Origin of the sequence: Halomonas sp. SpR1 (genome assembly GCF_031010175.1) — a bacterium.
Taxonomy (GTDB): Bacteria; Pseudomonadota; Gammaproteobacteria; order Pseudomonadales; family Halomonadaceae; genus Vreelandella.
Window position 1 is genome coordinate 1 of record NZ_JAUAMB010000009.1, and the last position, 115,343, is coordinate 115,343.

At 55.1% G+C, this 115,343-nt stretch carries 98 protein-coding genes and 4 tRNA genes (1 of these 102 running past the window's edge); 57 read left to right on the top strand and 45 right to left on the bottom strand.

Features of this window, described 5'->3' with window-relative positions:
• Together QT231_RS08535 and QT231_RS08540 are read left to right on the top strand one after the other, a co-directional pair.
• The coding region (locus tag QT231_RS08535; RefSeq protein ID WP_308336490.1) for an Ig-like domain-containing protein at positions 1–3,836 on the top strand (3,836 nt) is incomplete at its 5' end.
• Between the two features lie 88 nt (positions 3,837–3,924).
• Positions 3,925–4,245, top strand: coding sequence for a tryptophan synthase subunit beta like protein (locus QT231_RS08540; RefSeq protein ID WP_308336491.1), 321 nt, complete (start codon positions 3,925–3,927; stop codon positions 4,243–4,245).
• A gap of 37 nt (positions 4,246–4,282) precedes the next feature.
• Here the strand turns inward: QT231_RS08540 and QT231_RS08545 are convergent, their stop codons facing one another.
• The 3 genes from QT231_RS08545 to QT231_RS08555 all read right to left on the bottom strand — a co-directional run bounded on the left by QT231_RS08545 (position 4,283) and on the right by QT231_RS08555 (position 7,700).
• On the bottom strand, positions 4,283–6,184 hold the full coding sequence (locus tag QT231_RS08545; protein WP_308336492.1) for an EAL domain-containing protein: 1,902 nt from the start codon (positions 6,182–6,184) through the stop codon (positions 4,283–4,285).
• Between the two features lie 14 nt (positions 6,185–6,198).
• Positions 6,199–6,903, bottom strand: a complete 705-nt coding sequence (locus QT231_RS08550; protein ID WP_308336493.1) for a transglutaminase-like cysteine peptidase — start codon at positions 6,901–6,903, stop codon at positions 6,199–6,201.
• Between the two features lie 86 nt (positions 6,904–6,989).
• Positions 6,990–7,700 (bottom strand): arylesterase, encoded by a 711-nt coding sequence (locus QT231_RS08555; protein WP_308336494.1) that lies wholly within the window; start codon positions 7,698–7,700, stop codon positions 6,990–6,992.
• Between QT231_RS08555 and QT231_RS08560 the strand changes: the two genes are divergently transcribed.
• From QT231_RS08560 to QT231_RS08575, 4 genes are all read left to right on the top strand, one after another.
• Positions 7,699–8,562 (top strand): ABC transporter ATP-binding protein, encoded by an 864-nt coding sequence (locus tag QT231_RS08560; RefSeq protein WP_308336495.1) that lies wholly within the window; start codon positions 7,699–7,701, stop codon positions 8,560–8,562. The genes QT231_RS08555 and QT231_RS08560 overlap by 2 nt on opposite strands.
• The gene (locus QT231_RS08565) at positions 8,559–11,129 is read left to right on the top strand and encodes an FtsX-like permease family protein (RefSeq protein WP_308336496.1); all 2,571 of its coding nucleotides are present in this window, start codon (positions 8,559–8,561) and stop codon (positions 11,127–11,129) included. Before QT231_RS08560 ends, QT231_RS08565 begins: the two co-directional genes overlap by 4 nt.
• A gap of 495 nt (positions 11,130–11,624) precedes the next feature.
• Positions 11,625–12,530 carry an alpha/beta hydrolase gene (locus QT231_RS08570; protein WP_308336497.1) on the top strand — a complete coding sequence of 302 codons (906 nt, stop codon included), beginning with the start codon at positions 11,625–11,627 and terminating at the stop codon, positions 12,528–12,530.
• Between the two features lie 14 nt (positions 12,531–12,544).
• The gene (locus tag QT231_RS08575; RefSeq protein ID WP_308336498.1) at positions 12,545–13,591 is read left to right on the top strand and encodes a patatin-like phospholipase family protein; all 1,047 of its coding nucleotides are present in this window, start codon (positions 12,545–12,547) and stop codon (positions 13,589–13,591) included.
• Between the two features lie 4 nt (positions 13,592–13,595).
• Here the strand turns inward: QT231_RS08575 and QT231_RS08580 are convergent, their stop codons facing one another.
• Entirely contained in the window at positions 13,596–14,165 is a 570-nt protein-coding gene (locus QT231_RS08580; RefSeq protein WP_308336499.1) for a Smr/MutS family protein, read from the bottom strand.
• 157 nt (positions 14,166–14,322) lie between these two features.
• Between QT231_RS08580 and prmB the strand changes: the two genes are divergently transcribed.
• From prmB to phaC, 5 genes are all read left to right on the top strand, one after another.
• Positions 14,323–15,282: a 50S ribosomal protein L3 N(5)-glutamine methyltransferase gene (gene prmB, locus QT231_RS08585; RefSeq protein WP_308336500.1), complete on the top strand. Its 960-nt coding sequence runs from the start codon at positions 14,323–14,325 to the stop codon at positions 15,280–15,282.
• Positions 15,283–15,295: 13 nt separating this feature from the next.
• Positions 15,296–16,387: a chorismate synthase gene (gene aroC / locus QT231_RS08590; protein ID WP_308336501.1), complete on the top strand. Its 1,092-nt coding sequence runs from the start codon at positions 15,296–15,298 to the stop codon at positions 16,385–16,387.
• 90 nt (positions 16,388–16,477) lie between these two features.
• Entirely contained in the window at positions 16,478–17,011 is a 534-nt protein-coding gene (locus tag QT231_RS08595; protein ID WP_308336502.1) for a hypothetical protein, read from the top strand.
• Between the two features lie 278 nt (positions 17,012–17,289).
• A complete protein-coding gene (locus QT231_RS08600; RefSeq protein WP_007113285.1) occupies positions 17,290–17,700 on the top strand; it encodes a phasin family protein in 411 nt (136 codons plus the stop codon).
• A 128-nt stretch (positions 17,701–17,828) separates the two neighbouring features.
• Positions 17,829–19,733 carry a class I poly(R)-hydroxyalkanoic acid synthase gene (gene phaC / locus QT231_RS08605; protein WP_308336503.1) on the top strand — a complete coding sequence of 635 codons (1,905 nt, stop codon included), beginning with the start codon at positions 17,829–17,831 and terminating at the stop codon, positions 19,731–19,733.
• Positions 19,734–19,832: 99 nt separating this feature from the next.
• On the opposite strand, the gene ahpF is transcribed toward phaC, so the two are convergent.
• Entirely contained in the window at positions 19,833–21,389 is a 1,557-nt protein-coding gene (ahpF, locus tag QT231_RS08610; RefSeq protein ID WP_308336504.1) for an alkyl hydroperoxide reductase subunit F, read from the bottom strand.
• A gap of 185 nt (positions 21,390–21,574) precedes the next feature.
• Complete coding sequence (ahpC, locus tag QT231_RS08615; RefSeq protein ID WP_226250748.1) at positions 21,575–22,138, bottom strand: alkyl hydroperoxide reductase subunit C; 564 nt, start codon at positions 22,136–22,138, stop codon at positions 21,575–21,577.
• 353 nt (positions 22,139–22,491) lie between these two features.
• On the opposite strand from ahpC, the gene QT231_RS08620 reads away from it, so the two are divergent.
• From QT231_RS08620 to QT231_RS08635, 4 genes are all read left to right on the top strand, one after another.
• Positions 22,492–23,595, top strand: coding sequence for a polyamine ABC transporter substrate-binding protein (locus QT231_RS08620; RefSeq protein WP_308336505.1), 1,104 nt, complete (start codon positions 22,492–22,494; stop codon positions 23,593–23,595).
• A gap of 98 nt (positions 23,596–23,693) precedes the next feature.
• Entirely contained in the window at positions 23,694–24,875 is a 1,182-nt protein-coding gene (potA, locus tag QT231_RS08625; protein WP_308336506.1) for a polyamine ABC transporter ATP-binding protein, read from the top strand.
• 35 nt (positions 24,876–24,910) lie between these two features.
• Positions 24,911–25,819, top strand: coding sequence for an ABC transporter permease subunit (locus QT231_RS08630; RefSeq protein WP_308336507.1), 909 nt, complete (start codon positions 24,911–24,913; stop codon positions 25,817–25,819).
• Positions 25,819–26,646: an ABC transporter permease subunit gene (locus QT231_RS08635; RefSeq protein WP_308336508.1), complete on the top strand. Its 828-nt coding sequence runs from the start codon at positions 25,819–25,821 to the stop codon at positions 26,644–26,646. The genes QT231_RS08630 and QT231_RS08635 overlap by 1 nt, the downstream gene beginning before the upstream one ends.
• A 21-nt stretch (positions 26,647–26,667) precedes the next feature.
• Here QT231_RS08635 and QT231_RS08640 read toward each other — a convergent pair whose 3' ends face one another.
• Positions 26,668–26,877 carry a CPXCG motif-containing cysteine-rich protein gene (locus QT231_RS08640; RefSeq protein WP_308336509.1) on the bottom strand — a complete coding sequence of 70 codons (210 nt, stop codon included), beginning with the start codon at positions 26,875–26,877 and terminating at the stop codon, positions 26,668–26,670.
• Positions 26,878–27,024: 147 nt separating this feature from the next.
• Between QT231_RS08640 and QT231_RS08645 the strand changes: the two genes are divergently transcribed.
• The gene (locus QT231_RS08645) at positions 27,025–27,453 is read left to right on the top strand and encodes a DUF3617 family protein (RefSeq protein ID WP_308336510.1); all 429 of its coding nucleotides are present in this window, start codon (positions 27,025–27,027) and stop codon (positions 27,451–27,453) included.
• 95 nt (positions 27,454–27,548) lie between these two features.
• On the opposite strand, the gene QT231_RS08650 is transcribed toward QT231_RS08645, so the two are convergent.
• A complete protein-coding gene (locus tag QT231_RS08650) occupies positions 27,549–30,695 on the bottom strand; it encodes an efflux RND transporter permease subunit (RefSeq protein ID WP_308336511.1) in 3,147 nt (1,048 codons plus the stop codon).
• Positions 30,695–31,777 carry an efflux RND transporter periplasmic adaptor subunit gene (locus tag QT231_RS08655; protein WP_308336512.1) on the bottom strand — a complete coding sequence of 361 codons (1,083 nt, stop codon included), beginning with the start codon at positions 31,775–31,777 and terminating at the stop codon, positions 30,695–30,697. The genes QT231_RS08650 and QT231_RS08655 overlap by 1 nt, the downstream gene beginning before the upstream one ends.
• A 135-nt stretch (positions 31,778–31,912) precedes the next feature.
• Here QT231_RS08655 and QT231_RS08660 point away from each other — a divergent pair, with 135 nt between their 5' ends.
• Complete coding sequence (locus tag QT231_RS08660; protein WP_308336513.1) at positions 31,913–33,097, top strand: NAD(P)/FAD-dependent oxidoreductase; 1,185 nt, start codon at positions 31,913–31,915, stop codon at positions 33,095–33,097.
• Between the two features lie 33 nt (positions 33,098–33,130).
• Here QT231_RS08660 and QT231_RS08665 read toward each other — a convergent pair whose 3' ends face one another.
• The 4 genes from QT231_RS08665 to QT231_RS08680 all read right to left on the bottom strand — a co-directional run bounded on the left by QT231_RS08665 (position 33,131) and on the right by QT231_RS08680 (position 35,262).
• The gene (locus QT231_RS08665) at positions 33,131–33,442 is read right to left on the bottom strand and encodes a YqjK family protein (RefSeq protein WP_308336514.1); all 312 of its coding nucleotides are present in this window, start codon (positions 33,440–33,442) and stop codon (positions 33,131–33,133) included.
• The gene (locus QT231_RS08670; RefSeq protein ID WP_088700401.1) at positions 33,417–33,821 is read right to left on the bottom strand and encodes a phage holin family protein; all 405 of its coding nucleotides are present in this window, start codon (positions 33,819–33,821) and stop codon (positions 33,417–33,419) included. Before QT231_RS08670 ends, QT231_RS08665 begins: the two co-directional genes overlap by 26 nt.
• Positions 33,821–34,153 (bottom strand): DUF883 family protein, encoded by a 333-nt coding sequence (locus QT231_RS08675; protein WP_308336515.1) that lies wholly within the window; start codon positions 34,151–34,153, stop codon positions 33,821–33,823. The genes QT231_RS08670 and QT231_RS08675 overlap by 1 nt, the downstream gene beginning before the upstream one ends.
• A gap of 77 nt (positions 34,154–34,230) precedes the next feature.
• Positions 34,231–35,262: a phospholipase A gene (locus tag QT231_RS08680; RefSeq protein ID WP_308336516.1), complete on the bottom strand. Its 1,032-nt coding sequence runs from the start codon at positions 35,260–35,262 to the stop codon at positions 34,231–34,233.
• A 199-nt stretch (positions 35,263–35,461) separates the two neighbouring features.
• Between QT231_RS08680 and mscK the strand changes: the two genes are divergently transcribed.
• Positions 35,462–38,782 carry a mechanosensitive channel MscK gene (gene mscK / locus QT231_RS08685; RefSeq protein WP_374694386.1) on the top strand — a complete coding sequence of 1,107 codons (3,321 nt, stop codon included), beginning with the start codon at positions 35,462–35,464 and terminating at the stop codon, positions 38,780–38,782.
• 9 nt (positions 38,783–38,791) lie between these two features.
• Here the strand turns inward: mscK and QT231_RS08690 are convergent, their stop codons facing one another.
• Genes QT231_RS08690 through QT231_RS08700 form a run of 3 tightly spaced genes read right to left on the bottom strand, consistent with a single transcriptional unit; the run spans position 38,792 to position 42,922 of the window.
• Positions 38,792–39,550 (bottom strand): TlyA family RNA methyltransferase, encoded by a 759-nt coding sequence (locus QT231_RS08690; protein WP_308336518.1) that lies wholly within the window; start codon positions 39,548–39,550, stop codon positions 38,792–38,794.
• A 45-nt stretch (positions 39,551–39,595) separates the two neighbouring features.
• On the bottom strand, positions 39,596–41,668 hold the full coding sequence (locus QT231_RS08695) for a hypothetical protein (protein WP_308336519.1): 2,073 nt from the start codon (positions 41,666–41,668) through the stop codon (positions 39,596–39,598).
• A gap of 30 nt (positions 41,669–41,698) precedes the next feature.
• Positions 41,699–42,922: a carboxylate--amine ligase gene (locus QT231_RS08700; RefSeq protein WP_308336520.1), complete on the bottom strand. Its 1,224-nt coding sequence runs from the start codon at positions 42,920–42,922 to the stop codon at positions 41,699–41,701.
• A 206-nt stretch (positions 42,923–43,128) separates the two neighbouring features.
• Here QT231_RS08700 and QT231_RS08705 point away from each other — a divergent pair, with 206 nt between their 5' ends.
• From QT231_RS08705 to QT231_RS08715, 3 genes are all read left to right on the top strand, one after another.
• Positions 43,129–43,458 carry a DUF1820 family protein gene (locus QT231_RS08705; protein ID WP_007113264.1) on the top strand — a complete coding sequence of 110 codons (330 nt, stop codon included), beginning with the start codon at positions 43,129–43,131 and terminating at the stop codon, positions 43,456–43,458.
• Between the two features lie 88 nt (positions 43,459–43,546).
• The gene (locus QT231_RS08710) at positions 43,547–44,182 is read left to right on the top strand and encodes a TIGR04211 family SH3 domain-containing protein (RefSeq protein WP_308336521.1); all 636 of its coding nucleotides are present in this window, start codon (positions 43,547–43,549) and stop codon (positions 44,180–44,182) included.
• Positions 44,183–44,203: 21 nt separating this feature from the next.
• Entirely contained in the window at positions 44,204–44,839 is a 636-nt protein-coding gene (locus QT231_RS08715) for a thiopurine S-methyltransferase (RefSeq protein WP_308336522.1), read from the top strand.
• Positions 44,840–44,889: 50 nt separating this feature from the next.
• Here QT231_RS08715 and QT231_RS08720 read toward each other — a convergent pair whose 3' ends face one another.
• Positions 44,890–45,483 carry a YajG family lipoprotein gene (locus QT231_RS08720; protein WP_308336523.1) on the bottom strand — a complete coding sequence of 198 codons (594 nt, stop codon included), beginning with the start codon at positions 45,481–45,483 and terminating at the stop codon, positions 44,890–44,892.
• A gap of 119 nt (positions 45,484–45,602) precedes the next feature.
• Positions 45,603–46,496, bottom strand: coding sequence for a DMT family transporter (locus QT231_RS08725; RefSeq protein WP_308336524.1), 894 nt, complete (start codon positions 46,494–46,496; stop codon positions 45,603–45,605).
• Between the two features lie 149 nt (positions 46,497–46,645).
• On the opposite strand from QT231_RS08725, the gene QT231_RS08730 reads away from it, so the two are divergent.
• Positions 46,646–47,263, top strand: a complete 618-nt coding sequence (locus tag QT231_RS08730) for an alpha-ketoglutarate-dependent dioxygenase AlkB (protein WP_308336525.1) — start codon at positions 46,646–46,648, stop codon at positions 47,261–47,263.
• 62 nt (positions 47,264–47,325) lie between these two features.
• On the opposite strand, the gene QT231_RS08735 is transcribed toward QT231_RS08730, so the two are convergent.
• Genes QT231_RS08735 through cysP form a run of 4 tightly spaced genes read right to left on the bottom strand, consistent with a single transcriptional unit; the run spans position 47,326 to position 51,135 of the window.
• Positions 47,326–48,420 (bottom strand): TOBE-like domain-containing protein, encoded by a 1,095-nt coding sequence (locus tag QT231_RS08735; RefSeq protein ID WP_308336526.1) that lies wholly within the window; start codon positions 48,418–48,420, stop codon positions 47,326–47,328.
• The gene (gene cysW, locus QT231_RS08740; RefSeq protein ID WP_308336527.1) at positions 48,417–49,244 is read right to left on the bottom strand and encodes a sulfate ABC transporter permease subunit CysW; all 828 of its coding nucleotides are present in this window, start codon (positions 49,242–49,244) and stop codon (positions 48,417–48,419) included. The genes QT231_RS08735 and cysW overlap by 4 nt, the downstream gene beginning before the upstream one ends.
• Positions 49,244–50,098 carry a sulfate ABC transporter permease subunit CysT gene (gene cysT, locus QT231_RS08745; protein ID WP_308336528.1) on the bottom strand — a complete coding sequence of 285 codons (855 nt, stop codon included), beginning with the start codon at positions 50,096–50,098 and terminating at the stop codon, positions 49,244–49,246. Before cysT ends, cysW begins: the two co-directional genes overlap by 1 nt.
• Before the next feature lie 26 nt (positions 50,099–50,124).
• A complete protein-coding gene (gene cysP, locus QT231_RS08750) occupies positions 50,125–51,135 on the bottom strand; it encodes a thiosulfate ABC transporter substrate-binding protein CysP (RefSeq protein WP_308336529.1) in 1,011 nt (336 codons plus the stop codon).
• 279 nt (positions 51,136–51,414) lie between these two features.
• Between cysP and rpe the strand changes: the two genes are divergently transcribed.
• A complete protein-coding gene (rpe, locus tag QT231_RS08755) occupies positions 51,415–52,107 on the top strand; it encodes a ribulose-phosphate 3-epimerase (protein WP_308336530.1) in 693 nt (230 codons plus the stop codon).
• Positions 52,108–52,120: 13 nt separating this feature from the next.
• Here the strand turns inward: rpe and QT231_RS08760 are convergent, their stop codons facing one another.
• Positions 52,121–53,419, bottom strand: a complete 1,299-nt coding sequence (locus QT231_RS08760; protein ID WP_308336531.1) for an NAD(P)/FAD-dependent oxidoreductase — start codon at positions 53,417–53,419, stop codon at positions 52,121–52,123.
• Positions 53,420–53,522: 103 nt separating this feature from the next.
• Here QT231_RS08760 and QT231_RS08765 point away from each other — a divergent pair, with 103 nt between their 5' ends.
• Complete coding sequence (locus QT231_RS08765) at positions 53,523–54,236, top strand: phosphoglycolate phosphatase (protein ID WP_308336611.1); 714 nt, start codon at positions 53,523–53,525, stop codon at positions 54,234–54,236.
• Positions 54,237–54,285: 49 nt separating this feature from the next.
• Here QT231_RS08765 and QT231_RS08770 read toward each other — a convergent pair whose 3' ends face one another.
• On the bottom strand, positions 54,286–55,206 hold the full coding sequence (locus QT231_RS08770) for a metal ABC transporter solute-binding protein, Zn/Mn family (RefSeq protein WP_308336532.1): 921 nt from the start codon (positions 55,204–55,206) through the stop codon (positions 54,286–54,288).
• Between the two features lie 363 nt (positions 55,207–55,569).
• Between QT231_RS08770 and QT231_RS08775 the strand changes: the two genes are divergently transcribed.
• The 3 genes from QT231_RS08775 to trpC are packed head-to-tail and all read left to right on the top strand — an operon-like array spanning position 55,570 to position 58,090.
• A complete protein-coding gene (locus QT231_RS08775) occupies positions 55,570–56,190 on the top strand; it encodes an aminodeoxychorismate/anthranilate synthase component II (RefSeq protein WP_308336533.1) in 621 nt (206 codons plus the stop codon).
• A gap of 37 nt (positions 56,191–56,227) precedes the next feature.
• Positions 56,228–57,247, top strand: coding sequence for an anthranilate phosphoribosyltransferase (gene trpD / locus QT231_RS08780; protein ID WP_308336534.1), 1,020 nt, complete (start codon positions 56,228–56,230; stop codon positions 57,245–57,247).
• A 39-nt stretch (positions 57,248–57,286) separates the two neighbouring features.
• Entirely contained in the window at positions 57,287–58,090 is an 804-nt protein-coding gene (gene trpC / locus QT231_RS08785) for an indole-3-glycerol phosphate synthase TrpC (protein ID WP_308336535.1), read from the top strand.
• Here trpC and QT231_RS08790 read toward each other — a convergent pair.
• The 3 genes from QT231_RS08790 to QT231_RS08800 all read right to left on the bottom strand — a co-directional run bounded on the left by QT231_RS08790 (position 58,087) and on the right by QT231_RS08800 (position 63,278).
• The gene (locus tag QT231_RS08790) at positions 58,087–61,191 is read right to left on the bottom strand and encodes an FAD-binding and (Fe-S)-binding domain-containing protein (protein WP_308336536.1); all 3,105 of its coding nucleotides are present in this window, start codon (positions 61,189–61,191) and stop codon (positions 58,087–58,089) included. The two genes, trpC and QT231_RS08790, sit on opposite strands and share 4 nt — an antisense overlap.
• Positions 61,192–61,293: 102 nt before the next feature.
• Entirely contained in the window at positions 61,294–61,884 is a 591-nt protein-coding gene (locus QT231_RS08795; RefSeq protein WP_308336537.1) for a DUF4202 domain-containing protein, read from the bottom strand.
• 146 nt (positions 61,885–62,030) lie between these two features.
• Complete coding sequence (locus QT231_RS08800) at positions 62,031–63,278, bottom strand: dicarboxylate/amino acid:cation symporter (RefSeq protein WP_308336538.1); 1,248 nt, start codon at positions 63,276–63,278, stop codon at positions 62,031–62,033.
• Between the two features lie 344 nt (positions 63,279–63,622).
• Here QT231_RS08800 and serS point away from each other — a divergent pair, with 344 nt between their 5' ends.
• Positions 63,623–64,900, top strand: coding sequence for a serine--tRNA ligase (gene serS, locus QT231_RS08805; RefSeq protein WP_308336539.1), 1,278 nt, complete (start codon positions 63,623–63,625; stop codon positions 64,898–64,900).
• On the opposite strand, the gene QT231_RS08810 is transcribed toward serS, so the two are convergent.
• Positions 64,845–65,744 (bottom strand): SIMPL domain-containing protein, encoded by a 900-nt coding sequence (locus QT231_RS08810; protein ID WP_374694387.1) that lies wholly within the window; start codon positions 65,742–65,744, stop codon positions 64,845–64,847. The two genes, serS and QT231_RS08810, sit on opposite strands and share 56 nt — an antisense overlap.
• A 224-nt stretch (positions 65,745–65,968) precedes the next feature.
• Between QT231_RS08810 and QT231_RS08815 the strand changes: the two genes are divergently transcribed.
• On the top strand, positions 65,969–67,072 hold the full coding sequence (locus QT231_RS08815) for an AI-2E family transporter (RefSeq protein ID WP_308336541.1): 1,104 nt from the start codon (positions 65,969–65,971) through the stop codon (positions 67,070–67,072).
• Positions 67,073–67,127: 55 nt separating this feature from the next.
• Here the strand turns inward: QT231_RS08815 and trxA are convergent, their stop codons facing one another.
• Positions 67,128–67,451, bottom strand: coding sequence for a thioredoxin (gene trxA / locus QT231_RS08820; protein WP_007113240.1), 324 nt, complete (start codon positions 67,449–67,451; stop codon positions 67,128–67,130).
• A gap of 414 nt (positions 67,452–67,865) precedes the next feature.
• On the opposite strand from trxA, the gene cysB reads away from it, so the two are divergent.
• Positions 67,866–68,840 (top strand): HTH-type transcriptional regulator CysB, encoded by a 975-nt coding sequence (gene cysB, locus QT231_RS08825; protein ID WP_226250783.1) that lies wholly within the window; start codon positions 67,866–67,868, stop codon positions 68,838–68,840.
• A 13-nt stretch (positions 68,841–68,853) separates the two neighbouring features.
• Here cysB and QT231_RS08830 read toward each other — a convergent pair whose 3' ends face one another.
• Positions 68,854–69,474, bottom strand: a complete 621-nt coding sequence (locus QT231_RS08830) for a phosphoadenosine phosphosulfate reductase family protein (RefSeq protein ID WP_308336542.1) — start codon at positions 69,472–69,474, stop codon at positions 68,854–68,856.
• A 117-nt stretch (positions 69,475–69,591) separates the two neighbouring features.
• Entirely contained in the window at positions 69,592–70,947 is a 1,356-nt protein-coding gene (pabB, locus tag QT231_RS08835) for an aminodeoxychorismate synthase component I (protein ID WP_308336543.1), read from the bottom strand.
• A gap of 260 nt (positions 70,948–71,207) precedes the next feature.
• Here pabB and QT231_RS08840 point away from each other — a divergent pair, with 260 nt between their 5' ends.
• The 6 genes from QT231_RS08840 (at position 71,208) to prpD (ending at position 79,647) form a co-directional block, all read left to right on the top strand.
• Positions 71,208–71,951 carry a GntR family transcriptional regulator gene (locus QT231_RS08840; RefSeq protein ID WP_308336544.1) on the top strand — a complete coding sequence of 248 codons (744 nt, stop codon included), beginning with the start codon at positions 71,208–71,210 and terminating at the stop codon, positions 71,949–71,951.
• 35 nt (positions 71,952–71,986) lie between these two features.
• Complete coding sequence (gene prpB / locus QT231_RS08845; protein WP_308336545.1) at positions 71,987–72,877, top strand: methylisocitrate lyase; 891 nt, start codon at positions 71,987–71,989, stop codon at positions 72,875–72,877.
• A 191-nt stretch (positions 72,878–73,068) separates the two neighbouring features.
• Positions 73,069–74,196 (top strand): 2-methylcitrate synthase, encoded by a 1,128-nt coding sequence (prpC, locus tag QT231_RS08850; protein WP_308336546.1) that lies wholly within the window; start codon positions 73,069–73,071, stop codon positions 74,194–74,196.
• 66 nt (positions 74,197–74,262) lie between these two features.
• The gene (gene acnD, locus QT231_RS08855; RefSeq protein WP_308336547.1) at positions 74,263–76,875 is read left to right on the top strand and encodes a Fe/S-dependent 2-methylisocitrate dehydratase AcnD; all 2,613 of its coding nucleotides are present in this window, start codon (positions 74,263–74,265) and stop codon (positions 76,873–76,875) included.
• Between the two features lie 15 nt (positions 76,876–76,890).
• Entirely contained in the window at positions 76,891–78,069 is a 1,179-nt protein-coding gene (gene prpF, locus QT231_RS08860) for a 2-methylaconitate cis-trans isomerase PrpF (RefSeq protein ID WP_308336548.1), read from the top strand.
• Between the two features lie 69 nt (positions 78,070–78,138).
• Entirely contained in the window at positions 78,139–79,647 is a 1,509-nt protein-coding gene (gene prpD / locus QT231_RS08865; protein ID WP_308336549.1) for a 2-methylcitrate dehydratase, read from the top strand.
• 67 nt (positions 79,648–79,714) lie between these two features.
• Here prpD and QT231_RS08870 read toward each other — a convergent pair whose 3' ends face one another.
• Positions 79,715–79,996 (bottom strand): ComEA family DNA-binding protein, encoded by a 282-nt coding sequence (locus QT231_RS08870; protein WP_308336550.1) that lies wholly within the window; start codon positions 79,994–79,996, stop codon positions 79,715–79,717.
• Between the two features lie 305 nt (positions 79,997–80,301).
• On the opposite strand from QT231_RS08870, the gene pyrF reads away from it, so the two are divergent.
• Positions 80,302–81,003: an orotidine-5'-phosphate decarboxylase gene (pyrF, locus tag QT231_RS08875; protein WP_308336551.1), complete on the top strand. Its 702-nt coding sequence runs from the start codon at positions 80,302–80,304 to the stop codon at positions 81,001–81,003.
• A gap of 22 nt (positions 81,004–81,025) precedes the next feature.
• On the opposite strand, the gene lapB is transcribed toward pyrF, so the two are convergent.
• From lapB to QT231_RS08890, 3 genes are all read right to left on the bottom strand, one after another.
• Positions 81,026–82,231, bottom strand: a complete 1,206-nt coding sequence (gene lapB, locus QT231_RS08880; protein WP_308336552.1) for a lipopolysaccharide assembly protein LapB — start codon at positions 82,229–82,231, stop codon at positions 81,026–81,028.
• Positions 82,232–82,537: a lipopolysaccharide assembly LapA domain-containing protein gene (locus QT231_RS08885; protein WP_027958442.1), complete on the bottom strand. Its 306-nt coding sequence runs from the start codon at positions 82,535–82,537 to the stop codon at positions 82,232–82,234. It abuts the gene before it with no gap.
• Between the two features lie 79 nt (positions 82,538–82,616).
• Positions 82,617–82,913 carry an integration host factor subunit beta gene (locus tag QT231_RS08890; RefSeq protein WP_211596081.1) on the bottom strand — a complete coding sequence of 99 codons (297 nt, stop codon included), beginning with the start codon at positions 82,911–82,913 and terminating at the stop codon, positions 82,617–82,619.
• A 204-nt stretch (positions 82,914–83,117) separates the two neighbouring features.
• Between QT231_RS08890 and QT231_RS08895 the strand changes: the two genes are divergently transcribed.
• Both QT231_RS08895 and QT231_RS08900 read left to right on the top strand, forming a co-directional pair.
• Positions 83,118–83,411 carry a succinate dehydrogenase assembly factor 2 gene (locus QT231_RS08895; protein WP_308336553.1) on the top strand — a complete coding sequence of 98 codons (294 nt, stop codon included), beginning with the start codon at positions 83,118–83,120 and terminating at the stop codon, positions 83,409–83,411.
• Positions 83,412–83,457: 46 nt separating this feature from the next.
• A complete protein-coding gene (locus QT231_RS08900) occupies positions 83,458–83,802 on the top strand; it encodes a hypothetical protein (RefSeq protein ID WP_308336554.1) in 345 nt (114 codons plus the stop codon).
• 10 nt (positions 83,803–83,812) lie between these two features.
• On the opposite strand, the gene nadB is transcribed toward QT231_RS08900, so the two are convergent.
• From nadB to uvrY, 7 genes are all read right to left on the bottom strand, one after another.
• Positions 83,813–85,408, bottom strand: coding sequence for an L-aspartate oxidase (gene nadB, locus QT231_RS08905; protein ID WP_308336555.1), 1,596 nt, complete (start codon positions 85,406–85,408; stop codon positions 83,813–83,815).
• Between the two features lie 274 nt (positions 85,409–85,682).
• Positions 85,683–85,769 (bottom strand) — tRNA-Leu (locus QT231_RS08910).
• Positions 85,770–85,837: 68 nt separating this feature from the next.
• Positions 85,838–85,911 (bottom strand) — tRNA-Cys (locus QT231_RS08915).
• A gap of 11 nt (positions 85,912–85,922) precedes the next feature.
• Positions 85,923–85,997, bottom strand: a tRNA-Gly gene (locus QT231_RS08920).
• An 84-nt stretch (positions 85,998–86,081) separates the two neighbouring features.
• Complete coding sequence (pgsA, locus tag QT231_RS08925) at positions 86,082–86,630, bottom strand: CDP-diacylglycerol--glycerol-3-phosphate 3-phosphatidyltransferase (protein ID WP_308336556.1); 549 nt, start codon at positions 86,628–86,630, stop codon at positions 86,082–86,084.
• Between the two features lie 96 nt (positions 86,631–86,726).
• A complete protein-coding gene (gene uvrC, locus QT231_RS08930) occupies positions 86,727–88,541 on the bottom strand; it encodes an excinuclease ABC subunit UvrC (RefSeq protein WP_308336557.1) in 1,815 nt (604 codons plus the stop codon).
• A 41-nt stretch (positions 88,542–88,582) separates the two neighbouring features.
• On the bottom strand, positions 88,583–89,233 hold the full coding sequence (uvrY, locus tag QT231_RS08935) for a UvrY/SirA/GacA family response regulator transcription factor (RefSeq protein WP_308336558.1): 651 nt from the start codon (positions 89,231–89,233) through the stop codon (positions 88,583–88,585).
• A gap of 173 nt (positions 89,234–89,406) precedes the next feature.
• On the opposite strand from uvrY, the gene QT231_RS08940 reads away from it, so the two are divergent.
• Positions 89,407–89,482, top strand: a tRNA-Ala gene (locus QT231_RS08940).
• Positions 89,483–89,559: 77 nt separating this feature from the next.
• Here QT231_RS08940 and argF read toward each other — a convergent pair.
• The gene (gene argF, locus QT231_RS08945) at positions 89,560–90,480 is read right to left on the bottom strand and encodes an ornithine carbamoyltransferase (RefSeq protein ID WP_308336559.1); all 921 of its coding nucleotides are present in this window, start codon (positions 90,478–90,480) and stop codon (positions 89,560–89,562) included.
• A 276-nt stretch (positions 90,481–90,756) separates the two neighbouring features.
• On the opposite strand from argF, the gene grxD reads away from it, so the two are divergent.
• The 8 genes from grxD to QT231_RS08985 all read left to right on the top strand — a co-directional run bounded on the left by grxD (position 90,757) and on the right by QT231_RS08985 (position 96,829).
• On the top strand, positions 90,757–91,107 hold the full coding sequence (grxD, locus tag QT231_RS08950) for a Grx4 family monothiol glutaredoxin (protein WP_133732744.1): 351 nt from the start codon (positions 90,757–90,759) through the stop codon (positions 91,105–91,107).
• A gap of 161 nt (positions 91,108–91,268) precedes the next feature.
• Positions 91,269–93,272, top strand: a complete 2,004-nt coding sequence (dnaX, locus tag QT231_RS08955; RefSeq protein WP_308336560.1) for a DNA polymerase III subunit gamma/tau — start codon at positions 91,269–91,271, stop codon at positions 93,270–93,272.
• A gap of 67 nt (positions 93,273–93,339) precedes the next feature.
• Positions 93,340–93,666, top strand: a complete 327-nt coding sequence (locus tag QT231_RS08960) for a YbaB/EbfC family nucleoid-associated protein (protein ID WP_064233653.1) — start codon at positions 93,340–93,342, stop codon at positions 93,664–93,666.
• A gap of 3 nt (positions 93,667–93,669) precedes the next feature.
• On the top strand, positions 93,670–94,275 hold the full coding sequence (gene recR / locus QT231_RS08965; protein WP_308336561.1) for a recombination mediator RecR: 606 nt from the start codon (positions 93,670–93,672) through the stop codon (positions 94,273–94,275).
• Between the two features lie 47 nt (positions 94,276–94,322).
• On the top strand, positions 94,323–95,459 hold the full coding sequence (gene rnd / locus QT231_RS08970) for a ribonuclease D (protein ID WP_308336562.1): 1,137 nt from the start codon (positions 94,323–94,325) through the stop codon (positions 95,457–95,459).
• The gene (locus tag QT231_RS08975; RefSeq protein WP_308336563.1) at positions 95,456–95,758 is read left to right on the top strand and encodes a YcgL domain-containing protein; all 303 of its coding nucleotides are present in this window, start codon (positions 95,456–95,458) and stop codon (positions 95,756–95,758) included. The genes rnd and QT231_RS08975 overlap by 4 nt, the downstream gene beginning before the upstream one ends.
• A gap of 12 nt (positions 95,759–95,770) precedes the next feature.
• The gene (locus QT231_RS08980) at positions 95,771–96,346 is read left to right on the top strand and encodes an ACP phosphodiesterase (protein WP_308336564.1); all 576 of its coding nucleotides are present in this window, start codon (positions 95,771–95,773) and stop codon (positions 96,344–96,346) included.
• 39 nt (positions 96,347–96,385) lie between these two features.
• A complete protein-coding gene (locus QT231_RS08985) occupies positions 96,386–96,829 on the top strand; it encodes a YcgN family cysteine cluster protein (protein ID WP_211596093.1) in 444 nt (147 codons plus the stop codon).
• Here QT231_RS08985 and QT231_RS08990 read toward each other — a convergent pair.
• Together QT231_RS08990 and QT231_RS08995 are read right to left on the bottom strand one after the other, a co-directional pair.
• A complete protein-coding gene (locus tag QT231_RS08990; RefSeq protein WP_308336565.1) occupies positions 96,807–100,298 on the bottom strand; it encodes an EAL domain-containing protein in 3,492 nt (1,163 codons plus the stop codon). The genes QT231_RS08985 and QT231_RS08990 overlap by 23 nt on opposite strands.
• Before the next feature lie 234 nt (positions 100,299–100,532).
• Positions 100,533–102,614: a prolyl oligopeptidase family serine peptidase gene (locus QT231_RS08995; protein WP_308336566.1), complete on the bottom strand. Its 2,082-nt coding sequence runs from the start codon at positions 102,612–102,614 to the stop codon at positions 100,533–100,535.
• Between the two features lie 62 nt (positions 102,615–102,676).
• On the opposite strand from QT231_RS08995, the gene QT231_RS09000 reads away from it, so the two are divergent.
• The 9 genes from QT231_RS09000 to QT231_RS09040 all read left to right on the top strand — a co-directional run.
• The gene (locus tag QT231_RS09000) at positions 102,677–103,102 is read left to right on the top strand and encodes a hypothetical protein (protein WP_308336567.1); all 426 of its coding nucleotides are present in this window, start codon (positions 102,677–102,679) and stop codon (positions 103,100–103,102) included.
• Between the two features lie 63 nt (positions 103,103–103,165).
• A complete protein-coding gene (locus QT231_RS09005; protein ID WP_308336568.1) occupies positions 103,166–103,945 on the top strand; it encodes a class II glutamine amidotransferase in 780 nt (259 codons plus the stop codon).
• Positions 103,946–104,154: 209 nt separating this feature from the next.
• The gene (locus QT231_RS09010; RefSeq protein ID WP_308336569.1) at positions 104,155–105,840 is read left to right on the top strand and encodes an AMP-binding protein; all 1,686 of its coding nucleotides are present in this window, start codon (positions 104,155–104,157) and stop codon (positions 105,838–105,840) included.
• A 278-nt stretch (positions 105,841–106,118) separates the two neighbouring features.
• The gene (hrpA, locus tag QT231_RS09015) at positions 106,119–110,165 is read left to right on the top strand and encodes an ATP-dependent RNA helicase HrpA (protein WP_308336570.1); all 4,047 of its coding nucleotides are present in this window, start codon (positions 106,119–106,121) and stop codon (positions 110,163–110,165) included.
• Between the two features lie 126 nt (positions 110,166–110,291).
• Positions 110,292–111,413 (top strand): beta-ketoacyl-ACP synthase III, encoded by a 1,122-nt coding sequence (locus QT231_RS09020; protein ID WP_308336572.1) that lies wholly within the window; start codon positions 110,292–110,294, stop codon positions 111,411–111,413.
• Positions 111,414–111,454: 41 nt separating this feature from the next.
• Positions 111,455–112,249 (top strand): VacJ family lipoprotein, encoded by a 795-nt coding sequence (locus QT231_RS09025; RefSeq protein ID WP_308336573.1) that lies wholly within the window; start codon positions 111,455–111,457, stop codon positions 112,247–112,249.
• A gap of 128 nt (positions 112,250–112,377) precedes the next feature.
• Positions 112,378–113,571 carry a SpoIIE family protein phosphatase gene (locus QT231_RS09030; RefSeq protein ID WP_308336574.1) on the top strand — a complete coding sequence of 398 codons (1,194 nt, stop codon included), beginning with the start codon at positions 112,378–112,380 and terminating at the stop codon, positions 113,569–113,571.
• Positions 113,561–114,079, top strand: coding sequence for an STAS domain-containing protein (locus QT231_RS09035; protein WP_308336575.1), 519 nt, complete (start codon positions 113,561–113,563; stop codon positions 114,077–114,079). The genes QT231_RS09030 and QT231_RS09035 overlap by 11 nt, the downstream gene beginning before the upstream one ends.
• Before the next feature lie 137 nt (positions 114,080–114,216).
• Positions 114,217–115,343: the 5' portion of a Bcr/CflA family multidrug efflux MFS transporter gene (locus QT231_RS09040; protein WP_308336576.1), read on the top strand. The gene runs 70 nt beyond the window's last position; the window shows 1,127 of its 1,197 coding nt (coding positions 1–1,127); the start codon lies at positions 114,217–114,219; its stop codon lies off the right edge, out of view.

A 115,343-nucleotide genomic window follows, 5' to 3' on the forward strand; every position in this document is an offset into this window, starting at 1 on the left:
TACTGGCCGAGAACGACCAAGTGAGCGCCGAAGTGTCCGGCGAAGACGCCGCAGGCAACGCCTACAGCGCCGACGCCGCCCGTGACTACGGCGTCGACACCGATGCCAGCGCCACGATCAGCATCGACACCATTGCTGGCGACGATGTAATCAACGGCGAAGAAGCCACCCAAACCATCAGCGTCACCGGCAGTGTGGGCGGCGACGCCAAAGCGGGCGACACCGTCACCCTAACCGTGGGTGACAACAGCTACGAAGGCACCGTGGGCGAAGACCTCACGTATGCCATCGACGTACCCGGATCGGTACTGGCCGAGAACGACAGCGTCACCGCTGAAGTGACCGGCAGCGATGCCGCGGGCAACGCCTACAGCGCCGATGCTGCGCGTGACTACGGCGTGGACACCGACGCCAGCGCCACGATCAGCATCGACACCATTGCTGGCGACGACGTAATCAACGGCGAAGAAGCCACCCAGACCATCAGCGTGACCGGCAGTGTGGGCGGCGACGCCAAAGCGGGTGACACCGTCACTCTGACCGTGGGTGACAACAGCTACGAAGGCACCGTGGGCGAAGACCTCACTTATGCCATCGACATCCCGGGCAGCGTACTGGCCGAGAACGACCAAGTGAGCGCCGAAGTGTCCGGCGAAGACGCCGCAGGCAACGCCTACAGCGCCGACGCCGCCCGTGACTACGGCGTCGACACCGATGCCAGCGCCACGATCAGCATCGATACCATTGCTGGCGACGACGTAATCAACGGCGAAGAAGCCACCCAAACCATCAGCGTCACCGGTAGTGTGGGCGGCGATGCCAAAGCGGGCGACACCGTCACTCTGACCGTGGGTGACAACAGCTACGAAGGCACCGTGGGCGAAGACCTCACGTATGCCATCGATATACCCGGATCGGTACTGGCCGAGAACGACAGCGTGAGCGCCGAAGTCACCGGTGAAGACGCCGCCGGCAACGCCTACAGCGCCGACGCCGCCCGTGACTACGGTGTTGATGCAGCCCCAGAAGCTGCGGGTGGACAAGTAACCGGTGAGGAAGACACCGCTTTAATATTGAAATGGAGTGACTTTAATATCACTGACGATTCACCTGCTGCTGAACAGGGAATTGTGATTAGTCAGTTGCCATCCTCGGGAACATTGGAGTTCAAAGATGCCAGTGGTCAGTGGCAGAGCGTGGCTGAGGATGCAAGTTTCTCCAGAGCTGAGATAGATGCTGGGCAACTGCGCTTTATGCCAACCACTAACGAGTCAGGCTTCGACAGCTATGGTGGTGAGGGGGTAGGGAATCAGGCCGCCGACTATGCTCAATTGCAGTTCCTGCCCACTGATGCTCAAAATGAAGGAACTGAAGCTACACTCACAATCGATATCAGACCTGTTGCCGATGCGCCCACTGTCTCTGTGTCGCTGGGTAACACACTTGAGTCTGTACGTGCGTCAGTTATTACTGTTGAGCATGGCAACGCTACTATCACCATTGAGGGCACTGAAATCAGTGCAGCAGGAATCAGTGGTCAGGTTATCAAGCCACCGTTTAGTGACGGTAATCTAAACCCAGGTAGCGCCAATAATACTAACGGTGCTGATGTTATTGCGCTTACCGGCGACTTCAATAAGCTGGTGAATGGCAACCAAGCGGTAAACTCGATCAATGGTGATGATAAAGACTATATCTACTTAAATAAGGCTTTAACGAGCTATGCCGTTAACCTAGGTGAGCAGCACCAAAACTCTGGGTATGACGGAACCATCACCGATTTAGCAACGGGTGTGACCATTAGTGTCAATAACATTCGTGGGATCATATTTGGCGATGGTTCCTCTATGTTGCCCAGTGATGCGACTACCACGATTACCCAGACAGGCTATGACATTATCGAGGTCGAACTCTCTGCTCTGTTAACTGATACTGACGGCAGTGAGGTACTTTCGGATGTTATTTTGACGGATATTCCTGCGGGAGTGGTGCTGACTGGAGAGGGCGTAGTTAGCCAGTCGGATGGTAGTTGGCTTGTGACTAATCCTACTGGGGATAGCATCGACCAGTTGATGTTGACAATGAAAGTGCCTGTGAGTGTCGGAGCGTTTGATATCACGGCTACGGTAACTTCCAGCGAGATATACGAAGATGCCGCTGGAGACCAGCAAGTCATAGACAGTGAAACAGGCACTGATACCACCGCAGTTGAGCAATATAATATCGGGGTAGGTTCGCCAGGCGGGGATACCATCACGGGTACCAGTGCAAATGACATCATTATTGGTGATGTCGCTGGTCTCCAGTTGGTGCCAGGTGAAAACTATAATCTGGCGTTCATGGTAGATACATCGGGCAGTATGTCGAATGCCGATATTGCTAATGCTAAGGCATCACTGACCGAAGTGTTCAATACACTTAAAGAGAGTGTAGGCGAGGATAATGCCGGCACAGTAAACATCTTCTTGGTAGAGTTCGATACCCAGGCAGGAAGAAATGTCAGTGTTGATCTGTCGGATCCACAAGCGCTGTCAAAGCTGCAGGCAGTGTTAGATGGATTCCAGAAAGGTGGTGGTACCAACTATGAAGATGTCTTTAAGACGACAGCCAACTGGTTCTATACAGATACTGTCCAAGAAAATGCTGGTACTAACCTGACCTACTTTATTACTGATGGTTTGCCGACTTATTATCAGCGGTATGAGCAAACAACAGTTCGAGTTGCTTCAGGGTTTTGGGTGTCAGATCAACACCTTAACATCAGCTCTATCGATTACCAGCCGGGACAGTCTGTTTCAAGAAATATTGGTGGTCAGGAACGGGAAGTTGTTGATCAGAACGGTAACGTTTATGAGTGGAGCCAGAATTTCTTCGGAGGGTGGTCGAAATCGAGTAATCCCATTGGTCAGGTTAATGCCGATGGGGAGGGTGCCTATGAGATTTCTGTACTTGGCGGTAATGGCAGTAGCACCACACAAACGGTAGTCCATAACTCATCGGAGGCGTTTGCGTTGCTAGAGGGTATGTCGTCGGTCAATGCAATCGGTTTGGGCAACGAACTGAATGAAAATAGCCTTCAGTCATATGACTCTGATGGCATAGTTCAGTCGAATATCGATCCGGAGCAGCTTGCAGATGCCATACTAGGGCAGGATGTCCAGCTGCAGGCTGGTGATGACACAATTTCCGGAGTTGAGGGCGATGATATCCTGTTTGGAGATCAGGTCACCTTCGCGGGGATTGAAGGTAACGGCTTGCCTGCTATTAAGGCTTATATAGCAGGCCAATTGGGTATCGCAGATCCTAACCAAGTTTCTGCTGAGCAAATCCATCAATACATCAGCGACAATCATGGAGAGTTTAATAACTCTACAGGTACGGGCGGTAACGATACTCTGATTGGAGGAGATAGCGATGATATCCTGTTTGCTCAAGGTGGGAATGACACGCTAAATGGTGGGGCTGGTGATGACATCATGTATGGGGGAGCAGGTGCTGATACCTTCGCCTGGGAATTTGGTGATCAGGGTACGACAGACCAGCCAGCTATGGATCAGGTAATGGACTTCACGCAGGGGCAGTATGGCACGGACGAAAACGCTGATAGACTCGATCTTTCTGATCTTCTGAAGGGGGAGGACAGCAGCGAGTACATATTTGCCGAGGAAGATGGCGCTGGCAATATCGTCTTGAATATTAGTTCTCAAGGCAGTCCGAACGGAGCTGATCAGAAGATAGCGCTTGAAGGCACATCCTTTAGTGACTTTGGCGTTAATAATGGAGAGGATTTGATCGCTAAACTGATCGCGGATGGTCAACTGAAAATCGACCAATAATCTATAATTGTTCTATTGATTAGCTTGATAGAGCCGCTCTGAAAGGAGCGGCTTTCTTAATTGCGAACAGCTTTCTTTGAGGGGAAATATGCTCTACATCAATCGAAATACATCCGGCGAGATCGTGATGCTCAGCAAAGAGCCAACGTCCGAGTGCAATGAAACGATCGCCCCTGATTCACCAGAGGTGCTAGCTTTTCTTGCCGAACAGCCCGAATCTTCAGCTAACTTTATTGCCTCTGACTTAGCGTTTGTCAGGGTGGTCGAGGATATTCTTGAGGTGTTACTGGACAAGGGCATTATCACCTTCACTGACCTGCCGGAAGCTGCGCAGGCCAAAGTGATGGAGCGTAAGTCGTTGCGGTCAAAAAGCGATGTGGGCTTGCTAAGCGACGACGACACTATTTAGGTTATATATCTAAGTCGCCGTCGTCTGGGCCTATGTGTTAGACGCGTATGCCAGGCCCGGTAGCACCATCAACCCCCACACGGAACAGGCAGGCGATCTCCTCGTCGTCTGCAACACCTTCTCCTATTACCTGAATGCCCAGTGAATGGCAGAGCGTGGCCATGCCGCGCACAATGGTCTGCTGCTCGTTTGAAGCATGTAGTTGGTGGATAAGGCTGCTATCCATTTTTAAGTAAGCAAGCCCCACATCGTGTAAATCCGCCAGTTTGGTGAATTCTGCGCCCACGTGTTCGATGCCAAAGGTGCATCCCAGTGGTCGTAAGGCTGTACACAGCCCTCGTAAGCTACCAATCGCGTGGGTGCTAAGTGTAGCGGGCACTTCAAAGCAGAGCTGTTTGGCCAGCAGTGGGTGTGCTACCAGCAGTGTCCGCAGATCGTTAACAAACTGGGTATTAGTGATCGACGCTGCGGAGAGATTGATCCCGACTGGCTTAAGATCATCTTCCAGGTTAGTGAGCGCTTTTTTCACCACGGCTAAGTCGAGCGCGGGCTCCATCTCAAAGCGGGTTATCCAGGGAATAAAGACACCGGCGGTTTGCCATTCGCCGCCGAGCAGTAAGCGGGCAGGGCACTCGTAATGGATGATGTCTCCGTGGGCATCGACTACCGGGAAATAGGCTAACTCTGGGCCAACTAGGATTGCTGCTTCCAGTGCGTTCCGCCACTCGGCATGGCTGCTATAGAGTGAGATACGCTTGCGTTGACGCACGACTACTTGTTCAAAGGACGTCAGGCTTTCGGCTTGTGCCAAGGCATCATCCAGGGTGGCTAGCAGGGTGCCGCGCTCATCATGCGGCGCATAAGGCACAATTGCCGTCGGTAGATAAACGTCGACATCGGGCTGCGTGGCGGCTACCTCGGACAATGCCGCCATCACCTGGATTCTGAGCTCCTCAACATCATCCATAAGCGGCAGCATAAAGATAAAATCACTGCCGTTAAGGCGGCCTATCATCGGTTCTGCCGACGCATTGTCCAATTGTCCCAACTGGGCAACCAGTGTACTTAATAGTTGGTCGGTGGCGGCGTAGCCGAGCTGTTCGTTGAGCGTCTCTAAGGCCTGAACGCGAACCATGACCAGCATACCGGTTGATCGAGCGTCCTCTCTGCTCAGTTGAGATGCGAGCTTGCCCATAAATACGTCGCGATTTAGCGCACCGGTGACTCGGTCATGCTGTAAATGGCGGCGTAACTCGTCCAACTTATGACTTTCGTGACTGAGCATTTGATGCACGTTGGCAGACAGCACGTTCATTGCCTGCGTCACTTGGCGCAATTCCAGGGTGCGGGGCTCTTTTATGGTGGTAAAGCGTCGCGCGCTGATATCTTGCGCCTGGGTAACGACGCGGGAAAGCGGGTGCTTAATACCCCGGACAATCACGGTGGCAATCGCTAAGCTGATCACCCCAGCAAGTAAAAACCAAGCGGCGAGTTCCAGCATGCTGCGCCATAGAGAGGTATAGGCAAAACTGTGCTGACTCTCAAGCTCCAACGTGCCGAACTGGCGCCAGCCGTCTTGAACCGTTGCTATACCGCTGGGCACATCAAACTCAATAAGCTGACGAAACCAGGCGGGCACATCGCCGCTGTACTGCTCGGATGAGCGTTCGATAAGCACGCTTCCGTCCGTATCACGCAGCGTAATTTGGCGATAGTAACCTGTGTCAAATTGGGCTGCGATTAACAGCTCGAGGGTGACAAGGTCTTTATCGAGCTGGCTCATGGAAAGCGCCAACGCTGTGGCATTATCTTCATTCTTAATGCGCACTTCCTGTTCGATATAGTCGCGGCTAGTGGTAATACTAATGGCGAGGCTACCAATGAACGACAGCAGCAGCAGGGCGATAATGGCAATCCAAAGTTGTTTGATAAGTGACATCGTGCCAATTCCTCTTAAATGAAACCCTGGGTTTGCATACGTTCGATGACGCTGCGCCAGCGTGATAGACGAGCCAATGGATCAGCGCGGGATTCCGATGCACCACCCGCCCAAAGGCCATCACTATTAAAACTAAACAGGGGGTCGAGATCAGTACGCTGAGAGGCAGGGGTGATAGTCGGTACAATGTTGTCTAGTACCAGCGGTTCTGCATCGGGAGTCGAGTAATAGCCCAACACCATGTGGGCTTGGGTAATTTGACTACGCCCAATGCGTGCACGAACATAAATCATGCGTAGGTACTCACTAGTAACCCCCAGTTGCTTAAGGGTAATGTATTTAGCGATTGAGTAGTCCTCGCAATCTCCCTGGCCCTTACCCATCGCTTCCAAAGGCGTGGCCCAGAAGTCCTCCTCCCCCCACACTTGAATATCATCCACCCAGCGGATGCGACGATTAAAAAAGTCATTAACCCCGCGCAGTTTGGCTTGAATATCTTGATTTTGCAGCTGTTGCAGTAGGGCAAACCACTCTTCTAATACGGCTAAACCGGCCTGTCCATACTGTTGTTGCATGCTTTGGCGTAAGCGTTGTGGGTCAAACGCTGCTGCAGGCGTTGGATGAATGCCAAGGCCTGCGCCTAACCAAAGCGCGCCGACAGTTGCTAAAAACTGTCGACGCGAGAATGCAGGAGGGCTGTGATCAGAAGGTGCAGGCATGAGTCGCCATTAATAACCGCCAAATTGAGGTTAAGATTACAAGCTGGCGGGTTGAAGTGCTACACCTCTCAGTCAAAAGGGTGGGCTTATTGAACGGCTGTCTGATGCGTTGTTTCTAACTGCCGCTTAACCAGGGGCTCAATCAGCGGCTCCAGCGCGGGCCACACATTATCCAAAATAATCGGCTGCGCATCGGCGGTAGGGTGAATACCGTCGCTCTGCATCAACGCATCGTTGAGGGCGACATCCTCAAGTAGAAACGGCACTAGGGGCACATCGTACTCCTCCGCCAGAGAGTAAAAGACGCCGGTAAAAGCATCCCGATACGCTTGGCCATAATTGGGCGGGATATCGATTCCCAGCAGTAGTACCTGGGAGCCGGCATCCTGGCTCTGCTCAATCATGCTGGCTAAGTTTGCCTGCATTTGATTGGGTGATAAGCCGCGTAGACCATCGTTGCCGCCCAGTTCGATGAGAACAATATCCGGCTGCCGCTGTCCGATGATCTCAGAGAACCTTTGTAGACCCCCGGATGTGGTTTCACCGCTAATGCTGGCGTTAATAACGTGCGCATCGCCTGCTAAACGTTCTGCTAGCAGGTTCACCCAGCCCTCTTCACGCTCTATGCCGTAAGCGGCGCTTAAACTATCGCCCATCACCAATAGGGTGGGGCCAGCGTCTGCATTAACAGGCTCTGCGTTGATAGACGGTGAGGCAAAGGTGACTATCAGCATCACCAGCCATCCGGTTACCATGCGGTTCAGTCCATGCCATGCCATAGGGATGCCACGCTTCATGTCTTACTCCTCAAGTTCAAGCTCCTCAGATCAAACTGCGAAATCATCTATCGATAAAACAGTATCAAGCGAGTCACCCCAGGGCGAGCGCCAGCCAACTACCGACAACCAAGCGGTTAACGATGTTCCCCACGGCGCTGTTAGGCCGCCCGTACTGCACGCGGATAAGCTGTCTAAAAAAGTCACCAGCGGTGAACGCTCGCTCACCATCTTACACGACCTATCGCTGAGCGTAGCGGCGGGGGAGAGCGTAGCCATTCTGGGTAAAAGCGGCGCAGGCAAATCAACGCTGCTGGGCCTGTTGGCCGGTCTTGATACGCCAAGTGACGGTGAGCTAACGCTATTTGGCCATGCGCTAAGTCGTTTGGATGAGGATGGGCGTGCAGCACTGCGTGCAGGACGAGTAGGCTTTGTGTTCCAGAACTTTCAACTACTGCCCACCTTGAGCGCGCTTGAAAACGTCATGCTGCCCCTTGAGCTGTCGCCCCGTGCTGGGGAGACGCATACCGCTGCTCAGTGGTTGGAACGTGTGGGGCTTGGCGAGCGGGTGAATCACTTACCCAAACAGCTTTCCGGCGGCGAGCAGCAGCGTGTTGCCGTAGCCCGTGCTTTCGTTACCGACCCTGAATTGGTATTCGCCGATGAGCCCACCGGCAACCTGGATCCTGACACCGGCGCGCAGGTCATTGATCTGCTCTTCCAACTTAATAGAGAGGCGGGTACCACGCTTATCCTTGTTACCCACGACCACGCCCTGGCGCGGCGCTGTGATCGCTGCCTGCGTTTAGATCATGGCAAGTTAGAAGCCGTACTTGAAAACATCGAGCCAACCGCGGTGTCGATTGACGAGGGTGAGCGATGAGTGATGTGAATTGGCGCTTGGCGATGCGCAGCCTCAAGCGAGACCTGCGCGCCGCCGATGTGCGTGCGCTATTTATTGCCCTGGTATTGGCTGTCGCGGCCTCTACCATGATTGCATTTTTTCTTGATCGCTTGGAACGCGGCCTGGAGCGTCAGGCAGGGCAGATGCTGGGCGGCGATTTAGTGCTTGAACAGCGCGACCCTTTTTCAGAGGAGTTGAGAGAGCGCTTGGAGAGCGCTGGCTTTGTGCTTAGCGACCAAGTGGACTTGGTATCGATGATTAGCCGTGATGGTCGCTTCCAGCCGGCCAGTTTAAAAGCCGTGGATGAGGTCTACCCACACTATGGTGTCTCCTACGTAGATTTTGGCGACGGCACTGAGCAAATCGCCTCTGGTCCGCCGCCTGGGGAAGCATGGGCCGACCCACGCTTGATGGAGCTTGTCGAAATCGGGCTGGGTGACCCCGTTCAGGTAGGACAAACCGAACTGACTGTCACGGGGATCATCGAGCGCGAAGCTGACCAGTCGGGCGGTTTCGGGAATTTCAACCCGCGCTTAATGATGAATACCGCGGATATTGAGGCAACCGGCCTGGTTCAAGAAGGCTCGCGAATAGAGTTTGAAATTCTGGCCGCAGGCCCGCCGGAGGCGCTCGATCAAGTGCAAGGCCTGCTTGCCGAGCTACGCCGAGACGGGGTAGAGGTGCGGGATGTGCGCGTTGACCGCCCCCAGCTAGGCAATGCATTACAGCGAGCAGAGAGCTACCTGGGGTTAGCCGGGTTAGCGGCAGTATTGCTCGCGGGTGTGGCCGTAGCAATGTCTACCCGCCGCTATGTGGAGCGCCATTTGGATACCGCTGCGCTGCTACGCTGCTTTGGTGCCAGTCAGCGTCAGTTAGTGACGATTTTTACCCTTCAGTTACTCGGTTTAGCACTGGTCGCGGCAGTGATAGGGGCGCTGCTTGGGCTTCTTGGCCAAGCGGCACTAATCTGGCTGCTGGTGAGTTTCCTACCCATGACACTCCCACCCCCGGGGCTGATGCCCCTGGGATTGGGAGTCTTCACCGCGCTTGCCGTGCTGGTTGGGTTTGCTGGACCAACGCTACTGCGTATTAAGCAAGTCAGCGCGCTTAAAGTATTGCGGCGTGAGCTTGACCCACTGCCACCTTCGGCTTGGCTGGTCGTCGGCGTAGCGAGTGTTGTATTTGGCGGGTTGCTGTGGCTCTACTCGGGTAGCCTGCCGCTGGCGATTGGTCTATTGGTTGGCGGTGCGCTGCTGCTGGGCGTGCTGTGGATGATTAGCGCCTTGTTGCTTAGCGGCTTGCTGCGGGTTGTGCAGCGGTTCTCCGGGCGCAGCGAGTGGTCACAGGCGCTCCGCTTAGGTGGCCGTCAATTGGCTCGGCGGCGACAAGCGGGCCTGGGCCAGTTGCTGGCTTTCTCAGTGACCTTCTTTGCCATGGCGATGATTGTCTTGGTGCGTGGCGACCTGCTAAGCACTTGGCAGGATCAACTGCCTGAAAATACCCCCAACTACTTTGCCATCAATATCCAGCCTTCCGAACGTGTCTCCTTTGAAGCGGCGGTTTCGCCGCGCGTGGAAACTCAGAGCACCCTCTACCCGATGGTGCGTGGCCGGGTGATTGCGATCAATGGCCAGCCGCCTAGAGACGCCGTGCCGCCGGATGCGCGGGGTGACAACTCGTTGCGTAGGGAACTCAACCTTACTTGGCAATCAGACGTGCCAGAAGGCAATGAAGTGGTGGCTGGCGAGTGGTTCTCATCCGCGCAAACTGAGGGGGATGCGAGTCAAGGCTGGATGAGTGCCGTCGATGCAACTCCCCAGTCGGCCCCAGTGCCTATCTCGATGGAGGAGGGACTGGCTGAAAGGCTTGGGTTAGGTATTGGCGACGAGATGACCTTCTCGGTGGGTAGCGATGAGATTACTACCCAAATCACCAGCCTACGCAGTCTGAATTGGGATAGCTTCCAACCTAATTTCTTCGTCATCTTCCCTCCAGGCGTGCTGGAACAGTTTGGCCATAGCTACATTACCGCTTTTCACTTGCCAGAGGCGGAGCAGGGGCTTATTCGTGAGCTGATCACTGATTTCCCCGGCGTCTCGTTACTTAACGTGGACGCGATTTTAGGGCAGGTGCGGGATGTGCTCGCCCAGGTCACCCGAGCAGTGGAACTGGTGCTTGCCCTGGTGCTACTGGCAGGCATTAGCGTGTTGTATGCTGCGCTGACCGCAAGCCGCCCGGTACGCGCCCATGAAAGTGGCCTGCTGCGCGTATTTGGCGCAGGCAGCCGGATGATTTCACGGGTACAGGGGGCTGAATACGCGCTGCTGGGTTTTGCCAGTGGTTTGATGGGCGCGGTGCTTGCAGAGCTAACCTCGGCCGTGTTGTATATTTACCTGCTGGATCTCACCCCGCGTTTGCATCTGGGGCTATGGGTTTTCCTCCCCGTTGGCGGGGCGCTGCTGATCGGCATCATTGGCCATGCGCTTTCGCGAGGGTTGCGTCGTCAGGCACCGGCAGCCAGCCTAGGTTTGCTAGGCGAGGCATAGGAGCCTGTCCGGCTTAACACTGATCTACTGCTAATCCCGGTATTTTGGCCAACTTTATTCGATCGATTTTGTTAAATAGCGTGCTATTCGCCTCAATCGATCGATAAATTTGGCTCAAAATCCGCGCTTCTCGCGACGATCGGCCAAGCCGAACAGGCTCCTAGGAGCTGTTGGCGTTTCACTTAATGAGCAATCGCTTATTTGGCGAGCCAAAAGCCGACCACAGTGGCGCTGATGACAGCAACAAAAAAGACCATATTACGGGCGCGGGTATCGCGACGGGGTTTCATAACGGCACCAATACTGTGTTGAGGGCTGTGTTGAGCACTATGTTAAGTACCATGTTAAGCACTATGTTAAGTACCATGTTAAGTACTATGTTGAGGTGAAATATGCCTAGCATGGTAACGTTTGTCGCCTACCCCGTCATCTTGCTTGCCTGATGATGCTACCGTTTGTTTTGGCTCGCTAGCTGTTTATTCAGGACTGTGGATTATGCCTCAATTAAGCTCTACGGCTGCGCGCGCTTATGCGCCGCAGCCGCTTTCACTTGCTCAGGGTCGCTTAGCGGCGTTGAGCTGGGGCCGTGCTGATGCCCCCGTTTGGCTGGCCTTGCACGGCTGGCTGGATAATGCGGCCAGCTTTACCCGGCTAGCCCCGTTGCTGGTAGAGGCGTTGGATATTCGTATTGTGGCGCTGGATTTCCGCGGTCATGGACATTCGGCACATGCGCCACCTGGCGGTGACTATGCCTTATGGGATTACTGCCACGACGTACTGGACGCCATGGAGTCCTTGGGGCTGGAGCAAACCAGCTTGCTGGCCCACTCCATGGGCGCTGCAGTGGCCTGCTTGCTCGCCGCCTCGTTGCCCGAGCGTGTCGAGCGGCTAACGCTGATTGATGGACTTGGAGCGCTCAATACGCCTATTGAAGATACGGCGAGTCAGCTGCGCAAGGGATTAACCGCCTACCGCCGGCCGCTTTCACGCGCACCGCGCTACCCTGATATCGAGAGTGCCGTTGCTGCGCGTGTTGCTGGCGGGGTCACGCCGGTGGATAGCATAACAGCAACCCCGCTAGTGGAGCGGAATACCCAACCTACCGCCGATGGACATGTGCAAATGCGCACAGACAGCCGACTGCTGAAGCCGTCTCTGGTGCGTTTTACACCCGAACAGGTCATTTCACTACTGGCGGATATTAACGTTCCGCTGCTATTGATAGAAGGTGAGCAGGGGATTTTGGGCGAGCGCAAATGGGCCCAAGAGGCGCGACAAGCGGTAAAAGGGTTAACGCGCCAGGTGCTCAAGGGGGGCCACCACTTACACTTGGAGCCCCGGGCAGTGGCGCAAGTCGCCTCGGTTATCGGCGGTCACTGGGGTAACACCGGTGCTGTCTAGTGAAGGAGCGTAGCATGCATGAATTGGCTCATTTGAACAGTGGCGGCAATAGTAGCGGCAATAAGGTCGCTCTGGTGCTGGGCAGCGGTGGTGCCCGGGGCTATGCGCATATCGGTGTGATTGAAGCACTAGAAGCGCGAGGATTTGAAATTGTGGCCGTATCCGGGTGTTCAATGGGCGCAGTGATTGGCGGGATTTATGCCGCGGGTAAGCTACCTGAATACCGCGACTGGGTGTGTCAACTCGACTACCTGGATGTGCTCAAACTGGTGGATGTAACCTGGAGCCCTATGGGGGCGATGCGGGCCAGCAAAGTCATGAGCAAACTGGAAGCGCTGGTCGGCGATATTCTCATCGAAGACCTGCCGATCCCCGTTACCACTGTAGCGACAGACTTGGTGCGTCAACGGGAAGTGTGGTTTCAAAGTGGCCCGTTGCTGCAGGCGATTCGTGCCTCCATGGCCGTGCCTGGCGTTATAACACCTGTTCATCTAGGTGAGCAGGTGCTGGTGGACGGCGGGCTGCTCAATCCACTGCCGATTATGCCCATGGTCGCCGCCCACCAAGCGGACTTTGTGGTAGCGGTTAATGTCACTGCCCATAGCCCGTTGCCGGTGACCTTAGAAGAGTTACTGCCTCAAGAGGAGGGAGGCGTCGATAGCCGTACTCCGAACGAGATCGACCGGGATCAGCGCATGGGCAGTTGGATAGGTGATGTTCGCGCCGTTACCCAAAAGCTGTGGGCAGGGTTGGGGGCCAATGGCGAAGGCGCCAACGGGGAGGTGGATGGTGAAGAGCTAGAAGAAATAACTGAAGCGCGCGGCAAGCGCGAGTGGAACAAGCTCGATATGATTTTAGAGTCGTTTGATATTACCCAGGCGGCATTGGCCAAGTACAAGGTGGCAGGGTACCCGCCCGATGTGCTGATCGAAATACCCAAAACGGTGTGTAGCACTTACGAATTTTATCGGGGTCGCGATTTGATTCGGCTTGGCCGTCATTTGGCAGATGAAGCGCTGGAGCGACGCATGCCCAGCATTGCCTCCGACGCAACCGAGTAGAGGGCTATTGGCCCCGCTTGCGCAGTAATATATAGACCGCCCCGGTGCCGCCATCAATATCGATGGCCGAGCAGAATGCCAGCACTCCTGGCCACTCCCGCAGCCAAGTGTTGGTATGGCTTTTGAGCACAGGAAAATCCGAAGTGGCGCCCCACGCTTTACCGTGCACTACCAGTACGCAGCGCAGGCCTTGCCCCGCCGAATCGCGTAAAAAGCTCTCTAACTCCGCACGAGCCTCCTCCAGCGTATAGCCATGCAGATCGAGTCCCGCTTGCCACGCCGTTTGGCCGCGTTTTAACTGGCTAAAAGTGCGCCACGGTAAGTCAGGCACGCTGAACTCAAGGTACTCGGAGGGGCGTACAGCTTCCACTCGGCCATCCGAGGTGCGTCCACTGGATTGGGGCGCACTACTCTCTATTGCCGCGTTACGTCGTGCCTCATGGATTTTATCGTCGCGCTTTGGCTTGCCAGGGTCTGCCCGATTAGTGGCGATAGGGCGTACCCCCGCCGCCTTCAAGGCGTCGCGAAAGGCACTGATATCGTCATCATTAGGCAGGTGGCGGCGTCGCGTCATGGGCAGGCTCAAGTGGTAGAAAAAGTGAATCAGTTAAAGGAGCACAGTATAGCGGGCTGAGCGTTGCTGTGAACCGGACGAAGTGAAAGGTACAATCTTTTAATTCGCTATACGCTTAACGCATTATTGCCATAAGTACCGTTAACCAGGAGCCGCTGTGACCACGCATCTAAACGTTGAGCATTCACACTCAACCCTTTCCCTGTCGGAATCGCTGCTGGTGAGCCAGCTCTTTACCCTACGCGACTACCTGCGTTGGGTCTCAAGCGAGTTTTATCTGGCGGGGCTGCACTATGGCCATGGCACTGACTCTGCCTGGGATGAAGCGGTGGCGCTCTGCTTAGGCGCGCTGCACTTACCATGGAATATTGACCCCAGTGTGCTAGAAGCGCGGCTGCTACCCGTAGAGCGCCAGCGGATTATTGCCCTGGCGCGGGAGCGTATCACCACCCGTCGCCCGCTGCCTTATTTGCTCGGCGAGAGCTTCTTTGTCGGCCACCCGTTTAGCGTTGATGAGCGCGTGCTGATTCCTCGCTCGCCGATTGCCGAGCTGATTGAGGATGGCTTTGCCGCCTGGTTCCCTGAAGAGCCGCCCGCCACCGTGCTGGATCTATGCACCGGCTCCGGCTGCATCGGCATTGCTACGGCGCTCTATTTACCCACCTGCGAAGTAGCGCTTGCTGATATCAGTCAGGATGCTCTGGCTGTGGCACGGCAAAATATTACCCGTCACGACGTGGGCGACCGGGTGCGAGCAGTGGAGTCGGATGTATTCAGCGGTTTGGAGGGGCGGCGTTTTGATCTCATCGTCTCCAATCCGCCCTATGTGGATGCCCGCGACCTTGCCTCCATGCCAGCTGAGTTTCGCCATGAGCCCTCGCTAGCGCTGGGCGCAGGTAGCGATGGCCTGGATATTGTGCGGCGCATACTGCGCGAAGCGCGGGAGCACTTAACCGATGAGGGCTGGCTGATTGTAGAAGTCGGCAACTCTGATCGCCATGTGGAAGCGGCGTTTCCCAACGTGCCTTTTCTATGGCTTGAATTCGAGCGTGGCGGCCAGGGTGTATTTGCCTTGAGCGCCGCTGAACTCGACGCCCATGCGGCGTCTTTCCAGTGAGGAACTAACCGCCATGTCTGGCAATACCTTTGGCAAACTATTTACCGTCACTACCTTTGGTGAGAGCCACGGCCCTGCGCTCGGCGCCATCGTTGATGGCTGCCCGCCGGGACTACCGTTAAGCGAAGCTGATTTACAGCGCGACCTGGATCGCCGCAGGCCGGGTAGTTCACGGCATACTACCCAACGCAAAGAGCCTGATCAGGTGCGCATTCTGTCCGGGGTGTTTGAAGGCAAGACCACCGGCACCTCTATTGGCCTGTTAATCGAAAATACCGACCAGCGCTCCAACGACTACTCAAAAATCAAAGAGCAGTTTCGGCCCGCCCATGCGGATTACACCTACCACCATAAATATGGCCACCGGGACTATCGCGGCGGCGGGCGCTCCAGCGCCCGCGAAACCGCTATGCGAGTGGCCGCCGGCGCGATCGCCAAGAAATATCTGGCCGCCCAAGGGGTGCAGATTCGCGGCTATATGAGCCAGCTAGGCCCGATCAAGATTGAATTCAAACAGTGGGAGGCGGTGGGCCAAAATGCCTTTTTCTGCCCTGACCCGGAGCGGGTGGCCGAACTGGAGGCCTATATGGATCAACTGCGCCGTGACCAGGACTCGGTAGGTGCTGAGATTACCGTGATTGCTGAAGGCGTACCGGTTGGGCTGGGTGAGCCGGTATTTGACCGCTTGGATGCTGATCTGGCGCATGGTTTGATGAGTATTAATGCGGTAAAAGGTATTGAGATAGGCGCAGGGTTTGGCAGTGTTGCCCAGCGCGGCAGCGAGCACCGCGACGAGATGACGCCCGAAGGCTTTCTCTCCAATCATGCGGGAGGCGTGTTAGGCGGTATCTCCAGCGGCCAGCCCATTGTCGCTCGCTTGGCGCTAAAACCGACGTCCAGTATCACTACGCCGGGGCGCTCCATTGATATCCACGGTCAGGCCGTCGAAGTGATTACCAAAGGGCGTCACGATCCCTGTGTGGGTATTCGCGCAACGCCCATTGCTGAGGCGATGATGGCGATTACGCTGTTGGATCACTGGCTGCGCCAACGCGGACAAAATGGTGAAGTGAGCGTTGATACACCGCGTTTAACTCAGCGCTAACGCAATACGGTGAGGTTTGCAGTTCGCTGCTACACTCAAATAAAACAAATGCATGAGAATCAGTCATGAAAAACCGTGCAGGAGCCGCCTATGAAGATTAACGTTGAGTTTGATCTTACCCCAGATGAGTTTCGCCAATCGCTGGGGCTGCCGGATGTCGAAGCTTTCCAGAGAAACCTGCTGGAAAATATTCAACGACAGATGGAGTCTGGAGTAGAAGGCTACGACCCCATGAGTCTCATGCGGCCTTTTCTTCAGCAGCCGATGATGCAACAAGGTCTCTCTCAGGGGCTCTCTGAAGGATTGTCTCAAGGCCTAGCCAACTTTGGCACTTATCAGCAAATGATGCTGGATATGTTGCGCCAAGCGGGCAGTGCAAGCACTAACTCCAGTGCGTCTTCGGCAAAGGGCAGTGAGGCAGAGCAGTACGGTAACACCAGCGCAAAAAGCAGTGCGGCGAGTGCCAAGGCGAAGAGTACTAACAATAGTACTAACAACAATACTGACAATAGTGCCAATAAAAGTGCTAGCGGCAGTAGTGGTGGTAAGGCCAAGTCAACAGCGTCGTCGCGCTCCCGTTCTGGCTCAAGCACACGCGGTACATCCAAGCGGAGTGATTCATAAATCAGTAACGATAGTTGAGCGAAAATAGATTATTAACGGCGACAAGAAGAGAGGCAATGCTGAGCCGTTTTACATCGCTGGTTAGCGCAGTGCCACTAAAGCCGTGTCACTGATAACAACATGGCTAAAACCAGTGGTGTTGTTGCAATGCAGCATATCAGAGGCTACTCTTTTTGCAGTGCAGCAAGGCAAGGTAAAGCAGGCAAGAGCAAGATATAGCTACATCACGATGAGTCACTCCAAGGCTCATGCCAAGGAACTAAACAGGAGCAGACACTATGCAAGACAATATGATGGACGCCTTCAACGCCCAAACTAAGCAAATGTTTGAGCCCATGCGTAAGATTAATTCGCTGATGCTCAACAACATGGAAAAAATGACCCAGTATCAGCTGGAAGCCATGAAGCGCTACAGCCAGATGGGTACCGAGCGCATTCGTAGCGCCACCGAGATTCAAGATGCAGAGAGCCTGCGTGATTTCGGCACCAAGCAAGCTGAAATGATGAACGAGCTGTCCCAGCAAATGCAGGAAGACGCGCGCGTAATGAGCGAGATGAGCCTGCAGTTTAAGTCTGAAATGGAAAAAATGTTCAGCGAGGCTGGCCAGCAAATGTCCGAGCAAGCCAAGGCTGCTACTAAAAGTGAGCAACCTGCCAAAGCCTCTAGTCAGTCCTCACGTAAGAGCTGACTAGTGACATCATCGCGGCGCCCAAGGGCGCCGCGATGCATTTGTCGTAGCGATTATAACAATCTGGGTCATTGCACCCTGGGTTAGAGCGTTCAGTGCGCCTGCCTATAGGCGTAGGGAGAGTAAGTATGCAGTCAGCGTGGCAAAATCCTTTTCAGACAATGTCAGGGCTATCTGAAAGTCTTTCGCAAGGGCTGGGTCAAGGCGTTCCTGAAGGTCTATCCCCCTCTGAGATCGAAGATTGGAATAATCAGCTTAAAGAGATTAGTGAACAGTACCAAGGATTGATGCAGGATCTGCTTTCCCGTATTGCGCCCAGTGAAGCCGCCGATTCAATTTACAGCGATATGCGTGAAAGCTTTGAGGCGGGCGCGCAGTCGCTAATGCAAAATCCTACGCTGCTATGGGAGACCCAAACCCGATTACTGCAAGATCAGTGGCTATTGTGGCAACAGGCCATGCGTAGTATGGCCGGTGAACAAGTCGAGCCGCTGATTATGCCCGACAAAAGTGATCGTCGCTTTAAAGACGACGCCTGGACGCAAGATCCACACTATATGTCCATTATGCAGCAGTATTTGCTGTTCTCGCAGATGGTGGAAGAGCTGATTGAAAGCTTGGGTGGCTTGGACGACACCCATAAGCGTAATTTGGGGTTTTATGCCCGCCAGTTGGTCAACGCGATGGCGCCAACCAACTTTATGTCGACTAATCCCGAAGTCATGCGCCGCACCATTGAAACCCGAGGTCAAAATTTGGTCGATGGCTTGGAGCGGCTGCGAGAGGATTTAGGCAATTCAGCTGAAGGCATCAATGTCCGCATGACCGATCGCGCTGCCTTTGGCGTGGGCGAAAACATCGCCGTAACGCCCGGTTCGGTGGTGTATGAAAACGAATTGATCCAGTTGATCCAGTACACCCCAACGACAGAAAAGACCTTTAAAACGCCGCTGCTGATGGTGCCTCCATGGATCAATAAGTACTACATTCTTGATCTGCGTGAAGATAACTCCATGGTGAAGTGGCTGGTGGATCAGGGCCATACGGTGTTTTTGATCTCCTGGCGTAACCCTGGCCCGGAGCAGCGCGATATCACCTGGGCCGACTATATGCAGATGGGGCCGATTAGTGCGATAGAAGCCATCGAGCAGGCCTGCGGTGAGAAGTCGGTGAACCTACTCAGCTATTGTGTCGGCGGGACGTTAACCGCCTCCACGGTGGCGTACCTCACCAGTACCCGGCGCGGGCGCAAAGTAAAGTCGGTGACCTATATGGCCACGCTGCAGGATTTTCGTGATCCAGGCGACATCGGTGTCTTCCTTAATGAACGAGTTGTTGAGGGAATTGAGCAAACGCTAGAAGCGAAGGGTTACCTTGATGGGCGCTCAATGGCCTATACCTTTAACTTATTGCGTGAGAATGATCTGTTTTGGTCGTTCTACATTAATAACTACTTGAAGGGAGAGACACCCGCCGCCTTTGATCTGCTCTACTGGAACACTGATGGCACTAACTTACCTGCCGGGACGCACGCATGGTACCTGCGCCATATGTACCTGGAGAACCGTCTGGTTGAGCCCGATGGCATTGAACTGGATGGCGTGAAGATTGATCTGTGCAAGGTATCAACGCCCAGCTATTTCGTATCCACCAAAGAAGACCATATTGCCAAGTGGAACAGCACTTACTACGGGGCCTTGCTACCCAAGGGGCCGGTTACCTTTGTGTTAGGCGGCTCGGGGCATATCGCAGGCATCGTCAATCCGCCCCATAAAAACAAATATGGCTACTGGACGAACGACGCACTACCGGAGACCCACGAAGAGTGGCTGGAAAGCGCTACGGCTCAGGAAGGCTCCTGGTGGCCCCACTGGCAGGCGTGGATGACCGACAATGGCTATGCCGATAGCGAAAAGATGGTGCCTGTGCGTCAACCCGGAGACGGAGAGCTTAAGGTAATTGAGCCTGCGCCAGGGCGCTATGTGAAGATGACGATCCCTGAGGTGTTGGGTGAAATGCCGACTCGGTCTTGATTGAGATCTAAAAGGCTGTACGCGGATGGCCTACTGTAAGGCTGATTCCCAACAAAAAAGCCCGCTGACATTTTGTCAGCGGGCTTTTCTTCGTCACGGTCAGTTTCGAATTAGATAGTCGAAAGCACCGAGCGATGCCTTGGCGCCTTCGCCCATGGCAATGATAATCTGCTTGTAGGGCACGGTAGTCACATCGCCTGCGGCGAATACCCCGGGCACGGAGGTCATACCATGGGCATCGACGATGATCTCTCCGCGTGGCGTCATCTCAATCGGTGAACCTTTCAACCACTCTGTATTAGGCACCAGGCCAATCTGAACAAAAATACCTTCCAGCGCGATAGATTTGCTCTCATCAGACGTGCGGTCTTTATAGTTCAAACCGTTAACACGGCTGCCATCGCCCGTCACTTCAGTGGTTTGTGCGTTGAGAATAATATCGACGTTAGGCAGGCTCTTAAGCTTTTTCTGCAACACTGCGTCGGCGCGCATCTCGCCCATAAACTCTATCAGCGTCACATGCCCAACAATACCGGCCAGATCAATCGCCGCTTCAACGCCGGAGTTACCGCCGCCAATTACCGCGACCCGCTTACCTTTGAATAGCGGGCCGTCACAGTGGGGGCAGTAGGCAACGCCCTTGTTGCGGTACTGCTGTTCGCCGGGCACATTCATTTCGCGCCAGCGGGCGCCAGTCGCCAGTACCAGGGTTTTGCTCTTAAGCGTCGCGCCGGACTCAAAAGTAATTTCGTGCAAACCACCTTCCGCCTCGGCTGCTTTAAACGCCGTGGCAAGCTGAAGGTTCATGACATCGACTTCATACTCTTTAACGTGCTCTTCAAGGGCGCTAACCAGCTTGGGGCCTTCGGTATGGGAAACGGAGATAAAGTTTTCGATCCCCATGGTATCCGCTACCTGACCACCGAAGCGCTCAGCGGCAACGCCGGTATTAATACCTTTACGCGCTGAGTAAATGGCGGCCGCAGCGCCTGCCGGGCCACCACCAATGACGAGCGTATCGAAAGCGGCTTTTTCGCTCAGCTTTTTGGCGTCGCGTTCGGCGGCACCGGTATCCACCTTGGCCAGAATCTGTTCAAGCGTCATGCGGCCTTGATCGAACGGTTTACCGTTTAGGTAGATGCTCGGTACCGACATGATTTCCCGCGACTCAACTTCGTCCTGAAACAGTGCACCGTCAATAGCGACATGGCGCACGTTCGGGTTGAAGATCGCCATCAGGTTAAGCGCTTGAACCACATCGGGGCAGTTCTGGCAAGAGAGCGAGTAGTACGTCTCGAAAAGCATCTCGCCGTCGAGGGCTCTAATTTGGTCAAGTAACTCGTCAGAGGTTTTGGGCGGATGGCCGCCGACTTGCAGCAGCGCCAACACCAGCGATGTAAACTCGTGGCCCATGGGGATGCCAGCAAACACCACGCCCGTCTCTTCACCGGGGCGGTTGATCGCAAACGAGGGCTTGCGTGCGTCCTGGCCGTCACTGTGTAGGGTAATCTTGTCGCTCAGGCTGCTGATATCCTCAAGCAGGCCAAGCAGTTCTTGAGACTTGGCACCGTCATCGAGGGAGGCAACAATCTCGAACGGCTGAGTCACTTTTTCCAGATACGCTTTTAACTGGGATTTTAAATTGGCGTCCAGCATGACAGTAGCTTCCTCGCAGGTAACAGACGTATTGAACACACGCGTGTGACGGTGCTAATCATTAATATTTAAAAACGGTTTTGAAAACTGGTTTAAAACAGAACGCCCGGGTGAAACCCGGGCGTTGAATCTGCACGCACTTGCGCTGCGTAACTAACAGCAAGCGCATGGAGTCTGTAGGCGGTTTAGATTTTGCCTACCAGATCCAGTGAAGGCGCTAGGGTTTCTTCGCCTTCTTTCCATTTAGCTGGGCACACTTCGTTCGGGTTGGCACGAACGTATTGAGCAGCTTTTACTTTACGCAGTAGCTCTTCGGCGTTACGGCCAATGTTGCCAGCGTTGATTTCAACAATCTGGATTTTGCCGTCGGGGTCGACAACAAAGGTGCCACGCTCTGCAAGACCCGCTTCTTCAATCAATACTTCGAAATTACGAGAAATCTGTAGCGTCGGATCAGCAATCATTGGGTATTGCAGTTTGCCGATGGTCTCAGAGCTGTCGTGCCAAGCTTTGTGAGTAAAGTGGGTGTCGGTTGAAACGCTGTAGATTTCAACGCCCAACTTTTTGAACTCAGCGTAGTTATCGGCCAAGTCGCCCAGCTCAGTGGGGCAAACAAAGGTAAAATCGGCCGGGTAGAAGAAGAAGATAGACCACTGGCCTTGCAGATCCGCTTCAGTTACATCGACGAATTCGCCATTCAGGTAAGCAGTAGCTTTAAACGGTTTTACTTCAGTGTTGATCAAGGACATTCAGATAATCTCCAGTTGTCATGGGTGTAAGGCTTATAAAGTAGTGCTAATGCTAACGGCTAGCGACTAATGTCTAAAATTAAAAAAAGCCATCCAACCAATAGCATTGCCCTATTAGCGAATCAGAGGTCGCTGCTTTACTAGACACTTAATGGGGCCGTTAGAGAAAAATACAAGAATTTTTCACATTGGCTTGCGGTAGGCGTCACTGCACCGCAAAATTCGCACGGTCAGCATTATGGCCTACGCTATTTTTAGCCGCTGACGGCTGTTTCGGGCAGCGGCGGGGCGCACGGGGCAAAAAATTTGGCTGCATTATTTAGTGAATAGCTTAGACATAAGGAGCAGTGATAATGGGGAACATCCACAAACTTTCCGCGGCCGTTGCGGCTATCTCATTCGCCGCAGCGGCTAGCGCTGCCCACGCCGAAGAGGTGCGGGTGTTTAACTGGTCAGACTACATTGCTCCGGAAACGCTGGAAAAATTCACCGAGCGTACCGGCATTGAAGTGACCTATGACGTTTATGATAGCAACGAAATCTTAGATGCCGCGCTGCTTGCCGGGCGCTCCGGCTACGATGTGGTGGTGCCTTCTACCTACTACTTTACCCGCCAAGTGAAAGCCGGTGTTTTCCAACCGCTTGACCATGAACTACTGCCCAATTTAGACAATCTTAACCCCGAGCTGATGGCCAACCTGGAAACCATCGACGCCGGTAGTGAATACTCGGTTCCCTATATGTGGGGCACCAATGGGATTGGCTATAACGTTGATCGTGTTAAGGAAATTTTAGGGGACGACGCGCCGGTAGATAGCTGGGCGCTGCTGTTTGATCCGGAAATAACCGCGGCGCTGAGCGAGGCGGGCTGCGGCTTATCGATGTTGGATTCCGCCGATGAGATGCTCTCGCCAGCCATGGCGTACCTGGGCCTAGACCCATTGAGTGAGAGTATCGATGACATAGAAGCCGCTGGTGAGCTGATCGCCGACGTTCGCGACGATATGACTTACTTCCACTCTTCACGCTATGTGTCCGATCTCGCTAACGGCAATATCTGTGTGGCCGCTGGCTACTCCGGCGATGTTTTCCAAGCCGCCGAGCGCGCTGAAGAAGCCGGACGTGACTTCAGCATTGGTTACAGCATTCCCAAAGAAGGTGCCGCGCTCTGGTTCGATATGATGGCGGTACCCGCCGATGCGCCAAACGCGGAAAACGCCCACGCCTTTATCAACTTTATCCTCGACCCGGAAATCGCCGCTGAAATTACCGAATACGTGCGTTATGCCAACCCTAACGCGGCGGCCGATGAATATCTTTCCGATGAGATCCTCAATGACCCGGCTATCTACCCGGAAACCGAGGTCATGCAAAACCTCTACGTCCAGGCCGAAAAGCCCCAAGATGTACTGCGTGCCCGTACGCGCATCTGGAACCGCGTAAAGTCTGGTCGTTAAACCGACATTTATCTGACGGCGAGCCTGCGGTTAATTCTCGGGCTCGCTGTTCGTCTTTTTAATGCCCCGGTTGCCGGGGCTTGTGATGGGAGTGGCGAATGGTCACTACGTCCCTATCGAACGAGCCTTCATCGGCTTCACCCATTTCTCCTTCTTCGGCGCGACCCCAGGGCAAAACCCCGCGGTTTGCTGAAGATGTGGTGCTGGAAGTGAAGCGCTTGAGTAAGCGGTTTGATGATGCGCTGGCGGTGGATGATGTCAATTTGCAGGTGAAGCGCGGGGAAATTTTTGCCCTGCTGGGTGGCTCCGGGTCGGGTAAATCTACTCTGCTGAGGATGCTGGCCGGCTTTGAAACCCCAACAGAAGGCCGCATTTTATTAGACGGTGAAAATATCACCGCGATGCCCCCGCACAAGCGGCCAATCAATATGATGTTCCAATCCTATGCGCTATTTCCGCACATGACGGTAGCGCAGAATATTGCCTTTGGCTTAAAGCAGGACAAGCTTCCCAAAGCGGATATCGACGCGCGAGTCGCGCAGATGCTGAAGCTGGTACATATGGAGCGCTTTGCCAAGCGCAAACCCCATCAGCTCTCTGGCGGCCAGCGCCAGCGTGTGGCGCTGGCGCGCTCGCTGGCTAAGCGGCCGAAGCTGCTACTGCTGGATGAGCCTATGGGGGCGCTGGATAAAAAGCTGCGCACAGAAATGCAGCTAGAGGTGGTGGAGATCATCGAGCAGGTAGGCGTTACCTGCATTATGGTCACCCACGATCAGGAAGAGGCCATGACCATGGCCGACCGAGTGGCGATCATGGCCGATGGCTGGATTGAGCAGATCGGTTCGCCCATCGATATTTATGAAAGCCCGGTGAGCCGCATGGTCGCGGAATTCGTTGGCACGGTGAATCTGTTTGAAGGCGAGATTATTGAAGACGCTGCCGACCACTGTCGCATCACCGCTCCCGCGCTTGAACGACCTATTTATATTGACCACGGTATTACCACCCAGGCGGTAGATCGGCGGGTCTGGGTCGCGTTGCGCCCAGAAAAGATCTGGCTCACCCGCGAACAGCCCACTACAGAGTATAACTGGGCGGCTGGCAAGGTGGATGATATTGCCTACCTGGGCGGTTTCTCACTCTACTACGTGCGTACCCAGTCCGGGCAGATCATTAAGGTCAGTATGGCTAATACCGAACGCCGCGGTGATCGGCCCACCTGGGAAGACAGCGTCTATGTCTACTGGGAAGATCACAGCACGATTGTGTTGAACCGGTGATGCATGGGGTTTTTACCGCGAGGGGAACACATTAAATGATGCTATCTCGTGTGTCAGCGATGCTTAAGCGCTGGCAGTTAGGGCGGCGTGCCGTGATTGCGTTTCCACTTGTGTGGTTGACGCTGTTTTTTTTACTGCCCTTTGCGCTGGTGCTCAAAATCAGCCTCTCCGAGGCGGCCATTGCCATTCCTCCCTATGGCCCGCTGCTGGAGTACGCCGACCAAACACTGCATGTATTTCTCAATCTGGGCAATTATCTCTTTTTGCTGTCGGATTCGCTGTATATCGACGCGTATTGGGGTTCGGTAAAGACGGCGTTTATCGCCACGCTGACCTGTTTACTGCTGGGTTACCCGATGGCCTATGCCATGGCCCGAGCCCCGGCCCGCTGGCAACTGCTGTTACTGCTGCTGGTCATGCTGCCTTCATGGACGTCGTTTTTGATTCGTGTCTACGCCTGGATGGGAATTCTAAGCAACAATGGGTTAATCAATAACCTATTGATAGGGCTTGGGCTGATTGATTCGCCGCTACGCATGATGAATACCCAGTTCGCGGTCACCATTGGCATTGTCTACGCCTACCTGCCATTTATGGTGTTGCCGCTGTACGCCCACCTGACCCGTATGGATAACTCGCTGCTTGAGGCTGCTGCAGACCTTGGCTCGCGAAAACTCAATACTTTCATCAAAGTCACCTTGCCGCTCTCAATGGGGGGCATCGTCGCGGGTTCGATGCTGGTGTTTATCCCGGCGGTGGGGGAGTTTGTGATTCCTGAGCTGCTGGGTGGCCCGGATACGTTAATGATTGGCAAAGTGCTGTGGGAGGAGTTTTTCCTCAACCGCGACTGGCCGGTGGCCTCGGCGCTGGCCATGGTGATGCTGCTGTTGTTGCTGGTGCCGATTGTCTGGTTTCACCGTTACCAGTCCAGGGAGCTTGAATAATGCGCATGCGACGGCCGAATTTCTCGACGGTCATGCTGGTACTTGGCCTGCTGTTTCTCTATCTGCCGATGTTTGTACTGGTGGTGTATTCGTTTAATGCATCGAAACTGGTCACGGTGTGGGCGGGGTTTTCCACCCAGTGGTACGGCGAGCTGTTTCGCGACCAGCAGATATTGTCGGCGGTGTGGACGAGCCTGCGCATCGCCTTTTTTGCGGCCAGCATGGCGGTTTGTTTGGGCACCGTGGCCGCCTTTGTGATGACCCGCTATGGGCACTTCCGAGGCAAAACAGCGCTATCGAGTATGGTAACGGCGCCGCTGGTCATGCCCGAAGTCATCACGGGACTTTCGCTGCTGCTGCTATTCGTGCAGATGGCGCATATTACCGGCTGGCCAGCTGACCGGGGCATGGCGACCATTTGGATTGCCCACACTACCTTTTGCAGCGCCTATGTGGCAGTAGTGGTGGCCGCGCGCCTGCGTGAAGTGGATCACTCCATCGAAGAGGCCGCCATGGATTTAGGTTCACCACCGGTGAAAACCTTCTTCTCTATTACGCTACCGATCATTACCCCAGCGCTGGCAGCTGGCTGGCTGCTGGCGTTTACGCTCTCCCTCGACGATTTAGTGATTGCCAGCTTTGTCTCGGGCCCTGGGGCGAATACGCTGCCCATGGTAGTGTTCTCGTCGGTGCGGATGGGGGTGTCGCCGAAGATCAATGCGCTGGCCACGCTAATCATTTTGATCGTATCCCTGGCGACGTTGTTGGCGTGGTTTTTTATGCGTCGCAGCGAAACCAAGCGCAAGGCTGCCTTGCGAGACGCTTAATTCAAGACGTTAAATTCAAGGCTAGAGAACGTCATCGTCGCGCCCGGCAACGACGCTGTCGAGCTCACCGGTGACCGGCGAAACGATAATCTGTAGCTGGATGGGCGCGCAGCACTGATGACAATCTTCCCAGGTTTCGTGGCTGCCCTGGGAAGTATCTATCAGGAAGGTCAGCGGTGAGTCGCAGTAGGGGCAGTGGAAGTCATAATTGACCAGGGCGTCGTCTTGCATTGTTGGCTACCTTGTATAGCGGATGCGCTAAATCATTTTCTTACCCAATGAGTGTAGCAGTGTGGTCGTCGGGTAGGGCATCGTGGGATTGAATCAGGTAGGATATCCCAGGATTTAAGTTCTTAAAGCAACGCAGTGAGAGTAGCGATGATGTTACGTAACATGGCAGTAGCGGCCCTAGTGGTCTTTCCGATGGTCGCGTTGGCTGAAACCCCCAATGTGACCGCTGGTGAGTGGGAGTTTGTGAGTAAAACCAGCATCAGTGGCGAAATGGAAATTCCGGATCAAACGGAAACCGAACGTCAGTGTATTAGCCAGGAAGAGCTTGAGGGGGCCGAGTTTGGCTTCATCGAGGAAGAAGAGGGCTGCGAGCTGCTCGACCAGGATCTGAACGCGGACGGTCTAAGCTATAGCATGGTGTGTCGCGCTGAGGGTGGCGAAGCCACCATCGATGGCGAAATGCGCTTTATGGGCGAGCGTATCGAAGGCAGCGTTGATATCCTTACCCAGTCACCCATGGGTGAGCTGAGCATGAATACCGTGATTGAAGGCGAGTATCTTGGCGAGTGTGAGTGATTGCTTTCTGCCGTTAATAACGCGTTAGTTAATAACTAGCAGTAGCTTACTAAAAGGGCGCCCCTTCTCTAGGGCGCCCTTTTAGTTTGCCGTCTTTATATGTCGGATGTTCCTCCTGGGGCGTTAGCTATCTCCTCCTCTAACTGTCGCTTGACTGCCCCGGGTGAACCGGTGTGGCGCGCCAGCAAGTCATAAGCTACAGGCACCACAAACAGCGTAAACAGCGTTGCCGAGCCTACCCCCGCCATAATCACGGTGCCGATGACCAGGCGTGATTCAGCCCCCGGCCCTGTCGAGATGATCAGCGGAATGGCGCCGGCCATGGTGGTCACGGCGGTCATTAGGATGGGCCTCAGGCGGGTCACAGAGGCTTCAATCAACGCCGTGCGAAACGCTTTACCTTCGTCGCGCAATTGGTTGGCAAACTCGACAATCAGAATACCGTTTTTCGCCGCTAGGCCAATCAGCAGTACCAAGCCTACCTGGCTGTAGATATTCAGCGATTGACCGCTTAGCAGCAGGGCGAGTAGCGCACCGCTCATTGCCAGCGGTACCGTAAGCATAATCACAAAGGGGTGAATCAGGCTCTCGAACTGTGCCGCTAGCACCAAAAAGACCACTAATGCGCCGAGTATCAGCAGGAACGCGGTGGCGCCGCTGGCCTGTTGGAAATCCCGCGAGGCGCCTGCCACATTGGTTTGCACTTCTTCGGGCAGTAACTCCGCAGCGCTCTGCTCTAAATAGGCCAAGGCTTCGCCAAGGGGGTAGCCATCGGCGAGATTGGCTTCAATGGTAATTGCCCGTATACGGTCAAAGCGGTTCAGGGTGCTGGCACCAGCAAAGTCAGAAAGAGTGACGAGACTAGCCAGGGGGATCAGCTCGCCCGTGCGCGCAGAGCGCACCTGTATGTTATCCAGCGCTCTCGGGCTGTTCTGACTGCCCCGGTCGCCTTCCAAAATCACGTCGTACTCTTCACCATTATCCACATAGCGAGTGACGTTACGGCCACCTAACAGCACTTCAAGCGTTCTACCTATCTCGGTGACGGTAACGCCTAGCGAAGCGGCACGTTCATAATCAATATCCACCCGCAGCTGTGGCTGTGTTTCGTTATAATTGCTCTCCAGCGCCATTAAACGTGGGTTATTTTCGCGCACATGATCGATCAGCGTATCGCGCCAGCGGGCCAGTTCTTCGTATGTCCCACCGCCCAGCACAAACTGCACCGGCTTTTGGGTACGTTGCCCAAACCCTTGGCGCATCACCGGGAAAGCCTGTACCCCCGGCAGGGAGCGTAACTTTTCACGCACTTCGGCCATTATCGCCCAGGCGCTGCGTCGACTGCCCCAATCGGCCATATTGACGATAATAAAGCCGCTATTAAAGTTCTCGATGTTACCGAAACCGCGTGGGGCGCGAACCACCACACGCTCTAGCTCACCGCTCTCTATTAGTGGGTTCATGCGTGCTTCGATTTCATCCATGTAATCCATCATGTAGTCGAAGGTGGCGCCTTCAGGGCCATTGACGAGTACGATGAAATTGCCGCGATCCTCCTGAGGCGTGTATTCATTCGGCAGTACCGTGGCCAGCCAAACGGTGGCTCCAATCAGCAATACAAAAGCCGTGACCACCAACCAGCGCATTTTGAGCATCCACTCTAACGTGGCCTGATAGCGGCGCTGAGTGCCGCTGAGCAGCCACTGTACGGCTTTGCCAATCCGACTGTCGTGCATGCCCGGCTTAAGAATTTTAGACGCCATCATCGGCGTAAGCGTCAGTGCCAGCAGAGTAGAGACCACTACCGCGGCGGCCATGGTCAGCGCGAACTCGGAAAATAGCCGGCCAATATCGCCTTGTAGCATACTAAGTGGCACGAAGACCGCCACCAACACCAGGGTGGTGGCTATAACCGCAAAGGCGATTTGCCGTGTGCCGCGAAAGGCGGCGACCAGTGGTGTTTCACCGTAGTCGTGCATGCGCCGATTAATGTTTTCGAGCACCACGATGGCGTCATCGACAATCAGACCGATCGCCAGCACCAGCGCCAGCAGCGTTAGCAAATTGATTGAGAAATTCATTGCTGCCAGGGCGGTAAAAGCCCCAATAACGGCAATCGGAACGGTCACCGCAGGAACCAGGGTGGTGCGCAAATTGCCCAAAAACATAAAGATCACCACCACCACCAAGCCCATGGCGATAAATAGCGTCATAACGACCTGCTCAATCGCCCCGGAGACAAACAGTGAGGCGTCGTAGTTCAGGCTTAACGACATGCCTTCGGGCAGCGTTCCTTGCAGGCGCTCAAGTTCGATCTGTACGGCTTCGGATAGCTCGATTACATTAGCTGTTGACTGCATGATCATCCCCAAGCCGACCATGGGTATGCCATTGGAGCGGAATACCGAGCGATCCTCCACCGCGCCGACTTCTACTCTTGCGACATCGGAAAGACGCACCAGATAGCCGTTGTCAGCCTGATTGAGTGAGGTGCTGCGGGGTGAGTTGATAGCAAGACGCTGAAAGTCTTCGGCGCTGGCAAAACTACGCGGGAGGCGGACAATAAATTGGCGATCTTCAGATTCAAGCGAACCTGCAGGCAGTTCAACGTTCTCTGCCCGCAGGGCATCTTCGATATCGCTAACGGTGAGCCCGCGTGCGGCCAAGGCATTGCGATCCAGCCATACGCGCATGGCATAGTCGCTGCCGCCACCGACACGTACCCGCGCGACCCCTGGTTGAACGGAAAGGCTGTCGACCAGAAAGCGGTTAGCGTAGTCGGTCAGCTCGGTGATCGAGTAGTCCTCGCCGGACAGGCTTAACCACACGACAATTTCTTCGCTGCTATCGGCTTTGGTTACCTCGGGGTTGTCTGCGTCATCGGGCAGGTTGCGCAGCGCGCCGGAAATGCGGTCGCGAATATCATTAGCGGCGGCATTGATATCCATATCGATGCCGAATTCGATTTCGATTCGCGATCGGCCATCTTCGCTTTGCGAGGTAATCAGCTCAATGCCTTCCACGCCCGCAATACGGTCTTCTAGAACTTGGGTAATGCGTGTTTCAACGACGCTGGCCGAGGCGCCGGGGTAGCGGGTATCGATAGTGACCACAGGTGGGTCGATGGTGGGGTACTCTTGCAGCGGCAAGCGATTAAGCGCTAGTAGGCCGAAGGCAATAATCAATGCCGCGATCACCATTGCCAGTACCGGCCGCTGAACAGAGATATCCGATAAGCGCATTAGCGGTCGGCCTCCAGCAGCGCGCGTATACCTGTCTCGTCATCGGCAATCCCGATTAACCTCGCCTCTTGCCCATCGCGGGCAAGCTGTAGGCCATGAAAGACAATTAAATCGTCAGGGGATAATCCCTCAAGTATTTCCACCTCGCCATTGCGTCGCTCGCCAATCGCTACTTCGCGCCGGGCCAAACGGGTAGTCTCGTCAGCCTGTTCGATAAGCATCACAAAGTGGCGGTCACCGCTAGGCTCAATGGCCGCTTCAGGGATAACAAGGGTGTCGCGTACGCGCTGTTGAACGATCACTTCCATCAGCATGCCAGGGCGCAGACGGCCATCGGCATTCTCAAGTTCAGCGCGGACATTTATGCTGCGGGTTACCGGATCCACCCGTGTGCCGATGGTGGCAATTTCACCACTAAAAACCTCGTCAGGGTAGGCGGCAGTAGTGGCATTAAGCATCAAGCCTGGCGAGAGGCGGCCCAGAAATACCTCGGGTATGCCAAAGTCGATCTGCATAATATCCAGTTTGTCGAGTGTCACCAGATCCATTCCTGGAGTGACCAGGGCGCCGATGCTGATGTTGCGAAAGCCAACACGGCCGCTGAAGGGCGCTTTTATCTGGTAATTAGCCAGTTGGGCTTCAATCGCTTGAATATCAGCGTCGGCCTGGCGCAGCCGTGATCGGCTATCTTCTACATCGGCCCGGGCCGCAAGGTTACGCTCTTGCAACTGCGAAGCGCGATTTGATGCGTTAAGCCGCTCTTCGCGCAGTGCCTGAGACGCCCTCAGTTGGGCCTGTTCTTCCGCATCTTCCAGACGAATAAGCAGCTGACCCTCTTCGACCTGCTCGCCGTCACGGAAGTTGATCTCTGCAATGATGTCTGTGACGGTAGCTGAAAGCGTGACACTCTCATCAGCATTAAGGGTTCCCAAGGCTTCGAGTGGATCCGACCACGTGGCCATGACCACCCGTGTGCCAATGACTGATGGCATCGATTGAGCCATCGTCGCATTGGAAAGCAGCAGGATGAGGGTCACCAGTGCGAATCGCAGCAGACATCGTCGATGTATAGACAGAAGCATAGTGTTCTCAGCGTTAGATAATATTTATACAATTATTGTATAGGGTAATTTTGCCATATAATAATTTTTAAGTGTGACCCTGTTAGAATGCCTGCTTTTTACGGCGGGAATCGCCCTTAATATGAGCTGTCCATTATGATCTATGACGTTGTCGTCATCGGTGCTGGCGCCGCAGGCTTGATGTGCGCAGCGCAAGCGGGCTATGCCGGAAAACGAGTCTTAGTACTTGATCATGCTAACAAAGCGGGCAAGAAAATTCTGATGTCCGGGGGCGGCCGCTGCAACTTTACCAATCTTGGCACCACGCCACAGCACTTTTACTCGTCAAACCCCTACTTTTGTATTTCAGCGCTCAAACGTTACCGGCCCGAGCACTTTGTTGAGCTGGTAGAGCGCCATGGCGTTGAGCATGTGGAGAAAACGCCGGGCCAGCTATTCTGTGCCTCTTCGGCTAAAGAGATCGTTCGCACGTTGCTTACTGAGTGTGAGTGGTCGGGGGCGGAAATCAGGCTCAGTACACAGATTACCCGCGTGGAGCAGCAGGGCGCTGCCATGCGGCTATCGACCTCGATAGGTAGAATAGATGCGGGCGTGGTGGTGGTGGCGAGTGGTGGACTGTCAATTCCGAGTATGGGCGCGACGGGGTTTGGCTACGACATAGCCCGTCAATTTGGTTTGGAGGTGTTTGCTACGCGCCCTGGGCTGGTGCCGTTCACGCTTAGCGATACGTGGAAGGCGCGCGCTGCAGAGCTTTCCGGCGTAAGCGTGCCCGTGGCCGTAAGCGCGGGCAACCGCCGCTTTTTGGAACCTATGCTGTTTACCCACCGCGGCTTGTCTGGCCCTGCGATGCTGCAGATATCCAGCGTTTGGCAGCCTGGTGAGCGCATTACGGTTGATCTGCTGCCTAAGGAGAATGTAGCGGAATCGCTGCGTGAGGCACGCCAGGAGACGCCCAAGCGCCAGCTATCGACTTGGCTTGGCGAACGCTTCCCGAAACGCTTGGCGCAAGCGCTGCTGGAGTGGTATCCCGGTCATGACCCGGCACTGCCACTGGCTCAGTATGCCAATGCAGCGTTAGATGAATGGGCATCAAGGCTCAATACCTGGCAATTGAAACCTGCGGGCACCGAGGGTTGGCGTACCGCAGAGGTGACAATGGGCGGGGTCAATACCGACGCACTTTCGTCCAAAACCTTTGAGGTCAAAGGCTTGCCACAGTTGCGCTTTATCGGTGAAGTCTTGGATGTAACGGGGGAGCTTGGTGGGTATAACTTTCAGTGGGCGTGGGCGAGCGGCGTAGCCTGCGGGCAGTCCTGCTAAGCAACGCCCCTAGCCCAGGCAGCAGCATCAGAATTAAGTAGCCACTTTGGCTAATAATTTAAGCTTTTTGAATAACATATAGCCAGCAAGCGCTTTTCTACCTGCCGCCATTGCGCCACCTGGGTGGCGCATCAGCTTGAATGCGGCAAATCCACCGATGGCGTAGAGCGGCAGCTTGAAGCTTTCCCAGTTTCTATCCAGTGGGGAAGCGGCTTGCTGTAAAAATTCGCTATCGACCAAAATGTCCACGCGCTGCTGCTCAAGCTCGGCTAACAGTAGCGCTTTGCGCTCAGCGCGGCTGAGCGGTTTTGTAGGTGGGTTAGCGGTGTCTGCGAATGGTTTCATCACTGGGCTCCTCAAGCAGTGCTCGGTCAGCAGCGAGCTGTTTGAGTGTTTCTTTTAACAGAGAGTGTTGCTTGGACTGGCGAATCGCAATAACCGCAAGTAGCAAACTGGCGCCTATCAACACGGCTGCGCTGATCGCAATAGCAGTGAGGCGGTAGGTATCCCAGAATAGAACCACTACCAGAGCCGTTAGCGTGGCAATACCCAGCAGCAACAGCAGTAAACTTGCCCCTGCGAGGAGCAGTAGAACCAGTAAGCGAGCACGCTCCTCTTCTAACTCAAACACCGCCAAACGCAGACGGGTTTCGCTATTAGCAATCAGCGATTTCAGTAAGCGTTTGGCGGCAGAGAAGACGCGTTGGGTTGGCCCCAAAGCCATTAGCGACGACCGAGCAGCATACCGATAACCACACCCGCTGCCGTGCCAATGCCAATGCTCGTCCAAGGATTTTCATGCACATAGCGGTCACATGCATCGGCTTGCTGGGTCAGCGAATCACGGGTTTCGTCATAGATGCGTTCGCCACGTGCTTCAAGACGTGCACGAGTATCCTTCAGGCGGCGTTCGGCGCGGCTACGTAGGTCGTTCATCTCTCCGCTGGCATCTTTAGCTGTCGCATTGACCAGCTCTTCAACGGTTTCACTCAGGTGACGCAGATCATCTTTGAGTTGATCGGCTTGAGTAGAGTACGTGGGTTGACGTTTAGCCATGGAGTCTTCCTTAGACGAGTTAATGTTAGGACTGCTACTAGCATAGCAGTCATATAGTTAGAGACAAGTAAATGCCCTTATCGGTTCAGCCCAGTGGCACTAAATAAGGGATTTAAACTAAACCCAAGGCTTAAGCGGTGCACGCGATGATCATAATCGATCATGCTTTCACCATACCCGTAGTAGTACTGCAGGTGCGCTCGCAAGCTGTTGAAAGCAGGCCAACTGTAATCAATTTGGGTGCCGATATTGCCAGCGCTGGGGTTGCCGCGTAACTGGCCGCTTACTTCATGGTTATTATTGAGGCGCTTGGCGAGACGAATATCGCCGTATCCCATGTAGCGTTCGATATCTGGATTGTCATCATTCGTTGTGGATTCTGGTACTCGCCAATGGGGTGCCAGGGTGAATGCCCAGTCACCACGTTGAAAGATGCTCTCAAGGTAAACACGGTTCCAGCTGCGCGAGAAAGGATCCGAGCGACCGTTTGATTGGTGATTCAGGGATACGCGATTACGGGTGTTTACCCAGCCAAGCGCCTCCCAGGCATTATCAAAGTCGATAAATATTTCAGGCTCGTAATTGGTTTCGCGAAAGGGTGAGGAGGCGTCGGTATTATAAGCCTGCCACCAGCTGCGCTGGGTGTAGCCAAAATAGACGTCACCGTAGTTACCAAACACCTGCTCAGCGAGATTAACTTTGGCACTGAACTGGAATTTTAACTCCACGCTATCTGCAGGGGTGCCGTTAGCCACGGTGCGGAAGCTTTCACGATTTTGGTTAGTATTATAACTAACAGGGAACAGATAGTTGGTGCGGTGGGTAGTGATTGAAAACGGGTTCCGGCTTGACTCCTGTTCAAGCTCACGACGCTCGTTTAAATCTTCCCGCGCAACTTCCTCCGGCAACTGTTCCAGCGGTAAGTCTAGCGCGGCCTCTCCGGGGGTTTTTACTTGCTGTAGCTGTTGATGCAGATCGTACAGCTCGGCGTTGAGGGCACGTATACGTGCTTCGATCTCCTGTTGAGACTCGGCGATGGCACTCGCACTAAACGTAGCAAGGCTCAGCAGGACAAGAAGTTTTATCAATGGCAGTTTTCGGGTGACCATCAAGGTGACTCGCAAAATGAATGAATAGGCAAATGCCAAGCTCGTTTCTATCACGCCCCCTACGGAAGTCAACAGCTCTGATTGCGCTGGCTATCAGAACGTCTGACAATAACCTTACTATCCGTGTCTGCGGAGCTTTCGATCTCAATGAGGCATAAGTAACGTGGTGAGATGCGCCAGTAAGTGGAGTATAACCTGTTTGTTCCTGCTGCTCGTTATTTGCAGCTGTATGGTATTCAATACAGCCCATGCTGCGCTTCAGGTCGGTAAGCTTGAACGGGTGCCTGAGCAGGCTGAGCTAGCCTCACGGCTTGCTCAGTTAGAAGCCCTTGAGGAAAACTTGACCGCCCAGCAGGCTAGCGATAAAGAGGCGCTGGAAGCGGCCCTCGAAGCTTATGAGCGGCTGGCTTCTGTGGATGAGCGTCTTGCTGCGCTAGACACCCGCGTAGAACAAGCCCCTGAAATGCTGGCACGCCTTCAGCGAGAGTTGAGCGAAGTGGAAGAAGCCTCGCAGCAGCTAAGCGTTGCCGACTTGAGCGATCGTCCCCTCGACGAACTGGAAACGTTGCAAACCAATGCGGTGGTCGAGCTACAGCAATTGCAAAGTCAGTTGGCGGAAGTGAACTCGCAGCTGCTGGCCGCCCAGACACTACCTGAACGTGCCCAGCAATCCATCGCGGAAACCCTTCAGCGTGCAGAGAGTTTACGCCGACAGCACGATGAACGCGAGGCATTGCTAGCGGATCGCCAACTCTCTGCACTGAGCGATGCACGGCTTATCCAATTACGCCTGGAGCGCGCGCTGGCTGAACGTGAAGTGCGCTTTTATCAGCGCGAGCTAAGTGCCAATAGCCGCCTGCGTGAATTAGCCCAGGAGCGGCGCGATGTACTGATGCTTCAGATCGATTATCAAGAGCAGCAGCTAACCATGCTGCAAGGGGTGATTGATCGGCAGCGTCGGTTGGCCTCTGAGCAAGCCATTGCCGATGCCGCCAGGGATAACCCGCTAATCGCTGCGGGACATCCGGTCGTAGTGCAGGCGCAGCAAAACAACCAGAAACTTAGCCTGGAACTGCTCCGGGCAACCGATCGCGCTAACACTGTTGTGCGTGAAAATATTGAAGCTCAGCGGCAGTTGGAGAACGTGCGACAGCTACAGCGCAGCCTTAATGAGCAAATTGAGGCTATCCGGGGTAGCCAACTGCTGTCGCGTATTTTGCGCGAGCAGCGCAAGTCATTGCCCCCTTTGGCTGCTCCACGGAATTTGCAGGATGAGATTGCCGATCTGCGCTTAAAGCAGTTTGATTTAGTCCGTCAGCGCGACCAGCTACGGCAAAGTGAACAGTATGCGGCTACGCGCCTGGCGGAGGCGGGAATAGAAGCGACGCCGGGATTGGTCGACTCCCTTTCACAGCTTTATCAATCGCGCCGTGAGCTGGTGGAGCAACTAGAGCAGTCTTACGGCAGCTTATTAAGTGCGGCGATTGAGCTGCAACTGAACCAGCAACAGCTAGTAACGACGACCAGTGAGCTGCGTAAGACCATCGATGAGCAGCTGTTTTGGGTCGCCAATAGTCGTCCTTTGGATATTAATTGGCTGCGCCAACTGCCGCACAATCTTCGGTTAGAGTGGCAAGAGGGGGAGTGGCGCGCCATTTTACCCACCCGCTGGCAAGGGCTCTCCTGGGAAGTGCTCAGAGGGGCGCCGTTAGTGGTGTTGAGTCTGGTATTAATTGGCTTGCGGCGTCGCATTAAAGCCCGCTTGGCCAAGCTGCACTCGCAGATTGGCCGGTTAAAGAGCGATACCCAACTGCATACACCCAAGGCGGTACTGCTGAATGCATTGCTGGCGCTCTCTGGCCCGTTAGCATTAGCTGGTATTGGCGTTGGGCTGCAGGGCGCGGCTGGGCCATTAGCTAATAGCGTTGCCCCGGCGCTGCTTCAATTAGCCTTGAGTTGGGCCGTGATCGCTTGGGGGCGCAGGCTACTGGTCGCCGATGGGGTGGCCGAGCGCCACTTTACCTGGTCGCCACAGTATAACGCCCGGTTACGCCAGCTATTAGGTGGTTTAGGTATCGCCTTGATACCGGTCATTGCCATTGCGGCAATGTCTGGAGAGTTGGAAACGGCGCTGGCGCTGCGCCCTGTTGCCTTGGGGTTATTCTCGTTGGGCTTGATAGCAATGAGCTGGTGGCTGGCACAGTTGATCCTGGCGCATATTCCCATATTTGGTGTCCACCTGTTTCGCTTGCTGTTGGGGCTGGCAATGGCCTCGGTGCCGCTGATTTTGCTGGGATTGGTGGTTTGGGGTTACGAATACACCGCGTTACGCCTGGTGGGCCGGTTTGCGATTACGCTTTATTTACTGGGGCTATGGGTCGTGGTGGAGGCCTCTCTGGTGAGAAGCCTAGCGGTGGCCGCGCGACGGCTCGCTTATCGCCGTGCGCTGGCGCGCCGTCGCGCTCAGGTGCAAGAGGGGGCGGAAGGTGGTCTCGAAGTAGTGGAAGAGCCTCCGCTTGATATGGCGCAGATCAATAGTCAGTCGCTGCGGCTTTCCAAACTGATTGTGTTGATTGGCTTCAGTGCACTGCTTTATTTGGTCTGGTCAGACTTGCTTTCGGTGCTTGGCTATTTGGATAACGTGTCACTGTGGGAAGCGCAAGAGGGAGATTTAGTCGATAACGCGCTATCGATATCCGACGTCTTTGCGGCCCTGCTGATTGTGGCTATTACGTTCATCATGGCGGGCAATTTGCCGGGTCTGTTGGAAGTGATGGTGCTCTCCCGGCTGTCATTGAAACAGGGCAGCGCCTATGCCATTAGCTCGTTGCTCTCCTACACCATTGTGGGCACCGGGATAGTAATGGGGCTGTCGACCCTTGGCGTTTCCTGGGACAAGCTTCAGTGGCTGGTGGCCGCCCTAAGTGTGGGGTTGGGGTTTGGCTTACAGGAGATTTTTGCCAACTTTATATCCGGTTTGATCATCCTGTTCGAGCGGCCGATTCGTATTGGTGACACTATTACGATTGGCAATTTGCACGGCACCGTTAGCCGTATCCGTATCCGCGCGACTACCGTCACCGATTTTGACCGTAAAGAGATCATTATCCCCAACAAAACCTTTGTGACCGACCAACTGATCAACTGGTCGCTATCGGATAATATCACCCGCGTTGTGCTTACCTACGGTGTGGCCCACGGCTCCGATATAGACAAAGTGCATCAACTATTACGTCAGGTGGCGGATGAAAACCCTCGTGTACTAGCCGACCCTGAACCCCAGGTTTTCTGTTTGAGCTATGGGCAGCACAGTCTCAATTTTGAGCTGCGTATTTTCGTCAACGATCTGCTTGATCGGCTGTTTGCTGCCGATGAAATCAACTGCCGGATTGATTCACTGTTTCGCGAAGCGGGCGTACGCGTGGCGTTTGAGCAGATGGATGTGTGGCTACACCCTGATCAAGGCGAGGCGGTGAGAGTACAGTCCGCTAATCAACTGGTGCCCCCCGCCTCGACCTAGTGCTCTTTTTCAAGCCTCTTTTACTGCGTGCAGGAGAAATTCGCGGTTGCCGTCGCCGCCGGTGATCGGGCTCTCCTGCCAGTGGTGAATGGTCAGACCGCAGGTGTCGCAGGCGCTGCGAATATTGGTTTCCACTTCCGCAAAACGCTTCGCGTCGCGTACTACGCCGCGTTTATCCAGGGCACCAGGCGTTAGCTCAAACTGCGGTTTCACCAGCGAAATCAACTGACCGCCCGGTGGGAGCAGGGCGGCAATCTCGGGCAGAATCAGCGTTTGAGAGATAAATGAAACGTCCATAATGGCGCTATCAATGGGCTGAATGGAAAGCACGCTTTTGAGGGCTTCGCTGCGACTCATGGAGCGTGCATTTAACCCCTCCAGGCAGGTGATTCGAGGATCTTCGCGCAGTTCAGCTGTCAACTGCCCGTGGCCAACCTCGACGCCAATAACATGGCGAGCGCCAAAACGCAGCGCGCAGTCGCTGAAGCCGCCGGTTGATTGACCAATATCGAGTACACCCGCACCATCAAAACGCAGTTCAAGTGAAGTGAGCACCGCCTCTAGCTTCAACCCCGCCCGGGACACATAGCGCTCTTCGGGATCATCTTCTACTTCAAAATGGGTATCTTCAGGCCATTTTTCGGATGCTTTGATTAAGGGGGGGCCTCCATCGGCAAGACGTATCCGTTTGTGGCGAATAAGTCTTTGCGCGCGGGTACGCGAAGTGGCCAGCCCCTGGCTGACCAACAGTTGATCGAGTCGCATCATAGTCGTTGAAAATGTCGTGGTTAAAAGTGTCGTTAAGAGGGCCTGTTACCCTTCGTCTGGGGGCGCATTGGGTAGTGGTGAATTGGTTAGGGAAGAATTGGATCCTTGATCCGCCTGAAGCTCGGTAGGCGGTAAGCGTGAAGCTCCCCAGCTACGGTGTAGGTAATGTTTAACATTCTCCACCTCTTGGCTGGTGACATCGGCGATGTCAACGCGCTCCAGAGGATCGTAATGATAAATATACAGCCGGGATGCAAAGCGATCGAAAGGCAGCGATGCCTCGCCAAAGCGTTCTCCATTGCCTGAGGTGCTCACGATAACCCCGTTGCCCCAATCCTGACCGCTATCATTGTTGGGATTATAGAAGTAAATCCGCATCACATCAGATGGGTCGAGAGATGCCCGCAAAATGGTGATCGCGTGCCAACCGATAAATCGCGCTGCGCTATCGGTGACCGCAATTCCCGCCGGTTGAGGGTGAATCAGCGGCTGGTTGCCATTGTAATAGGGGTGATAATAAGCGAAAAAATGGCGTATGAAATCATCCACATTACTTAGTTGACCGGTGGCGACATCGACATTGATGCGAAAACCACGACCCGACCACCAACCGTGAAATTCAGGGTTTACCCAGCGGTGGGGGTCGCCTTCACGGCCAATGCAGCGCCGGCCCATTTCAGCATAAATGCGATCCAGGTGCGGTACGACAATCAGCGAAACTGGGTCGAGGTCGATGGGCAACTGGGTCGCTACACCAGAGAGACTTGCCATGGATGAGATGGCTTGCCCCTCGAAATGCATAACGATTTCGTCATCGCGAGCTGCCCATGCCACCATCTGCAGCAGGTAGTCTGGGTCGTTGTACGCCCACATGGAGAGCGCCCGTGCTGACTGGCAAGTGGGATTGTTGCCCTGGCCAACGCCCAGCGGCAGTCCCAGCATGCAGAGCACGCCTTCAATTAAACGTGCGCGGGGAGAAACGGTATCGCCATAGGCCAGGGTGAGCCGCGACTGCGCCCACTCGGAAAGCGGCAGGTTTAGTTGACGCCACATGGCGGGGGCCACCGGCGGCTGATAAAGAATGCCGCGCTCAAGCATTAGGGCGAGGCCGTAGACGGCTTGCGCGGTGGCAGGATAAACGCCACCACGTATAAGTGCCTGCACTAACTCGCGGTAGCAGAGTAAACAGTCGCGACCGGTAGATGAAAGCCCTAGCGACTCGGAGAGTAGGTGATCACCCTCTTCGAGTAGATGGCGTAACAGCACGGCGTGATATGGAGATACCAGGCCGGTGTCATGCATCGCCCGGGCAAAGCCGGTAGATTCAGCCTGCAGGGCAGCCTGATCCATATGCTCCAAGCGATCACGGTAAACATCTACGCCAGGATCTTCGCGACAGGCCTGGGTAGGCCCGTACAGTGAGCTAACCAGCCGGTCGGCGCCTTGGCCGCTAGCACCCAGATCAATCTCCGGATTAGCCTGACATAGCGCAATTTGGGTGATCATCTGTTTGATCGAATCAACCTGAATAGGGCGCTGTTTTAAAATGCGCCAAATCTCATCAATCAGGCGATCAACGATATGCTCGTAGCCGATTCGTTCAGCTAAATGCTGGAAAAGCTGGCGGGGAATGGTCGCCAGGCGTCCTTGGGTTTCCCGCTCTGCCTCGCTGGGTGGCAGGAACAGTAGCCACAAATTAATCGCCATTACCTGCGTCAGGTAGTGGTGGGCATGCTCTGCGGAAACCAGCGGGTGCTCAAAATTGCCTTTAGCGACAGCGAGTAGCCGCAGCTCGCTTAATGCCTCAATGACGACCACATTGGCATCCGCGCTTTTCAGCGAGAAGGTGGTCAGGGTCGGCACCAGATATTGGGGCGTTTCCCAGTCGGAGCCTAAAAACACACCAGCGTCCTCAAACGCTTGCGCGCGGGACTCGAGTGCTTCACAGCCGCCATCCTGAAGCAGTACCCGACGCGCAGTATCCATCACACGCGGCAGCTTGGCGGGTTTTGAAAAGTCGGGCGCCTGGGTGAGCAGGCGCACGGCTTCGTCAAAGTTGCTCAATAATCCATCGAGCTTGCTATCTTCTTGAGAAGACGTCACTTGATCTGTCTCCACGGTGACTCCTTATCCCAGCGTTAGCGGGGATTATACATAGAAGTCGAGATCTTCTTGGCGTTTTAGCAGATCGCGAATAGTATGCGCATCCTCGCCTTTAAAGTAGATCAGACCCCAGTGAGTACCAAACGCGGTGCGTTTAGTAACGGTTTCTTCTACGGGTGAGGTTAGCTCATGAGACTCAAAATAGGGGTGATCTTCGGTCTCTTCGGGAATTTCCAAGCGGCTGACCACACGACGGCGTGGGTAAACGCCAAAGCAACCGGCAAAGCCATTGGCATCGACCACTTCTTTCGGGAAGAAGTTGGCGACTTCTTCTTTCGTGGTTTTTGGATCGAATACCAGCATTGATGCCTGGTAAGCATTAAAGCCATAAACACGCTCGAGCAGTTCAAATACCTTAAAGCCAGGCGGACGGTAAGCCACTTCCCCAAAGTACATCTCACCATCGCTGGTGACAAAGTATTCTGGATGGATCAAACCAAACTCAATGTCGAACGCTTTAATGAGCTTCTCAATCTGTTGAGTGATCTGCTCGCGGTAAATCTCAAGCTCGGGGGAGGCGGGCACAAATACTGAGTAACCCAGCGTCACGTATTCAGAAATGTTCAAGAAGGCGATTTTGCCATCGTGAATCCAGGCTTCAACGGCAAATTCCCAGCCATCCAGGTGCGATTCCATCAGCACCGGGAACTCTTCATCGGGGATGGTATCGACTTCATCAGGTGTGCGAATAACGCGGTGGCCAAGGCAGCCCGCTTTATCAAACGCTTTAAGGTGAATCGGGTCGTTGGGATCGCCGTCCAGCTTGAGCAGTGTCTGGTTAACGCGCTTCAGGAAGCGCACCACATCGTCTTTATCGTGGGCTTCTTCAAAAATACCCACGCGGATGCCGCCTAGTTGGGCACGACGCTTCATCAACGCCTTGTCGCGTAGCAGTAACGACTGGCCATAAAGGCGCGGGTTATCCAGCAGTACTGAGTTGATAGCACCAGCCCACTCAACGGTCTCTTCATAAAGTGGAATGGCGACATCAACGCCTTTCTCTTTGAGTGTCTCGGCAATTTCCATAGAGCGGTCATTGAGTCGCTCGAAATTCCAAGGCACGTAGGGAATGTCATGTTTTTGGCAATACTCTTCCGCCCAATCAGGTGCAACGACAATGTAGCGACGGTCAAAATTTTCGGCCGCTTCAATCGCATTGAGACTCCAGCCTAGCAGGGCAATGTAGCCCTTATTGGGATCTTTCTGCATGTTGATGACTCCTACTTGGTAAATAAGCATTATTGCCAAACCACGCTTACTACCTTACACGAGGGGGGCAGGCGCGGCTAATGAGCACGTTATCCGTCGTCTTAACGCTAAGCTTACTAAGGGTTTAGCCTTAAGGCGCAGCGTCAGGAATATGGTAAGCTTGGCGGTTCAACTTAATGTACGAATGGCAAGAGGATTAGGCCAAGATGGCGGCCAAGCCGATCTACCGTGTGGTGGTTCACCAGCAGGGTGAAATTTGGGATTTATACGTCCGAGAGATCTTTCAAAGCGAACTCTGGGGCTTTATTGAAGTCGAGGAGTTTGTCTTTGACGATGCTTCACGGGTAGTGGTCGACCCTGCAACTGAAAAATTGCAACGAACCTTCGATGGTGTCAAGCGTAGCTATCTACCGTTAAATGCGATTGTGCGCATTGATGAAGTGGAGCGCGAAGGGCCATTGAAGGCGGTCAAAACCGATGCCCGGGTAGCAGAGTTCCCCCGTCCCTTCCCGTTGCCTCCGCGCGGAGAAGGGTAAGCGTATGAGACAAGCGCACCGCTAAGTTAGGCGATAAGCGCTGTTGGCTTCGTCCGCCTCGCAGCGTTTTTAATCAGGACATGATGTCATGCTAGTAAACAGAACTCGTTATCGAAATTACGCCGCTGCGGCTGGTCTGTTACTCACTGTTACCAGCTTCAATGCCACTGCCCAGTCCGCTAATCAAGCGTGGGTGACCGATGAGTTGAGCACCTATGTGCGTAGCGGCCCCACCGATGGGTACCGCATCATTGGTACGCTTAACGCAGGTGAGCAGGTGGAGGTGCTGGAAACCAGCGGTGACTACACCCGTGTGCGCAACAGCGAGGGTAATGCGGTCTGGGTGTTGAGCAACGAACTGCAAGAAACGCCTAGTGCGGTTGAACAGCTACCCGCGTTAGAAGCTCAGGTCGAGGAGCTCACCGCTGAGCTTGAAGGTATCAATGAAACCTGGGAGCAGCGTACGGCCTCAATGACGGAGACTCTAGAGTTGCGCGAGCGTCGCATTGCCGAGCTTGAGGCCAGCAATCAAGAGCTGGATGCGCAAGCAGAGCAGTCCCGCCGGCAAGTGAGGACGCTCCAAGCGCGCCTGGAAACGCAGGAAGAAGACCTGCTGATGCGCTACTTTATGTACGGCGGCGGCGTGGCTGGCGCGGGTTTATTGGTGGGGCTGATTGTGCCGCACCTACCCCGTCGGCGTAAAAAGCGTGACCGTTGGTTCTAACCACCTCAAGGCAGCCGAACAATGAGCGATCAATGGCGCAAGCGTTGGCAAGAAGGGCGCATTGGCTTTCACTTGCAGCAGGCGCACCCGGCACTGCTGCGCCATTGGGCATCCCTTGGCGTTGCTAATCGCCGCACCAAGGTGCTTGTGCCGCTGTGCGGTAAAAGCCTTGATATGCGCTGGCTGGCGGATGAAGGGTATCCAGTGCTGGGCATTGAGTTTGCCCCAGAGGCCATTGAGCAGTTTTTGGCCCAGCGCAGCGCGCCAGTTTCCCGTTACCGTCAGGCAGGGTTTACGATTTCCCGCCAGGGCAGTGTGGAATTATGGTGCGGAGATTTTTTTCACCTGCATATCCAGCAGGCCGCCGAGATAGGCGCTTTCTATGATCGCGCCTCGCTAATAGCGCTGCCGCCAGCCACACGGCAGCGCTATGCGTTTCACCTTGCGCAGTTAGTGCCGCCGGGCGCTAAAGGCCTGCTGATTAGCCTGTCGCATCCCGATGGTGCTGCGGGGCCACCTTATAGCGTTCCCGCAAGCGAAATAGAGAGCCTGTTCACTGCCAATTTCTCGCTAACGTTTCTGGAAGAAGGCACGCCCGATGAGCGTGGCCGGACGGAGAGCGTATGGGCACTGGAACGACGAGGGCCACGTCTATAGAAGATTAAAGACGCGGCCCTTGTGTGTATGCTGCTATGAAAAAGAGTGATCTAGCGTGCGAGTAAACGGCCCAGTTCCGGGTCGCTAAAGACGCGGTTCAAACCATCGCTAACCAGGTCACTTAGCATACGTGTGTTGCTATCAGCATCGGGTTTAAGGGCGTAGCCTTGGGTGCGGCGTGATGTATAGGTGCCGGTATAAGTGGTGCCCTTATTTTGAGCAATAGCGCGGAAAACACCTTCAAGGCGCGCTTCATCGACCAGCGGCTGGCCACTGTCGCCACGAGCGTAGTTCAGGCTGGCAAGTTCCAGCGTCAAGCTCGGGCGGCCCTGGGCCTGCTCGGTGGTAGGGCTAAAGCCCATATCCCGCACAGCGCGCTCGGCCTCTTCCTGTAAACGCGGAATCAACTCGTGGCTGCTCACGGTAATATGCGCTGTCGACATACCGCCGCCTGCTCGGTTGCCAATAATGTCGCTCTCGCGGCCATCCTGGGCGATCACCGTGACCTGCTGGCCTGAGCCTACCTGCGGCACCTGCGCGCTGCGCTGTGGGCTGAGCTGTAAGTATTGGGGGCTGGCGCAACCGGCAAGCCACGCGCTGGCAAGCAGTACACCTGAAATCCGTAAAAAGTGACGCCGAAGCATGGTCTTCCTCCGCTATGGCTAAAACGCCAGTATAACGCGGGTGACGCGTTGACGGTATGTTCAGTGCTTGTTTTGCGCTACGCCACTGTGATGGTTAAAGAGTGACGCTAACGGGTGCCTTAGGCTGCTTTTTTTGAATCGGGCCCCACTATTAGCCAGACTGACAGTAAAACGATCAATGAGCCAAGTAAAAATTCGCTGGAAATTGTTTCATCGAGAACTAAAAAAACCCACAACACAGCGAAGGGCGGCACTAAGAAGGTCACGGTGAGCGACCGTAATGGCCCAATGTCGGCGACCAGTCGAAAATAAAGAATATAAGCGAGGGAGGTACATAAAAAGCCGACGGCTAGCAGACTGATCCACACGTCACCTTGAAACCAGTCTATGCTGGGGCCAGTTGATATGTTCCAAAGCAATAAGGGGCTAAGGAAAGCGGTAGCGCCTATTTGACTGCCAAACGCAACAAGCGTTGAATCCAGGCCGCCCTGTTGGGTTATCCACTTTCGGGTAAGAAAACCAGCAAAGCCGTAACCGATAGTGGCGATGAGGCAAGCAGTCACGCCAATATAGATGTTGCCATCAATATTTGAATCACCCACAGTGGTAATAACCGAAATGCCGATAATGCCCAGCGTTACGCCCAGCCATTTTTTTATAGTCAAACTTTCGCTAAAGATAAAAAAGCCGATCATGGCACCGGTTAAAGGTGTTGTCGCATTTAAAATCGCTGAATAGCCAGCCGGTAGTAATGTGGCTGCGATACTGTACATCAGAAAGGGAATTCCTGAGTTAATGGCTCCCAAAATCAAAATTTTGCCGAGTTTGCCTCTGAACTCCAGGGTCTTACGTATGACCAAGATGATGATGGTCAAACCAATTAGGCCAAAAAAGACCCTAAAAAATGCTGTGTTGATGGGGCCAATTGCCGGTGAGGCGATTCTCATAAAAAGAAAGCTTGCTCCCCAGATAGCGGCTAGTGACAGTAGCCGTAGATAGTCTATTGCTCTCATTTTATGTCCCTTTTCAACGTTTCCTCTTAGCCGACAGGCACCAGCCAAGCCCTGGGGATTTCCCCATAGCGCTCAGTATTGCTCCCCTGTTAGTGTGAGAAAAACCCGTTTCTTGCTGTCTTTGTCGTGAGTATAAAATAGGCGTTGCTATGACACATACCGATCTGTTTGAAAATGACGATATGAAGCTGATTAATTTGCTTCCACGGGATGGCGAGGTCTACTACCACGGCAAAATTGTGGACACAGTCACTGCCGATATGTATTTAGCTAAGTGTCTAAGCGAACTAAGCTGGGAGCATGATCGCGCCTTTATTTATGGCAAAGAGATCGTTACTAAACGCAAGATAGCCTGGTATGCGGATAAGCCGCTTTCCTATACTTACTCTGGGTATACCAAGATAGCGTTGGTATGGCCGGACTTTTTGCGTGAGCTTAAACAAGTGTTAGAGAGCCACTGTGGCGAGGTGTTTAATTCTTGCCTGTGTAATTTTTATAGCTCGGGTGAGGAGGGCATGAGCTGGCACAGCGATGCCGAAAAAGACCTTGTCGAAAATGGGATCATCGGGGCGTTGAGTTTAGGTGGGGAGAGGAAATTTTCGTTTAAACATAGACAAACAGGGGAGAGTGTTTCGCTTATTTTAGAGCACGGTAGCCTGTTGATTATGAAAGGCATCACACAGAAGAATTGGTTACATAGCCTGCCTAAAACCAAGAAAGATGTTGAGCCGCGGGTGAGCCTCACCTTTAGGCAGATGCGCTTTTGAGCTTACCCGGTGAAACGTTAATGCTAACTGCCCCGCTTGGGGCAGCCAGCGCTTCTATAGCGTTATGCTACGCGGCTTTGTTCCGCCGCTTTCGTTTCTACTTTAGGGAAACGCCGCCAGTGGCGGGGGTGGGCGAATAAGCGTTGCCCCCGGCGTAGTGACAAGTGTTCAAAGTCAGTATGGCGCACGGTAGCAAGCCAAGGCTGGGCCAGCCAATCTGCTTCCAGCTCCACGCGTACCTCGGCGCCCACCGGTGAGATCGCGGTGATAGTAACCGGTAGGTGACTCTCAGCGGTGGGCTGCTCGGTTAGCCGCACTTCATGGGGGCGTAACAGCAGCTCTTCATGGCCATCGGGTAGATCCACGTGCCAATAGGCGTCCCCGCAGGTGAGGACGCCGTTGGCTACTTTGCCTTCCAGGTGATTCACATCGCCTAAAAACTCGAACACAAAGCGGTTTTTGGGCTCCCTGTAGAGCTCATCGGGAGTATCAATTTGCTCAATACGGCCGTTGCTCATTACCACGACGCGATCGGAAAGCTCCAGCGCTTCTTCCTGATCGTGAGTGACAAAGACGCTGGTGAAATTGAACTCGTCATGCAGGTGGCGTAGCCAGCGGCGTAGCTCTTGGCGCACTTTGGCATCAAGAGCGCCAAAGGGTTCGTCAAGGAGCAGTACTTCCGGCTCTACGGCCAGGGCGCGAGCCAGCGACACTCGCTGCTGCTGGCCGCCGGAAAGCTGAGCCGGGTAGCGATTGGCCAGGTGCTCAAGCTTAACCATCTCTAGTAGCCTAAACACCTTGGCGCGAATTTCACCGCTGCTGGGGCGGCTTTTGCGCGGCAGCACGGTCAGCCCAAAGGCTACGTTGTCGTAAACACTCATATGGCGGAACAGCGCGTAGTGCTGGAAAACAAAGCCAATGCGACGATCGCGAACATGCACATTGGTCACGTCGCGGTCACCAAACAGAATTTTTCCTGGCTGGTTCGAGTGGTCGGCATTTTCCAGGCCCGCGATAATTCGCAGCAGGGTGGTTTTGCCCGAGCCAGAAGGGCCGAGTAGACCTACCAACTCACCTTCGTGAATATCCAGATTGATCGGCTCTAACGCCTGAGTTTTGCCAAAGTGTTTGGCGATATTGTGTAAGTGAATGCTCATGCAAATGCCTCCCGGCGCGCTGCGCGCCATTCCAGCCCGGCCTTGGCGGCGAGCGTCAGTAGGGCAATCAATGCGAGTAGGGCCGCGCAGGCAAACGCCCCTACGGCGTTATAATCCTGGTAAAGCTGCTCAAGGTGCAGTGGTAGCGTATTGGTCTTGCCGCGTATAGCGCCGGAAACCACAGAGACAGCACCAAACTCCCCCACCGCACGGGCGTTGGTAAGGATAACGCCGTACAGCAGCGCCCAGCGGATATTGGGCAGCGTCACGCGGCGGAAGGTCGTCCAGCCGGAGGCACCCAGCGTTACGGCCGCTTCCTCTTCACGGGAGCCTTGCGCCTGCATCAACGGAATCAATTCGCGGGCAACAAAGGGGCAGGTAACAAAGATGGTCACCATTAGAATGCCCGGCCAGGAGAACATTAGCTGGATATCGTAGCTATCCAGCCATCCGCCAATCCAGCCGTTGCGGCCGTATAGCAGGAGGTAGATAAGACCAGCCACAACGGGCGATACCGCAAAAGGAATATCGATCAGCGTTTGCAGAATGCGTCGGCCAGGAAAGCTGAACCGCGTGACCAACCACGCCAGGGCAACGCCAAACACCAAACACACTGGGATAGTTAATAGTGCAATCACCAGCGTTAAACCAATCGCGTGCAGGGTAAAGGTGTTACTCACGTTGGCCCAGAAGACCATAACGCCCTGGGAGAATGCCTGAGCAAAAATGGCCACCAGCGGCAACAGCAAAAACAGTGCTGATAGCACCAACGCGGTACCTATCAGCAAGCGCCGGATAAGCGGCGCATCACCAATTCGACGCATTACCCCTTACCTCCATGCAGGCGACGTACAAAACGCCCTTGCCAAATATTAATCGCCAGCAGCAGGGCCAAGGAGACAAACAGCACTACCGAGGCAATCGCCGATGCCCCGGCATAGTCATACTCTTGCAGTTTGACGAAAATCATCAGCGCGGTGATCTCCGTTTCATAAGGCATATTGCCAGCGATAAAGATAATCGCGCCAAATTCACCCAGTGAACGCACAAATGCCAGCCCGGTTCCGGTCACCAGGGCAGGCCAAATGTGTGGCAGGATCACCCGGCGAAAGGCGACGCCGTCGGTCGCGCCCAGCGCCATGGCCGCTTCATCGACTTCGGCTGGCATATCTTCCAGCACTGGCTGCACCGTACGCACCACAAAAGGAATACTGGTAAAAGCCATTGCCAGCGCAATGCCTACCCAGGTGTAGGCGACCTGAAAACCTAGTGGTTCCAGCAAGCCGCCCATCCAGCCGCTGCCGGCATAGAGGGTTGCCAGCGTGATGCCCGCCACGGCGGTAGGTAATGCGAAGGGGAGATCCATCAGTGCATCTAGCAGGCGCTTACCAGGGAACTCATAGCGCACTAGCACCCATGCCAGCAGTAAACCAAATATGGCGTTGATGATCGCCGCTACGGCCGCCGCGCCAATGGTGACCATGTAGCTGGCGACTACGCGCCCTTCGGTAATGATCGCCCAGTATTCGGCGAAGCTAAGCTCGGCTAATTGGCCAAACAGGCCGGTAATCGGCAAGAGCAGCACCAGCGAGATGAACAGCACGCTGATACCCATAGAAAGGCCAAAACCCGGCAGCACACGGGTACTGCCGGTTCGCCAAGAGGCAAGTTGACTCATAGTTCAGACTGACTCATGAGTGAATATCAGCGGCGCTGTAACTGGTCGAGAAGGGCGCCACCCTCGAAGTGAGTCTTCATAGCTTCATCCCAGCTACCAAACACCTCATCCACTTCAAGCAGTTCGGTTTCGGGGAACTGGTCAGCGAACTCTTCAACCACGGCCTCGTTATGCACGCGGTAGTTAAAGCCCGCAAGCAGACGCTGTGTTTCTTCGGTGTAAAGGTACTCAAGGTAGCTCTGAGCCAGGTCGCTGTTGCCGTTGCGCTCAGCATTTTCGCCCACAACGGCAACGGGGAACTCTGCCAGAATGCTCACCGGCGGCACGATTACTTCGTAGTCGTCGCTGCCATACTCGCTGCGAATATTGTTCACTTCAGACTCAAAGCTAATCAGGACATCGCCAATTTCACGTTCGATAAAACTAGTGGTCGCCCCACGGCCGCCGGTATCGAAGACGGCTACGTTGGCCAAGAAAGTGCGCATGAAGTCCTCGATTTGCTCTTCATCGCCATCGAACTCCTTCTCGGCAAAGCCCCAAGCGGCTAAGTAGGTGTAGCGGCCGTTGCCGGAGGTCTTCGGGTTAGGGAAGACCATTTTTACATCTTTTTTTACCAGGTCGTCCCAGTTTTCGATGCCTTTTGGGTTGCCTTTTCGCACTAAGAAGGCGGTGGTGGAGTAGTAGGGCGAGGCGTTGTTATCAAAGGCATCCTGCCAATCCTCGGCCACCAATCCAGCATCAGCCAGCACCTGGACGTCGGTCACCTGGTTAAAGGTCACCACATCGGCGCGAAGGCCTTGAAGAATGGCACGGGCCTGGGCGGAAGAGCCGCCATGGGACTGGCTAATTTCGATCTTCTCGCCGTGCTCTTCCTGCCACCAGGCCTGAAACTCGGGATTGATCGCCGCAAATAGCTCCCGTGCGATATCGTAGGATGAGTTGAGCAGTTCCCGCTCCTGGGCAGCGGCGGTACCACTAACCGTAACGCCTAGTGCAATGGCAACCAGGCTGCGGCGGAAAATTGTGGGCAGTGCCATAGAGAAACTCCTTAAAACAGTAAGCGCAAAATATCGCTAAATAGTAGTGTCACAATATTGGCAAGGTTAAATCTATCAATGTGGAATTACAATCATGTTTTATATTCTATTTAAGAATATGCGTGTGACGACATGTCCAGCCAAGGGTATGTGGCCGATAAGTGGTTCTGCTAAGCAGCTCTGATAAGATAGGCGCCTGGCTTTGCTCACTTGCCTGCGTACTTGTAGGTATATCGAGTGACTACCCTACGTCTACTGATGAATAACCAGGAATGGAATATGACCGCTGCGCATGATTTCTTAATTGCTCCCTCGATTTTATCGGCTGACTTTGCCCGGCTAGGTGAGGAAGTGGATAACGTGCTGGCTGCAGGCGCGGATGTGGTGCATTTCGACGTAATGGATAACCACTATGTGCCCAACCTCACGATTGGCCCCATGGTGTGCAAAGCACTGCGTAAGCACGGCGTTACGGCGCCTATTGATGTGCATTTAATGGTTAAGCCGGTAGATCGCATGATCAGCGACTTTATCGAAGCGGGCGCCAGCTACATTACCTTTCACCCGGAGGCGTCTGAGCACATCGATCGCTCACTCCAGCTCATTCGTGATGGCGGCTGTAAAGCCGGCCTGGTGTTTAATCCGGCCACGCCGCTCTCCTATCTCGACTATGTGATGGATAAAGTCGATATGGTGCTGCTAATGAGCGTTAACCCAGGTTTTGGCGGGCAATCCTTCATCCCCGGCACACTGGATAAGCTTCGCGAAGCGCGGGCGCGCATTGACGCCTCAGCATTTGAGATACGCCTGGAGATCGACGGTGGGGTGAAAGTGGATAATATTGCCGAGATCGCTGCTGCGGGCGCCGATACCTTTGTGGCGGGATCCGCCATTTTTAGCGCCCACCAAGCCAGCGATCCACACGGCTATGACACGGTAATCAAGCATATGCGGGATGCGCTGGCCAAGTAAACGTCAGTGTTGTTTAGTGAAGTTTCATGCGCGGCTTTAAGTAACGATTAAGCTTATCGACGAGCCATGCCAGCCCCGTCTTCGGCGCCCCATGAATAGAGAGCTGGTGCATGCGGTAGAGCGATGCATAGGCTTGGCGAGCCAGCCAGCCCTCTAAAAACAGCCCTTTGGAGGCGGAGCTGCGCATTAAATTACCCACCGCATCGTAGCGAGCCAGCGATACCAACGAACCGTGATCGCGGTATCGGAAATCGGCGAGTGGTTTGCCTTCCAGTTGTTTGGCCAGGTTTTTGGCGAGTAGCTTAGCCTGCTGGTGAGCGGCCTGGGCGCGAGGTGGCACGGTGCTATCCTCGCCCATAGGGCAGCTGGCGCAGTCGCCCAGGGCAAAAATCTTCTCATCATCGACGCTTTGCAGGGTTCTGTTGACTTCAATTTGGTTTTTCTTATTCGTCGTTAGACCTAGCTCAGCCAAAAACGGAGGTGCTTTGATCCCCGCTGCCCAGACGTTGATATCGGTTTTGATCACTTCATCGTCACCAGTGACCAACTGGTACTCTTGAGCCTCTTTCACGGCGGTATCGGTGTGTACCGTCACGCCCATTTCCTCAAGCTCTGTTTTAACCGTTTGACTGACCCGTTCCGAGAGCCCCGGCAGCAAGCGGGGGGCTGCTTCTAGCAAGTGCACACTGATTTGCTGGTTATCCAGCGCCGTCACTCCATAGGCATTGAGCATGCGCGAAGCGTCAAACAATTCGGCCGCAAGCTCTACGCCCGTGGCGCCACCGCCCACAATACCAATGGTCAACTGAGTATGCTGGCGCAGGTTTGGATCGGTATAGCGCAAAAAGGTATTGATCATATCGCGCTGGAACGCCTTGGCCTGCTCGGGGGAATCAATGAAGTGGCAGTACTCCGCTACGCCGGGCGTGCCGAAATCGTTGGAGACGCTGCCTATCGCCATGACCAGATAGTCATAGGCAAGCTCCCGGGCGGGTAGCACTTCGTATCCATCTTCGTCGTGGATAGGGGATAATTGGAGCATCTTCTGCTCGCGATTGATGCCGGTGAGCGAGCCGCGCTGAAAGCGATAGAAGTGCGCCGATGAGTGCCCGCGAAGATCCACCTCGTCCATGCTGGAGTTCAGCACGCCAGTCGCCAGTTCGTGGAGCAGCGGTTTCCATACATGGGTGGTATTGCGATCCAGCAGCACAATTTCTGCGCGTTTTCGCTTACCTAAGGTGCGACCTAAACGTGTAGCGAGGGCTAAACCACCTGCGCCGGCGCCGACAATCACGATTCTGGGAGTGGGCATATCACTACCTCTTTAACTAAATTAGCCCCAGCATAGAAGGTTCTGGCGCTTCTTACTAATGCGCACCGTTGCTGGGAACAGGTAAGATGGTTTTCTAATGAGAATGAGGCAGAAAGCATTGCAAGAACATTCAATTCACTACTCAGAACTACATCCGGTGCTACAAGGAAAACGGCTGATTGCCTTCGACTTGGACGGCACGCTGATCGATTCCGTGCCCGACCTTGCCGCCGCAGTGGCGCGCACCTTAAATGAGCTGGGTTTGCCAGCGTCGAGTGAGACGGAGGTGCGGGACTGGGTCGGCAATGGCGCTCCCGTATTAGTCGAAAGAGCCCTGGCCTGGGCGCTAAACGCGGCGCCTGAGCCAGCGCTTCTGGAGCGTGGTTATGATGTGTTTATGGTGCACTACGGCGCTGCCCCCAATACCCTGACAACGCTCTATCCTGGGGTCAAGCAAACACTGCAGGCACTGCATCAGCAAGGCCTGACGCTGGTGTTGATTACCAATAAGCCCGAACGCTTTATTGAACCGTTGCTAAGTCACTTCGAGCTGTTGGACTATTTTACCCTATTGATCGGCGGTGATTCGCTGGCCGAAAAAAAACCTCACCCTCTGCCGCTACTGCACGCCGCCCGCAACTGCCAAATACCGCCATCGGCGTGTGTGATGGTCGGCGACTCACGCCACGATATGGCGGCTGGTAAGGCGGCAGGCTTTACCACCCTGGCGCTACCCTACGGCTATAATCATGGTGAGCCGATTGAAACCAGTAACCCCGACCTGGTGCTCAATTCGTTAACCGAATTGTTAGCCTAGTAGCTGCTCCCCAAGAGACACCGGCGATTGATTAATGGCAGTTGGACGCCTACTCGGCTGTCGCGCCCCCTAGGGCGCTATGCATTACTTCGGCATTATGCTGCAGCATCGCCGCGTAGTTGGCCGCCGGGCCATCTGCACCGCTCAGCGAGTCGACATACAGAGGCCCAGCTAGGGGCAGCGATGCTTCCCGCGACAGGGCATCCATATGAATACAGGGGGTGGTGCTTTCAAAAAACAGCGCTGGCGGGCGAGGGCGGTTATTAGCAAGATATTCGCTCATTTTGGCCATGGCCTGGGCGCTGCCCTGGGTTTCGTGATTAACGCCCCACACTCCTAGGGCTTCAAAGGCGTAGGCGCGGGCGAAATAGCCAAAGCCTGCCTCACTGGTCACTAAGGTGCGGTTCGTTTGTGGAATTCCTTCCAGGCGCTCTTTCACCGCTAGGCTAAGATTATTCAGCGCCTTGCGTGCCTCTTCAGCACGGGTATAAAACGTATCCGCATGGTCGGGCAGATGCTCTGCCAGGGTCTCGGCAATCACATCAATGTAGGCTGCTGCCCCCTCTGGATCCATCCACATATGCGGGTCTAGCTCGCCTTTATACTCTCCGGTCGATACCCTCAGTGGTGTATAGTCGGCCTGTTTAGCCACTTCCACTAGCGTAAGCTCATCATCAGACATCGCTTCAATGTGGCGTATCCAGGGCTCAAGTCCAAGCCCGTTATAAAACACGATATGGGTCTCTTCTAACGCCAGCACATTGGGCGGTGTTAACTCCCAGCGGTGAACATCTTCCCCCCGTGGCACAATGACGTTAACGCTGACCGTGTCGCCCGCTACCCGTTTGACCAACTCCTCCATGACTGAAAAGGAGGCAATAACGCGCAGCGTTGTACTGGCACAAGCCGGCGCAGCGCTTAGCAGCGCGACGAATAAGAGCGTACATACCCAGGTAACCCGCTTTGACATCCTACGCTCCTAACTGGCTAAAAAAGCTATTGAAAAAGACGGCAGATAATAAAGACTGCGGTGGCCTGTTGCCAGTTCCAATGCAGCGGCAGGCCGAAACAAGCATTGCTCAAGGGGAATTCCCCCAGGTGGAAAGTGCCACATATGCTAAAAAGTGACACTGTGCTGAATAGTATTACACTCCCAAGCGTAGCGTGCCTTATGACTAACCGAAGGTTTTCTTCGTTGTGTGGTCGGCGCGTCCTTGTTAGCTTCCTATAACGCGACACTTAACCCCCTGCAATAGAGTGCTTGGTTGCGGTATCATCATGCCATTAGCGGTTTCATCTGTTGTCGAAAAGACGCAATGGAGTAAGTGGGGCAATGGCGCAAGCTCAGTCAGTGCGGAAACAGGCAGCGCAGAAAGTGGTGATGCTGGATAACTACGATAGCTTCACGTTTAACATCGTGCAGTATCTGGGTGAGCTGGGCGCAGAAGTGATCACTCACCTTAATGATGACATCACCATTGAGCAGATCGAAGCGCTGGCGCCGACCCACCTGGTGGTATCGCCAGGGCCCTGCACGCCCAACGAGGCGGGGATTTCCATGGCCGCCATCAAGCACTTTGCTGGCAGGTTGCCTATTTTAGGCGTTTGCCTGGGGCATCAGGCGATTGGCCAGGTGTATGGTGGCAAGGTCGTGCACGCTCCGCAGGTTATGCACGGCAAAACCTCTGCGGTGCTGCACGCTAATCAGGGTGTGTTTGAGGGACTGGATAATCCTGTTGAGGTTACCCGCTATCACTCCCTGATAGTCGATAAAACGAGCCTGCCTGACTGTTTGGAAGTCACTGCCTGGACAAGCGATGACGATGTAACCCCCGGTTTAGTTATGGGGTTTCGTCACCGCGAGCTGGATATTGAAGGGGTGCAGTTTCACCCCGAGTCGATTCTTACCCGCCAAGGCCATGAGCTGTTGGCCAACTTTTTAAAACGCGGCTGATGGCCGGTTTCACACGCTTTTAGGGGCCCCTCTGCTCATGCAAATGCGAGACGCGATTAATGCGGTAATGCGCCGCGAAAACCTCTCTTTCGATGCCATGCACGCTTTAATGCGCCAAATCATGACCGGCGATGCATCTGACGCGCAAATTGGTGGCCTGCTGGTCGGTTTAGCCATGAAGGGTGAAAGCGCCGTTGAAATTAGCGCTGCAGCTCAGGTAATGCGCGAACTGATGAAGCGCGTTGAGCTAAGTGCTGACAACGTTGTGGATATCGTCGGCACCGGTGGCGATGGCGCCAACCTGTTTAATGTCTCCACCGCCGCCAGTTTTGTCGCCGCTGCCGCTGGCGCCCATGTGGCCAAACACGGTAACCGCAGCGTTTCGTCGTCGTCGGGTAGTGCGGATCTATTCGATGTGGCGGGTATTTACCTGGATCTCAAGCCTGACCAGGTAGCTCGCTGTATTGAACAGGTGGGCGTCGGTTTTATGTTTGCCCCCAATCACCACCCGGCGATGCGCTATGCCATTGGCCCCCGCCGCGAAATGGGCGTGCGCACGCTGTTTAATATTTTGGGCCCATTGACCAACCCCGCAGGTGCTCCCAACCAGGTGCTGGGTGTTTACGCACCAGATCTGGTGCCGCTGATGGCGGAAGTGCTGAAAACCCTGGGTAGTCGCCATGTAATGGTGGTGCACTCTGAGGACGGTCTGGATGAGATCTCCCTGGCCAGCCCCACTTTGGTGGCAGAACTCAAAGAGGGCGAGATTACCCAGTACACCATTACCCCTGAAGAGCTGGGCATTGAGCGCCAGAGCCTGGCAACCCTGAAAGCCGCCAGCGCCGAAGACAGCCTGCGCTTGGTCAAGGCTGCGCTTTCCGGTGAAGGCGCTGCCGCCGATATGGTCGCGCTAAATGCCGGGGCCGCGCTCTACTGTGCGGGCGTGGCAGATACCTTGAAAGAGGGGGTGATGGTGGCCCAGGACGCGCAAGCCTCCAAACTGCCGCTTGAAAAACTCAAAGAGCTTTCGCACTTCACCAGCGTTTTTAAGCAGTAGGTGCTTAAACAAGATCAGTTTTAAAAAAAAGAGATCAACATGACTCAACAGGCAACGCCGACTATTTTAACGCGCATTCTGGCTCGTAAAGAGCAGGAAGTGGCTGAGCGCCGTCAGGCCGTTTCAGAGGCTGATTTGCTCGCCCTCGGTGAGCAACAGAGCGCGCCGCGTGGCTTTATCGATGCGCTCAACACGCGCATTGCGGAGGGGGATCCGGCCATCATCGCCGAGGTGAAAAAAGCCTCACCCTCAAAGGGAGTGATCCGCGAAGAGTTTCACCCTTCGGATATCGCCAAAAGCTATGCCCAGGGCGGCGCTGCCTGTCTCTCCGTGCTTACCGACGCCGACTTTTTCCAGGGGCACGAAGACTATCTCATTGCTGCCCGTGATGTATGTACGCTGCCGGTGATTCGCAAAGACTTTATCACCCACGGCTACCAGGTCTGTGAAGCCCGGGCGATTGGCGCTGACTGTATTCTGCTGATTGTTGCCGCTCTGGATGACGCCCAACTGCACGACCTGAATCAGCAGGCTATTCAGTTGGGGATGGATGTATTGGTCGAAGTCCACGATGCTGAGGAACTTGAGCGCGCACTGGCGCTGGATCTAAAGCTTGTGGGCATCAACAACCGCAACCTGCACACCTTTGAAACCAGCCTGAACACCACTCTGGATCTGCTGCCGCGCATTCCAGAAGGCGTTACGGTGATTACCGAGTCCGGCATTCATACCCGCGATGACGTTGAGCTGATGCGTGACCACAACGTTAACGGTTTCCTGGTCGGCGAAGCCTTTATGCGTGAGAGTGATCCAGGGTTGGCACTTAAACGACTGTTCTTTTAACTTGCCCGCTTTAGACAAACAAGCAGCGCCTGAAGCGGGTGAGGCAGCACCTGTTCCGAGTAACGCTTCACCTGACTACGGCAGGAGTAGCCGGTGGCCAGTAGCTTACCCGTGTTGTCATCGGCCTCTACCTGGGGCTGCCAGGACTGGGCGTAGATCGTTTTTGACGTAGCGGCGTTGCGGGTTTCGTGGCCGTAGGTGCCGGACATGCCGCAGCAGCCGGTGGCCATCAATTCAAGCTCTAACCCAAACGCCGCAAACACCTGCTGCCACGCTTTGGGGCTACCCGGCGCGTTGGTCTTCTCGGTGCAGTGGGAGAGCAGCTTAAATCCTGGGTCGGTGAGCTTAAGCTGGCTGGGCGCCAGGGTAGTGATGCGGGTCGCCAGCCACTCCTGCAGCATCAGCACCTCAGGCACCGCCTCATTGCCCAGCGCTTTGACGTACTCTTGCCGGTAGGTGAGCGTCATCGCCGGGTCGATACCCACCATGGGGACATCAAAGCGCGCCAGGGTGCGCAGCCGCTCGGCCTGCTTGGCGGCGGTGCGCTCGAAGGCGCCCAAAAAGCCCTGCACCTGGAGTGGTTTGCCGTTCGCCGAAAAGGGCATCACAAACACACGTAGGTTTAAACGCGACAGCAGCTCGACGACATCCATCACCAGCTTGGCTTCAAAGTGGGTGGTGAAGGCATCCTGGACAATAATCACGCTGTTAGCGCGCTGCTGTTCGGTGAGCAGGGCCAGCGAGAGCGGCGTTGCTTCGGCGACGCCCCAGGCCTTCAGCTGTTTCTTAACGCTGGCACGAGAGAGGGCGGGGGAATCGCTCATGCCTAAGGTGCTGCGCATCAGTTTTTCCACCCAACGCTGACCAATCACCGCGTTATACAGCGGCGCGGCCTTGGCCAGGGTGGGCAGCATAAACTCGGTGCCACCAATGACGTAGTCCCGGATTGGGCGCAGGTAGCGGCCGTGGTAGACCTCTAAAAACTGCGAACGGAACTGCGGCACGTTGACTTTAATCGGGCACTGACCCGCGCAGGATTTGCACGCCAGGCAGCCCGCCATGGCGTCATAAACTTCATGGGAGTAGTCGTGGTGCTGTTTGCGGCTTAGCGTGTTCACCACCCGCAGCGGAAAACTCTTAATAAAGCCCCAGCCGCCTTCGGCTTTCTTCTTGCGCGACTCTTCCACCACATCGATACCCGCCTGAGACTGCAGGCGCAGCCATTCGCGGATCAGGCTGGCGCGGCCTTTGGGCGAGTGGCGGCGATCGCGAGTGGCCTTCCAGGACGGGCACATGGGGTCATCGACATCGTAGTTGTAGCAGGCGCCGTTGCCGTTGCAGTAGACCGCGGCGTCGTAGGCCTGCCAGGCCCGTTCATCGATGGTGCGGTCGAGCTGGCCGCGCATCGGCACGCCATCGATGCTAAGCAGATCAGGGTCGCTATCCTTGGCGATGAGCTCGCCGCTCTCGGCAGGCGTTGCGATCTTGCCGGGGTTAAGCTGGTTAAAGGGGTCAAAGGCGGCTTTGACCCGCTGTAGGCTGGGGTAGAGTTCGCCAAAGAACCTGGGGGCGTACTCCGAGCGCACGCCCTTGCCGTGTTCGCCCCACAGCAGGCCGCCGTATTTTTGGGTGAGCGCTGCCACCTCGTCAGAGACCGCGCGAATCAGTTTTTCCTGCTCGGGATCCTTCATATCGATGGCGGGGCGCACATGCAGTACCCCCGCATCCACATGGCCAAACATGCCGTAAGCAAGCCCGCGGGCATCGAGTGCGGCGCGAAACTCGGCAATAAAGTCCGCCAGATGCTCGGGCGGCACGGCGGTATCTTCCACAAAGGGAATCGGGCGCTTCTCGCCCTGGACATTGCCGAGCAGGCCCACCGAGCGCTTGCGCATGGCGTAGACTTTCTGAATCTGCCCGCGCCCTTCGGCCAGGGTGTAGCCTAGGCGCTCTACGCTGGTGTCTTGACTTAAATGCTCGGTAAAAGACCTTACCCGCTTGGCGAGGGCGTTTTCATCGTCGTCATTAAACTCGATCAGGTTAATGCCGCGAATCGGCGCCGTTCCGGTGGCCGGGAAAAACTCGGCCACGCTGTCCCAGACAAAGTCCTCCATGGCGAGCTGGAGGACGGTGTCATCCACCGTTTCGATGGAGGTGGGTCGAGCGCTGGCGGCTTTCAGCGTTTTGGCATCACGCAGGGCGTCCATAAAACTGGTATAGCGCACGTTGACCAGCGTGGAGTGCTTGGGGATGGGCAGCACATTGAGCACGGCTTCGTTTAGAAAGCCTAATGAGCCTTCCGAGCCGCACAGCAGACTGTTGAGATTAAGCTGGCCTTTATCATCGCGCAAATGGGCCAGATCGTAGCCGGTTAAGCAGCGGTTGAGCGGCGGAAATTTTGCTGCAATCAGCTCACGCTGCTGGTCGATAATCTCGGCGGCGGTGGTATGCACGCAGCCAAGAATGCCTGCCTGCTGGCGCTCGGTCTGTTCTTCGTCTTGGGTTAAGGCGCGGCTGTGCAGGTGCTGACCGCCGATCAGAATGGTATCCAGTTCCAGTACGTGATCGCGGGTTTTGCCGTATTCACAGCTGCCCTGGCCGCTGGCATCGGTGGAGATCATGCCGCCAAGGGTGGCGCGATTGGAGGTGGACAACTCCGGGGCGAAAAACAGCCCGTGGGGTTTGAGCGCGGCGTTTAATTGATCCTTCACCACCCCCGCCTGGACGCGCACACGCCGCGCTTCCACATCGATCTCTAGGATCTGGTGCATATGGCGTGAGACGTCCACCACAATGCCGTCGGTGAGGGACTGCCCGTTGGTGCCGGTACCGCCGCCGCGGGGCGTTAGCACAATCCCCCGATGGGAGGTTTGCGCGGCCAAACGGGTCAGGCGCTCTAGATCTTCGGCATGCTTGGGGTAGACCGCCGCCTGCGGGAGGCGCTGATAGATTGAGTTGTCGGTGGACAGCACCGTGCGATTGGCATAATCCGGGGCGATTTCGCCCTCAAAGCCGCGGGTTTTGAGGGCTTGCAGAAATCGCACGTAATCTTTGCCCAAACGTTCAAACGGGGCGGTACGGGTGTCCAAGGATGCAATCATAGTTGATCAGGCCGTCAGTGCCGGGGGCGCAATAAAAGAAGACCGCTACTTTACCGCAGCGGCTGCCCAGGTGCATCACACGGTAGCGCTTTACTTCGCGCTTTATTCCGCACCCAGCGCTTCCTTTACCAGCGCTAATGAGGCGTCCGACATGGGGAGTTTCAAGGCGAGTTCGTGGGCGCGGGGCGACATTTTGCGCCAGGTCATCTGCACAATACGTACCATATGGTCGTGCTCAATCTTGCGCGAGAAGTCGGCAAAGTAGTTCTCTAGAAACACCAGGCAGGCACAATCTTCCAGGGCCTGCACATCGGGGTCGCGGCCCAGGCCTTTTTTGCCAATAATTGTTTTGGCTCGGTTGGCGTCTTCGTCACTGTAGCCAGCCTCGCGCATCAGCTGGGCGGTCGTCTCGCCCGCGCGCTTGCCCTGATCGCGCCGCCAGGTTAGATAACCCACGCGCCCTTCAGGGTACTCCTCCCGCGGCACCAGCCAGCGCTGTAAGTGCTGGGCGCGAACGGCTAATCGAAGCACTTCATCCGGGGCGTCGTGTACGCAGTCTAACCAGCCGCTCATGCGCTGGGCATAGGCAAGTTCCTGGGGCATGGATGTGCCATCGGCAAGCGTTGTGGCACGTGGATCCTCGCGATGCAGAGCATCGATGGCGGCGAGCGTTTGATCAAAAGCGGTAGGCATGGCAGCGTTGCTCGGCTGGAAATGATGCTAATAGGTTGCCGAGAAATCGTGAGAATCACAACTGCTGTATTAGGGGAGGAGGTTAGCAAGGGGGCGGCGCCTGCTGCTATTCGCAGCTTACAGCAGGCGCCTGTTCACACGCTTAGTTAGCGACGGTTGTAGATCTCTTCGTTAAGTTCGCCCTCGCTTTTACTCACCAGGGTGGTCACCATTAAATCGCCGGCGACGTTGACGCTGGTGCGTGCCATATCCAGGATACGATCAATCCCCGCGACCACTGCGATGGCTTCCAGCGGTAGGCCGACCTGCGCCATTATAATCGAGAGCATAATCAAGCCAGCGCCCGGTACACCCGCGGTGCCAATGGAAGCCAGCGTGCCGGTGGCGACAATCATACCGTAGTCCATCATGCTCAAATCGGTGCCGGTCATTTGGGCGATAAATAGCACCACCACGCCCTGGTAAAGCGCGGTGCCGTCCATATTGATAGTGGCGCCTACAGGCAGCACAAACCCCGAAACCCCTTCGGAAACGCCCAGGTTCTTCTGCGCACAGCGGATAGAGACCGGCAGGGTGCCCGCAGAAGAGGCGGACGAGAACGCCACCACAATCGCGTCCAGGCTGCCCTGTAAATAGCGCATGGGGTTAAGCCGCCCAAGTAGCGAGATAAAGCCTGAGTAGATCACCAGCACGTGAAGAATACTGGCCAGGTACGCTACGCCGATCAGCTTGGCAAGCGGTAGCAGTATCTCTAAGCCGTACTGGCCGGAGACGTGGGCGATTAAGCCAAAGACGCCGAACGGGGCGAAGGCCATTACAATGCCGGTGAGCTTGTACATCGCCTCAGCAAAGCTATCGAATACCTTCATCACCGGTTCGCCTTTATCGCCAATCAGCGTTAGTGAAATACCCAGGCCAATGGCAAACACAATGATCTGCATAATGTTGCCGTTGGCCAGGGCGTCCAGCGGGTTGCGCGGCACTAAGTTAACTAGGATAGAGACCAGTGATGGCGCTTCACTAGCGGCCACCTCAGAATCGAAGCTTAATTCAACGCCCACGCCCGGTTGCAGCAGGGTGGAAAGTACCAGACCGATGGAAATAGCAAAGGCGGTAGTGATCAGGTAGAGCGTGATTGTGCGTGCGCCAATCCGGCCCATTTTTTGCGGATCACGCATGGAGGTAATGCCCACCACCAGGGTGGAGAACACCAGTGGCACAATCAGCATCATAATGGCGTTTATAAAAATATCACCAAGTGGCTTAAACACGCTGGCTGTGTCACCTAGCAGCGCGCCTGCCAAAATACCCAACGCCAAACCGGCGAGAATCTTCTTCCATAGGGCAATTCGTCGCCACCAGGCAAACTTTCCTTGCTGTGCTGTCTCCTGCACTGCCTTTCTCCTGTCAAAAGTGGGGAAATCTATTATTAAGCGATTCGCTAGTGGAATCGGCGGGCACTCTATCACTTTTGACTAATGGGCGGGGGTGGTTATGCAGAGCAGTCATAGCGCATGCGTTAGATCCAAGAACTGGATTCTGCTAGCCATAGGGATACCACGCGCTCCTTGAGCGTTGCGCTACAAAATGTCTTACTGATCTAACCTTTAATGCTGCTAAGCAAGTGCTGCGTGGCACCGCCCATAGCCCCCATCCGCGCTTTTGCCTACAATAGCCCTCTTTACGCACGCGCATCTGCGTGTTGCTTTTATTGTTTTCAGGCCAAGGGACAGGATTCATGCTCGATCCGAAACTGCTGCGCGGTGATCTTGATACGGTTGCTCATCAACTGGCCCGCCGGGGCTTTGTGCTTGATAAAGCGGGACTGCAGGCGCTGGAGTCGCGTCGCCGTGAGCTGCAAACGCAAACCGAGCAGCTGCAAAACGAGCGTAATATGCGCTCCAAAGCGATTGGTAAGGCCAAGGCTAATGGTGAAGATATTCAGCCGCTGCTGGACGAAGTCAGCGATTTAGGCGATCGCCTGGATAAAGCCAAGAAAGAACTGGCCGAGGTGCAGGAAGAGTGGGACGACGCCATCAGCGGTATTCCCAACCTGCCCCACGAAAGCGTGCCGGAAGGCAAAAGCGAAGACGATAACGTTGAGTTGCACCGCTGGGGTACGCCCCGAGCGTTTGATTTCGAGGTGCTGGATCACGTTGATTTGGGCAAAAAATCGGGTTATCTCGATTTTGAGCTGGCGGCTAAAATCACCGGTGCGCGCTTTGCGGTTATGCGCGGGCCGATTGCGCGCCTGCATCGGGCGTTGGCGCAGTTTATGCTGGATACCCAAACCGAGCAGCACGGCTACGAAGAGTGCTACGTGCCGTATATGGTCAACCGCGATTCGCTGATCGGTACCGGTCAGTTGCCGAAGTTTGGCGAAGATCTATTCAAGCTGGACGATGAGCGCGAGTACCACCTGATTCCCACTTCCGAAGTGCCGCTGACCAACTTTGTGCGCGATGAAATCGTCGACCAGGCAGCGCTGCCGATGAAGCTTACCGCTCATACGCCGTGCTTCCGCTCTGAAGCGGGCTCTCACGGGCGCGATACCCGCGGTATGATCCGTCAGCACCAGTTCGATAAAGTTGAAATGGTGCAGATCGTTGAGCCGGAGAAGAGCTACGCAGCGTTGGAAGAGATGCGCGGCCATGCGGAGGCGATCCTGCAGGCGCTGGATCTGCCGTACCGTGTGGTGACTTTGTGTACCGGCGATATGGGCTTTGGGGCTGCCAAGACCTACGACTTGGAGGTGTGGCTGCCTAGCCAGGAGACGTATCGTGAGATCTCTTCGGTCTCTAACTGCGAAGATTTCCAGGCCCGGCGCATGCAGGCGCGTTATCGCCATCCTGAAGCAAAAAAACCGCAGTTGCTGCATACCTTGAACGGTTCAGGGCTGGCGGTAGGGCGGTGCCTGCTGGCGGTGCTTGAAAACCACCAGCAGGCGGATGGCTCGGTAACTATTCCTGAGCCGCTACGTCGCTACCTGGGCGGCGTGGAGCGTCTGGCCCTTTAAGGGCCCACTCAACGCTGACCCCGGCATCTATGCGAATGGTGCCGGGGCTGTAATCACTGGCGGCACCCGATTGGCCTGCAGCAGTGTCGCTCTCTGCCCGCATTGCCATCATGCGTGGCTGGAAAATGGGTGTCTGTGTCTCTTCAATGCGCTGCACATGGCCTAGCTCAGCGTCTAAGCTATCGGCCATAAGATTCGCTTTGTGCTGTGCTTTCTGTAGCGCTTTAACGAGCGCTTCGTCAGTGGCAGCGTCGCGATCTTGTAGATCGAACTGCACGCCGTCCAATGAGTTGACACCCGCGGCTATTAACGCGTCTAACACTTCACTTAACTGATTTAGATCGGTTAATTCGACGGTGATCGGGCGCTCGAGACGCGTGCGCTGCAAGGTCTCATGCTCGCCATCTTCGTTGCGTGGCCCTTGAACGTGTTCGGGATAGACATTTAACGAGCCCGCATTAATAGCGTTGCGTTCAAGACCGGTGGCTTCCATCTGTTCGATTAATTCGCTGGCACGGCTCTCCAAACGTTCGCGGGCATCGCTAAGTGCGCTACTATCGCTCTCTTCAAGGGTGGAAAGGGCGGGAGTGTTTTCCCATAGTCGCGCATTGAGGGTGGCTTTATCAGGTTCAACCTCCACCCATGACTGCGCTTGGACATGCAGGCTTGGCTGGGGCGGGTGCGGCGGTGAAGCGTGGGCTAAAGGAGCGCAAATGAGTGCCAGCAAAGCACCGCCAAGCAGACCACTGCGTAAACGTTTAAAGCCTAGATTTTGAGAACCTGGTTTACAAGAACCTAGTTGACAAGACTCTAGTTTTGGAGAATTAAGAGGAGTTGCTTTCATAAATGACTTCCTTAGTGTGCGGGGTGGTGCGCCGCTGAGTTAAGCCCGAAATTCAAAACGTTAGGATGGGTGTTGCTTGGAAGCGTACAGGTCGTTTTGAAGCTTAGAAGAGGGGAAAGTTCAGCAGGGAAGAGTGAACGCCAAACAGTTGCTTAATATTTGCACGGTTTGTGCAAAATGTCGTATGCAGCCATTATATATTGACAGCAAGCTAAGGATGGATCATGTCGAAATTGTCAGATGAAGATTACCGCAGTATACCGCTCCATGCCACGTTGGCGCTCGCTGCGTTGGTAGTGATTATTGCGGGTATGAAAGTAGGCGCTGACCTACTTGTGCCGCTGTTACTGGCGATATTTATCGCCGTAGTATGTACCTCACCGGTGCAGTGGCTGCATCGCTGTGGCTTGAGTATGCGGGTGTCGGCTTTCCTAACCTTGATGGTATTGCTAGGGTTTTTATCGCTTATTGGCCTACTGGTGGTCAATAGTTTTAGTACCTTTGTGGCGGCGTTGCCGGAAATCGAGTCGCGGCTTTACGAACAGTATTGGAACTTGCTTAATGCGCTCTCTTCACGTGGTTTGGCGATTAATCCTGATCAGATTAACTCACTTTTTGAGGGAGAGGATGAAGGCTCTTGGATGCCCGAGCTGTTGAGCCAGCTAGGCAATCTGTTTATGCAGAGCATTATTGTGGGGCTGCTGGTCATCTTCATGCTGTTTGAAACACTCAATGTGCGTGACAAAGTCTCTCGTGCACTGGAAAACCCTGCGCCCAGCTTGAAGCGCTTTAGTGAATTCAGTTTAACGCTGAAGCGTTATCTGGCCGTTAAAACCATGATCAGTCTGGCCACCGGGGTTCTGGTATGGCTCTCCTGTGTGGCTGTAGGAGTGGATTTTCCGCTGCTGTGGGGTGTGCTGGCTTTTGCCCTTAACTTTATACCCAATATTGGCTCGGCTATTGCTGCTATTCCTCCCGTGCTGTTGCTGCTGGTTTCCCAGGATGGCGGCGCCTTTCAAGCGCTACTGCTGGCTTCCGCTTATCTGGTGATTAACTTTGTGCTCGGCAATTTGATAGAGCCGAGGGTAATGGGGCAAGCATTGGGGCTTTCCACATTCGTGGCGTTTTTATCGCTAGTGGTATGGGGGTGGATCTTTGGTGCGGCGGGGATGTTGCTGTCGGTGATGCTGACAATGACGCTGAAAATCGCTTTGGATAGTCACCCTCAAACACGCTGGATAGCTCGGCTGTTAGGGCCTGGGAAGCGCCGTGCGGAAGGTATCCGATCGAGTGACGCAAGTTTGCCACCCTGGAAACGCCGAAACTAGCGAAAGAAAAACCGCCGACAGCGTCGGCGGTTTTCACAAGTACTAAACGCACTGATCAAGCGTTTTGTTCGATGAACTGCGTCAGTTGCGATTTAGACTGCGCGCCAACCAGTGAAGCGACTTTGGTGCCGGATTTAAACAGCATGACGGTAGGTACACCGCGCACGCCTTGCTCGGCAGCAATTTCAGGAGCGTCGTCTACATTGACGCTAACGACTTTCAGGCTCTCCTGACGTTCTGCGGCCACTTCATCAACGACCGGGGCCATGACTTTGCACGGGCCACACCACGGCGCCCAGAATTTCATTAGCACAGGCTGTTCAGCGTTGAGGACTTCTTGCTCAAAATTGGCGTTGGTGACATCAACATTATTAGCCATTTGCTTCTCCGTTTGCGTTGCTCTTACTGGTTCGTTGCCTCAAATGGAGCAACGGTCAATACGCGATCCATTAGCGCTCTTTTGCCACGCCTCGTGTCTATCGCGATAAGTGTGGGCAGATGTTAGCGGGCGCGAAGGTTGCTGGCAAATTTCCTGCATAGTGAGTTAACTAAATAGCAGAAATTAATGGGTGCTGGTAGGGCATTTTTTTTATAATATAAAAGCATTATCATGAGGTTTTTTATTCTATATGGTGCTGTAGAGTGCCGAGTGAGCAAAGCAAAGCAAAGCAAAGCAACGTAACGCAACCAGCCAGACGTGACGTGGCACCAACGCATGGATGCGCTTAAAAATTCGGCCTGCATAGAGATACGGTCTACATAGATCTGTCTAGAGAATAAATAAGGTGAGGACATGAAGCTACAACAGCTACGCTATATCTGGGAAGTCAATCGACATAACCTGAATGTCTCGGCCACAGCGCAAAGTCTATTTACCTCACAGCCGGGGATCTCCAAGCAAATTCGTCTGTTAGAAGACGAGCTTGGCGTCGAGATTTTTGCTCGCAGCGGCAAACATTTGACACGGGTAACACCTGCCGGGCAGTCGATTATTGATCTGGCTGGACAGGTTCTGCGCCTCACTGAAAACATTAAACAGGTGGCCCAGGAGCATAGCGACGAGCGCCGCGGCAGCTTGGCCATTGCCACGACCCATACCCAGGCTCGCTACGCTTTACCGCCGATTATCAGTGAATTCACCCTGAAATACCCCGATGTGGCGCTGCATATGCAGCAGGGCACGCCCAAGCAGATTGCCCAGATGGTCAGTGAAGGGCAAGCCGATTTTGCTATTGCTACCGAGTCGCTGGAGCTGTTTACCGATTTAGTACTACTGCCTTGCTACCGCTGGAACCGCTGCGTACTGGTGCCTAAGGGGCACCCGCTTGCCACGCACCAGGGCCCGTTGACTCTGGAGGCGCTCGGCGAGCATCCGTTGGTTACCTATGTGTTTGGGTTTACCGGCCGCTCACAGTTAGACGATGCCTTCAAAGCAAAAGGGTTAACGCCCAATGTGGTGCTGACAGCGGCTGATGCCGATGTGATTAAAACCTACGTGCGGCTAGGGATGGGGGTCGGTATTGTGGCGCACATGGCCGTCGATGAGGCGCTTGATGATGATCTCGTCGCCCTGGATGCCAGTCACTTATTTGCTAGCTCGACAACCAAGATCGGTATTCGTCGTGGCACTTTCATGCGCGGCTATATGTATGACTTTTTAGAGCGCTTTGCGCCTCACTTGACCCGCGACCGGGTAGAGGAAGCGCTAATGGCAGGCCCACGTCATGAACAGTCGCTGTTCGATGACTTAGACCTGCCCGAGTATTAATTCGCTGTGTGAATCAGTGCTGTAAATGCAGCCCGCATTCGCGCTTCTCTTCCACCTTGGTGGGGTCGAAGTAGTCGAAGTTGTTGGGTAGGTTGTGCGCCTGTAGGTATTGATACATATCTTTGGCGCTCCACTGCAGTAGCGGGGCAACTTTCAATAGGCCATCGCTGTTGCGGCTGACCGGCTGCATTTTGGCTCGCTCGGGGGTGTCTTCCGCGCGCAGCGCGGTGAACCATACGTCGGGCTGCATTTCACGCAGCGCACGCTCGAAAGGTTCGATTTTGACTTCCTGAGTAAAAGCCGCATGGCGCGGGTCGTCAATACCCGGCATAGGGCCCTCCAGCGCTTCACGGTGGGCGCGGGTGCGCTGGGGTATAAAACTCACCAGGTTAAGATTAAGCTGTTTAATGACCTCATCAGCAAACTGATAAGTGGCTTCGGTGTTGTAGCCGCTGTCCATCCATACAATGGGAATATCCGGACGCACCTGGGTGACCATATGCAGAATCACCGCCTCAAAGGGGCGGAAGTTGGTGGTGCAAATAGGCCGGGCGCCCTGGGCCAGGGCCCACTCGATCAAGCCCTGTGGGTTATTGGCAAATTCACTGTTAATCGCTTCAAGCTGTGAGGACATGCTGCCTCCTGTTCGGGTGTAGAGTTATGGTGACTAGGCTATCAAACACGAGCCCCCATTCCCCAATACCGTTTAGTTAGGCTTTTATATTCCTTTTTGATTTAGAAGATGGGTTGCTTATTCCAAAGCGCCAATAAGGTGGCGAATTTTATCCAGTGTCTCGGCGTACTCTTCATCCGCTTGGGAGTCTGCCACCAAGCCCCCGCCGCCCCATACATGCACTCTTCCCGCCTCGGCAACCATAGTGCGAATAGCGATGGAGGTATCCATGCTGCCGCGTACATCCACATAGCCAAGGCTGCCGCAATACACGCTGCGTTGGCAGGGCTCCAGTTCATCGATGATCTGCATCGCGCGAATTTTAGGTGCACCGGTAATTGAGCCGCCGGGGAAGGCTGCTTTAAGCAGTGCCAGTGGGGTATAGGCATTGGCCAGCGTGCCTTGCACTACACTGACCAGATGGTGAACGTTCGGGTAGCTCTCCAGATGGCACAGTTGCGGTACGCGGATGGTGCCAGGTTGGCAGACGCGGCCTAAATCATTGCGTAGCAGATCGACAATCATCACATTCTCAGCGCGATCTTTAGTGCTGCTCAATAGCTGCTCCGCCAGCGCCTGATCCTCTTCAAGCGTCGCACCTCGCGGGCGGGTGCCTTTAATCGGCCGTGTTTCGACCTCGCCGTTGCGGCACTGAATAAACCGCTCTGGGGAAAGTGACATTACCGCTTTGTCGCCCCAGGCCATAAAGCCTGAATAGGGCGTGGGGGTGGCTTTTCGCAGTTGTAGGTACGCCTGCCACTCATCTCCCTGGTAATCGGCATAAAAGCGCTGGGCCAGGTTAATTTGATAGCAGTCACCCGCCCGAATATAGCGCTGCACGGCATTAAAACGTGCCACGTATTGAGCGTGGCTAAGTTCTGCCTTAAAGGTATCCGTTAATGTAAATGGTTGAGTTGGCGTTGGGGGCTGGGTAAGCCAGCCTTCCACCTGCTCACGGCGTTGCGGTGTGGCGATTAACCACGCCTGCTGGGCCATGTGATCCAGGGTAATGCACCAGTCATAAAGACCTAAACGGGCTTGTGGCAGTGTGACCGGGCTTGTTTGACGGCTCGGTATGGATAAGGTTTTACGGCCTAAATCGTACCCCCAGTAGCCTATTAGCCCGCCTAGAAACGGGAGCTCACTGGTTTCATCCGGAATATCCAACTGATCCAGCAGCCACTGTTGAAGGGCAAAAGCATCGTTAGCCAAGTGCGCCGGAGGGCTAAGCCGATCCGATGCGATGCTCGCTTCGCCATTATGTGCAACGTCCAACGTAGCGAGCGGGTCACTGCTGATAATATCAAAGCGGCCGGTAGCGACCGGGCGGCCACTGTCGAGCAGTATCGCTCCGGGCCTGGCACGCAGGCGGGCGAATATCCCCAGTGGGTCGGGGGAATAGGGCAGGGCAGATATCGTCAACGCCTTGATCATTAAGCAAACGCCTAGCCAGTAAAGGGCGAGCCATTTTAGAGGGGCGTAGACAATGACACCAGCGCAAGGCTTCGACGCCTTTCTCACGCACGGTTTTATACGCAGCTTTGAGTAAAAAAATGGCTTGATTGTTGACAAGCTGAATTTTGTTGCGCCTGCTAATACAACGAAAGACGTATAAAATCGGCAAACACGGCTGGTTGACGGTTTAATGGACACGCGCTAGAGTTTGTTTACTTTCCAATTGTCGACAATCAATTATGGCTTCTCTCGCTACTCCCTCACTTAGCACTGCTGAACGTTCGTCCGAATCCACGACGCCCGAAGTGCGTACCCTCGCCGAGCGGGTGTTTCATCAGTTGCAGGATGCCATCGTACGGGGCGAGCTTGCTCCCGGCAGTAAGATCACCGAGCCAGGGCTATCAAAAACCTACGGCATTTCCCGCGGACCGTTGCGGGAGGCGATGCGGCGGCTGGAAGCACACCGACTGATCGAACGTGTTCCCCATGTGGGTGCCCGAGTTGTGAAACTCTCGATGAAAGAGCTTTTAGAGCTGTTTGATCTGCGTGAAGCCCTTGAAAGCATGGCGGCGCGGCTGGCGGCTGAGCATATGACACCGGCAGAGGTTCAGGGCTTGCGAGACGTGCTGGCGCTGCACGAAGGCCAGGCAGATTTAAAGCGTGGCGAAGCTTATTACCAGCGCGAAGGCGATCTCGATTTTCACTACTGCATCGTCCAGGGCAGCCATAACAAGATGCTCATGAACCTGCTCTGCGACGACCTTTACTACCTTGTGCGCCTTTACCGCACTCAGTTTAGTGCCAGTGGCACGCGGCCCCAGCGCGCTTTTGTGGAGCACCACCGCATTGTGGATGCCATAGAAGCTGGCGATGCGGAGCTGGCCGAGCTGCTAATGCGCCGCCATGTCAGCGCCTCCCGCGCCAATGTGGCAGATCGTTACGCCGCGGCCCTGGAACAGTCAGCCGCTAAATCGCAAAGCTAAAGCATAATTAAAATTAGCAACAGGAGAAACGCCCCATGTCCCAGATGACTCCCGGCGCCCGCTTTCGGGCCGCGCTCGAGGCTAACCGCCCGCTGCCAATCCTAGGCACTATTAATGCCTATACAGCGCTGATGGCCGACAAGGTTGGTCACCAAGCCATTTACCTGTCAGGTGGCGGTGTCGCCAACGCCTCGTTCGGCTTGCCGGATCTGGGCATGACGACCATGAATGACGTGGTGGAGGACGCCCACCGTATCTGCGGCGCTACCGAGTTACCGCTGCTGGTGGATATCGATACCGGCTGGGGTGGCGCCTTCAATATTGCCCGCACCGTGAAAGAGATGCAGCGCGCTGGCGTAGCCGCAGTGCATATGGAAGACCAGGTGGCGCAAAAGCGCTGTGGCCACCGCCCGAATAAAGCGATTGTCTCCCAGCAGGAAATGGTTGACCGCATTAAAGCCGCCGCAGACGCCAAGATCGACCCCGACTTCTATCTGATTGCCCGTACCGATGCCTTCCAAAAAGAGGGTCTTGACGCCGCCATCGAGCGCGCTAATGCCTGTATAGAAGCGGGGGCAGATGCCATCTTCGCCGAAGCGGTGCACACCCTGGATGATTACAAAGCTTTCTGCCAGCGGGTCAACGCACCGATTCTAGCCAATATCACCGAATTTGGTGCGACACCGCTGTTTACTCAAACGGAGCTTGGCGACGTTGGCTGCCGTATGGTGCTTTACCCGCTCTCTGCGTTCCGCGCCATGAACGCTGCGGCCCTGCAGGTCTATCAAAGCATTCTGGATAACGGCCACCAAAAAGAGGTTGTGCCGTTAATGCAAACCCGCGACGAGCTCTACGATTTCCTGAACTACCACGATTTTGAGCAGAAGCTGGATGCTTTGTTTGCCGAAAAAGGTGATGACCAATAAGCCAACTGGTGAGAGGGCAGGTTTCCGCGAGGGCGCTGTGAACCCATCCCTGGGCGCTACTTTCGCCATCCCTGGGCGAAAGACCCTCGCTCCAACCTGCCCTCTCGCCAAACCAGCTTTGCCGAAAGTTTAATAAGCGAAATTATTCAGAACACGATAGTTAAAATAAAAGCAGTAATAGGAGACACACCATGGCTGATAAACCCGTGACAGGTGCAGGACTACGTGGCCAGAGCGCTGGTACTACCGCGCTATGTACTGTAGGCAAAACAGGCTCAGGCCTAACCTACCGTGGCTTTGATATCAAAGAGCTTGCTGAAAAAGCCAAATTTGAAGAGGTCGCTTACCTGCTATTGAAGGGCAAGCTGCCCAACCAGGCTGAGCTGGATCACTACATCGCCAAGCTGAAAAGCCTACGTGGGCTGCCCGAGGCGCTGAAAACAGTGCTCGAGCAAATTCCCAAAGATGCCCACCCGATGGATGTGATGCGCACCGGCACCTCAATGCTGGGCAATCTGGAAACCGAGGAGAATTTCGATCAGCAGCAGGACGTTGCCGATCGACTGCTGGCGGTGCTGCCCTCGATTATTTGCTACTGGTACCGCTTCTCTCACGACGGCGTGCGCATCGATACCGAGACCGATGACGACTCAGTCGGCGGCCATTTCCTCAATATGCTGCGCGGCGAGCCCGCCTCTGAACTGCATGCGCGGGTAATGAACGTATCGCTGATCCTCTACGCCGAGCACGAGTTTAACGCCTCTACCTTTACCGCTCGGGTCTGCGCCTCAACGCTTTCCGATATGCACTCCTGCGTCACCGGCGCGATTGGTTCGCTGCGCGGGCCACTGCATGGCGGGGCTAACGAAGCGGCGATGGCAATGATCGAGGGTTGGCAGTCGCCGGAAGAAGCGGAAAGCAAGATCATGGGCATGTTGGAGCGCAAAGATAAAATCATGGGCTTCGGCCATGCGATCTATCGCGAGTCCGACCCGCGCAACGCGATTATCAAGCACTGGTCCAAGAAGCTCTCCGACGATGTCGGCGACAAAGTGCTCTATCCGGTTTCCGAGCGGGTAGAGGAAGTCATGTGGCGGGAGAAAAAGCTGTTCTGTAACGCTGACTTCTTCCACGCCAGCGCGTACCACTTTATGGATATACCCACCAAACTGTTCACGCCGATTTTTGTCATGTCGCGGCTAACCGGCTGGGCGGCCCACGTGTTTGAGCAGCGCGCCAATAACCGCATTATTCGCCCCAGCGCCGACTACACCGGCCCCGAGAAGAGCGAGTGGGTGCCGATCGAAGCGCGAGACTGACCCGCGTGCTGTCCGGTGGCTTGGTCACCGGACTTTTTTCAGCCCCTTCTTGTGAGTCTGTCTGCTATGAATACCCAATACCGTAAACCCCTGCCCGGCACGGAGCTGGATTTTTTCGATGCTCGGGAGGCAGTGGAAGATATCCAGCCCGGCGCCTATGCGCAGCTACCCTATACCTCCCGCGTGCTGGCAGAACAGCTGGTGCGCCGCTGCGATCCAGAGCTGCTCACCGATGCCTTGAAACAGCTGATTGAGCGCAGAAGCGATCTGGATTTCCCCTGGTACCCTGCACGGGTGGTCTGCCACGACATTCTCGGCCAAACCGCGCTGGTCGACTTGGCCGGGCTGCGCGATGCGATTGCCGAGAAGGGCGGCGACCCCGCCAAGGTCAACCCGGTGGTGCCGACCCAACTGATTGTCGATCACTCGCTGGCGGTGGAGCATGCCGGGTCGGAAGAGGGCGCTTTCGAGAAAAACCGCGCCATTGAAGATCGCCGCAATGATGACCGTTTCCACTTTATCAACTGGACGAAGACGGCCTTCGAGAACGTCGATGTGATTCCCCCCGGTAACGGCATCATGCACCAGATTAACCTGGAGAAGATGTCGCCGGTGGTGCAGAACCGCGATGGCATTGCCTACCCGGATACCTGTGTGGGCACCGATAGCCATACGCCGATGGTAGACGCCCTGGGCGTTATCTCCGTGGGTGTCGGGGGACTGGAAGCCGAAAGTGTGATGCTGGGCCGTGCTTCCATGATGCGTTTGCCGGATATTGTCGGTGTAGAGCTGACCGGCAAATTGCAGCCCGGTATTACCGGCACCGATATGGTGCTGGCGATTACCGAGTTTTTGCGTAAAGAGCGGGTAGTCGGCGCTTATCTTGAGTTTTACGGCGAAGGCGCCGATGCGCTGACGGTCGGTGACCGCGCCACGATCTCCAATATGACCCCTGAGTACGGCGCCACGGCGGCGATGTTCTACATCGATGGCCAAACCATCGATTACCTGAAGCTCACCGGTCGCGAAGATGAACAGGTAGCGCTGGTGGAAACCTATGCCAAGCAGACCGGCCTATGGGCGGACAGCTTAACCGAAGTTGATTACGAACAAGTGCTGACCTTTGACCTCTCATCGGTAACACGCACACTGGCAGGGCCTTCCAACCCCCATGCCCACCTGCCCACCTCCGAGCTTGCCCAGCGAGGCATTGCCGTCGGCCTGGAGGCGGCGCAGGCGGAGGAAAAAGCCGGCAAAATGCCCGATGGCGCGGTGATCATCGCTGCCATCACCAGCTGCACCAATACCTCCAACCCCCGCAATATGGTCGCCGCCGGGCTGATCGCCCGTAACGCCAACCGCCTTGGCTTGCTGCGTAAGCCGTGGGTAAAGTCGTCGCTGGCGCCGGGCTCGAAAACGGTCAAGATGTACCTCGAAGAAGCCGGTTTGATGAGCGAGCTGGAGAATCTTGGCTTCGGGGTGGTGGCCTACGCCTGCACCACCTGCAACGGCATGTCCGGGGCGCTGGATCCCAAAATCCAGCAGGAGATTATCGAGCGCGATCTCTATGCGACCGCGGTACTCTCCGGCAACCGCAACTTTGATGGGCGGATTCACCCCCACGCCCAGCAGGCCTTTTTGGCGTCACCGCCGCTGGTGGTTGCGTATGCCATTGCGGGCACCATTCGCTTTGATATTGAGAAGGACGCCCTGGGGGTGGATCAGGCGGGGAATCCCGTTACCTTGAAGGATATCTGGCCCGCCGATGAAGAGATTGATGCGATTGTCAAAGCGTCGGTGAAGCCCGAGCAGTTTCGCCAGACCTATATTCCCATGTTCGACTTGGACAAGAGCGCCCGCGCCCAGGTCAGCCCGCTATACGACTGGCGCCCACAGAGTACCTATATCCGTCGGCCGCCCTACTGGGAGGGCAATATGGCCAAGGAGCGCACTCTCAAGGGGATGCGGCCGTTGGCGATTCTGCCGGACAATATCACTACCGATCACCTGTCGCCCTCTAACGCGATTCAGTTGAACAGCGCGGCGGGGGAGTACCTGGAGAAAATGGGTGTGCCGGAGGAGGATTTTAATTCCTACGCCACCCACCGGGGTGACCATCTCACCGCCCAGCGGGCGACCTTCGCCAATCCCAAGCTTTTCAATGAAATGGTGCGTGACGACGATGGCAAGGTAAAGCAGGGCTCGCTGGCGCGGGTAGAACCAGAAGGCGAAGTGACTCGCATGTGGGAGGCGATCGAAACCTATATGGCGCGCAAGCAGCCGCTGATCATTATTGCCGGTGCCGATTACGGCCAAGGCTCCTCACGGGACTGGGCGGCCAAAGGTGTGGCACTGGCGGGCGTAGAGGCGATTGCCGCCGAAGGCTTTGAGCGTATTCACCGCACCAACCTGATTGGTATGGGGGTGATGCCGCTGGAGTTTGAGCCAGGCACTACGCGTATGACACTAGGCTTAGACGGCACCGAAACCTTTGATGTGGAAGGTGCAGTTTCGCCAGGTGCGCAGCTTTCCCTGGTGATCCATCGCCAAAACGGTGATGGCGAGCGCGTACCGGTAAAATGCCGTTTGGATACCGCCGAGGAGGTGTCTATTTACACCGCCGGTGGCGTGCTGCAGCGCTTTGCCCAGGACTTTCTCGAATCCACCAGCGCTGCATAGTCGGAGATAACGCTTATGCATTATGCCCCTCAGATTAAAATCCCCGCCACCTATATGCGTGGCGGCACCAGTAAGGGCGTGTTTTTTAAACTTAGCGATCTACCCGAAGCCGCCCAGCAGCCCGGCGTCGCGCGGGATCAACTGTTGCTGCGGGTGATAGGCAGCCCCGACCCTTATGAGAAGCAGATAGATGGCATGGGGGCTGCCACCTCAAGCACTAGCAAAACGGTGATTCTGTCGAAAAGCGCATCACCGGAACACGACGTGGATTACCTGTTTGGTCAGGTCTCCATCGACAAGCCCTTTGTGGATTGGAGCGGTAACTGCGGTAATCTCTCGGCGGCGGTAGGCCCTTTTGCAATTGCGAATGGCCTTATTGATCCAGCGCGTATTCCTGAAAACGGCGTGGCCGAGGTACGCATTTGGCAGGCGAATATTCACAAAACCATCGTGTCACGGGTGCCCATCGTTAATGGCGAAGTACAGGAAACTGGCGATTTCGAGCTCGATGGTGTGACCTTTCCGGCCGCGGAGATTCCGGTGGCCTTTATGGATCCGGCGGATGGCGAGGGTGCCATTTTTCCCACTGGCAATCTGATTGACGACCTAGATGTGCCAGGGGTGGGTACGCTGAAAGCAACGCTGATCAATGCCGGTATTCCCACTGTGTTTATTAACGCCGCCGACATTGGCTATACCGGCGCCGAGCTACAGGGGGCCATCAACGGCGACAGTAAAGCGCTTGATATGTTTGAAAACATTCGCGCCCACGGGGCTGTGCGTATGGGGCTGGTCAGTGATATTAGCGAAGCTGCCAACCGCCAGCACACGCCCAAAGTAGCTTTTGTTGGCCCACCGGCAGATTACGTTTCATCAAGCGGAAAAAGCGTCCAGGCGGCCGATATCGATCTGCTGGTGCGGGCGCTCTCTATGGGCAAATTGCACCATGCCATGATGGGCACCGCTGCGGTTGCTATTGCCGCTGCCGCGGCGATTGAAGGCACGTTGGTAAACCTGGCAGCGGGTGGTGGTAAACGTAATGCAGTCACCTTTGGACACCCGTCGGGTAGCTTGCGTGTCGGTGCAGAAGCAAACCTGATAGATGGGCGCTGGTGTATCGAGCAGGCGGTGATGAGTCGCAGTGCGCGGGTATTGATGGAAGGGTTTGTGAAAATTCCTGGCGACAGCTTTTAGTAAGTCTTTCTTGGGCCATACTGACTTGAGCCATACTGAGTAGGTGACTCAACCGCAGGAGAGAGCGCTATGTCTTCCAGATCGTCTTCCAAACCGTCCGCCACATCCGAAGCCAATGAGCGGCCTGACTACGACCCCGAGCTACAGGCTATTGCCGACTATGTGCTCAATTATCAGGTGGAATCTGAAGAGGCATTGGAAACGGCCCGCTACTGCCTGATGGATACGCTGGGTTGCGGACTACTGGCGCTGCGCTTTCCTGAGTGTACCAAGCACCTTGGGCCGATAGTGGAAGGCACGGTGGTGCCGTTTGGGGCACGTGTGCCAGGCACCTCGCTCCGCCTTGACCCGGTGAAGGCAGCGTGGGACATCGGCTGTATCATCCGTTGGTTGGATTATAACGATACCTGGCTCGCCGCAGAGTGGGGGCACCCCTCCGATAATCTGGGTGGGATACTCGCTGTGGCCGACCACCTCTCTCAGCGGCAGGTCGCCCAAGGTGAAGCGCCGCTGGTGATGCGTGATGTGCTAAATGCCATGGTAATGGCTCATGAGATCCAGGGTGTGCTGGCGCTGGAGAATAGCTTTAACCGGGTAGGGCTCGATCACGTGGTGCTGGTGAAAGTGGCCTCAACCGCGGTGGCCGCTAAGCTGAAGGGAGCCAATCGCGAGCAACTGCTCTCGGCACTCTCTCATGCCTGGGTGGATGGCCAGAGTCTGCGCACCTATCGCCATGCCCCCAACGCCGGTTCGCGTAAAAGCTGGGCCGCTGGGGACGCTACTTCACGAGGCGTGCGCTTGGCAGATATTGCCCTACGCGGTGAAATGGGTATCCCCAGCGCGCTATCGGCCCCTCAGTGGGGGTTCTACGATGTGCTATTCAGCCATGCCAACAAAGATTTAAGCCTGAAGCCTGCGGCTGATCGCCGCCTTCGCTTCCAGCGTGAGTTTGGCAGTTACGTGATGGAGAATATCCTGTTTAAGATCTCCTTCCCCGCTGAGTTTCATGCCCAAACGGCTTGCGAAGCCGCTGTGGCACTGCACCCTCAGGTGAAAGATCGTCTGGACGAAATTGATAGGGTGGTACTCACTACCCATGATTCGGCTATTCGGATTATTTCCAAAACCGGCGCACTCGCCAATCCGGCGGATCGCGACCACTGCCTGCAATACATGACCGCGGTGCCACTTATTTTTGGTGCCCTTGCCGCTGAGCACTATGAAGACAGTTTTCATGCAGCACATCCGTTGATAGATGAGCTGCGAGGCAAAATGGTGGTAGAAGAAAATGCCGAGTATTCGGCGGATTACCACGATCCTGAAAAGCGCTCTATCGCCAATGCGGTGCAGGTATTTTTCAACGATGGGAGTGCGACGGATCAAGTCGCAGTGGAGTACCCGATAGGCCATCGTCGTCGAAGGGAAGCGGGGATGCCGCTACTGGTTGAAAAGTTTGAGCGCCATTTGGCGACCCGATTTCCATCAAGCCGTTGCCAAACCATCACTCAACTATGCAGCCAACAGACAGCACTTGAAACGTTGCCAGTTCATAAGTTTATGGATTTGTGGATGATTTAAAGCAGACTGTACCAAAGCCCGGCGCCTATGCTGACCGGGCGATTGTGGTGGCTAACCAATGTTACCTCTATTCAAATGTCACTTGATCCTGCAAGCGGTCAACGGTGGCAGACCCAATGCCACTGACGCGCTCTAGGTCGGCAGCGCTTTCAAAGAGGCCATTGGTTTCGCGCTCTTCAATAATCGCTTCGGCCCGGCTGGGGCCAATGCCCGGTAGTTCGGCCAGTAGCTCAGCGTCGGCAGTATTGACGTTAATCGGGGCCACTTCCTGGGCCTGCACGCCACTGGAAAGACCTAAGCTAATGCTAAACAGTAGCGCGGCCAAAACTCCTTTAAGTTTCATGTTCATCTTCAATGATCCTTTTAATAACGTTGGAGGACTTGGGTTACGCAGACGGCGTTGCGTAGAGGTTTTTAGGCGTAGAGGTTTCTACTCGTGCCAGTGTTCATAACAAGCACGATCAACACCGATGCATTACTAACTTAGCTTTATTGCAAAGGCGTTTCTGTAAGAGATCTATGACAGCGTTTGTAAGTTTTTAGCTATCCATTTATGGCAAAAGTCTTACATGTTGCTGTCCTATCGCCGACATACAGAGGCGAGGAGTAGGGTGAGGCTGATATAATGGCTAAAAACGTATTTGGAGCAACGTTGTGGCCACCGATTCCCCGCTTATTATTGCCCTTGATTACCCTTCGCTAGACGCTGCGCTCTGCATGGCGGATCAGCTAGATCCCGCCCGCTGTCGAGTGAAAGTAGGTAAAGAGCTGTTTACCCGCAGCGGCCCTGCGGTGCTAGAAGCGCTGCATGGTAGAGGGTTTGAGGTGTTTCTGGATCTTAAATTTCACGATATTCCCAATACCGTTGCCAGCGCAGTGCAGGCGGCGGCAGAGCAGGGCGTGTGGATGGTCAACGTACATGCCAGCGGCGGGCGGCGGATGATGGAGGCGGCTGTGCAGCGTCTGGAGCAGCACGCTTTAACGACCCACTTAATCGCCGTCACCGTATTGACCAGTATGCAGGCCGACGATTTGGCGGAGCTGGGTATAAAGGCCCCACTGGCCGAACACGTAGAGCGCTTGGCGCTGCTGGCGAAGCAGAGTGGTTTGCAAGGGGTGGTTTGCTCAGCCCAGGAGTCTGCGCGGATTAAAACGCTATGCGGTGAATCTTTCCTGAAAGTCACCCCAGGCATTCGGCCAAGCTTTGCAGTCGCTAACGACCAGCAGCGGACGATGAGCCCAAGCGAAGCACTTCAGGCAGGAAGTAGCCATCTGGTTATTGGACGCCCCGTCACTCAGGCTGATGATCCTATGGAGGCGCTGGCGGCGATTGAGGCGGAGCTTGAAACGCACTGAATCTCTCGCAGCCTTACGAGCACTATTCGCCCTCGACGCCAATCACCGGTTTAATTGTGCCCCAGAAACGGCAACTGGGGCACTGCCACTGTAAGGCGTCGCTGGCAAAGCCACAGCGCTGGCAGCGATGGCGGGTACGGTTAAGTAGCAGTGCATCGGTATGATGTTTTAGCAGCAGCAGGCGTGTATCCGGGGAAGGTTTTCCGCTAAGCCGCTGGCTTTCAATATACAGGTCGATCAAATAATCCAGCCCGCCTAAGCTCGGCACGGCGCGCAGACGTCCGCCGATCAACTCAATTGCTTTGTCGACACCGTCGCGCTGATGAACGAGCTGCCCCAGCGCAATAATAGTACTGGTATAAGGCGCTTGCTCCAGCAGCCGATAAAGGTGGGCCTCAAAACCTGCTTCATCATTATTGCGCAAATAGGCGTGCCTGAGGGCGGGCAGCATGGTAGAGATATGCGCTATGTCCTGGCGCGGAATGTTGTCTAATCGCCCTATAGCGCGGGCATAGTGCCCATTGTCCATCTCTAATTCGGCCAACATCAAGGTGGCGCGAACGCAATTTTCATCCAGTTGCAGCGCTTGTTTGAGGTGCTTTTTAGCCAGTGGTCGGCTGGCTTCACTTATTTCTTCCAGTGCCAGTTCGCATAGCCAGTGGGCCGCGGGGCGCCGCATTTTAGGATACTGTTTCAGCAGCGGTTGGATAACGTCGAGGGCTTGCTGCCACGCTTTTTCGCGTTCCAGTAAATCGATAAGCATCTGTTTGGCAGCGTAGCGGTGTTCGTGATCACCACTCTGTTCCAGCAGCGTATTGAGCAGCCGCTGGGCGCGATCATGCACACCAAGTGCCATAAAGTCACGGGCAAGCTCAAGCTGGATCTGCTCATTGGTATGCTGTGAAAGGGCGGGGCGCGCTAACAGGTTTTGGTGGATGCTGACCGCTTTATCCGCCTCGCCACGGGCGCGAAACAGTTTGCCGAGGGCGATATGGGTATGCACCGTGTCGCTGTTGACCGCAAGCACATTAATAAAGGTATTGATCGCTTCGTCGGGCTGCTCGTTAAGCAGGTAGTTAAGCCCGACGAAGTAGTCCCGGGAGAGCGCCTGCGAGGAGGTCGTGGGCGGTTCGGTGCGATGTCGACGGCGTCCGGCTTGGCGATAACCTAACCCGTAACCGATGGCAATGGCGACCAGCAGTACGCTTAGCAGCGCAACATCCAGCATTTATGCCAGTTCCTTAAACTCCTGGGTGCGCAGGCTGTCGAGCTCTTTACGTTGCTGCTTATTCTGTCGCTGGCTGCGGGCCAGGGTTGCCTTTAACCGAACGTAGACGCCTAGCATGGCGAGCATGCCCAGTATGACGCCAAACACCAAGGTCGCTAGTAGCCACACCGAGAGCGATACTGCCGGTAGCTCCAGCCAAATAAGGTTCAAGGCAATGGTTTGCTGATTATTAACGGCAAACAGAATACCTACCAGCACTACTATCAGCAAAATAACGGCTAGAATCAGCCCTTTGATCCAACGCATTTGAGTTTCCTAGTCTGTGACATTCACGGTAGCGCTATTGTGTACGACTCTAGCGGCGACGTCATCCCACGATTAGTAGCTAGTAGCCGAGCGCCCGACTAGCGTCTACCTGCTCGCGCAGCTCCTTGCCAGGTTTAAAGTGCGGCACATACTTGCCTTCCAGATCAACTGCTTCGCCTGTTTTTGGATTGCGCCCTACCCGCGGCTCCCGGTAGTGCAGTGAAAAACTGCCGAAACCACGGATCTCAACGCGACCGCCGCTAGAAAGAGAATCCGTCATGTCGTCCAGGATAATACGCACCGCCGTTTCAACATCTTTGGCGGACAACTCCGGCTGACGCATCGCAATTTGTTCGATTAATTCAGATTTAGTCATCGGTTGGCTCCCTGCGAACATTGAAGGCCGTGACGCTTGCGACCTCGCTAACATCAAATTCAGCATACTGCGCAATTCAATATAAAACAATTCAGATAAAACAAGGTTCTAGGTACTTTTACAGCATAGGCGAAGTAGGGCGCTGGCGCGACCCTGTGGCTTAGGTATACTGGCCACTCATTTATCGAATCGGAGCGGCTGACGTTGAACGACGACAATTCCCCAGCAGCCATTTTGCGCAAACGGCTTTATTGGCACTCCCGGCGCGGCATGTGGGAGCTTGATCTGCTGCTTATACCTTTTCTTGAACAGCGTTTTGACCATCTCAGCGAAGCGGATCAACTGGCCTACCAGCAGCTTATTAAAGGTGAAGATCAGGATCTGTTTGTCTGGTTAATGCACCGGGAGTGGCCCGAGGAGCCTAGCCAGCGGCGTATCGTACAAATGATCGTTGAACATGCTGAAACCACCGATAATTCTGTCTATCGTACCCTCTAAGTATTGGCTGCTGGCCCAATCTGGCTTGTTGTTCGGGATAGTGGCGATGAGCTATTGGGTAGGGGGCGGGTCATTGGCAGTGGCGATGGTAGTGCTGGGCGCTGCCATTGGTTGGCGCGGCTATCTTCGTCAACCTAAAGGCTTGCTTTCGCTTACGTCGACGGTACCTCAAGTTCAAGGCCGCTGGCTGAGCGAGGCGCAGCCAGCGGAGAGAACCCTGGCGCAACAAAGTGAAGATCTGGGTGACGAAGCGCAAGTACGTTGTGACTATTTAGGGCCCTGGTTAATAGGGCTATATGTAGGTAAGCAGCGGGTTTGGCTCTGGCCTGATAGCGCGCCCGAAAAAAACCTGCGTAAGGTAAGGCAGCTGTTCCATCGTCCGGGTCGCTAACGTTTTTCTCTCACGCTTGTGTTAAATCGTTTATCGAAAGCGAAGAGGCAACGGCTTTGGACTGTTGATGGGGCCAGTCGGTGGAGTAATGGAGTCCGCGGGACTCATGCCGCCGTTGAGCGGCGAGTACCGTCAAAATGGCCAGATGTAGTGTCTGGTGTAAGCGTTTGCCTTCCGGGGCGGTGAGAGCCCCTTCTAGCTCTTCCAGGCTGTTTAGCAGCGACTTCAAGTTCGCCAGAGCAGTGTTTAGCCCGGTTGCGCTGCGCACAATCGAGACATGTTGGCTCATGGTGGTGCGCATTTGTTGGCGTATATCGCTGAGTACTGTCTTGGGCAAGACGGTAGCCGCTGCCCGCGCCGGGGGCTGGAAATCAATTATGCTGGCCGCTTGGCCGTGTAGTTCTTGCGCGTCTGCTAACAGCGCCTGTGCACAACTGCGGGCAAATACTAAACACTCTAACAGTGAGTTACTGGCCATTCGGTTGGCGCCGTGCAGGCCCGTGCAGGCCGTTTCTCCGATGGCGTAAAGGTGGGCAACACTGGTGGCGCCTTGCAGGTTGGTGGCAACGCCGCCGCAGCTATAGTGGGCGGCAGGTACGACAGGGATAGCCTGCTGGGTGATATCGATGCCCCGAGACGCACAGTGGGCCAGAATAGTGGGGAAGTGGTGGCGAATCGCTTGTCCACCTAAATGGCGAATGTCCAACCACACGTGCCCCAGGGAACTGCGCTGTATTTCAGCATCAATGGCGCGGGCGACCACATCGCGAGGGGCTAACTCAGCGCGCTTATCCAGCGCCAGCATAAACCGTTCTCCCGCCTCGTTAAGCAAATGACCGCCTTCTCCGCGAACTGCCTCGCTAATCAAAAACGCCGGGCCTTCGGGGTCAAATAGGCAGGTGGGATGAAACTGTTGGAACTCTAGGTTCATTAATCGAGCGCCCAGCTCGGCGGCCATTATCATGCCTTCGCCGCTGCTTGGAGCGGGCGTAGTCGTGTGACGGTAGAGGCCGCTTGCGCCGCCAGTGGCCAATACGGTATGGCGCGCAGTGAGCGAGTGCCACTGATGGTTAGTATCGTTGCCATAGGCGCCGCGACAGGCGCCTTGGTCATCTTGTAACAGGCCAACCACGGTTAGGTCGTTGCGCTGGGTTATGTTGGGATGTCGCGCAACGCTGGCTAATAGTGTGTCCACTACGGCGCGGCCGGTAGCATCATCCGCGTGGATAATTCGCCGGGCGTTATGGCCGCCTTCGCGAGTTAGATGGTACGGATAGCGCGCAGCAGGGTCGTCCTCGGGGGTAAAGGGAACGCCCTTATCAATCAGCCACTGAATAGCAGCTGGCCCGTGGGTAACGGTAAAGCGAACGGCCTCGATATCGCACAGCCCATCACCAGCAATGAGGGTATCGTTGATATGCGCTTCCAGATCGTCATCCGGTGAGAGCACAGCGGCAATACCACCTTGGGCCCAGCGGCTGGCACCTTGGTCGTCTTGCGCAGGGCGCACCAGCGTCACTGACCTGTGATCAGCCACTTCCAAGGCAAGGGTTAACCCAGCGACGCCGCCGCCAATGATAAGTACATCGGATGTTGGCGTGCTCATAGTTCCCGTTCCCTCTTGATGCTGATCAAAGTAGTGCAAACCCCAAAGCGTCGCTAGCTTCGCCGGGGACGCAAATAATTAGAGGCAGGCATCATAGCGTGGCGATTAGCGTTTAGCGATATTTTGGAGTAAGAAATGAGTAATGATCAGGGCTACCGTTGCGCCCTGTTCGGACACGCGAAATTTCGCAGCAGAGAGCAGCGCAAAAATAACCAATATAGAAAGTTAAATAGCTAAAGGGGTTATAACTGGGGGGGAGAGTGAAAATAGATAATGGTGCCCGGAGCCGGACTTGAACCGGCACGGGGTTGCCCCCGAGAGATTTTAAGTCTCTTGCGTCTACCGATTTCGCCATCCGGGCTAGACATTACAAACAATCAAATAGCAATGCTGTTTCGCTTTACTTAAAACATCACTGCTAGACAAAGATGGAGGCTGGAGTCGGAATCGAACCGGCGTACACGGAGTTGCAGTCCGCTGCATAACCACTCTGCCATCCAGCCTCAAAAGTCGTTGGAGCGGGAAAGGAGATTCGAACTCCCGACCCTCGCCTTGGCAAGGCGATGCTCTACCACTGAGCTATTCCCGCTCGACTCGAGGGCGAATTATACGGATCGCCACCGAGTTGTCAATCAATGAATTATAGACGCTTTCTTATTGAGTTATCAGCAGATTACATGGAGCGGCTAAGATGCGGCCAAGCCGCTTTCAGGTACTGAACCATCGACCACAGCGTTAGAATGGCGGCGGTATAGAGTACTACAACGCCTAGTAGCGCCAATTCGTGTGTCGGAGGAAGCGCCAGCAGGATTAGTAGCGACACCATCTGCAGGGTCGTTTTAAGCTTGCCCACCCAGGAAACCGCCACCATGCCACGTTTGCCCATTTCAGCCATCCACTCACGAAGCGCTGAAATAACAATTTCACGGCCAATGATGACCAGTGCGGGAAGCGTTAGTACCAGGGTGTCATAAAGCTCGATTAATAACGCCAGGGCCACGACCACCATGAGTTTGTCGGCTACTGGGTCTAAAAAAGCGCCAAAGGGCGTTGACTGATTCCAGCGGCGCGCTAAATAGCCATCCAGCCAATCGGTGATGGAGGCTAGTCCAAACAGGCCAGCCGCCACGGGCATGCTCCAACTGAAGGGTAGATAAAACAGCACTACCAGCAGGGGAATAAAGGCGATTCTTGCCAATGTCAGTATGTTGGGTATGTTCATCGCAGGGTGCGATCCTTGCCGGAAAATCAGAGGATTCGAAGTGTCTGAGGCTCATTCTATCCCCCTTGGCCGATGGCATCCATGCCAAACGGGCGTTTATCCGTTGAGTGCTCGATAAATACTCTCGGCTAACGACGCATTAATGCCGGGTACACGGGACAGTTCGTCGCGACTGGCCTTTTGTACCCCCTGCAAACCGCCAAAAAAGCGTAGTAACTCCCGTCTGCGTTTAGGGCCAATGCCAGGGATATCCTGCAGGGTCGAAGTGCGTCGCGCCTTATCGCGCTGAGCCCGGTGGCCAGCAATCGCGAACCGGTGCGATTCATCGCGAATATGCTGGATCAGGTGTAATGCGGGGGAAGCTGGATCCAGGTCGAGCGGGTTGTCAGCGGTTTCCACAAACAGGCTTTCAAGCCCCGCTTTGCGCGTAGTGCCCTTGGCGACGCCCAATAGCATGATATTGCTGATATCGAGTTCTTTAAACACCTCGCGGGCCATGTTGAGTTGGCCCTTGCCACCGTCGACAATCAAAATGCCCGGGGCAACCGCTTCTCCGCTTTTTACCCGCTTAAGACGCCGTGTCAGGGCCTGCTGCATGGCAGCGTAGTCATCGCCTGCGGCGACCCCCTCAATGCGGAAATGGCGGTAGTCGCTTTTACGCGGACCTTGATGATCAAACACCACGCAGGAAGCGACGGTCGCCTCGCCGTGGCTATGGCTAATGTCGAAACACTCCAAGCGCTGAGGTGTTTCTGCTAAGCCCAGCGCTTTCTGCAGGGCAGTAAAGCGCTGGGTAAGTTGGGTTTGATTGGCCAGTTGGGCGGCTAACTGCTGCTCGGCATTGGTAATGGCGAGCTGCCGCCACTGGGCGCGGTGGCCTCTCACTTGGCTGGTGACGCGAATGCGTTTGCCCGCCTGCTGTGACAGCGCTTCGGCTATAAGTTCGCTGTCGTCTAGCGGGTGGCTGGTAATCACTTCGCTGGGCACATTATGGGGTTGACCAAAATAGTATTGGCTAACCACTTCGGTGAGCAGCGTTTCAAGCGGTAGATCCAGATCGTTTTTCGGGGTGTGATGACGCGCTCCCAACAGGCGACCGTCACGGACACTCAGCACTGAAACCCCAAGCGCGCCGGGGCGTTGAGCGAGGGCGAAAATATCGGCGTCCCCACCGCCGGTATCGACAAACTGGCGTTGTTGGAGCTGGCGCAGTTGCTGAACCTGGTCGCGAAGACGGGCAGCTTCCTCAAAATTGAGCGCCTGGCTGGCCGTTTCCATCGCTTCCATCAGTTCCTGAGTCACACTTTCACTTTTGCCCTCCAGACACATCACGGCGTGTTCGAGGTCACGGCGGTAGTCTTCGGCGGAAATGTAGTCGACGCAGGGGGCGCTACAGCGCTGTATCTGATACTGCAAGCAGGGGCGCGAGCGGTGGGCAAAGACACTATCCTCGCAGTTGCGGATACGAAATATTTTTTGCATCAGCGCTAAGCTTTCACGCACAGCACCACTGCTGGGGTAGGGGCCTAGGTAGCGGCCATCGTCGCTGCGTTGCCGGGCGCGCTTATACTCAAGTGCCGGGTAGGGGTGGCGATCAGTGACAAATACAAACGGATAGGACTTATCGTCTCGAAGCAGAATATTATAGGGCGGGCGCAGCTGTTTGATCAGTGTCTGTTCGAGCAGAAGCGCTTCAGTTTCCGTGCGCGTGACGGTTACCTGAATATCGGCGATGCGGCCCACCATGGCCTGGGTTTTGGTATTCAACTGGCCACGAAAGTAGCTGGCAAGGCGCGCTTTCAAACGCTTTGCTTTGCCTACATAGAGGGTATTGCTTTGTTCGTCGAGCATACGGTAAACCCCTGGTGAGGAGCTTACCGAGCTCAAGAACTGTTTTGAATCAAAGGTCATATCAGCGTGTCGGTACCCGATAACAGCAGGGGAAGGTGGGGTTATATTTGGGTAGCGTCAAACCCCTCGACCAGCCCGTGACGGAGTGCTAAGTGGGTAAGCTCAACGTCGGTGGCTACCGGTAGTTTATCAAAGAGTCGATAGCGATAGGTGTTTACCGTTTTAGGACTTAAATGCAGGCGGTCAGAGATATCTTGCACGCGCTGGCAGTTCACAATCATAAGGGCAATCTGTAGCTCTCGGTGAGAGAGGTGGCTAAACGGATTATCCTCATCGGTAAAGTGTGACATGGCCAGCCGCTGGGCAATTTCTTGACTGACATAACGCCGGCCGTGGAAGACCTGACGGATGGCATCGGTCATTTCTGTGGCATCTGCGCCTTTGCTTAAAAAGCCTGAGGCACCCGCTTCGAGCATGCGGCGCAATACGCTGTCTTCCATGTGCGCGGTCAAGATTAGAACCTTGGCGTCTTTCATGCTGCGGTTAATCCGTCGAGTGGCTTCAAGCCCGCCGATGCCCGGCATGCGAATGTCCATTAGCACAATGTCGGGCTTTAAGTGGCGACACTGTGTTACGGCACTTTCGCCATCGTCGACTTCGCCCACAATTTTAATGTCACACTCTTCGTTTAGCAGGTGAGCAATGCTCGTTCTTACTAGGTGATGATCATCGGCTATAAGTACAGTGATCAATGGACAGGCTCCTGCATGGAAACATCATGGGCTCAGGCGTTGGCCTTGTACTCTATGCATAGAGTGCCACAGCTTACGACAAAGGAGAATTAGTTGGCCGCAGTTGGGGCAAAAACTTGACCGAGATAAATGTTCATCGTAGTATCCGCCTCGCTGTCGGAAAGACAGCGCATGGGGCCTTAGCTCAGCTGGGAGAGCGCAACACTGGCAGTGTTGAGGTCAGCGGTTCGATCCCGCTAGGCTCCACCACTATTTTGCTTTACCAAGATTCCAGAAAAAAGCCTCGTTTAACAACGAGGCTTTTTTTCGACCTTAAAAGCTGATTATTACTCAGCGATTTTTCCCAATAGTAAAAATTCAATCAGTGCTTTTTGTGCATGCAGGCGATTGCCCGCTTCCTGCCAAACCACGGCCCGTGGGTCGTCGAGCAGGGTGTGGCTAATCTCTTCACCGCGATGAGCGGGTAGGCAGTGCAGAAAGAGCACGTCTTGGTTGGCTTGGTCGAGCATCGCTTCGGTAACTTGAAAGCCTGCGAAATCGGCTTCACGCTTTGCCTGCTCTTCCTCCTGGCCCATTGATGCCCAAACGTCGGTGGTGATCAGGTCGACCTGCTTTACCGCTTCCTGAGGGTCGTGCAGCAGCGTCACTCTATCGCCAGCGGCTGCCATGATATCGGCACGCGGTTCATAGCCCTTCGGGCAGCAGATGCGTAGGTGAAAATCGAACTGACGGGCGGCGTTGATCCAGGAGTGGCACATATTGTTACCATCACCAATCCATACCGCTGTGCGCCCTTTGACGCTACCGCGAAGCTCGGTCCAGGTCATTACATCGGCAAGTAGCTGGCAGGGGTGGTAATCATCGCTCAAGGCGTTGATTACCGGTACGCTGCTGGCGCTAGCGTAGGCTTCCAACCCCGCGTGGGAGAAGGTGCGAATCATTACCGCATCGACCATTTCGGAGAGTACGCGAGCGGTGTCTTCAATTGGCTCGCCTCGACCCAACTGCGTATCACGGGGGGAGAGAAATAGTGCGTGGCCGCCAAACTGTGCCATTCCCGTTTCAAATGAAACCCGCGTACGCGTAGACGATTTTTCAAAGATCATCGCCAGAGTGCGGTTGGGTAATGGAGTATAAACAGGGCCCTGGGCTTTTAGATTGGTTTTGATCGTAATGGCGCGTTGGATCAAATAATCCAGCTCGTCCGGGGTCAAATCTAGCAGGGTCAGGAAATGGCGTGTCGCCATAAGGGCTTCTCTCCGCGCAAAAACACTATCCTAGCGATGCCGCAGGGGATGCGCAACGCGAACGGCATGCGTAGAATGGCCTCTACACGTTAAAGCCGAGCGCTCTACTCGGGTACTGGTCTTAAGAACCATATTAAGTACTAGTCTCAAGTACTCATTACAAGGGCTAGGTTCACGAGCTAGGTTCAAGAGCAGGGTTCAAGGGCCAAGCCAAGTAGATGGGTAAGAGGGTATCGGCCATTGATAAGCGAGGAGAATAGTATGGAGGAGAATAGTATGAGCACGACTGCCGAAAACATTCAGCGTCAAATTAGCGAAAATCCGATCCTGATTTACATGAAAGGTTCGCCCCAACTGCCTCAGTGCGGGTTTTCTGCCCAGACCGTACAAGCGCTGATGAGCTGCGGTGAGCGTTTTGCGTTCGTTAATGTTCTGGATAACCCGGATATTCGCGCCGAGCTGCCCAAGATTGCTAACTGGCCCACCTTCCCGCAACTGTGGGTTGAAGGCGAGCTGGTGGGTGGCTGCGACATCGTGGTTGAGATGCATCAAAACGGCGAACTGGAAAAGCTGGTAAAAGCCGCTGCAGAGCGTGCGGGTGCGGCGGAAGGCGGCGATAACGCCTAGGCGTTGTCAAACATTCCGCTTTTTCGTGGCGGTTGGCGGGCTGCGGTGCAACCGCTAGAATGGCGCTTGTTCTCGCATCATCTTTGTTTATGCATCGTGGCCTTTGCCCCGCGCTGGCGACAGCGCGGGGCAAGTCAGCCCGCCGAAGGAAGTACAGCTTCATGAGCTATCAGGTTCTGGCCCGAAAGTGGCGGCCTCGCACATTCCACGAACTTGTGGGCCAGGCCCATGTTCAACGCGCCCTGGTCAATGCCCTTGATCAAGGCCGTTTGCACCACGCCTACCTATTTACGGGTACCCGCGGTGTGGGTAAAACCACCTTAGCGCGTATCCTGGCCAAGTGTTTGAACTGCACCGCCAACGGCCGTGGCGATGAAGGCATTACCTCTACCCCCTGTGGCCAGTGCGACAGCTGCCAGGCAATTGATGAAGGGCGCTTTGTTGATCTAATTGAGGTCGATGCGGCGTCAAGAACCAAGGTAGAAGATACCCGAGAGCTGCTGGACAACGTCCAGTACGCGCCTACTCAAGGGCGCTACAAGGTGTACCTGATCGATGAGGTGCATATGCTCTCCACCAGCAGTTTCAATGCGCTGCTGAAAACCTTGGAAGAGCCACCGCCACATGTGAAATTCCTGCTGGCGACCACCGATCCGCAAAAGCTGCCGCCGACCGTACTCTCGCGCTGCCTCCAATTTACCCTCAAACATATGCCGCCAGAGCGTGTGGTTGAGCACCTGACCTATGTGCTGGGTGAAGAGGGCGTTGCATTTGACGAAAGCGCGTTATGGCTATTGGGTAAAGCGGCAGAAGGCTCGATGCGCGATGCCATGAGCCTAACCGACCAAGCTATTGCGTTTGGCCAGGGGGCTGTGCGTCATGCAGATGTGGCCGCCATGCTAGGCACCTTGGATCATCGTCATATACTTGGGCTGGCAGAGGCGCTGGCCGATGTGGATGTGCAGCGACTGTTGGGCGAAGTAGCTCAGTTGGCCGAGCAAGGCCCTGACTTTGCTGCGGTGCTGGATGAACTTTCGAGCATGCTGCATCGGCTGGCGGTGGCGCAGATGGTGCCGGACGCCGTAGATAACAGCCACGGTGATAGTGACGTTATCCTGCAACTAGCGAGTCGTTTCACCGCCGAAGACATTCAGCTCTATTACCAAATTGGTATTCAGGGCCGCGGGGATATGGTGCATGCCCCTGATCTGCGCAGCGCGTTAGAGATGACGCTGCTACGGATGCTGGCGTTTCGCCCTCAGGGCGTGCCGAAACCGCCGCGTACCCCGCTGCCGCTGCGCCGCGAGACATCATCAGAGGCATCAGAACCAACAACTGCGGCTGATGCGACGAGTGCACAAGCGTCAGTTGTGGAGGCGGCATCATCAGCGCCGCAGCCCGCGCCAGAAACGGAAGCCCGGCCAGAAGCTCAATCTGAAGCGCAGCAGTCAAAGCCGCCCGAGCCTCAACCTCAAGCGGTCATGCCTGCCGCTGAAGAGGCGCCGCCGCTGCAAGAGCCACCTCCTTGGACAGTCGAAGCGGACACAGCAGTGGCAGAGGGGGAGGCTCCCCAGGATACCCCTGAACCCGCGGCGCTGGCTGAGCCGGAACATGCTGTTGAGCCAGAGCCAACAGTAACACCCGAGCCAGCCTCCGAGCCCGATAATTTAGACCCCGCCACGGAGGCACCCAAAGCTCAATCAGAGGAGCTTTCAGAAACTGTTCCAGAAACCGTTCCAGAAGCTGTTTCTAAAACCCTGCCAGGCAAGCTGGATAATGCTAAGTGGTTGGAGTATTTCGACTCCCTAGGCTTGGGCGGTTTAACCCGTAACCTGGCGGGCAACTGCTTGGTTGAAAGCGATGACGGCACGCTGCTGACGCTGCGCTTAGACCCCAGTCAAGAGGCCATGCAGGCGGAAGTGCATCAAACCCGCATTGAGCGGGCGTTAAATGAGCAGGGCATGCCACGGCGAATAGCGTTTTACGTGGCCGAGTTGTCTAATAGCCTGGAAACGCCCCGCCAGCGCGAAGAGCGCCTTAATAAAGAGCGCCATGCTCAGGCGGTTGATCTACTCAACCACGACCCCCATGTACAGAAGTTACAGCAGGCATTTGGTGCAAAGCTGATAGAATCCAGCGTAAAGCCAGCCGACGCGATACGCTAAGCGCTTTTCATTTAGTCGAGACTTTATTAACTAGACAGTTTTAACGACGTATTTTGGAGATCAGGCCATGTTTAAAGGTGGAATGGGCAACTTGATGCAGCAAGCCCAAGAAATGCAGGAAAAAATGCAGCGCGCCCAGGAAGAGGTCGCTAATACCGAAGTGCAGGGCGAAGCGGGGGCCGGTATGGTCAAGGTCACCATGAACGGTCGCCACGACGTGTCCAATGTCTCCATTGATCCCAGCGTCATGGAAGAGGACAAAGAGCTACTGGAGGATTTGCTCGCGGCGGCGGTCAACGACGCGGTGCGCAAACTGGAAGTCAGCTCTAAGCAGAAAATGGAAGAAGCAACGGCGGGTTTAAACCTTCCGCCCGGCTTTAAGATGCCGTTCTAAACAATGCGTTTTTCTCCACTCGTTGAGCAGTTAATGGAGGCGTTTCGCGTGCTTCCCGGCGTTGGGCCCAAAACGGCTCAGCGCATGGCGATGCATCTGCTTGAGCGCGAGCGGTCAGGTGGCCAGCGGCTTGCTGAGGTTATCCAGCAAGCCATTGAAGAAGTCGGCTACTGTCAGCGCTGCCGCACGCTCACCGAGGCCGATATTTGCGCGCTATGTGAGAGCCCGCGCCGCGATGATTCGCTGCTATGTGTAGTGGAGTCACCTGCCGATCAACTGGCGATTGAGGAGGCAGGTGGCTTTAAAGGGCGCTATTTTGTGCTCCACGGGCACCTTTCGCCGCTGGATGGCGTAGGGCCTGAGTCAATTGGTTTAGACTTGCTGGAAGCGCGCGTTGCAGAAGGGCTCATTGAAGAGGTGGTGTTGGCGACTAACCCGACGATTGAGGGTGAAGCGACGGCCCACTACATTGCTTCGCTGCTATCAGAACACAACGTTAAACTCTCGCGGCTTGCTTATGGCGTCCCCATGGGCGGTGAACTGGAGTACGTTGATGGCGGTACCTTGAGCCGTGCGTTTAACGGTCGTTTGCCGTTTGCCAGTGAATAAGCCTACATAAAACGCAAGCGCGGTAGCGTTTGCGCCAACTTGGAAGAATGCTTTTGTCCTCTCTTACCCCCTCTTATCAATGGCTTGATACCCCAGATGCGCTTGATACGGCATGCGAGGAAGTAGCCGATGCTGCTGTGATCGCTCTGGATACCGAGTTTTTCCGAGAGAACACCTTTTTTCCAGTCCCTGCGCTGATTCAATTCACCGCGGGTGATGAGGCTTATCTAATTGATCCGGTGGCCGTTCCCTGCACCGATAAATTCCGCGCCCTGCTGCAGAATAGTGCCATCAAGTTACTGCATTCCTGCAGCGAAGACCTGGAGGTCTTCCAGCACTGGGCAGGCGTATTGCCGGTGCCGTTAATTGACACCCAGGTGGTGCAGGGTTTTTTGGGCGAAAACCCTGGTATGGGGTATCAAAAGCTGGTCGAATTCTGGATCGGTGAAACCCTGCCTAAAGAGGAGACCCGCTCAAACTGGTTAGTGCGCCCACTTTCACCTGCCCAGTGCCACTACGCCGCGCTGGACGTTATCTATCTGTTGAAGGTCTGGACGCTACAGGCGGAAAAGCTTGCCATGCTGGGGCGCCGCGAGTGGGTGGATGCTGAGTGCGCCAGTCTAATCGAACAGGCGGGTCGCAGCGTTGATAACGACCAGCAGTGGTACACCCGCCAACGCCAACTATGGCGCTTGACGCCCCGCCAGATGGAAGCGTATCGGCTGATGACCACTTGGCGTGAAGGCGAAACACGCCGCCGGGACTTGCCGCGCAATTGGTTGATTAGCGATAAGCTGCTGTTTGCGATCGCCGAAAAGATGCCCAGCAATCGCTTCGAGCTCGCTGAGGTGGAAGGCATGAAGCCGATGCTGATCAAAAAAGAGGGTGATGCACTGCTGGCGATGGTGAAACAGGCCCAGCACTGCAATGAAGCGGCACTGCCCAAGCGCTGGCCAGATCCCATGCACCCCACGTTCAAATCGCGCTTTAAAGCACTTAAAAAGGCGGTAACCGCTAAAGCGAATGACTTGGGGGTGGCGCCGGAAATGCTTCTGCGCCGCCGGGATATTGAAACGCTGGTGATGCAAGACTTGGCTGGGGAGCCTCTAAGCTGGCCCACCGGTTGGCGGGGTGAGTGTTTGAATGACGCTTTGGCCCAGGCCCTTGAGGAGCAGCCATCATGAGCGACAAACTGATTTGCGAGGTGTTTAAAAGCTCGCGTAAAGATGAGATGTATTTATACGTCGACAAGCGTCAAGGGTTAGCCGACGTCCCAGAGCAACTGCTGGAAACCTTCGGCAAGCCGGTGCCAGTGTTCACCATGCTGTTGACCACTGACAAAAAATTGTCCCGGGTCAACGCGGCAGACGTAGTGGAAGGGATTAAAGAGAAAGGGTTCTATCTACAAATGCCGCCCCCTAAAGAGGCCTATTTGCTCGACGTGCACCGTGCCCACGTCGCCTCACACTCTGATAAAGCGTAACCATAACCGGTTATGAATTTTCTTGCCCACGCCTGGTTGGTGAGTGGCGGTAGCGATGATTTTCTCTACGGTAATTTAATTGCCGATGGCGTTAAGGGGCGTGATTTAACCGCTTGGCCCGCAGCCACTGCGCTGGGCATTCGTCATCACCGCCGGGTGGATGCCTGGGTGGATAGCCATCCTAGCGTTGTTAATGCCCGACGGCGAGCGCCAGCGGGGCAGCGACGCTATGCGGGAATAGCGCTGGATATGGTGTGGGATCATTTCCTGGCTCGGGATACGGCGGGGCGGGCGGATCAGGAGGCGCTAGTTGAGCGCTGCTATCGACTGCTTTCCGCACGGCCCGCGCCGAATCGGCTGGCGGGTATGATGCCGATACTCGTCGAACACGACTGGCTTAGAGGCTACGCAGACTTTGCCTTCACTTGTCGGGCCGTCGCGGGCATTGGCCGGCGTTTATCAGGCCCCAATCAGTTGGCAGCCTTAGTGCCGTGGCTGCAGGAGGATTATCAAGCGTTAGAGAACGATTTTCAGACACTCTGGCCAGAGCTAGTGGCTGAATTAAGCCACCAAGATAGATCCCCATAATAAAGTGTTTAACCGTGATAACGAGGCAGGAGAGACACGATGCGCGAACGTTTTTGGGAGCGCTTTACCCTAGAAGAACTGACGCCCCAGGAGTGGGAAGCGCTATGCGATGGCTGTGGGCAATGCTGCCTTCTGAAGTTGCACGATGAGGACACCCAGGAGTTGGCGGTGCTCAATGTTGCCTGCCGTCTACTGGATATCCACAGCTGTCAGTGCAGCGACTATGCTAACCGTTTCGACAGCGTTCCCGACTGCACCCAGCTGACGCCTGCGTTGGTGAAAGAGTTTACCTGGCTGCCGCAGAGCTGTGGCTATCGGCGGGTGGCGGAAGGGCGCAAGCTGGCGGGCTGGCACCCGCTGCTGAGCAATGACGCCGAACGGGTTCATCGTAAAGGCGTCAGTGTACGCAGCTTTGCGGTGTCCCAGGATGAAGTGCCCGAGCAGCAGTTAGAATCGCATATTATTGCCGTACTGCCGATGTAACGGAGCCACGCTGCTCCGTTAGCCAATCGCACAGTGGCTCGAAGGGCATAGGACGAGCGAACAGGTAGCCCTGAAAAACATCGCACTTCAACGCCACCAGCAGTTGGTGCTGTTGTGACGTCTCTACCCCCTCTGCCACTACCTTCAGTTCCAGGTGATGAGCAAGTGCCACAATGCCCTGAACGATAGCGGCATCCTTACTGTTGTGGGCAATATTGTTGATAAAACTGCGGTCAATTTTCACCTTATCGACGGGTAAGTGGCGCAAGTAACTCAGGCTTGAAAAACCGGTGCCGAAATCATCAATGGCCACACTGATCCCCATCTCGCGCAGTGCATGCAGCTTATCAATTGCTGCGTCGGTATCATTCATCAGTATGCCTTCAGTTAACTCAAGCTCTAGCGATGTCGCGCTGAGCCCCGTGGCTTCAAGGGTAGCGCTGAGCGAGCTTAAAAAACTGGGCCGATGAAACTGCATTGGCGAAAGGTTGACCGAAATGCGGCAGTGGCTGGGAAGCTGCGGCTGGAGAATGAGAAAATCCCGTGCGGCGCGCTCTATGACCCACTGGCCCAAGGTGATAATTTGCCCTGTCTCTTCAGCAATAGGAATAAATAGCGCCGGTGAGATCGCGCCTTTGATCGGGTGGTTCCAACGTACTAATGCTTCAAAGCCCCGAACTTCTCCCTCGATAGTCAGCAACGGCTGGTAATGCAGTTCAAACTGTTCATTTAGAATTGCTTCCTGCAAATCATTTCTCAGTGTTACCCGCTGAGTGAGCTTTTGATTAATATCCTGAGTGAAGGTTTGCAGGGTGTTGCGACCTTGCTGCTTGGCCTTATACATCGCCATATCGGCTTGCTGGAGCAACTCCTCTGGTTGCATTAGCTGCTGGTCATTAAGCGCGATGCCAATGCTCGCCGAAAGGTAGAGTTCATGGCGCTCTATGCGGTAAGGCAGGGCAAGGGCTTCAAGTAGACGCTCGGCAATTTCTTCTGCCTGTTGAGGGCTATCAAGATCCGGTAGTAGCAACACAAACTCATCACCCCCGAAACGGCACAGAGTGTCGGAAGGTCTTATCGCCTGTTCAAGCCGCCGGGCGACGTTGATAAGCACCTGGTCACCAATGCCATGCCCCAGCGTATCGTTGATGGGTTTGAACTCATCAAGATCGATAAACAGTACCGCTAGCTGCTGCTTATGGCGTCGAGCAAGTTCGAAGTCATGGCGCAAATGGTCTTCAAACAGGGCGCGGTTGCCAAGGCCGGTCAATACATCGTGGGTGGCATGAAAAGCAAGTGCGTTCTCATGATCCCGGCGCTCAGAGATATCGTTGATACTGCCCACAAAGTGCGTTACTTGACCGTCAGGGCTACGTACCGGGGAGAGAAATAGATTGTTCCAGAAGGCTTGGCCGTTTTTGCGATAGTTGCGAAGGGTCAATGTGATATCGTGTTGATGCTCAAGTGCGTGCTGTATTTCAGCAATCTGCTGGGGGTCGGTATCGGGGCCCTGTAAAAAACGGCAGCTGCGCCCCTCTACTTCTTCAAGCGAGTAGCCTGTCATGTCGGCAAAGGCAGAGTTTACATAAACAATGGGATAATCCGTTTGCTGAGCCTCACAAATTAAAATGCCGTTGCTACTGGCTTCCAGGCTGCGTTGATAAATACGTAGCTGAGCCTCTTTTTGGCGCAGCGCAGTCATCTCCTTGGCGATACCGTAGACGCCTACCACTTTATCCTTAACGATGGTGGGCAAAAATGAGATATCCAGTTGGCGTGCGTTACCCAATTGGCTGATAACCTCCAAATCAAAACGCTGAGCAATTCCCGTTAAAGCTTTCTGGAAGGCAATATCCACGATTGGGTGGTGTTCAGGGGCGACGATGTCTTTCCAATGACGACCAATAATCTGTGCTTCGCTAATTTCAAGTAGGGTAAGGACTGATCGGTTGACGCTTAAGTGATAGCCGTTCAAATCGAGGGAAAACACGGCATCGGGGTTTTGTGTAAACAGCGAGCGAAACCGCTGTTCGCTATCCTGCAGGGTCTCTTTAGCTTTCGAGAGCTCCCGGGAGCGCTGGGCACGGGCAGATATCAAGGCAAGGCTAAAAGCCAACTGATAAGTGAGTAGCAGCCCGGAAAGCCCCACGCCAGCGGCTATAAAATGAGCTAGTTTTATGGGCGGGTTGGGGAGTTCAGAAAGAGCCAAATTAATAATCGCGCCTCCTGGTAACACCGCTTTGTGCTCTGCAAGGACTTGCGTAGGCGGAGCGATAGCAGAGGCGGGCTGGAGGCCATCCCCTTCGTTAATGAGGTAGCCGTTGGTATGGGTTATGTGCAGTGCAAAAGTGCCATTAACCACACTGGTTTCCCGGTCAATAAGTAACGCCATATCGATGGCGGCTACGAGTTGATAGGGTCGCCCTTGCTGCTTAACGGAGAGCAGCGCTAGCGTGGAGCGCTCATAGTCAGGAAACGACCACTGGATGTCACCTCGCTGCTGATTAAGCCAAGTCAATGTCGCGAAGCTACCCAACTGACCATCTAGCCAAAGCAGAGCACTGGCATGGCGAGCACGGCGCCATATGTCATTGGCCGTAGGATTGAAATAGCCAATGGCTAATAGGCTTGGATAATCTGTCCAGTAGCGCTCAACCTCCCGGCTTCGCGATGTGGGGTCTGCAAATACCTGACGCCAACGTTCTGCTAAGCGCTCTAGCACTATGGCGCGCGACGCCAGCATCTGATCAATATTGACCGCAATGCCTTCCAAGTTCTGCTTAGCGCTTTGACGCATGTCTTCATGCTGGTTCCAACTGACTAAGAACCAGCCGCTCATGCTCAGGCTAACGCCAAGAATACCCGCCAATACAGCGGCACTGCTTAAGGATGTCTTCAAATGAGGAACATGCAGGCTCACTGTCATCATGGCGATGCCAAATAAAAAGCCGATCAGGCCGGGAGTCAGCGCGCTGGCACGGGGCAACCAGGTGGGCAAGGGCCATCCATGATGGTCGGCTAATGTAATGCAGCCAACCGTCCATAAAAACAGTCCACCGAGTTGCCAAATACGGCGCTGCCAACGTCCTTGAGGGCCTACCCAGAGGCAAAATGCCGCCATAAGTAGTATAGGAGCGGCTTGGCTAGGCAAGCGTGGATGCCCACTCAGTAAGGAGTCAGCGTGGGATGAAGGGTCTAGGCCGTTGTGTATCAGCGTATAGCTGGCAACCGCAGCAAGGGCGACGGAGGTGGCTCTGCGAAAACCTTCAAAGCCAGCCATTACTGCGCTGAGACCTAACCCACATAATAAAATCACCAGCGCACTGTCCGGTAGCAGAGCTAGCAATTGCGGCTGATGAACGCCGGGGAAAAAACCCAGCAAATAGCCGCCTGCACCAATCACAATGGTGGACACTAGCAGCAGAAGCAGGCCAGTTTGGAGGGCCAATTCGCGATTGTTGACTTCCATTAGTTATTATTCGCACATCCGGTCAAAAGGGACTTACACCCAAACATATAAGGTACCTTTAGAAACCACCAGGTCACCAGAGCATAGCGTCAACGCTAGAAGGAAGGTTTCTGTATTTAATGCTGTTTTTATATTAAGTGAAGCTGTTTTTTCCAGAACCTGCTGTGATTGGCATAGCACAGCAGGCTTTTCGCACTTTATTCAGGGCTTGGAAAGTTTAGAGGTTAGCAGCGTTTACGCGCTCAGGCCCAATGCCCAAAGAATAAACGCATCTTGCCGCGCGGTATCACGCCAGGCCTTGAAGCGACCGGACGCGCCGCCGTGACCACTGCTCATATCTGTACGCATCAAGATTGGCGCTGAACCCAGCTGCTGTTGGGACACCTGGGCATAAAACTTGGCGGGTTCCCAGTAGCTGACCCGGGTGTCAAACCAACTGCCCTCAATCCATAGGGCAGGGTAGTCCTGCGACTTGATATTATCGATGGGCGAGTAAGCGGCTATGCGGGCAGCGACCTCTGGCTCTTCCGGGTTGCCCCACTCGCTGTACTCCGCAGTGGTCAGCGGCAGCTCTGGGTTCTGCATCGTGCGCAACACGTCTAAGAAAGGTACATCCAGCAGAGCAGCACAAAATTTTTCCGGTGCACGATTAATACAGGTGCCGACCAGTAGCCCACCGGCGCTGGCGCCATAGGCCGCTATGCGCTGTGAATCGCTAATACCCTGTTCGACAAGTGCTTCACGTGCGGCCAGGAAGTCATTAAAACTGTTTTCCTTGTGCTCCATTTTACCGTTTAAGTACCAGGGTTCGCCGCGTTCGCCGCCACCGCGCACATGGGCAACGGCAAAGGCCGCACCGCGTTCAAGCAGTTCCAGTCGGGCGATCGAGAACCATGAGTCGAGAGCATCACCGTAGGCACCGTAGCCATACAGCAGTGTGGGCAGAGGCTGACCCGCCAGATCCGCTCGCATCACCACCGATACGGGCACTTGCTCGCCATCGCTACTGGTTGCCCAAAGGCGGCGACTGATTAACTGCTGCGGCTGTAAATTGCCATAAACAGGCATTCGCTTCAGCAGCGTTCGTTCGCCGCTGGTTAGATCAAGTGCGAACCAACTGGGTGGCTGGGTAAACGACTCCTCGCGTAGTCGCAGCACCTGTGTGTCGAAGTGCGGCGCATCTTCCAGCATCTGCGAACAGGGTTGTTCGGGCAGCGCCAGGTGCTCATCCAGCGTAAAGCTGTGCTGGGCATCAACAAGCAAACGTCGCAAACGCACCTGCGCCTGGGCGTGATCACGCTCGGCCAGCATCAGCCCCCAAGAGAACGCATCAACGCCTTCCAGGGTAGCGTCTTCTCGGTGGGCGATTAGCGTTTTCCAATTCAATTGGAACTGACCAAGCTGGCTTTCCGGCAGAAAATCGAGTTGAAAGTGAGCCCCTGCCTGGTTATGTAGGCGGTAAAAGCTGCCTGGTCGGTGATCAATACTGTACTCGACTCTCGGCTGGCGCGGCTGAATACACGCCGGTGCTGCATCTGGCGAGTGGGCGGGGAGCAGGTGAATTTCACTGGTGTCTTTTGAGCCGCTTTCGAGTAGCAGCCATGACCGCGAGCGCGTTTTGCCAATACCGAGCCAAAACTCTGGGTCTTCTTCGCGCAGAACCAGTACGGGCTCTTGTGAGGTGCCAGGCTCCGCCAGTGAAAGCGAAAGCCGCCAAACGCTATCCGGGCGCTGGGTATCATCAAAACGGGTAAATAAAAGGGTGGCCGTGGTGGCTGTTTGATCTTCTGCCCAGCACAGCCCCGCGCCAATATCGCTCAATAGTTGCACGGGTGCCCCGCCAGGCAGTGCTTTCAGCCACAGGGTAAAGCGTTCATCGCCTTGGGTATCTTCTGTCCAGGCTAGCCACTGCTCATCGGGTGAGAGAGCCATATCGCCCATATCGTAAAAGTCGTGCTCGGCGGCGCGAGCTCTAACGTCAAAAAAGCATTCGTGCTGTTCAGGCTGATAATTGGGGTGGCGCCACCAGCAGGGGTAGTCATCGTCAGCGCCGGTCTCGTTCCAGAACGTGAAGTGGTCAAGCGTTGTCTTAAGGCTGGTCACGGCTAATTCGCGGCGTGCCAAGTGACTCTGGTATAGCGCTTCTTCCAGTGGGGCAAGGGGAGCAAACCAATCGGCTTGTTGCTGATTGGCGGCCGCTAAAAAGGTGCTCACCTCTGGGTCGTCGCGGTTCTCCAACCAGTGCCATTTTGGGTCATTAGCGCGATAATAGCGTGCAGCGGGTAAGCCTGAATGTATGCCTTGCTGTGCTTTCATAAATTGATAGGTACCATAACGGGAAATCAACGTCGGGTGAGTTCACCCACATGAGGGGTATTATGCTGTTTGCAAATTCAACGCCACTGCTGTGGTTGAGTTACTACGGGCTGTCGTTGTTAGTGATTGTCGCGGTCTATTTTGCGCTTACTTTTCTGCCTCGCTTGCCGCGTCTTTTACTAACCTGGATGGTCGCTGGGGCGATATGGGCGCCCGCCACTTTCCGGTTGCCATTAATAGAAGAGGGTGAATTCTATACCGGTTGGGCGCCCTCGGCGATGGTGGCGGCGGTTGGCTTTTTTGAGCACAACGGCGCGGCCCTTCGTGGCGGGCTGATGTGGCTGGTGCTGGGTATGACGTTAGGCGCACTTATTGGCATTGCCCTTTGGTGGTGGCGCCGTCCTGGGAGCGATGAGTACGTTGTTCAGGAAGAGGACAGCAGTGATGAAAGCGACTCCCCACGCCGCCGTGAACCGGTAATTGGCTGATGTCACGTGTGATCAATGTCTGGGTGTCTGGAATTGTAGGTATGAATCATATGTGTAGAGCGTATGTGTGAACTGCTGGGTATGAGTGCCAATGTGCCTACAGATATCTGTTTTAGCTTTTCGGGCTTTTTGCACCGTGGGGGCGGCACTGGCCCCCACCGCGACGGTTGGGGGATCGCCTTTTATGAAGAGGGCGGCTACCGCGATTTTCGCGATCCCCATCCCTCTGTCGATTCACCCATCGCGCGGCTGATTTGCGACTACCCGATTAAGTCCAATGTGGTGATTAGCCACATTCGCCAAGCCAATGTGGGGGGCGTAAAGCTTGCTAACACTCACCCTTTCACCCGGGAAATGTGGGGGCGGCCCTGGAGCTATGCTCACAATGGCCAATTAAGTGGCTGGGAGAGCCTAGCGTTAGGCCACTACACCCCGGTTGGCAGCACTGATAGTGAGCACGCCTTTTGCTGGCTAATGGGTGAGCTACGCCGCACCTTTCCTACTCCGCCCGCTGATCCCGCAACGCTTTGGGAGCGCTTGCACCAGTTGTGTGAGCAGTTAAGAGCGCTGGGGGTATTTAATATGCTGCTCTCCGATGGCGGCTACTTGTATACGTTTTGCGCCACGAAGCTCGCGCATATTACCCGCTGCGCGCCCTTCGGCGAGGCGGAACTCTCCGACGCTGAGATGACGGTGAATTTTGCCGAACATACCACCCCTGACGACATCGTTTCAGTGATTGCCACTGAGCCCCTCACGCACAATGAAGCTTGGCAGCGCATGGTGCCGGGTGAGCTATTAGTCTGGCGCAATGGAGAAATTCAGGCGCGTTACTGTCCATAAAGAAGCGATCTACTAAATTGGTTGAGATAGGCTGCAGTAAATAAAGGTATGGACTATGGGCTAAAGTTGAAACGTAAGTTTCAATCGATCGTTTTACAGTCTGTTGTAGGTCGTATATCGTTGTGCTTCTTAACCCATTTTTTCAGACAAAGCCTAGCGACAACAACAAGGTCGGTGACTTACGCCGACGTCAATAGCGGAGATTACCCATGAGCGAACACGCCAACGCCGCCGTTTTACGTGGCCCAGCGCTTGAAGGGTTGGATCAGTACGATTCAGTTACGGATGTTTTTCATAACGCAGTAGCACGTTTTAAGGACAAGCCCGCCTTTTCCTGTATGGGAAAAACGCTCTCTTTCGCTGACCTTGACCGCTTCTCTGCGCAATTTGCTGCTTGGCTGCAGCATGAAACCGACCTTGTCCCCGGCGACCGCATCGCCATTCAGTTGCCCAATGTGCTGCAGTTTCCGGTAGCGGTTTTTGGCGCGTTACGGGCAGGCCTGGTGGTGGTTAACACCAACCCGTTATACACCGAACGGGAAATGGCCCATCAGTTCAAAGACTCCAACGCTAAAGCCATTGTGATTCTGGCCAATATGGCGGGCAAGCTGGAGAAAGTACTCGATAAAACAGATATTAAGCACGTTATCGTCACTCAGCTCGCCGACTTGCACGACGTTCCCAAGCGCTGGCTAATCAATGCCGTGGTTAAGCACGTTAAGAAAATGGTGCCTGCTTATTCGCTGCCAAGTGCGGTTGGTTTTCGCGATGCGCTGAAAAAAGGCGCTTCACTAAGCCATACCGAGGTCAAAAGAAGCCCTGATGATTTAGCCGCTCTTCAATACACAGGCGGCACCACGGGGATGCCAAAAGGTGCGATGCTGACTCATCGCAACCTTATCGCCAATATGCTGCAAGCGCGGGAAGCGATTGGGCCTCACCTCACCGATGGCGAAGAACTGGTTATCGCACCGCTTCCGGTTTATCACATCTATACCTTTACGGTTAATTGCCTGTTTTTAATGGAGACCGGCAATCACTCGTTGCTGATCACCAACCCTCGCGACCTGGATGGTTTTGTCAAAGAGCTCAAGGGGCTGCCTTTTACCGCTTTTATCGGCCTCAACACGCTGTTTAATGCACTGTGTAATCGTGACGACTTCAAACAGCTCGACTTTTCTAAATTGAAGCTAACGATCTCCGGCGGCATGGCGCTCACCAAAGCAGCGGCGCAGCGCTGGGAAACAACCACCGGCTGCCCAATCGCCGAGGGATATGGCCTGACCGAGACGTCGCCCATCGTTAGTTTTAACCCCACCGATGCAATCCAGTTGGGAACCATTGGCAAACCTGTTGCGGGCACCGCGGTAAAAGTCGTCGATGGCGACGGTAATGACGTTGCACTGGGCGAGCCGGGAGAGCTCTGCGTGCAAGGCCCGCAGGTGATGAAAGGCTACTGGCAGCGCGAAGACGATACCCGCGACGCCATCGATGAAGATGGCTGGTTCCACACCGGTGATATCGCAGTACTGCAGGATGATGGCTACATTCGCATTGTTGATCGCAAAAAAGACATGATTCTGGTCTCTGGCTTCAATGTTTATCCTAACGAAGTTGAGGACGTAGTGGCTGCCCACCCTGACGTACTTGAGTCAGCGGCGGTCGGTGTGCCGGATGAAAATGCCGGTGAGGCCATCAAGCTGTTCGTGGTAAGTAAAAATGATCAGTTGGATGAGAAAACGCTACGCGACTGGTGCAAAAAAGAGCTCACGGGCTACAAGGTGCCCAAGATCATCGAGTTCCGCGAGGAACTGCCCAAAACCAATGTGGGTAAAGTGCTCCGCCGCCAGCTGCGCGATGAAGAGCCTTCAAAAACGTCATCCGATAGCCATTAATAAACACTCGATTAGCGGGCGAGGGCAGGTTGTAACAAGGGTCTTTCGCCATGGCCGGAAAATATTCCTGACAATTCCGGCATTTCCGCCATCCATGGCGGTCAGATGGCGAAAGTAGCGCTCACGGACGGGTTCACAGCGCCCTTGTGGAAACCTGGACTCGCCCGTTTCCTGCTTGCTTTGTGGTTAGGCGTCGCGGAGCTGAAAGCGTTACACTATACGACCCGCTCAATTGAGCGGGTTGATTGTTTATATCTGTTATTAATGTCTCCTGTTAAATGCCCAAGCGAATGGAAGCCGACTCAATCGTGACCACCGACACATCCCCAGCCCCCACCGATAGCCAACGTCTTGCGTCGCTGAAACAGGCCACGGGCGATGTGATGCTGCGCGATGCAGAGCGGCTGGAGCGGCGTTTGGCTGGCCTAAATCGCCGCTTACGCGATAAAAAGCCAATTAGCCGTGGTCTGGAAGAAGTGCAGCGCGAGCTTAGTCGTGCCCAGCAGCAGCTAAGCCAGCGCGAAAATCAAAAGGTCGCTCTCAACTATCCGCCGGAACTACCGGTGGTGGAGCGGCGGGAAGATATTGTTAACGCCATACGCGACCATCAGGTGGTAGTGGTGGCGGGCGAGACCGGCTCAGGTAAAACCACCCAACTGCCAAAAATGTGCTTGGAGCTGGGGCGTGGTCGCCGTGGCTTGATTGGCCATACCCAACCACGGCGCCTAGCCGCTCGCAGCGTTGCCAACCGCCTAGCAGAAGAGTTGGAAGTCTCCCTGGGCGAGCAGGTGGGCTACCAGGTGCGCTTCACCGACCAAAGCAGCCCGACGACCCTGGTCAAGCTAATGACCGACGGGATTTTGCTGGCCGAGACGCAAAATGACCCGCTGCTGCTACGCTACGATACGATCATTATTGATGAGGCCCACGAGCGTAGCCTGAATATCGACTTTCTGCTCGGCTACCTCAAGCGCCTGCTCCCCAAGCGGCCTGATCTAAAGGTCATCATCACGTCGGCAACCATTGACGTCGAGCGCTTTGCCCAGCACTTCGGCACGGCCAAAACGCCCGCGCCGGTGGTGGAAGTCACCGGGCGCACCTACCCCGTTGAGGTGCACTACCGGCCGCTGGTACGCGACGAGGACGATGAAGAAGACCGCACGCTGCAAGAGGGTATTCTCCACGCAGTGGAAGAGATTGAAGCGATCGAGCGGGAGAAAGGCTGGCTGCACGGCCCACGGGACGTGCTGGTGTTCTTACCCGGCGAACGCGAGATCCGTGAAACCGCCGATACCCTGCGCCGCGCCGAGCTGAAAGGCACCGAGATTCTGCCGCTCTACGCACGGCTCTCCAATGAAGAACAGAACCGCGTGTTTGCGCCGCACCGCGGGCGGCGTATTGTCCTCGCCACCAACGTGGCGGAAACCTCGCTGACCGTGCCTGGGATCCGCTACGTGATCGACCCTGGGCTAGTGCGTATCAGCCGCTATAGCTACCGTTCCAAGATTCAGCGTCTGCCGGTGGAAGCGGTTAGCCAGGCCAGCGCCAACCAGCGCAAAGGACGCTGTGGGCGAATTGCCGAAGGCGTGTGTATTCGTCTCTATAGCGAAGAGGATTTTCTCTCCCGGCCTGGCTTTACCGACCCGGAAATCCAGCGCACCAACTTAGCGTCGGTCATCCTCTCGATGCTGGGGCTAAAGCTTGGCGATATCGAGGCCTTCCCGTTTGTCGACCCACCGGATAGCCGCTTTGTAAAAGACGGTTTTCGGCTACTGTTCGAGCTGGGCGCGGTGGATGACAAGCAGCGCCTTTCCCCGCTGGGTCGTAAGCTGGCACGACTGCCGATTGACCCACGCCTGGCGCGCATGGTGTTAGCGGGCGCCGAAGTCGGCAGCCTGCGCGACGTGCTGATCGTGGTCTCGGCACTCGCCATACAAGACCCCCGTGACCGACCAGCGGATAAACGCCAGGCCGCCGATCAAGCCCACCAACGCTGGCACGACCCGGACTCCGACTTTGTCGCCTTGCTGAACCTCTGGCATGGCATTGAGAATGCCCGCGAGGCGCTGTCGGGCAACCAGCTGCGCCGCTGGTGCCGCGAGCACTACATTAACTACCTGCGCATGCGCGAGTGGCACGATACTTTCCGCCAGCTCCGCCAACTGCTGCGCGATATGGATATTGACGTGCCCGCGCCGCCGCCTCGCAATGAAGACGAAAGCGAAGAGCAGGCGCGCCAAATGCGGCGTAAAACCTCGGGCAAGGTGCACCAGGCGCTGCTTTCAGGGCTGCTTTCCAACCTGGGCACGCTGGTGGAGAACCGCGAGTATCTCGGTGCCCGCAATCGCAAGTTTATGATCCATCCCGGTTCCGGATTGGCCAAGAAGTCGCCCAAGTGGATCATGGCGTTTGAGATGGTGGAAACCTCCAAGCTGTTTGCCCGCACCGTGGCCAAAATCGACCCCCAATGGATTGAGCCTCAGGCGCAACATCTGGTGAAGCGCAGCTACAGCGAACCCCATTGGGAAATGAAGCGTGCCCAGGTAGTCGCCTTTGAACAGGTCACGCTGTTTGGACTGCCGATTGTGGCGCGGCGCAAGGTACATTACGGGCCAATCGCCCCTCAGGAGTCCCGTGAGCTGTTTATTCGTCGTGCGCTGGTGGAAGGGGAGTTTCAAACCAAAGGTGCCTTCTTTGCCCATAACCGCGCACTGATCGACGAAGTTGAGGCATTGGAAGATCGCGCTCGACGGCGGGATATACTGGTCGATGAAGACACCCTGTACGATTTTTACGACCAACGCATTCCGGCTGAAATCGTCAACGGCAAGGGGTTTGAGCATTGGCGCAAACAGGCCGAGCAGCAAGACCCGCAACTACTCCACTTTGATATTGATTCGCTCAAAGCGCGGGACGCGGAGGACGTCACCCAGGCACAGTACCCCGATCATTTAATCCTGGCGGGCGTGGCCTATCCCGTCAGTTATCACTTTGATCCTGAAGCCGAGGATGATGGCGTTACCCTGACCGTTCCCGCCGCCATGCTGCCCCAGGTGCCGGTACATGCCCTGGAGTGGCTGGTGCCAGGGCTGCTGCGTGAAAAGTGTATTGCGCTGCTAAAATCACTGCCGAAAAGCATCCGCCGCCAGGTGGTACCGATTCCCGATTGGGTGGATGCGGCGCTGGAGACCCTGGTGCCCGACCAGCGGCCATTAACCGAAGCGCTGGGCGAGTTTATTCGCCGCCGTACATCCACCCGGGTACACCCCGATGACTGGCGCCTGGACTTGCTTGAACCGCATCTGATCATGAATATTCGCGTGGTCGACCATGCCGGGGAAACCCTGGGGCAGGGGCGCAATCTGCGCGCCTTGGAGCAGCGCTTTGAAGCAGCCGCCAGCGCAGGCGCCCAGGCGTTAGCCGAACAGGTCAGCCATGAGCCTGCCGTTGCCGGGCTACCCAAGGAGCCGCTACCTGCCTCTCGGGTCACCACCCAAGCAGGCATTCGCGTAGAGGCGTATCCTGCCCTGGTCGCTGAAACCGGGGTCGCTAAAAACAGGACAGCCGGAGCCAACGAGTTCAAGGTGGCGCTGTTTGATCACCCGGCAAAAGCGGATGCCGCCCACCAGGAGGGCATTGCCCGGCTGGGCATCGCCAAACTGCCCGAAAAGGTTAAAGCGATTAAGCAACTGCCGGGTGTCGAGAAGTGTGCACTGCTGTTTGCCAAAGTGGGCAGTAAGCAAGCCTTGATTGACGACCTGCTGCTGGCGGCGTTTACCCAGGTGGTCGCTCAGCACCCCCTGCCGCGTTCAGAGGAGGCGTTTAGCCAGCGCTTACAAGAAACGCAGGGCCAACTGATTGACGAAGCGAAAGCCCTGCTAGTGCGGGTAGAAGCCGCGCTACAAGGCCATTTGGCCGTTAGTAAAGTGCTTAAAGGGAAGCTCAATTTTGCCCTTGCGCTGGTGTACAGCGATGTCAGCGCGCAGATGCAGCGCTTGGTCTACCCAGGCTTTATCCGCGATGCCGGCGCTTGGCTGGAGGAATACCCACGCTACACTGAGGCGGCGCTGATTCGGCTTGAAAAAGCCGCCCGTGAACGCGGCCGCGATCAAATGATGATGCAGGATGTCCAGGCATTAGAGGCCCGCTTTGATGCCCGCCGGGAAAGTGAGCGGCGTGGGCGGGTGGAAGACCCCGAACTGGTCGCTTTTGGCTGGTGGTTGCAAGAGCTTAGGGTGTCGCTATTCGCTCAGCAATTGGGGACTAGCATGGTGGTGTCGGTAAAACGATTGGAAAAGCGCTGGCAAGAGATCACTAGCGTTTAGCAGTGGTTGGAAAAAGTTGCTGGAAAAACCGCTATTTTACGCACACAGTAACGTGATGGGTTCGCCGTAAGTTGCACGCTACATTGATGGCCGGTCACGTCGGCAAGCCGCTTAGAGGAGATTGGCATGACACATGTGGTGATAACCGGTACAGGGCTCTATACGCCGGAACACGCCATTGATAATGCGGCCCTGGTGGCGGCATTTAATGCTTGGGTAGACACTGAGAATTCGCAATACGCCGATGCAATTCAGCGTGGCGAGCGCGAACCGCTGGCGCACTCCAGCAGTGAATTTATCGAAAAAGCCTCCGGAATTAAGAGCCGCTACGTGCTCGATGCGTCTGGAATCCTTGACCCACAGCGTATGCGGCCTAAACTGCCGCAGCGGGGCAATGACGAACCTTCGATTCAATGCGAGATGGCGACCGCCGCTGCGCGGCAAGCGTTGACCGCTGCCAAGGTAGATTCTGCTGACATCGAGCTGGTGATCGTTGCCTGCTCAAACCTAGAGCGCGCCTATCCCGCCGTGGCGGTAGAAGTGCAGCAGGCCCTCGGAACAAGCGGCTATGGGTTTGATATGAACGTGGCCTGTAGTTCAGCGACGTTTGCCTTGGAAACCGCTGCTAACGCGATAGCCTCCGGTAGTGTTAAGCGCGCCCTGGTGGTCAATCCCGAGATCTGCTCGGCGCATCTTAATTTTCGCGACCGTGACAGCCACTTTATTTTCGGCGATGCTTGTACCGCTGTGGTGCTGGAAAATAGCGTCGATGCCGTGGCCGACGAGCAGTTTGAAATACTCGGCACACGCCTGGTCACCAAATTTTCCAACGCGATTCGCAATAATGCTGGCTTTCTGAACCGCGTTACGGATAGCGATCCGCTGGCCTTGGACAAGCTTTTCGTGCAGGAAGGACGGCGGGTATTTAAAGAAGTTTGCCCGATGGTGGCTAAATTGATCACCGACCATCTGGCCTCCTTGGAGCTAAACGGTAGTGATCTTAAGCGCATGTGGTTACACCAGGCTAACCGGCATATGAACGATATGATTGCCCGCAAAGTATTGGGCTATGAGCCGAGTGAAACTCAGGCGCCGATCATTTTGGATCGTTACGCCAATACCAGCTCCGCGGGTTCTATCATCGCCTTTCACCTTCACCATGACGAGCTTGGGGAGGGGGATATTGGTGTGATTTGCTCCTTCGGGGCGGGCTATAGCGCGGGCAGTGTGGTTATTCGTCGTTTGTAGATGTATGTAAAGTTGCTAGGCAATTGAAAAAGGAAAATGTCATGTGGCAGTGGTTTAATAACGTGAAACCTGCGCTCTCGTTGCGTAGCAAAGGGTTGCCACTACTGCTGGTGACGTTACTCGCAACGGGGGGATGTGCCAGCACACAAATGGCGGAAAATACTGCTCCCGAAGACCCTTGGGAAGGCTTTAACCGCAAGGTGTTTGCGTTTAACGATGTGCTGGATCGCTATGCGCTTAAGCCGGTGGCAAAAGGTTATCGCACCATTACCCCAGACCCTGTAGAGACAGGGGTGGGTAATTTTTTCTCCAACTTAGGCGAGGTGCGTACCGCGCTTAATAGCCTACTGCAGGGCAAGCCGGCGAATGCAGGCCTCGCCACATCACGTTTTTTGATTAACTCCACGGTAGGCATCGGCGGGCTATTAGATTATGCCACCCTGATGGAAATTACTGCGGATAAAGAAGATTTCGGCCAAACGTTGGCCGTTTGGGGCTGGCAAGATTCGCGCTATCTGGTGCTGCCTTTGTTGGGCCCCAGCACGTTGCGGGACACGACCGGTTTGCCTGCTGATATGACTTCGTATCCATTGTATTACGTAGACGACGACGCCGTTCGACTAAGCCTTACCGCGCTGAATGTGATCGATATTCGCGCGGGATTGCTTGACCAGGAAGAATTAATTCGCGGTGATCGCTACCGTTTTATCCGTGACGCGTACTTACAGAGCCGCCAATTTGAGGTCAGCGATGGAGAATTGGGCGATGACCCCTTTGCCAGCGAAACCTTCGAGTTTGATGACAGTGATTTTGAAGACGCTGGTTTTGAAGACTAAGTTTTTGAAGACCAAGGTTTTGAAGTCCAAGGTTTTGAAGTCAATAGTTTCGAAGATAGCGGCTTTGACAATAGTGACCAGGATGAGAGCGACTCTGGTGGCGACGAAGTCACCGATTGAGGCTTATGATGGATCATTCTAAGCAGTTGATCGCGGTGATCGACGAACCCGGTCGTGAACGCGATGCGCTGGCGGAAGCGATTACCTGTGATGGCATGTGGGTATTTGCCGCTGAGGATATAAAACATCTGCCGGCTGGCACGGCGCTGATCGTTGCCCATGCCCGAGCGGTTCCCCGGCAGCAGTGGTCGCAGTTGACGCATCGCCTGCCTACGCTGGTGGTCAGCGACTCGCGCCAGGACGCTGATTTGATCAAAGCAATCGATGTGGGGCTGGTGGACTATATCGTTCATCCTCTGCGTCACGCCGAGCTGTTGCGGCGCATGATCCGTAAAGCCATTGAGCTTAACGATTTGGCACTGGAGCGAGAGCGGGATCATGCCCGGCTGGCGGAGTTAAATGAAAGCTTAGAGACCCATCTGGCGCTATTGCGGATGGATCAGCAGAGCGGGGGACATATTCAGCGGCGTTTATTACCGCTGCGCCCCAAAGTGATTAACGGCGTTTATTATGACTACATATTTGCCCCTTCGCTCTATTTGTCCGGTGATTTCCTGGATTATCAACGCTATAACGAGCGTTACAGCGCCTTCTATTTCGCCGATGTATCGGGGCATGGTGCCTCGTCGGCGTTTGTGACCGTTCTGCTTAAATATTTATGCAACCGCTGGCTGGGTGAGTGGGACGGCCAGCATCCGGAAAACCTGCCTCCCGATTGGCTAAAGGCAATGAACCGAGAGTTACAGGGCACCGACATCGGTAAACATGCCACCTTATTTGTCGGTGTTGTTGACCATGAGGCGCATACTCTTCACTATTCGCTCGGCGCGCAGCTTCCCATGCCTCTTTTGGAGGCCGGGGGAGAGCTACGCCGTTTAGAAGGCGAGGGAATGCCGGTAGGACTTTTCCCCGATGTGGAGTATCCTTCGCTGAGTTGTGCATTGCCGCATAAATTTCGACTATGGCTCTGTTCAGACGGAGTATTGGAATGCTTGCCGGGTAAAACGCTCGACACGCGGCTCAAGGAGCTTGAGCAATTAGTAAGCGAGAGTGTAACGCTTGAGCAGTTGCGCGAACGGCTAGCAGAAACAAACGCTCTCCTTGCTGAAGGAGATGCGGAGTTCGATGCCAACCAAGAGCGCGATGCTTTACCCGATGATATTACAATCATGATGGTGAGCGGATTTGGTCATGCTGATTGAAGAAGGCCGCATTAAAGCGGCGTTCGATTCTGGTGTTTTTGTTCTAAAACTATGTGGCGATGTGCGCTTGACGCTCTGCGCCACGCTGGATACCCAAGCCCAACGTCTCGCTGAGACGCCGGGGTTGCGTGCCGTACTGATTGACCTGCGTGAAGCGACCAACGTGGATTCGACGGCGCTTGGCTTTCTGGCCAAGGTCGCGATGGCGGTCAAAGGGCGGCTGGAGCAATCACCGACGATTATTGTCGATAACCCTGACGTGCGACAGATGTTGGACGTAATGGGGTTTTCGCGCTTTTTTACGCTGATGGAAGCGCCGCTACAGCAGGCGACCACGCTAAATAATGCGCTTGAAGAGCTTCCCCAAGAGCCCGCAGATGAAGAAGGGCTGCGTGACCGGATCCTTGAAGCCCACCGCATTCTAATGCATATGAACGAGCATAACCGTGAACAGTTTCAGCCACTGGTTGAGATGCTTGAGTCGCAAGATGTCACCACGCACCACTAATCATCCCTCACCTTGAAAAGCCCTTGGTCATCCAGGGCTATTGATCGATAGCAGCCAACCCCGACAAATCTCTCAAAATCGGCTATGATTAGCGGCCTATCTATTCCAGTGCGTATATCATCGCCTTAAGGAGACCCATGGATCTTAATCCTCGTCGGGTAGCACTGTTGGTGGCCGCCAACACGGCGCTGGCGCCCTTTGCTATCGATGCCTACTTGCCCGCCATGGGGGTTATTGCGGAGAGCATCGGGGCCAGTATTCACCGCACTGAACTTTCCATTAGCGTGTTTTTGTTCGGCTTTGCGCTGGGCCAGCTATGTTTTGGGCCACTTTCGGATCGTATGGGCAGAAAGCCAGTGCTCCTGGGTGGGCTGATGGTGTTTATGCTGGCAAGCCTTGCCATTACCCTGGTAGACAGTTTGCCCACGCTGCTGGTCTGGCGGTTTATCCAGGCGCTGGGGGGCGGGGCCTGTGTGGTCAATTCGGCGGCGATTGTGCGCGACTGCTTTAGTGGTCGCGAGGCCGCTAAAGTCATGTCGACCATGGCGATGATTATGATGCTGGCGCCGCTAGTGGCGCCTACCGTGGGTAGTTTACTGCTGCATATTGCCGGTTGGTGGCTGATCTTTGTGTTCTTGGCCGTCTACGCAGGCTTTTTACTCTGGCTATTAGGCACCCGCCTGCCTGAAACCCGCGATATGTCGCTGCCTGCTGCCTCTCCGCGCCAGGTAATCCGCAACTACGCCAGTGTACTTAAGCATCGTGAAGGCATGGGGTATATCTGTGCGGTTGCCGCCTCCTTCGCGGGCCTGTTTGCCTTCGTGACCGCTTCGCCGTTTCTATATCTTGACTATTTTGGCCTCTCGCCAGCCACCTATCCGCTGGTGTTTGGGGTCAACGTGGTAGTGATTGCGCTGTCTAATCGGGTCAATATTCACCTGTTACGGAAGCGCACCCCCCAGCAGAATTTGCGTTTAGGTTTGCTGATACAGCTGGTGGCGGCGCTAGGGCTTGTGGCGGTCACCGCCCTGGATATAGCGACGCTAGCGATTGTGGTGCCGTTGATTATGCTGTTTACCGGCATGATTGGGCTAATTACGCCCAACGCGATCTCGTCGCTGTTGGATCATTTTGGCCATATCAGCGCCACGGCAACGGCGCTGCTTGGCGGTATCCAGTTTACCTGTGGGGCGCTGGCCGGTGTGATGGTAGGGCTATTCGAGGTTGAACACCTCTGGCCCATGGTGCTCACCATGCTGGGCGC

Excerpts from the sequence above, each read along its gene's own strand:
- QT231_RS08540 (WP_308336491.1), top strand. The coding sequence starts at position 3,925 with ATGCTCTACATCAATCGAAATACATCCGGCGAGATCGTGATGCTCAGC.
- QT231_RS08545 (WP_308336492.1), bottom strand. The coding sequence starts at position 6,184 with ATGTCACTTATCAAACAACTTTGGATTGCCATTATCGCCCTGCTGCTG.
- QT231_RS08550 (WP_308336493.1), bottom strand. The coding sequence starts at position 6,903 with ATGCCTGCACCTTCTGATCACAGCCCTCCTGCATTCTCGCGTCGACAG.
- QT231_RS08560 (WP_308336495.1), top strand. The coding sequence starts at position 7,699 with ATGTCTTACTCCTCAAGTTCAAGCTCCTCAGATCAAACTGCGAAATCA.
- QT231_RS08555 (WP_308336494.1), bottom strand. The coding sequence starts at position 7,700 with ATGAAGCGTGGCATCCCTATGGCATGGCATGGACTGAACCGCATGGTA.
- QT231_RS08565 (WP_308336496.1), top strand. The coding sequence starts at position 8,559 with ATGAGTGATGTGAATTGGCGCTTGGCGATGCGCAGCCTCAAGCGAGAC.
- QT231_RS08570 (WP_308336497.1), top strand. The coding sequence starts at position 11,625 with ATGCCTCAATTAAGCTCTACGGCTGCGCGCGCTTATGCGCCGCAGCCG.
- QT231_RS08575 (WP_308336498.1), top strand. The coding sequence starts at position 12,545 with ATGCATGAATTGGCTCATTTGAACAGTGGCGGCAATAGTAGCGGCAAT.
- QT231_RS08580 (WP_308336499.1), bottom strand. The coding sequence starts at position 14,165 with ATGACGCGACGCCGCCACCTGCCTAATGATGACGATATCAGTGCCTTT.
- aroC (WP_308336501.1), top strand. The coding sequence starts at position 15,296 with ATGTCTGGCAATACCTTTGGCAAACTATTTACCGTCACTACCTTTGGT.
- QT231_RS08595 (WP_308336502.1), top strand. The coding sequence starts at position 16,478 with ATGAAGATTAACGTTGAGTTTGATCTTACCCCAGATGAGTTTCGCCAA.
- QT231_RS08600 (WP_007113285.1), top strand. The coding sequence starts at position 17,290 with ATGCAAGACAATATGATGGACGCCTTCAACGCCCAAACTAAGCAAATG.
- phaC (WP_308336503.1), top strand. The coding sequence starts at position 17,829 with ATGCAGTCAGCGTGGCAAAATCCTTTTCAGACAATGTCAGGGCTATCT.
- ahpF (WP_308336504.1), bottom strand. The coding sequence starts at position 21,389 with ATGCTGGACGCCAATTTAAAATCCCAGTTAAAAGCGTATCTGGAAAAA.
- ahpC (WP_226250748.1), bottom strand. The coding sequence starts at position 22,138 with ATGTCCTTGATCAACACTGAAGTAAAACCGTTTAAAGCTACTGCTTAC.
- QT231_RS08620 (WP_308336505.1), top strand. The coding sequence starts at position 22,492 with ATGGGGAACATCCACAAACTTTCCGCGGCCGTTGCGGCTATCTCATTC.
- potA (WP_308336506.1), top strand. The coding sequence starts at position 23,694 with ATGGTCACTACGTCCCTATCGAACGAGCCTTCATCGGCTTCACCCATT.
- QT231_RS08630 (WP_308336507.1), top strand. The coding sequence starts at position 24,911 with ATGATGCTATCTCGTGTGTCAGCGATGCTTAAGCGCTGGCAGTTAGGG.
- QT231_RS08635 (WP_308336508.1), top strand. The coding sequence starts at position 25,819 with ATGCGCATGCGACGGCCGAATTTCTCGACGGTCATGCTGGTACTTGGC.
- QT231_RS08640 (WP_308336509.1), bottom strand. The coding sequence starts at position 26,877 with ATGCAAGACGACGCCCTGGTCAATTATGACTTCCACTGCCCCTACTGC.
- QT231_RS08645 (WP_308336510.1), top strand. The coding sequence starts at position 27,025 with ATGATGTTACGTAACATGGCAGTAGCGGCCCTAGTGGTCTTTCCGATG.
- QT231_RS08650 (WP_308336511.1), bottom strand. The coding sequence starts at position 30,695 with ATGCGCTTATCGGATATCTCTGTTCAGCGGCCGGTACTGGCAATGGTG.
- QT231_RS08655 (WP_308336512.1), bottom strand. The coding sequence starts at position 31,777 with ATGCTTCTGTCTATACATCGACGATGTCTGCTGCGATTCGCACTGGTG.
- QT231_RS08660 (WP_308336513.1), top strand. The coding sequence starts at position 31,913 with ATGATCTATGACGTTGTCGTCATCGGTGCTGGCGCCGCAGGCTTGATG.
- QT231_RS08665 (WP_308336514.1), bottom strand. The coding sequence starts at position 33,442 with ATGAAACCATTCGCAGACACCGCTAACCCACCTACAAAACCGCTCAGC.
- QT231_RS08670 (WP_088700401.1), bottom strand. The coding sequence starts at position 33,821 with ATGGCTTTGGGGCCAACCCAACGCGTCTTCTCTGCCGCCAAACGCTTA.
- QT231_RS08675 (WP_308336515.1), bottom strand. The coding sequence starts at position 34,153 with ATGGCTAAACGTCAACCCACGTACTCTACTCAAGCCGATCAACTCAAA.
- QT231_RS08680 (WP_308336516.1), bottom strand. The coding sequence starts at position 35,262 with ATGGTCACCCGAAAACTGCCATTGATAAAACTTCTTGTCCTGCTGAGC.
- QT231_RS08690 (WP_308336518.1), bottom strand. The coding sequence starts at position 39,550 with ATGATGCGACTCGATCAACTGTTGGTCAGCCAGGGGCTGGCCACTTCG.
- QT231_RS08700 (WP_308336520.1), bottom strand. The coding sequence starts at position 42,922 with ATGCAGAAAGATCCCAATAAGGGCTACATTGCCCTGCTAGGCTGGAGT.
- QT231_RS08705 (WP_007113264.1), top strand. The coding sequence starts at position 43,129 with ATGGCGGCCAAGCCGATCTACCGTGTGGTGGTTCACCAGCAGGGTGAA.
- QT231_RS08710 (WP_308336521.1), top strand. The coding sequence starts at position 43,547 with ATGCTAGTAAACAGAACTCGTTATCGAAATTACGCCGCTGCGGCTGGT.
- QT231_RS08715 (WP_308336522.1), top strand. The coding sequence starts at position 44,204 with ATGAGCGATCAATGGCGCAAGCGTTGGCAAGAAGGGCGCATTGGCTTT.
- QT231_RS08720 (WP_308336523.1), bottom strand. The coding sequence starts at position 45,483 with ATGCTTCGGCGTCACTTTTTACGGATTTCAGGTGTACTGCTTGCCAGC.
- QT231_RS08725 (WP_308336524.1), bottom strand. The coding sequence starts at position 46,496 with ATGAGAGCAATAGACTATCTACGGCTACTGTCACTAGCCGCTATCTGG.
- QT231_RS08730 (WP_308336525.1), top strand. The coding sequence starts at position 46,646 with ATGACACATACCGATCTGTTTGAAAATGACGATATGAAGCTGATTAAT.
- QT231_RS08735 (WP_308336526.1), bottom strand. The coding sequence starts at position 48,420 with ATGAGCATTCACTTACACAATATCGCCAAACACTTTGGCAAAACTCAG.
- cysW (WP_308336527.1), bottom strand. The coding sequence starts at position 49,244 with ATGCGTCGAATTGGTGATGCGCCGCTTATCCGGCGCTTGCTGATAGGT.
- cysT (WP_308336528.1), bottom strand. The coding sequence starts at position 50,098 with ATGAGTCAACTTGCCTCTTGGCGAACCGGCAGTACCCGTGTGCTGCCG.
- cysP (WP_308336529.1), bottom strand. The coding sequence starts at position 51,135 with ATGGCACTGCCCACAATTTTCCGCCGCAGCCTGGTTGCCATTGCACTA.
- rpe (WP_308336530.1), top strand. The coding sequence starts at position 51,415 with ATGACCGCTGCGCATGATTTCTTAATTGCTCCCTCGATTTTATCGGCT.
- QT231_RS08760 (WP_308336531.1), bottom strand. The coding sequence starts at position 53,419 with ATGCCCACTCCCAGAATCGTGATTGTCGGCGCCGGCGCAGGTGGTTTA.
- QT231_RS08765 (WP_308336611.1), top strand. The coding sequence starts at position 53,523 with ATGAGGCAGAAAGCATTGCAAGAACATTCAATTCACTACTCAGAACTA.
- QT231_RS08770 (WP_308336532.1), bottom strand. The coding sequence starts at position 55,206 with ATGTCAAAGCGGGTTACCTGGGTATGTACGCTCTTATTCGTCGCGCTG.
- QT231_RS08775 (WP_308336533.1), top strand. The coding sequence starts at position 55,570 with ATGGCGCAAGCTCAGTCAGTGCGGAAACAGGCAGCGCAGAAAGTGGTG.
- trpD (WP_308336534.1), top strand. The coding sequence starts at position 56,228 with ATGCAAATGCGAGACGCGATTAATGCGGTAATGCGCCGCGAAAACCTC.
- trpC (WP_308336535.1), top strand. The coding sequence starts at position 57,287 with ATGACTCAACAGGCAACGCCGACTATTTTAACGCGCATTCTGGCTCGT.
- QT231_RS08790 (WP_308336536.1), bottom strand. The coding sequence starts at position 61,191 with ATGATTGCATCCTTGGACACCCGTACCGCCCCGTTTGAACGTTTGGGC.
- QT231_RS08795 (WP_308336537.1), bottom strand. The coding sequence starts at position 61,884 with ATGCCTACCGCTTTTGATCAAACGCTCGCCGCCATCGATGCTCTGCAT.
- serS (WP_308336539.1), top strand. The coding sequence starts at position 63,623 with ATGCTCGATCCGAAACTGCTGCGCGGTGATCTTGATACGGTTGCTCAT.
- QT231_RS08810 (WP_374694387.1), bottom strand. The coding sequence starts at position 65,744 with ATGAAAGCAACTCCTCTTAATTCTCCAAAACTAGAGTCTTGTCAACTA.
- QT231_RS08815 (WP_308336541.1), top strand. The coding sequence starts at position 65,969 with ATGTCGAAATTGTCAGATGAAGATTACCGCAGTATACCGCTCCATGCC.
- trxA (WP_007113240.1), bottom strand. The coding sequence starts at position 67,451 with ATGGCTAATAATGTTGATGTCACCAACGCCAATTTTGAGCAAGAAGTC.
- cysB (WP_226250783.1), top strand. The coding sequence starts at position 67,866 with ATGAAGCTACAACAGCTACGCTATATCTGGGAAGTCAATCGACATAAC.
- QT231_RS08830 (WP_308336542.1), bottom strand. The coding sequence starts at position 69,474 with ATGTCCTCACAGCTTGAAGCGATTAACAGTGAATTTGCCAATAACCCA.
- pabB (WP_308336543.1), bottom strand. The coding sequence starts at position 70,947 with ATGATCAAGGCGTTGACGATATCTGCCCTGCCCTATTCCCCCGACCCA.
- QT231_RS08840 (WP_308336544.1), top strand. The coding sequence starts at position 71,208 with ATGGCTTCTCTCGCTACTCCCTCACTTAGCACTGCTGAACGTTCGTCC.
- prpB (WP_308336545.1), top strand. The coding sequence starts at position 71,987 with ATGTCCCAGATGACTCCCGGCGCCCGCTTTCGGGCCGCGCTCGAGGCT.
- prpC (WP_308336546.1), top strand. The coding sequence starts at position 73,069 with ATGGCTGATAAACCCGTGACAGGTGCAGGACTACGTGGCCAGAGCGCT.
- acnD (WP_308336547.1), top strand. The coding sequence starts at position 74,263 with ATGAATACCCAATACCGTAAACCCCTGCCCGGCACGGAGCTGGATTTT.
- prpF (WP_308336548.1), top strand. The coding sequence starts at position 76,891 with ATGCATTATGCCCCTCAGATTAAAATCCCCGCCACCTATATGCGTGGC.
- prpD (WP_308336549.1), top strand. The coding sequence starts at position 78,139 with ATGTCTTCCAGATCGTCTTCCAAACCGTCCGCCACATCCGAAGCCAAT.
- QT231_RS08870 (WP_308336550.1), bottom strand. The coding sequence starts at position 79,996 with ATGAACATGAAACTTAAAGGAGTTTTGGCCGCGCTACTGTTTAGCATT.
- lapB (WP_308336552.1), bottom strand. The coding sequence starts at position 82,231 with ATGCTGGATGTTGCGCTGCTAAGCGTACTGCTGGTCGCCATTGCCATC.
- QT231_RS08885 (WP_027958442.1), bottom strand. The coding sequence starts at position 82,537 with ATGCGTTGGATCAAAGGGCTGATTCTAGCCGTTATTTTGCTGATAGTA.
- QT231_RS08890 (WP_211596081.1), bottom strand. The coding sequence starts at position 82,913 with ATGACTAAATCTGAATTAATCGAACAAATTGCGATGCGTCAGCCGGAG.
- QT231_RS08900 (WP_308336554.1), top strand. The coding sequence starts at position 83,458 with ATGAGCTATTGGGTAGGGGGCGGGTCATTGGCAGTGGCGATGGTAGTG.
- nadB (WP_308336555.1), bottom strand. The coding sequence starts at position 85,408 with ATGAGCACGCCAACATCCGATGTACTTATCATTGGCGGCGGCGTCGCT.
- pgsA (WP_308336556.1), bottom strand. The coding sequence starts at position 86,630 with ATGAACATACCCAACATACTGACATTGGCAAGAATCGCCTTTATTCCC.
- uvrC (WP_308336557.1), bottom strand. The coding sequence starts at position 88,541 with ATGACCTTTGATTCAAAACAGTTCTTGAGCTCGGTAAGCTCCTCACCA.
- argF (WP_308336559.1), bottom strand. The coding sequence starts at position 90,480 with ATGGCGACACGCCATTTCCTGACCCTGCTAGATTTGACCCCGGACGAG.
- grxD (WP_133732744.1), top strand. The coding sequence starts at position 90,757 with ATGAGCACGACTGCCGAAAACATTCAGCGTCAAATTAGCGAAAATCCG.
- dnaX (WP_308336560.1), top strand. The coding sequence starts at position 91,269 with ATGAGCTATCAGGTTCTGGCCCGAAAGTGGCGGCCTCGCACATTCCAC.
- QT231_RS08960 (WP_064233653.1), top strand. The coding sequence starts at position 93,340 with ATGTTTAAAGGTGGAATGGGCAACTTGATGCAGCAAGCCCAAGAAATG.
- recR (WP_308336561.1), top strand. The coding sequence starts at position 93,670 with ATGCGTTTTTCTCCACTCGTTGAGCAGTTAATGGAGGCGTTTCGCGTG.
- rnd (WP_308336562.1), top strand. The coding sequence starts at position 94,323 with ATGCTTTTGTCCTCTCTTACCCCCTCTTATCAATGGCTTGATACCCCA.
- QT231_RS08975 (WP_308336563.1), top strand. The coding sequence starts at position 95,456 with ATGAGCGACAAACTGATTTGCGAGGTGTTTAAAAGCTCGCGTAAAGAT.
- QT231_RS08980 (WP_308336564.1), top strand. The coding sequence starts at position 95,771 with ATGAATTTTCTTGCCCACGCCTGGTTGGTGAGTGGCGGTAGCGATGAT.
- QT231_RS08985 (WP_211596093.1), top strand. The coding sequence starts at position 96,386 with ATGCGCGAACGTTTTTGGGAGCGCTTTACCCTAGAAGAACTGACGCCC.
- QT231_RS08990 (WP_308336565.1), bottom strand. The coding sequence starts at position 100,298 with ATGGAAGTCAACAATCGCGAATTGGCCCTCCAAACTGGCCTGCTTCTG.
- QT231_RS08995 (WP_308336566.1), bottom strand. The coding sequence starts at position 102,614 with ATGAAAGCACAGCAAGGCATACATTCAGGCTTACCCGCTGCACGCTAT.
- QT231_RS09000 (WP_308336567.1), top strand. The coding sequence starts at position 102,677 with ATGCTGTTTGCAAATTCAACGCCACTGCTGTGGTTGAGTTACTACGGG.
- QT231_RS09005 (WP_308336568.1), top strand. The coding sequence starts at position 103,166 with ATGTGTGAACTGCTGGGTATGAGTGCCAATGTGCCTACAGATATCTGT.
- QT231_RS09010 (WP_308336569.1), top strand. The coding sequence starts at position 104,155 with ATGAGCGAACACGCCAACGCCGCCGTTTTACGTGGCCCAGCGCTTGAA.
- hrpA (WP_308336570.1), top strand. The coding sequence starts at position 106,119 with ATGCCCAAGCGAATGGAAGCCGACTCAATCGTGACCACCGACACATCC.
- QT231_RS09020 (WP_308336572.1), top strand. The coding sequence starts at position 110,292 with ATGACACATGTGGTGATAACCGGTACAGGGCTCTATACGCCGGAACAC.
- QT231_RS09025 (WP_308336573.1), top strand. The coding sequence starts at position 111,455 with ATGTGGCAGTGGTTTAATAACGTGAAACCTGCGCTCTCGTTGCGTAGC.
- QT231_RS09030 (WP_308336574.1), top strand. The coding sequence starts at position 112,378 with ATGGATCATTCTAAGCAGTTGATCGCGGTGATCGACGAACCCGGTCGT.
- QT231_RS09035 (WP_308336575.1), top strand. The coding sequence starts at position 113,561 with ATGCTGATTGAAGAAGGCCGCATTAAAGCGGCGTTCGATTCTGGTGTT.